This window comes from Rhodococcus sp. PvR099 (assembly GCF_017833315.1).
GTDB classification, from domain to species: domain Bacteria; phylum Actinomycetota; class Actinomycetes; order Mycobacteriales; family Mycobacteriaceae; genus Rhodococcus_G; species Rhodococcus_G oryzae.
This window is the reverse complement of sequence record NZ_JAFIBV010000001.1, coordinates 4,196,033-4,309,988: the sequence shown is the minus strand read 5'-3', so window position 1 is coordinate 4,309,988 and position 113,956 is coordinate 4,196,033. Positions and strand designations below refer to the sequence as shown.

Here is a 113,956-nt window from a genome sequence, read left to right as displayed (position 1 = left end):
CCCGCTTGCCGATGCGGAGCCGGGTACCCGCCGCACCCACGAACTGGTCGCACGCGTCGAGCCCGGCGCCTCCTCGATGCCGATCTTCCCGAGTTACGAGATGGGCACCCAGTTCTCGGTCATGAAGACCGTCCGCGAGCTGTCCGACGTCCCCGTCCCCGCGGCCTACTGGTCCGAGCCGGATGCCGGGCCGCTCGGCGCCCCGTTCTTCGTCATGCAGCGGATCGACGGCGACGTCCCGCCCGACGTGATGCCCTACAACTTCGGCTCCTGGGTCACCGAGGCCACCGAGGAGCAGCGGCGCGCCCTGCAGGACTCGTCGGTCGAGATCCTGGCCGGGCTGCACGCGATCCGGGATCCGCTGGAGCACTTCCCGTTCCTGCGACTGCACGATGCGGGACCCACCGCCGAGCAGTCCTTCCGGGCGCACCTGGCCCGTCAGCGCGGCTACTACGAGTGGGCGACGGCGGACGGGCCGCGCTCGCCGCTGATCGAGCGCTGCCTCGACCGGCTCGAGGCGAACGTGCCCGCCGACGACTCCCCCGCCGTGCTCTGCTGGGGCGACTCCCGGATCGGCAATGTCATGTACCGCGACTTCACACCGGTGGCGGTGCTCGACTGGGAGATGGCCGCGATCGGCCCGCGCGAGATGGACCTCGCGTGGATGATCTTCCTGCACCGCTTCTTCGAGGACCTCACCACGATGGCGGGGCTGCCGGGCCTGCCCGACTTCATGCGCCGCGACGACATGGCCGCGCGGTACCGGGAACTCACCGGGCACCAGCCGGAGAACCTGGACTACTACAGCCTCTACGCCGCCCTGCGGCACGCAATCGTCATGTTCCGGGTGCAGAGCCGCGCGATCGCGTTCGGCCAGTCCGAGCGCCCGGCCGATCCGGACGACATGATCCTGCACCGCAAGGCACTCGAGGCCATGCTCGACGACACGTACTGGGCGCAGGTGCGCTGATGGACGACCTTCACCGAGGAGGACCCCCGACGTAACCCCGCGTTGCCCCTTCACGACGGACCCCCGAACAGACCAGCAAGGAAGCACTCATGACTGATTACGACAAGCTCTACATCGGCGGGGAGTGGGTGGCGCCCGCCACCGACGAGCGCCTCGAGGTGTTCTCGCCCGCGACCGAGGAGCGGGTGGGCAGCGTCCCGGTCGCCGCCCCGGCCGACATCGACGCCGCGATTTCCGCCGCGCGCACCGCACTCGAGACCGGCCCCTGGCCGCAGACCACCCCGGCGCAGCGTGCCGAGATCCTCGTCAAGGCGGCGAAGCTGATCGAGGAGCGTTCCGACGAGCTGTGCACCATGATCTCGGCCGAGATGGGCGCGCCGCGCGCGAGCGTCGAACTCATGCAGAAGACACCGACGCTTGCCACGATGAACAGCTTCGCAACGCTGGCCGAGACGTTCTCCTGGGAGGAGGAGCGCACCGGACCGTTCGGTGTCTGCAAGGTCATGCGCGAGCCGGTCGGTGTCGTCGCCGCCGTCATCGCCTGGAACGTCCCGCTGTTCCTGCTGGTCAACAAGCTGGCGCCCGCCATCATCTCCGGTTGCACCATGGTGCTCAAGCCCGCACCGGAAACCCCGATGAACGCCAACCTCGTCGCGGAGATCTTCGCCGAGGCCGGTCTGCCCGCGGGCGTGCTGTCCATCGTCCCCGGCGGCGCGGAGACCGGCGAGTACCTGGTCTCGCACCCCGGCGTCGACAAGATCACCTTCACCGGCAGCAGCGCCGTCGGCCGCAAGATCGGCGCGATCGCCGCGCAGAACCTCAAGCGTTGTTCGCTCGAGCTCGGTGGCAAGTCCGCCGCCATCCTGCTCGAGGACATGGACGTGCCTGCGACCATGCCGATGCTGGTGCTGTCGGGCCTGATGAACTCCGGCCAGGCGTGCGTCGGCCAGACCCGCATCCTGGCGCCGCGGTCGCGCTACGACGAGATCGTCGAGGCCATGGCCGCTTTCGTCGGGTTCTTGCCGATGGGTATGCCGGACGATCCGGCCGCGCAGCTCGGCCCGATCATCACCGCCAAGCAGCGTGACAAGGTCCTCGGCTACATCGAGAAGGGCAAGGAGGAGGGCGCCCGCCTCGTCGTGGGCGGCGGCGTGCCTGCCGGTCTGGAGACGGGCTACTTCGTCGAGCCGACCATCTTCGCGGACGTCGACAACTCGATGACGATCGCGCGCGAGGAGATCTTCGGACCGGTCCTGTCGGTGATCCCCTACGACAGCGTCGAGGAGGCCATCAAGATCGCCAACGACTCCGACTACGGTCTGGCCGGCTCGGTCTACACCACCGACATCGAGAAGGGCCTCGAGGTCGCCAAGCAGATCCGCACCGGCACCTTCGGGATCAACTGGTACGCCTTCGATCCGGGTTCCCCGTTCGGCGGCTACAAGAACTCCGGCATCGGCCGCGAGAACGGACCCGAGGGCCTGGACGAGTACTGCGAGCTCAAGTCGGTGCTGATGCCCCCCGGCTACGGCGCCTGATCGACAGACAACGCAGAACGGCCCCGCGAACCACTCGGTTCGCGGGGCCGTTCGGCTGTGTGGACTAGCTGCCGAACGGAAGGGCGGAGCTGCCGTCCGAGCTGCCGCCGGGCAGGAGCCCGACCTGCATGATCTTGGGGCTGTCGATGACGGGGTTCATCAGGTCGAGCAGGCTCACGCACCCGCCGATGACGCCGTACACCCCGGTCGGGATCTCGTTGGTGGTGCTGTTGACGGTCATGCCGGGGAGGGCGCCGAACAGCGTCAGCGGGTTCGCCACGTTCGGGTACACGACCACGCCCGGATCGAGGAGCTTGACCGGGTTCTCGACCACCGCGGGCACGTCCGCCGCGTTGACCACGAAGGCCTGGCATCCGGTCAGGCTCAGGATGGGGTTCGGGTTCTTGATGGACATGGTGATGCTGTTGCCCGACGACGAGGCGTTGACCTCGGGCGGCAGGATCGACGCCGCGGATGCCGTGGCCGGCATGGTCATCGTGACGGTGGCGACGGTGGCGACGGCGATCGCCGCACCGCCGGCGAGACGCTTGAGACCGCCCCGGGTTGCTGCCTGCATATTCGACCCTCTCAACTGAACGAATGTCCACATGAACACTGACAAACCGAAAGGGTAAGGCGTCCGGGGGGTCTCGCGTGGACGATCCGCGCAACGGTTGGACAATTCACACGGCTGGGGCGCGGCAACTATTGTTCGGGAGTGAGCCAGTCCGATACACAGCCCGACGCCGGTCCGGAGCAGAACGCGAATGCCGGCGACGAGAGCACGCTCACCGTGCTCCTCGCGTTCGGCGCGAATCTCGCTATCGCAGTGGCGAAGTCGGTCGCCGCCGCGATGACGGGTTCCGCCTCCATGGTCGCCGAGGCGACCCATTCCTGGGCGGATACCGGCAACGAGGTGCTGCTGCTGATCGCCAACCGGCGGTCCAGGCACGCGGCCGACAAGGCACACCCGCTCGGTTTCGGCCGCGAGGCCTACATCTGGTCGATGTTCGCGGCCCTCGGCCTGTTCGCCCTCGGCGCGGGCGTCTCGATCACCCACGGCGTCCAGGAACTGTTCAATCCGGAGCCGGCCAGCGATTTCGGGGTGGCCTATGCGGTCCTCGGGATCTCGTTCGTGCTGGAGGCGATCTCCTTCCGACAGGCGTACCGGCAGCTACGCACGGAGGCGTCCGACGCCGACCGGGATCTGCTCGAGCACGCGCTCAAGACGTCCGACCCGACGGTCCGCGCCGTGTTCGCGGAGGATGCCGCCGCGCTGATCGGTCTGGTGATCGCGTTCGCGGGCGTGCTGGCGCACCAGCTGACCGGGTCCCCGATCCCGGACGCCCTCGGCTCCATCGCGGTCGGCGTGCTGCTCGGCGTGATCGCGCTGATCCTCATCGACCGCAACCGGCGGTTCCTGGTCGGCGAGGAGGCGTCGCCGCAGCTGCGCGGCGCCGGTCTCGAGACGCTGCTGTCGCTTCCCGAGGTGAGCCGGGTGACGTTCCTGCGGATGGAGTACCTGGGCCCCCGGCAGGTGTACCTGGTCGCGGGCGTCGACCTGGTTGGTGACCTGGCCGAGCACACGGTGGCAGGCATCCTGCGCGACCTGGAGGGTCAGCTCGAGGCGCACCCGCACATCGTCAAGGCCGTGCTCACGCTGTCGAACGAGGACGAGCCGAGCCTGCTCGCCTGACGCAGGCCCGCGCCCATCCCCCCTGAACGACCCGATGCCACACCGGTTCACGCGAGGTGAACCGATGTGGCATCGGTGGAGAACTGGGTCGGACTAGCCCAGACGCTGCTTGAGCGCCTCGAACTCGTCGCGGATGCCGGAGGGCACCTTCTCGCCGAGGAACTCGAACCACTCGGTGATGAGCGGGATCTCCTGCTTCCACTCGTCGACGTTGACGGCCAGCGCCTCGTCGACGTCAGCGGCCTCGACGTCGAGCCCGGTCAGCTCCAGGTCGGCCGCGGTCGGCACGTATCCGATCGGGGTGGCCTGTGCGCCTGCCTTGTGCTCGATGCGGTCGATGATCCACTTGAGCACGCGGGAGTTCTCGCCGAACCCGGGCCACAGGAACCGGCCGTCGTCGCCGCGACGGAACCAGTTGACGTAGAAGATCTTCGGCAGCTTCTCCGAGTCGGCGTTCTTGCCGAGGGTGATCCAGTGGTTCAGGTAGTCACCGGCGTTGTAGCCGATGAACGGGATCATCGCCATCGGGTCGCGGCGAACGGTGCCGACCGCACCCTCGGCCGCGGCGGTCTGCTCGGAGGAGAGCGTCGCGCCGAGGAACGTGCCGTGCTGCCAGTCGAAGGACTCGCTGACCAGCGGGACGGTGGTCTTGCGGCGGCCGCCGAACAGGATCGCCGAGATCGGCACGCCCTGCGGGTCGTCCCACTCGGGGGCCAGGATCGGGCACTGCGACATCGGGGTGCAGTAGCGCGAGTTCGGGTGGGCGGCCTTCTCGCCGGACTCGGGGGTCCAGTCGTTGCCCTTCCAGTCCACCAGGTGCTGCGGGTCGCCCTCGAGGCCCTCCCACCACACATCGCCGTCGTCCGTGAGTCCGACGTTCGTGTACAGCGAGTTGCCCGCCTCGAGCGTCTTCATCGCGTTGGGGTTCGAGCCGTAGTTGGTGCCCGGCGCGACGCCGAAGAAGCCGAACTCCGGGTTGACGGCGTACAGGCGGCCGTCCTCACCGAAGCGCATCCACGCGATGTCGTCGCCGAGGGTCTCGGCGCGCCACCCGGGGATGGTCGGCTGGATCATCGCGAGGTTGGTCTTGCCGCACGCGGACGGGAAGGCCGCCGCGACGTAGTACGCCTTGTCCTCCGGCGAGATCAGCTTGAGGATCAGCATGTGCTCGGCCAGCCAGCCCTCGTCGTGGGCCATGGCCGACGCGATGCGCAGCGAGTAGCACTTCTTACCCAGGAGGGCGTTGCCGCCGTAGCCGGAGCCGTAGCTCCAGATCTCGCGGTCCTCGGGGAAGTGGGTGATGTACTTGGTGTCGTTGCAGGGCCACGGCACGTCGGCCTGGCCGTCGGCCAGCGGCGCGCCGACGGAGTGCAGCGCCTTCACGAACGGCTTGTCGGAGCCCAGCTTGTCGAGCGCGGCCTGGCCCATCCGGGTCATGATGCGCATCGAGACGACGACGTACTCGGAGTCGGTGATCTCCACGCCCAGCTTCGGGTCGTCGGCACCGAGCGGGCCCATGCAGAACGGCACCACGTACATGGTGCGTCCGCGCATGCTGCCGCGGTAGAGGTCGGTCATGAGGCCGCGCATCTCGGCCGGGTCCATCCAGTTGTTGGTGGGGCCGGCGTCGATCTCCTCGCGGGAGCAGATGTAGGTCCGCGACTCGACGCGCGCCACATCGGAGGGATCCGAATTGCCGAGGAACGAGTTCGGCTTCTTCTCCGCGTTGAGCCGCGTGAAGGTGCCCGCCTCGACCAGCTTGTCGGTGAGCCGCTCCCACTCCTCGTCGGAGCCGTCGGCGAACACGACGCGGTCGGGCTGGGTGAGCTCGGCAACCTCTTGCACCCAGGCGAGCAGCTCGCTGTGCGAGGTGGGTGCGGTGCCGTCAGTTCCGTTCAGACCGGGAATGGTCGCTGAGGTCATCAAACTCTCCTGGGTGTGCCGGAACCGTCCAACCACCGTCAGCTGCACGAATGCACTTGACGATGTAGTCGGTTTTCCCCTCTCGGCGGGGCGCATCCCGCTGCTCCGTCGACGCATGCGTGCGAACGCAGACGGCAAACGGAGGACACGGGCGCCGGGTGTCCTGGTACGAGGTTAACGCTGAGTGTCCCCCCGTAGGGAATCGGGTCTTGTCCGATGAGTCACAAGACCGATTCAGTGATCTCACGCGGGGCGTTCTCGGCCGCGCGCAGGCTTGAGACGGCCGGAGACAGCCGAACACCCCCGGAGGCGACTGAGGACCGAACGCTCGTCCTCGGAGGGGTCCCCGACGGTCCCCTCCCGACATCTCCGGGGGTGTTCGTGGTCTAGCTGTTCAGAAAGGACTAGCTGCCGTTCTTGAGGACGTTGCTGATGGTGTCGCCGAGAACGTCGCTGATCGAGCCGGTGGAGCTGAGCTGACCCTCGGCGGAACCGGTGCCGGTGCCGTCCGCGACGCTGAGCACGGCCTCACCCGGGTTGGGGATACGCACGGTGAAGCAAGCCGTCAGGTTCGGCAGTTCCGTGCCGACACCGACGGTGCCTGCGACGCCGGTGCCCCGGCTGGTGATCTGCGAGCCGGGGGCGGCATTGGCAGGAACCTTGTAGGTCGTCTTCAGGGTGACCGGGTTGCCGGAGTTGACGAACCAGCCGGTGCTGGTCACCTTCCAGCCGTCGCCGTTCGCCGTGGGGGTGACGTCAGCCTCGTGCTGGCCGGTCGGGATGCCAACCGAGAACGCCGTCACGGTCGCCTTGACGGGAGCGCCGAAGCCCACCGGCGGGATGTCGTTGATGGTGTTGACATACGGGTTTCCGATGCCGGTGGTGCCGACGACCGTCGTGTACGTGACGAGGGTGCCCGGGGCGGCCTGGGTGGCCGAGACCGTCTTGGAGTAGGTGTGGGTGACGCCCCACGTCGAGATGTCGTTCTTGGTGGCCGTGCTGGACTGGCTGCACTCGGCGGCGCTGGCAGTGCCGGCGCCGAGGCCGACGGTCAGACCGGCGGCGACGAGGGCGGCAGACGCGGCCACTGCCGCAGTGCGGCGCATCGGGGTGTGAGACATGTGGAGATCTCCATTCGATCAGTTACAGCGCCAACCACGTAGTGCCGGACTGTCACGGCCGACGGGCGCCGGATTTGCAGGGGGTGGGCGAGGTCATCGCACCGTGACCTTTATACGGACAAGCGTCCAACCCCACAGCCAATTGCGAAAAATCGCCCACGGCACAGCCGGCGACCCCTCGTGATCCACTCCGCTCCGGCCGCGGATCCAACGCTCGGCGCCTACAGGCTGCCGTGGTCGGTCCTGGCCCACCGGACCTCGCCGTCGGCCCCACGGTTGGCCTGCCATGACTCGTACCCACCGTCGCCCTCGATGGCGGTCACATGGTCGGCGAACCCGTCTTCGTCCAGGTCAGAGGCCACATACAGGGTCCCGCCCGTCGAGTAGGTCCTGGTGTCGAGGATCCCGTCGCCGTCGAGGTCCGCGGTGGGAGCGTGCAGCTCCATCTCGCCGGCGTCGGGGCCCATCGGGTGCTGGGCGGGGCCGAGCGTGCCGAGCAGCAGCATGTCGTCGTGCATCATCACCACGACTCCTTCCGTTGGCTGGACTGGTCGCTACTGATTGGACGCAGCGCCGCCGCGGGCGGTTCCACCGTTACCGAACGGTGACGCTCGCGTACACCTCCAGCACGGCGAGGTCACGGTCGCAGGCGGCCAGTTTCCCGGCCCTGCTGCCCGCGCGCTCCCGCAGCTGCCGATCGAGCGCCGCCAGCCGGTCCTCGGACTCGCGCGTCCGCTCCCGATGCCTCGCCAGGATCGCCTCCGCACACCGGGCCTCGGTGTCGACCAGCCGGCCGAGCACCCGCTGCTCCAACACCGACCGCACCGTCGCAAGGGTCTCCACCGCCCACTGGCGAAGGTGTGCGCGATCGGCGAGGTGCCCGCGGGCCCTTGTCAGCCACCACGCGGCGCCGCCACCGAGAAGCAGGGTCACCGGGATGCTGGCGAGGTCGAGCGCGGGCACGGTCGACAGCGGAGCCATCACCATCCGGCCGAGGCCCAGCCCGGCGGACGCCCCGAACACGATCATCATCCGGTCCTCGAGCCCGCGGTGCCGCGGCGCGGGCGGCTCGATCGCCGGCACGGTAGGCGTTCGGTTCTCGTCGTGCAGCGCCCCACCCAGCACCCGCGCGCTGACCTCGGCCAGGCGCGCATCCGCCGCCGCATCCACCCTCGCGGTGAGCGCCGCGACCGCGTCCCGCAGGTGTTGTGGGGATGCCGCCAGCGCGGTGCGGTCGGCCCGGTCGATGGCCTCCCGTGCCGCGGTGGACTCCGCCCGTACCTGGTCGCTCACCTCGTGCACCAGCTCCACCCGGGCCAGCGCGGTGAGCCTGCGCAGGACCGCGGCCCGATCGCCGCGCCACCCGTCCCGGTCTGCCACCAGCGCGGACCGCTCTGCCCGCAGGGCCGCGGTGTCGTCGGTCGCGCGCAGCGATTCGGCGGAGGCCCGGATCAGGGCGGCGGCCTGTTCGGCCGCGCCCGCGGCCCGCACGCGCAGCCGTGCCTGTCGCTCGGGGACGGCGGTGGTCGCCTCGAGGATCGCCGCACGCAGCTCCTCGATGCCGCGACCGTCCGGCACCGAGACCGGATGGATCACGACACCCGCGAATCGGGGCAGGTGCTCGGTGAGCAGCTCGGTGTTCCGCCGGGCGACCGCCGCCCAGTCGTGGTGCGCGTCGACCCCGGTGAGCGCGAAGAGCACGGTGTGCGCGGACTCGGCGCCGGCCCGCAACAGTTCGAGTTCCTCCCGACCGAGCGGTGCCGCGGCGTCGAGCACCATCAGGGCCACGCCTGCCGCGGGATCGGGTGCCTCGGCGAACCGCAGCTCGCGGCTCCCGGCCCCGCCCTCCGTGAGCGCAGCGATCAGATCGCCGCGACCACTGCCGGGCACGCCGAGGACCACCACCGTCACCGCGCCGCCCGGATCCGGCGCGGGCGGCGCGGGCCGCTCCAGACCGGGCAGCGCGCCGGGATTCCACCGGCGCAGGACGGCGGCCAACTCCGGCGGCACCGTCTCGTTCACCGGACCTCCCCGCGGACCCACTGCCGAACCGCGTTCCGGTGCAGCGTCATGGCCGCCCTTGTGCCGCGGGCGTCGAAGCCACCGTTCATCCGGCCCCGCCACGTCCGGGCCCGACGCAGCGCGAGAGCGGGATCGTCCGGCGGCGACTCCGCCGGCATCTCCCCTTCGTGCGGGAGGATCGCCGCGACCGCGACAGTCAGCGCCTCGTCGCCCGCCAGGTACTCCTCCACCGCGTCGCGGACGCTGGCGGTCCCGATCAGCGCCCGCAGGTCCGCCGACAGCGCCGCTGCCCTGGCGGCCAGGCAGGCCTCGAGCCGATCGGTGACCGCGATCCGCAGATCGGCCACCCCGAACTGCGACCGACTGTCCACGGGCAGACAGGGCACACCGAGGACCGCCGCGGCGCGCTCGGCCGCGACAGCGGAGTCGGCCAACGTGTCCGCCTTGTTCAGGACGGCCAGCCCCCGATCCCCCGCGATGCCCGCCGCGGCCACGTCGGCGCGGCGCGGCGGGTCGCACACCACGAGCACGATCAGTTCCGCGGTCAGTGCCGGGTCCTCGGCGCCAGGCACGTCCCAGGCGGGGGTCTCGACGACCTCGGCCCCCTGCATCGGCCCGAGCGCCGTGATGACCGCGGACCGACCGACCCCCGCGCGCCCGGTCACCTGTATCCGCACCGGAGCGCGATACCGCCGCACAGCCCGGCTCACCAGAGCCCCGGCCGCCGGATCCGCCTCCGTAACCGATCGTCGTAACCCGTCGACCGTCGCATCGAATTTCATCGACGCCATCGCGCCACCCCCCCCCAAAGAAAAGAACGCGCCCCCCGGCGCGCCCCGAATGATCGCAGCCTCCGTGGCCCGACGCACCACGAGGCCAGGAATTCGTCGATCACATCACCGAAACGCCAGGTCGCGACCTGTTCACCGGCGGCGGCCGCGGCGGCGCGACCCGCGTCCGGACCCCCACCCGGCGGCACCCGCCCGGGAAAGTCTCAACTTTCACTTCAGACCCACCTGCCACAACCCTCCGTCATGCGTGACAATGGTCGGGTGAATGACGCGAAATCCCGGGTGGCAGGGGCCACCGAACAGGGTTCCCGCCTGTACCCCCGGGTGACCAGTTTCCGCTCGCGCCGCGGCGCCCTGACCGACCCTCAGCAGCAGACCTGGGACCGGCTGTGGCCCGAGATCGGCGCCGATGTCTCCGACGCTCCACTGGACGTCGCCGGGTGGTTCGGCCGCGAGGCCCCGACCATCGTGGAGATCGGCAGCGGCACCGGCACCGCGACCGCCGCCATGGCCAAGGCCGAGCCGCACGCGAACCTGATCGCGATCGAGGTGTACCGGCCCGGTCTCGCCCAGCTGCTGCAGGCGATCGAGCGGGACTCGATCCCCAACATCCGGGTGCTGCGCGGCGACGCCGTCGACGTGCTCGAGAACATGCTGGGACCGGAGTCGCTGACCGGCGTCCGGGTGTTCTTCCCTGACCCCTGGCCCAAGGCCCGCCACCACAAGCGCAGGCTGCTGCAGGGGCCGACGTTCAAGCTGATCGCGGAACGGCTGATGCCGGGCGGCGTGCTGCACGTCGCCACCGATCACGCCGAGTACGCCGAGTGGATCGCCGAGGCAGGCAATGCCGAACCGCTGCTGACACCTCTCGACTGGGAGGATCTCGCGCAGGGTCCGGCCGATTCGCCGATGACCCACGAACGACCGGTCACCAAATTCGAGAACAAGGCGCAGCAGGTTGGCCGACCCATCACAGAGCTGATCTGGGGAAAGGTTCGAGCATGAGTGTGAGCGAGCGGTTACCTGACACGACACCGACCGACACCGTGGGGGCAAACTCACTCGCGGACGAGACTCGTGAGGTGCGGCACCAGAAGCGGGTGCTGCTGGTGTGGGACGCGCCGAACCTGGACATGGGCCTCGGCGCGATCCTCGGTGGCCGCCCCACCGCCGCCTACCGGCCACGATTCGACGCCCTCGGGCGCTGGCTCCTCGGCCGGACCGCCGAGCTGTCCGGCACCAGCGGGGTGCGCCTCGAACCAGAGGCGACGGTGTTCACGAACATCGCCTCGGGCAGCGCCGATGTCGTCCGCCCGTGGGTCGAGGCCTTGCGTAATGTGGGTTTCGCGGTGTTCGCCAAGCCGAAGATCGATGAGGACAGCGATGTCGATGCCGACATGCTCGACCACATCGCCCTTCGCGCTCGGGACGGCGGGCTGGCCGGGATCATGGTCGCCTCCGCCGACGGTCAGGCCTTTCGCGAACCGTTGGAGGACATCGCTGCAACCGGTGTTCCGGTGCAGGTTCTTGGCTTCCGCGAACACGCGAGCTGGGCGGTCGCCTCGGAGATCCTCGAGTTCGTAGACCTCGAGGACATCCCAGGGGTGTTCCGCGAGCCGCTGCCGCGGGTGAGCCTGGAGTCCCTGCCCGACGAGGGTGCCTGGTTGCAGCCGTTCAGACCGCTGTCGGCCCTGCTCATCGGGCGTCAAGGAGTTCAATAGTGTTCGCCACCTGGGGCCGACTCGTCTACCGCCTCCGATTCGCCGTGATCGGAGCGATGGTCGGGCTGATGCTCGCCCTCGGCGCGTACGGCCTCGGGTTGGAGAACAATCTCAGCCAGAGCGGCTGGGACGACCCCGGTTCCGAATCGGTGGCGGCGGCCAAGCTGGCCGACGGCACCTTCGGACGCGACACCGTCGCCGACGTGATCCCCGTCTACACCGCGCCCGAGGGCAAGACCGTCGACGACCCGGCGTTCGGCGCGAAGATCACCAAGAGCCTGGACGAGCTGGCGGCGAACAACCCGGACGAGATCCTCAAGATCAACGCCAGCTACTGGTCGACCAAGATCGCCCTGATGGCCGATGCCTCGAAGGAACACGCGTTCGCCAGCGTCGCCATCAAGGGCGACAACGACACCGAGGTCGCCGGGAACTTCAAGAAGGTCCGCGACCAGTTCTACATCGATGGGGTCGACGTCCAGCTCACCGGACTGCAGCCGGTCACCGGCACGCTCAACGACACCATGGCCAACGACGTGCACCGCATGGAGATCCTGGCCATCCCCGCCGTCGGCGTCCTGCTCTTCTTCATCTTCGGCGGCGTCGTCGCCGCGGCGCTGCCACTGATCGTCGGCGGCCTGACCATCATCGCCGCCAACGGCGTGGTCAAACTGATCACCCACCTCACCGAGGTCAACGCCTTCGTTGTGCCGGTGGTCTCGCTGATCGGCCTCGGCCTGGCGATCGACTACGGGCTGTTCATGGTCAGCCGCTTCCGCGAGGAGATCGCCGAGGGCTACAGCACCGGCGACGCCGTGCGGCGAACCGTCATGACCGCCGGGCGCACCGTGATCTTCTCGGCGACGATGATCGTCGCCAGCCTCGGCGGCCTGCTGATCTTCCCGCAGGGCTTCCTCAAGTCGGTCGCGTACGGCGCCATCGCGGCCGTCATCCTGGCCGCGGTGATCTCGGTGACGGTGCTGCCCGCGATCCTCGCCATTCTCGGTCGCCGGGTGGACGCGCTCGGACTGAAGTTCATGCGCAAGACCAAGACCACCGACGAGATCGAGAACAGTGTCTGGGGCCGGCTGACCCAGTGGGTGATGAAGCACCCGCTCAAGGTGACCATCCCGATCGTGATCGGCCTGCTGCTGCTCACCATCCCGATCTCGAACATCAAGTTCGGCGGCATCAACGAGACCTACCTTCCCCCGGACAACCCGACCCGCGTCGCGCAGGGCGAGTTCAACGAGCTGTTCCCCAACTCCCGTTCCGAGCCGGTCAAACTGGTGCTCGACGGCGCCCAGGGCGCAGAGATCACCCAGATCGTCAAGGAAGCCAACGGAGCGCCCGGTCTGGTCGAGAAGTTCACGATCAACAACCCGACCAAGGACGGGGTGACCGTCTTCAAGGCCGGCCTTGTCGACCGCAACGACTCCGAGGCGACGATCGACTACCTCCGGGCCATGGACGTGCCCGACGGGGTGACCATGCTGGTCGGCGGCACCCCCGCGATCGAGCAGGACTCGATCGCCGCGCTGCTGGACAACCTGCCGCTGATGATCACCATGGTGGTCCTACTGACCACCCTGCTGATGTTCCTGGCCTTCGGATCGCTGGTACTGCCGATCAAGGCCGTGCTGATGACCGCGCTTGGCCTCGGCGCCACCCTCGGCATCCTGACGTGGATCTTCATCGACGGAAACGGCGCAGGGCTGCTCAACTTCACGCCGGGACCGATCATGTCGCCGGTCCTGGTGCTGATCATGGCCATCATCTACGGCCTGTCCACCGACTACGAGGTGTTCCTGCTGTCCCGGATGGTGGAGGCGAGGGCACAGGGCGCCAGCACCACCGAGTCCGTCCGGGTCGGCACCGCGCACACCGGCCGCATCATCTCCGCGGCCGCGCTGATCCTCATCGTCGTCACCGGCGCGTTCGCCTTCTCCGAACTGGTGATGATGAAGTACATCGCCTACGGCATGATCGCCGCGCTCGTCATCGACGCCACCCTGATCCGGATGTTCCTGGTGCCCGCGACCATGAAGCTGCTCGGCGACGACTGCTGGTGGGCGCCCGCCTGGATGAAGCGCATCCAGGAGAAGCTGGGCCTGGGCGAGCCGGTTCTCGAGGACGAGCGGATGCCGTCCGACGTCCCGGTGATCGTGACTCCCCCGATGCCCGTCCCGGTCGAGCCGCGGCCCGCGAATCCCGTCCCGCTCACCAGGGCCGCGGTCGAGCAGGTCCTGCCCGCGCGCACCGCGGCTCCCACCGCGATCGCCGAGCACGAGGCGCCACTGTCGGAACCTCTGACCGAGCCGATCCCCCGGGCACACCCGCCCGTCGTCGCGCCGGAGCAGGCCCCGCGTCGGGCACCCGCCCCGCCACAGTCGAGCAGAGTTGCACCCGCCCCGGCGCAGGCGGAGCGAGACTCCCGTCCGATCGAGAGCTGGTTGGCCGAGCTGAAGGTGCCGCGGCCGCCGCAGGCGGCTCCTCCGATGACGGCTCCGATGCAGACAAACGGCTCGGACGAGTCCGCGGACGCGGACGAGGATCAGGGCAGGCACCGGCACTCGGCCGGCTCGCCGACGGTGAGCGTCAGCGAGCTGCTCGCCCGCCACCAGGAGGACTGAGGGCGGGGCGAGCAGCCAACGGTCGGGTGGCTATGTCTGCACCCGACCGCGCTGTGCGCCCTCGGCGAAGGCCCGGGCGTACCGGGTCCCCGCCGCCAGCAGCAACAGCCCGACCCCGATGAACGCCAGCACGCGGAACATCCCGTCCAGCGTCGCCAGGTCGAACAGGAAGAGCTTGGCCAGGGCCGCGAAGGTCAGGGTCAGGCCCGCACCGAGCGCGAGATGCGCCCGCTCCTGGTGCGCGAGCCCCCACCGCAGCGACACCGTCGCGAGCACCATCGCGACCAGGGTGGCCGCGCAGTGTCCGGCGATGAAGCCCCGGTCGGCACCCAGCACCGCGACACCGGTGGCCACCACCGCCGCGGTGCCCGCGTAGAGGGCGCCGATTCCGGCCGCGACCCAGGCCACATCGGCCCGCCGATCCTCGAGCAGACCCATCGAGTGCGCCTGCCCGACAACGAGAACCATCAGGACCGCCAGCATCGACCCGGACGCGATGACGGCGAGCGAGCCGACCGCGTCGGCCTGGTTCACCAGTGCCTCCGGCGGGGCGGCGTCGAGGAACAGCAGCGCGCCGATCGACCCGAACCCGATCCCGGCGCAGTAGGCGATCCGGGAACGAGCCTGACCGGCGACCGCGACCAGTCCGAGCGCCAACGCGAGCAGCACCACCGGGAGCGCGTCCCGGGGGCTGGCACCGGCGCTCGCCTGCAGCACCGCCAGGGATGCGACCGCCGCAACGGCGACCCGGGTGTGCCCGGGCAGCGGGCGCACCAACGCCGATACGGTGAGCAGCCCGGCCGCGAGCCCGCACTGCAGCGCCACCTCCGTCCAGCGGCCCGCGACGCCGCCCGAGAACAGCAGCGGCAACGTCGACAGCGCGAGCATCACCGTCGCAGTGACGTCAGAGGTGTTGCGACGCAACAGCACCAGCGCCGATCCGACACCGACCACGGCGACCACCACCGCAAGGGCCAGCAGCGCCACCGCGACCGGGCGGTGCCAGCCGGACCACGGCGAGGCCCCGCTCCAGCTGGCATCGGCGAGTGCGATCAGCATTGCGAGTACCGCCGGAATCGTCCGTGCCGCATGCAGATACGGCCAGTCCCTGCCGAGCTGGGGCGGGAACGCGGCGACCTGGAGCAGAACAAGGAAGACGAGCAGGGTGACGGTGAGTCCGTCCGCCAGGGCCGGGGCGAGCACCGCCACCGCGACCACGATGAGCGCGGCCAGCAGTTGCGACTGCCAGCGCGTCGCCAGCGTCATTCCGCCCGCGGCGATCCCGAAGGCGACCGCGAGGCCGACGACGGGCGGCAGCCAGCCGTAGTACGAGGTCACGGCGACCACGTCCAGGTAGCCACCCGCGACGCCGGTACCGACCAGGGCGAGGCCACCGACGCGTCCGCCTTGGCGCCCGAACACGCGGATGCCCGCCGCGACCAGGGCCACCGAGAACACGGCACCGGCGCTCACCCGGGCCACCGGGCCGAAGAACCCGGCCTGCGCGGCCAGCACCAGCAGCATCAGCACGCCGATCAGGGTCACCGCCGCGCCCGCGACGGCGAGCACCCGGCTGACCATGCCGTCACGCTGCCACCACGGCTCGCGGGGCGCTCGCCCGACGGCCTGCGGGCGAACCGGCGGCCACTGGGCGGGTTGCGCGAAAACCGGCGGAACGGACTGCGGCGCAGGCGGTGCCGGTGTCATCGGCCACTGTACCTGCGGCTGCGGAACCGGGGGCTGCGGTGCGTAGACCGGCGGCGGCGCGGGCGCCTGCGGCGCCGGCTGGGGCGCGGGGATCTCGAGCTGCGACCGGAGCCGCGTCAGATCCGCGGCGACACCGCGCATGTGCAGCCCGAGCGCGTCGAACTCACCGGACAGCCGCGCGACCAACTGCGGATCGATCTGGGGGCTTACGACAGAATTGCCTTCGAGATTGACCATGCGTCAACGATCGGCGCACGGGCCGTCGATCACATGAGTAGTCCTACCCAATCGGAATGGGGGTTTTGCGCGGGGTCCACACGGGCCCCCTCGGGGGTCAGCCGAGCATCCGCTTCCAGGTGGTGCCGAACGGGTGCTTGGCGGTCAGCGAGCCGAACCGCACCTTCCCCCGCACCACGACGTGCAGCGGGCCGATCGGGGGACCGGTGCGGACCTTGTTGGTGGCGCTGCCCGCGACCGTCTCGACGGCATTGAGGTCGACGGTGGCCTCCGGCGGGACGACGATCGAGATGGAGCTGAAGTAGTCCGACACGACGATCTCCACGACCTGGCTGGTCATGATCGCCTCGGTGAAATCCAGGGTGACGTCGGACATCATGCTGTCCACGTGCAGCGTCGGGGACACCTGCCACGGTCCCTGGCGTTTCACCGTCGACATCCGTCCGCGCACCACGCCGCCCTGGTGCCCGACCGTTCCCCGGTACGGCTCGGCGGGGGCGAAGTGCGGCTGAGGCTGGGGATGCGGCTGCGCGTACGGGGCGGGCTGGGGGTAGGGCGCGGCCTGCGGCGCGTGCTCCCCCACGAGCTGTATCCCGGGCAGGTCGACGAGCACCGCGTTCAGCTCGCCCCGTGTCTTCGCGGCGAGCGTGGTGTCCATGCGTTCGGTGAACTCACCGAGCGAGAGCATCCCCTGCCCGACCGCACGCTGGAGCAGCTGCCCGACGTGTTCGCGTTCCGCATCGGATACCCGCAGATTCCTCGCATCCATGTCGCCAGGATATGCGGCTCCGCCGCCCGGCGTGAAGCGGCTCTACAGCCCGCGTTCGATCGCGTACCGGGTCAGCTCGACGCGGTTCGCGAGCTGGAGCTTGCGGAGCGTGGCCTGGACGTGGTTCTCGACCGTCCGGTGACTGAGCGTGAGCCGAGTAGCGATCTGCTTGGCGCTCAGTCCCTTTGCCACCAACCGCAACACCTCCGTCTCTCGCTCGGTGAGCCGGGGCACCTCGGGGGCGCGGTCATCGGAGGGGCCGGATGCGATGCGCCGGTACTCGCCGAGCACCAGCCCCGCCAGGCCGGGGGTGAACACCGCCTGGCCCGCGGCGGTGGCCCGCACGGCGTCCACCAACTCGGCGGCCGAGGCGCTCTTGACCAGGTATCCGGTGGCCCCGGCCTTGATCGCTTCGAGCACGTCCTCACGCTCCGCCGACGCTGACAACACCAGCACGGTCGAGTCCGGCGAGGCCGCCAGTACCGCGGCCGTGGCCTGCGCCCCGTTTCCGTCGGGCAGCTGCATGTCCATCAGGACCACGGCGGGCCGGACCGCCGCGGCGCGCGTGCGCGCCGCCGTCACACCGTCCGCGGTGGCCACCACCGCAAAGCCGGCCGCCTCGAGATCGCGTGCCACCCCGTCCCGCCACATGGGGTGGTCATCGACCACCATGACCGTCAGCGGCTCCATCACGCTCTCCCCTTCCCCGACGCCTGCTTGCGCACCCTGATCTCCCATTCGACACCCTCGCCAGGGGTGTTTTCCAGCGTCGCGGCGCCGCCGAGGTCCGCGACCCGGCCGAGGATGGAGCGCGACACCCCCATTCGCCCCTCCGCTTCGGCCTCGGCGAGCCGACCGGGGGCGAACCCGACGCCGTCGTCGCGCACGGAGACGATCACCTCCTCGCCGAGGTCCTCCAGCAGCACATAGGCTTTCGCGCCCCCGCCTGCGTGGAGCTCGACGTTCGACAGGGCCGTCCGCACCACGGCCGCGACCTCCGCGGCCCGCTCCCGCGCCATCAGGACGGGGACGGCAGGCGCCGACACCCACACCGTGGTGCTGGCCTCGCCGCGCAGCAGCGGTCGCAGGTCCACGTCACCGTCGCTGTGCTGGGGGTACCTCCCGCTTGCGGGGGACGGTACCGCCTGCTCCGAGATCAGCTCCCGCAGCGCCACCTCCTGCTCACCCGCCAGCGTCGCCAATTCCAGTGTCGGGCCACCGATCTCGGTGCCGCGACGGCGGACGTACGCGAGCACCTGCAACACCCCGTCGTGAACCTCGCGTCCGAGCCGCTCCCTCGCCTCCGCGGCGGCGGTCAGCCGCGCGGCACGCTCGAGCTGCGCGTGCGAACGGCGCGCGGTGTTGGCGGCCAGCCCGAGCGCGAGCCCCACCGAGATCAGGATCGGTGCGGTGGCGTCGCGCCACAGGTCGAGATCGATCTGGCCCCGGACCAGCGCGCTGGCCACCGAGATCGCCGCCCCGGACGCGACCCCGAGCCATGGCCCACCGAGGATCGCCGCGGAGATCACCGCGTTCGTGGCCCACAACGTGGTGGGCAGCGTCTGATGCGTGGAGTACCAGTCCTGATCGGACACCAGCCGGGTCGAGGCCATCAGCGCCACGACCACCACCTGGTCGGCGGCGACCAACCACCGACGCGCCGCCGTGTTCCTGGACAGCCCGACCGCCGCGAGGCCCGACCACACCGCCATGAGCGCGACCATGACCCAGCTCAGCGTCGGCCGCGTGTAGTCCGATACCGACGCGACCTGATAGCTGACCGCGTACACCAGCGTGGCCAACCGGAACACCTGCGCGGCCCGCCACAGCGGCTCGGTGGCCCGTGAGTCTTTCCGGTCCTCCTGCGGGCCGAGAAGACTCACGGCGGCGGTGCCGCCCCGACTCACGGCGGCGGTGCCGCCCCGACTCACGGCCACTCGTCCGGGGTCGCCGGGAAGAGCGGAATCCGCGGGTCGGCGACCTCCACCTCGTCCGGCACCTCCTCCTGATCGGAGGCGAGCAGCGAGCGGATCGCGGTGTTGAGCACCGCGACGATCGGCACCGCGAGCAGACCGCCGACGATCCCGGCGAGCACGATGCCGGTGGTGATCGCCAGCACCACCGCGAGCGGGTGCAGCCGGACCGCGCGCCCGAGCAGCAACGGCTGCAGCACGTGCCCCTCGAGCTGCATGATCCCGATGATGATGCCGAGGGTGATCAGGGCGGTGATCAGTCCCTTCGTGACCAGCGCGACGAGCACCGCGACAAAGCCCGTGACGAAGGCGCCGACGATCGGGATGAACGCGCCGACGAAGACCAGCGAGGCCAGCGGCAGCGCCAGCGGCACCCCGAGGATCGCCAGCCCGACCCCGATCCCCACCGCGTCGGCCGCCGCGACCACGACGGTGGCCCGGACGTACCCGACGAGGGAGCCGAAGCCCTGGCTGCCCGCCAGCCGGACCCGCTCGCGCGAGGCGGTCGGGACCACCCGGGTGACGAACTCCCAGATCTGCTCGCCGCCGTACAGGAAGAAGATGACCGTGAACAGCGTCAGCGCGGCGCCGGTGAACAGCTCCCCGATCACCTTGCCGGTGGTCAGCGCGCCGCTGGTCACCGCCTCCTTGTTGTCCTGGATCGACTTGACCACCGAATCGCCGGCCTGCCGGATCTGGTCCTCGGAGAAGTGGAACGGGCCCGCGGTCAGCCAATCCTGGATCTGATCGATGGACTGGGTGAACTGGTCGGTCAGCTCCGGCAGGCCTGCGATGAACTGCTCGACGACGAAGGTCATGATCCCGGCGACGACACCGATCGCGACGACGAGCACCACCACCACGCCCGCCGATCGCGGCACTCCCCTGTGCTGCATCCAGTCCACCAGCGGGTAGAGCAGGGCGGCGGCCAGCAGCGCCAGACCGACGGGGATGAGCACCGTGTCCAGTTTGCTGATCAGGTAGCCGAGGGTGACCAGCCCGGCGAAGAGGACGAGCAACCGCCACGTCCATTCGGCGCCCACCCGCACGATGGGGTGCACCGCCCTGGCGTCACCGTAGGGCGGTGGATCCGATCGCGGCTCGTTCGCGCTCACCCCGGCGAGCCTATCGGCCGATGGGGCGTTGTGCGGGAGGCGGAGATCGGCGCGGCAGGGCGGGCGGTGAGGTCCAGGTCACGCCACGTCGACGCGGTGCGCTCGGCACCGGCACCGCACGACTAAGTTGGTCCTGTGCTGGCATCCTCCTATCGAGCGGTCGCGCTGACCATGCGTAGTCGATGGCCGCTCTACATGGGCTCGATGATCCTGGCCAACTTCTTCGGCGCGGTCCTCGTGCTGGCCTTCATCCGGTACGGCCTGCCCATCTCGGAGTCGCAGGCGATCATCGCGGATCGGGTCCGCAACGTCGTCATCTTCGGCATCTACCTGTTCTTCGCCGGGATCGTCAGCCTCGGCGCGGCCGCGATGATGCTGCGGTCGGTGATCCGCTGGCAGCTGCGCGGGGGTCCGCCGACCCGCGGCGAGCAGATGTCCGCACTGCACGCCCCGCTACGCCAGGCGATCGTGCACCTGATCCTCTGGGTCGTCGGCGGCGTGCTGTTCGTCTTCCTCACCGTCTGGGAGATGCCCGAGCTCGCCGTCGCCGTGATCGTGACGGTGTGCATGGCGGCGACCACCACCTTCGGGTTCACCTACATGCTCGGCGAGCGGATCCTCCGGCCGGTCGCGGCGAAGGCACTGAGCGAGGGGCAGTTCGACCGCCTCCTTGCACCTGGCGTCGGGCCCCGGATGGCGATGACCTGGGGTCTGGGCACCCTGATGCCGGTGATCGGGATCATCCTGCTGTGCGCCACCCAGCTGAGCACCGACCTCCAGTTCTCGACCAATGCGCTGGCCATCGCGATCATCTTGCTGTCCGGACTGGCCATCACCACCGCGTTCTCCCTCTCGATGCTCACCGCCAGCCAGATCTCGGATCCGATCCGGCAGCTCCGCAGGGCCATCGAGCGGGTGCAGCGCGGGGCCACCGATGTCCAGGTGGAGGTGTTCGACGGCAGCGAGATCGGCCGGCTGCAGGTCGGGTTCAACCGGATGATGAAGGACGCGGGCGAGCGCAAGCTGCTCCGCGAGCTGTTCGGCCAGCACGTCGGGGAGGACGTGGCGCGCCGGGCGCTGCAGTTCGGTACGGAGCTGGGCGGCGAGACCCGGTTCGTGGCCGTGCTGTTCGTGGACATGGTCGGCTCGACGGGCGCGGCGGCCGAACAGCCCCCCGGCGAGGTGGTCCGGCTGCTCAACGAGTTCTTCCGGGTGGTCGTCGACGTCGTCGACCAGCACCACGGATTCGTCAACAAGTTCATGGGCGACGCCGCGCTTGCCATCTTCGGTGCGCCTCTCGACCGGCCGGACGCACCGTCCGCGGCGCTGGCCGCGGCGAGGGAGTTGCGGTTCGCGCTCAACGACATCACCGGACTCGACATCGGCATCGGCGTGTCGGCGGGCCTGGCGGTGGCCGGGAACATCGGCGCCGCCGAGCGTTTCGAGTACACCGTGATCGGCGACCCGGTCAACGAGGCGTCGCGGCTGACCGAGCTGGCCAAGCTGCGGCCGAGCCGGGTACTGGCCTCGACCAGCGCACTGTATTTCGCCGACGACGAGGAACAGGCCGAGTGGGAGCTGGGCGATCAGGTACAGCTGCGCGGCCGCAACCGGGTCACCCACCTCGCCTGGCCGGTCCAGTATCCCTAGATGAGTGAAGTGCTTGGTTACGCTGGGCAGGTGGTAGCGCCGCAGCCCGACCGGAGCGAGGTCGTCCCCCACACATCGGAGGGGTCGACACCCGATCGCCCGCGCGGGCGGTTCTGGTGGGTCAAGTGGGTGGCGGGCGTGCTGCTCGTCGCCCTGCTCGTCGCCGAGGGCGTGTACCTGTGGCCGCGCCTGCACGAATCCTGGATCGCACTCTCCGAGATCCACTGGGGCTGGCTGGCCGCGTGCATCCTCGCGCAGGCCGTCTCGCTCAGTGGCTACGGACGCGTTCAGAAGCAACTGCTCCGGGCAGGCGGGGTGGCCGTCAGCCAGCGCAAGTCGGTCTCGGTGGTCTACGCCTCCACTGCTATGGCGGTGACGCTGCCCGCCGGTCAGGTCTTCTCGACGGCGTTCACCTACCGGGAAACCCGGCGGTGGGGCGCCAGCCCCGTCGTGGCGTCCTGGCAACTGGCGATCTCCGGGGTGATCGCGGGGATCGGGCTGGCGCTGATCGGGGTCGGGGGCGCGCTGCTGGTCGGCGGGTCGGTCAGTCCCTTCACACTGACCTTCTCCATCGCAGGCCTGATCGCGCTGATCTTCGCCGTCCGCTACGTCTCCGCGCATCCGAACTCCATCGAGGCCGCAGTCCGCTGGGCGCTCGTGCGCGTGAACGCGATGCGCAACAAGCCGGCCGACACCGGGATGTCCACGGTGCGGGAGATGCTCCAACAGCTCGAGTCGGTGCAGCTGGGCAAACGGGACGGCGCGATCACCCTCGGCTGGTCCGCGGTGCACCGCGTCGCGGACATCGCCTGTCTCGCCGCGGCCTGCTACGCGATCGGTGCCGACCCCGCCCTGTCCGGGCTGCTGATCGCCTTCGCGGCGGGCAAAGCGGTCGCGACCATCCCGCTCGCGCCGGGCGGCCTGGTGTTCGTCGACGCCACCCTGATCGCCACCCTCACCACCGCGGCCGGCATCAGCGCCTCGCAGGCCGTGGCGGCCGCCTTCGTGTACCGCGGGGTTAGCTTCATCCTTGTCGCGATGGTCGGCTGGATCGTCTTCCTCTTCCTCTTCCGCCGCCATCAGCACGAGGATCTGGAGTTCGATGTCGAGCTCGAACGCAGCGAACAGCGGGCGCTGCACGAGCCGCCTGCCGTCGAGATCGAGGGACTCGAGAGCCCGAAGGGCGAGCGGCAACGCCGGGAAAACAACTGATCAGCGGGTAGATCGAGCGCACTCATGCCGCGGGGGTGCCCATTACCCGAATCGGGCAATTGCCTTCTCCGCCGTGGCCGATCTCACATAGCCTAACTCTCATGCCATGTACGGGCGACACGCCGTGAGCCGCGGAGAGAATTGATCAGGCCCCTCTCCACCGCGGGATTCGAGTATGTCGACCGCCTCCTCTCACCCAAGGAGCCGACATGAAGTGGAATCGCCAAGTCCCGTCCGGTATGCCCTCGCACCGCTATCGGTCGCATTACGACCGGGTGCCGACGCCACCGGACGACGGCATCGGGCGTCAGTGGCCGTCCAACCGCCTCACCGAGGCACCGCTGTGGGCGCCAGTCGACCTACGGGACGGGAACCAGGCCCTTCCCGAACCGATGGACACCGCCCGCAAGCGGTTGATGTTCGAGCAGCTGGTCCGGATGGGCTACAAGGAGATCGAGTGCGGCTACCCGGCGTCCAGCCAGGCCGAGTTCGACTTCACCCGCGACCTGGTCACCTTCGACCTGGTGCCGGACGACGTCACCGTCGTGGCGTTCACCGCCGCGCGGCCCGACCTCATCGATCGAACCTTCGAGTCGGTGCGCGGCCTCGCCAATGTGGTGCTCCACGTCTACGTGCCCACCGCCCCGATGTGGCGATCCATGGTGCTGGGCCAGGACCGGAAGGAGTTGCTCGCCCACATCCTGAAGTCGGTGGAGTACGTGGCCCGCATCGGCGACACCATTCCTGGCATGCGGTACCAGTTCGCCCCCGAGGTGTTCAACCTGACCGAACCGGACTTCGTCCTCGAGATCTGCAACAGCATCACCGAGGTCTGGGATGCCAGCCCGGACCGGCCGGTCTCCCACAACTTCCCGACCACCGTCGAGACGGCAACGCCGAACGTCTTCGCCGACCAGATCGAGTACATGCACCGGCACCTCGACCGCCGTGAGTCGGTGATCCTGTCGGTCCACACGCACAACGACCGGGGCACCGGCGTCGCGTCATCGGAGTTGGCGATGCTCGCGGGCGCACAGCGCGTGGAGGGCTGTCTGTTCGGCAACGGTGAACGGACCGGGAACGTGGACCTCGTGACGCTCGGGCTGAACCTGCACTCGCAGGGCATCGACCCGATGATCGACTTCTCCGATCTCGACGCGGTGCGGCGAACGGCGGAGCACTGCAACAGGATCGATGTCCACCCGCGCCACCCGTACGTGGGCGACCTGGTGTTCACGGCGTTCTCGGGTACCCATCAGGACGCGATCAAGAAGGGGTTCACCAAACACAACGCGACGGCGAAGGCGGCCGGAGTGGAGCCCGTGCAGCAGCCGTGGGAGATGCCTTACCTGCCAATCGATCCCGCCGACATCGGCCGCGACTACGAGGCGATCATCCGGGTGAACAGTCAGTCCGGCAAGGGCGGCGTCGCGTACCTGCTGCAGACCGGCTACGGGCTCGACCTGCCGCGCGCCCTGCAGATCGACTTCGCGCGACGGGTGCAGCACACCACCGACGACGGCGGCGGTGAGGTGACCGCCGAGGAGCTGTGGAAGCTGCTGACGGCCGAGTACGCCCACCACGGCGCCCTCGACAAGTGGTCGCTCGAACACCTCGGGAACGGCGACCACCTGACGATCCGCGCGACGCTCGGCGATGTGCAGGTCAGCGGAGAGGCCTCGGCAAGTGGGCCGGTCGAGGCACTCACCCTGATCCTGGCCGACCACGGCTGCCCGGTGGAGGTGCTCGCGATGTCGCTGCAGTCGGTCGCCGAGGGCGCAGGCGGGCAGGCCATAACCTTCGCCCAGTGCCGGATGAACGGCAAGACGCAGTGGGGCATGGGCATCGAGTCGTCTGTCACGGCGTCGGCACTGCGGGCGGTGCTGGCCGCGGCGACGCTCGACTGATCCCTGGTGCTCATCGGGTGATCCCAGGAGGACCGCCGGCCGATTCCCTCGGCCGGCGGTTCTGTGTGGTGCAGGTCACATTGACTCGGAAATATTCGCGGCCGTGGCATCGTTGGACGGGGCACATGCTTGAAATTTGAACTACTTACGAGGAGTCCACATGACCACCGCCATCGCCCTCCCCACCCTGACCACCGGCACCTGGGCCATCGACCCGAGCCACTCCACCGTCGGCTTCTCCGTCCGGCACCTGATGGTCAGCAAGGTCCGCGGACGCTTCCAGGAGTTCTCGGGCGCCATCACCGTCGCCGAGGACGGCACCCCGTCGGTCACCGCCGAGATCCAGGTCGCCTCCATCACCACCGACAACGAGCAGCGCGACAACCACCTGCGCGCGGCCGACTTCTTCGACGCCGAGCAGTTCCCGACCGCCACCTTCACCTCCACCGGCGTGCGCGCCAAGGGCGAGGACTTCGTGGTCGACGGCGATTTCACCCTGCACGGCGTGACCCGCCCGGTCGAGCTCAAGCTCGAGTTCAACGGCGTCAACCCGGGCATGGGCCACGGACCGGTCGCCGGCTTCGAGGCCAGCACCGTCATCAACCGCAGGGACTTCGGCATCAGCATCGACATGCCGCTCGAGGGCGGCGGCGCCGTGGTGGGCGACAAGATCACCATCACCCTGGAGATCGAGGCCGGCCTGCAGGCCTGATCCCCCACGCGCAACAACGCCCCCGTCGCGACCCACCTCCTGGGGTCGCGACGGGGGCGTTCTCGAGTGGTTAGCTGCCCGCTGCCATGTCGAGCACGGCGAGGTGGCTGAACAGCATGCTGGTACCGATCGGGTTGCCGCCACCGGGGTAGACGGTGCCGCTCGGCGCGGCCATCGTGTTGCCCGCGGCGTACAGGCCGGCGATCGGGTTGCCCGACTGGTCGAGCACCCGCGCCGCGGTGTCGGTGCGCAGCCCGCCCTTGGTGCCGAGGTCGGAGATTCCGAACGCGGCCGCATGGAACGGCCCCTGATCGATCGTGACCAGCGGCGGCTCGCCGCCCGAGAACGCCCGGTCGTAGGCCTCGTCGCCGCGGCCGAAGTCCTCGTCGACGCCCTTGGGTACGAACTCGTTGAACCGCGCGACGGTGGCGGCCAGGTTCTCGGCGGGGACGCCGATCTTCTCGGCGAGCTCCTCGAGGGTGTCAGCGGTGTGCCACAGGCCCGCCGCCTGGTACTTCTCCGCCTCGACCATGGAGACGTTGGTGGCCTTGACCGGAGGAACCTCACCCTCCTTGTTGTCGTAGACCATCCAATACGGCAGCGTGACCGTGCCGTGCTCGAGCTGCCGGATCACGTCGCGACCGAGGCGGTCGTACGGCGCGGACTCGTTGACGAACCGCTTACCGTCCTGGTTGACGAAGATGCCGCCGGTGAACCACAGCGCGAACGCGGAGCGGCCATCCGGGTGGGTCATGCCCGGCGACCACCAGGCCTCGCCCATCAGGTCGGTGTCGGCGCCTGCCGCGATGCCGGCCTCGTGTGCCTTGCCCAGGTTGGCCCACGGGCCCATCGTGTCGCGGGCCTCACCGGGCACCCCGAACTTCTGCCGCAGCTCGTCGTTGCCCTCGAAGCCGCCGGCCGCGAGCACGACACCCTTGCGGGTGCGGATCGCGACGCGCTCGCCGTCGCGCTCGACGATTCCGCCGACCACGGCGCCGTCCTCGACCACCAGCTCGACCAGCGTGGTGTTCAGGTTCAGGGTGGCGTTCGGGTACTTCTCGATGGCCTTGAGGAACCGGGCGATCAGCGCGCGGCCGCCGATGAAGTAGTCGTCGGGCGCGGGGGTGCCGAGCCGGTCGACGTCCAGCGGTCCGCGGACCAGCTCGCGCAGCTCGGGGGCCTCCGACACCGGCAGCACCGACGGCATGGTGTGCCGCTGGCCGTCGAGGCGGGCCTTGGGGGCCTTGCCGAAGTAGTCGGGCCACGGCAGCATCTCGAACTTGAGGTTCTCGTCCTGCTCCAGGTACTCGATGAGCGGGCCGCCGCCGCGGACGTACGCGTCCTGCAGGTCACGAGGGGTGCGATCGCCGACGACTGCGTGGTAGTACTCGAGCGCGTCGTCGATGGTGTCGTCGGTGCCCGCGCGCCTGAGCACCGGGTTGCACGGGAACCACACCCCGCCGCCGCCGGAGTACGCCGTGGTACCGCCGAACTTGTCGGTTGCCTCCACCAGGATCACGTCCAGGCCCTCGCGGGCCGCGGTGTAGGCGCCGGTGACGCCGCCGCCACCCGACCCGACCACCAGCACGTCACACGTCTCGTTCCACTGCACCATTCTCTGCACCTCTCACACCGCCGCCCGCCAGGGCGGCATTCGTCGGCTCGACCGGACCGTCTTGGTATGCCCAAGGTAGGCGGCGGCGAGACCTGCATCACATCAACGTCCCAGTCAGAGGGAACATCCCGGTTCGGCGCCTGGGGATCCGCGGCTTACCCTGGATCCGTGAACAAGCGCCCGCCCGTCCTGGCCGTCCTGGCCGTCGACATAGTCCTGGTGGTCGTGTTCTGCGCGATCGGCCGACGGAGCCACGACGAGGCGAACGCGCTCGCCGGGCTGGCGACCACGGCGTGGCCGTTCCTCGGCGGGCTGGCGGCCGGCTGGCTGGCCAACGAGGCGCTGTACCGCAACAAGTCGTTCCCGGCCTCGGTGGTTCCGGCCGGGGTGATCATCTGGCTGAGCACGGTGGTGGTCGGGATGATCCTTCGGGTCATCGGCGGTCAGGGCACCGCGTTCAGCTTCATCATCGTCGCGACCAGCGTGTTGGCGGCCTTCCTGCTCGGCTGGCGCGCGATCTACGCCGCGGTCCGGAAGCGCTCGGCCGCCGCCTAACGAGTTGGCGTCGAGTCCCACCCCGCACCACCCACTCATGAGAAAGTTTGGCGATGAGCGAAATCACTTCGCCACCCCGTGATCCCAAGGCCGACCGCGGCTTCTTCGGCCAGCCAGTGGCGCTCGCGAACCTGTTCGGCGTCGAGATGTGGGAGCGGTTCTCGTTCTACGGGATGCAGGGCATCCTCATCTACTACCTGTACTACTCGGTGGCCGACGGCGGGCTCGGCATCTCCCAGGCCGCCGCGACCAGCATCGTCGGCGCGTACGGCGGCACCGTCTACCTCTCCACCATCCTCGGTGGCTGGATCGCGGACCGCATCCTTGGGTCCGAGCGCACCCTCTTCTACAGCGCGATCCTGGTCATGTGCGGCCACATCGCCCTGGCCGTGATCCCGGGCCTGGCGGGAGTCGGGGTCGGCCTGATCGCGATCGCCGTCGGCAGCGGCGGACTCAAGGCGAACGCCACCTCCCTGGTCGGCGACCTGTACGCCGAGAACGACGACCGCCGCGACGCCGGGTTCTCGATCTTCTACATGGGCATCAATCTGGGCGCTCTGGTCGGTCCGCTGCTGACCGGGTGGGCACAGAAGGAGTGGGGCTTCCATGTCGGCTTCGCGCTCGCCGCGATCGGCATGGCGCTGGGCCTGATCCAGTACACGCTCGGCCGCAAGCGGCTCGCCGGGATCGGCGAGCGGCCGCTGAACCCGATGCCGCACGCGCAGCGGCTGCGGTACGCGGCCCTCGGCGCCGTCGCGATCCTCGGGATCCTCGTGCTCTGCCTGATCGGGCTCATCACCACCGACAACCTCTCCGACGTGGTCGTCGGCCTGACGATCGTCGCGTCGATCACCTATTTCCTGGTGATCCTGACCAGCAAGAAGATCACGAGCACCGAGCGCAGCCGCGTCATCGCCTTCATCCCGATGTTCCTGGCCAGCGCCGCGTTCTGGTCCCTGTTCCAGCAGCAGTTCACCGTCGTCGCGATCTACTCCGACAAGCGCCTGGACCGCAACCTGTTCGGCTGGGACTTCCCGGCCTCCTGGGTGCAGTCGATCAACCCGGTCTTCATCATCATCTTCGCGGGCGTGTTCGCGGCGATCTGGACCAAGCTCGGCCCCCGCCAGCCGTCCTCACCGCTCAAGTTCGCGGCGGGCACCATCATCATGGGCCTGGCCTTCCTCGCGTTCCTGCCGTTCGCGGGCGGCGGGCCGAACAGCACCCCCCTGTTGGGACTGATGTTCATCCTGCTGCTGTTCACCTTCGCCGAGTTGTTCCTCTCCCCCGTCGGGCTCTCACTGTCGACCAAGTTGGCGCCCAAGGCATTCCACACCCAGATGGTCGCGCTGTTCTTCCTCTCCGTGGCGCTGGGCTCGTCGATGGCGGGCACCATGGCGAAGTACTACAACGAGAACGACGAGGTGCCGTACTTCACCTGGGTCGGCGCGGCCTCGATCGCGGTCGGCGTCGTGATGATCCTGCTCGCGCCCTGGATCAGCCGGATGATGCGCGGGGTGCACTAGCAACCTCCTGCGGCCGCGCCCTTGTGCGTGGTGTCGCATCGGGCGGACGATGGTTGGGAGCCATGAGGGGTGGCTCGACCGCAGGTTCGTCCCAATCAAAAGGTGTGAGCACAATGTCCACCAAGATCACGAAAACCCTCGCTGCGACCGCAATCGCCCTGACAGTCGGAGTCTTCGCGGCCCCTGCCGCCTCCGCGAGCGACACCGTGGCCGCTACCCCCGCCCTTGGCTCGGTTGCCCTCTGCTTCAGCGTCCCGCTCGGGTCCGCCGCACTCGTCTGGTGCATCTGAGCCGCGCCGCGAGACGCCCCTGTCGAGCGATCCAGGGGCTAGATCAGCCGCAGAACCGCCGACCCGAACACACCCGTCGGCCGCATCGCCGTCACCGCGGGATCTGGGCCTGAATCGGTCGTAGGAACCGTCCGGCCGCATCGACCGCGGGGGCCGAGCTGTCCGCCCCCGCGACGAACACCGCGAAGGCCACATCGCCGTCGATGCCGACGAACCAGCCGTGCGCGGGGGCGTCACCGACCTCGGCGGTGCCGGTCTTGCCGCGCAGGTCGGCGATGTCCGCGAGCTGGGTGGCGGTGCCCCCTGTAACCGTTTCTCGCATCATGGTCCGCAACTGCTCGGTGACCTGCGGGGGCGCAGGGGCGGGAGTCGTGTTCGCGACGCCCGGCATCCCCGCGACCAGCATCGGCGCGGGCGTGGAGCCCTTGGCGATGGAGGCCGCCACGAGCGCCATCCCGAACGGCGTCGCCGTCACCTGCCCCTGTCCGATCGCGGATTCGACACGCTGCGCCGGGGTGTCCGCGGGCGGCACGCTGCCGGTGACCGTGGTCAGCCCCGGCGTCACGTAGTCCACACCGAGACCGAACTGCAGGGCGGCATGGGGCAGCGCGGTCGGCGGCAGCGCGACCGCGAGCGCGCCCATGGTGGTGTTGCAGGAACGGGCGAACGCGGTGTGCAGCGGCACCGAACCGAGGTCGAAGTTGTCGTCGTTGGGGATGGTGCGGCCCTCGATGTTTGCGCTGCCCGGGCACGGCAGCACAGTGTCGAGGGTGACCGAACCCGATTGCAGCGCTGCGGAAGTGGTGACCGTCTTGAAGGTCGACCCCGGCGGGTACAGGCCGGTCAGCGCGATCGGGCCCTGCGCGGTGGCGGCCGGGTTCTGCGCCACCGCGAGTACCGCCCCCGTGGACGGCCGCAGTGCCACGATCGCGGACTGCTGCGGGAGATCGGCGATGGCCGCCTGGGCTGCGCCCTGGATCGTGGGGTCGAGGGTGGTGGCGATGTCGGGCTGAACCGTGCCGTCTTCACCGGCCAGCCGCTGCGCGGATCCGTTGGCGGACACCAGCTGTACCGCCCAGCCGGCGGAGGCATCCTGGCCCTGCTGCCACAGCTCCCGGAGCCCGTCGAGGGTCGGTGAGGTCATGGCCTTGTCCGCGGTCAGCAGCCGGGCCTGCTTCACCAACTGCACACCGGGGATCGCGGCGAGCCGATCGGCGATCGGCTGGAAGTCCGCGTCCCGCAGCGTGATCGCGGTGACGGTCTTGCCCTGGGATCCGGCCAGGTCCGCCTGCAGCGAGGCCGGGGTGACCGTGGGGGCCACCGGCCCGACCAACTGAGCGACCGCGGCGGCGGTACCGGCCGGGTCTGGGATCGTCGCCGGGTCGAGATTGACCAGGGTGACGGTCTGCTCGGTCATCAGCGGGCGACCTGCGGCGTCGAGCACCTGCGGGGAGCCACCGGCGAGTGTGGTGTAGCGCAGCGTGCTGTCCGCCGTCAGCCCCGGCGCCAGCAGTTGCGGGTCCCATGGGATCTTGCCGCCGTCGGCGACGGCCTGGCCGCCGCCGGTCGTGGTGTAGCTCCATGACTGTGCCGAGTCGGACTCGGTGGCCGCCGCGGTGGTCATCGCCCCGGCGCTGGGGGTCGTGGTGGATTCCGCCTCGGGTTCGGGTTCGGCGCCGAGGGTCCAGTCCGCGTCGAGGGTGAAGGTGCCCGCGTCGCTGTCGGTGCCCGCGACCACGAAGGTCGCATCCCGGGCGGCGAGGCCGTCGAACATCTGGGTGATCGCGGCCGCCGCGGCCGCCGGGTCGCTGGTGAGGTCCGCGGCCGCCTGCGCGTTCCGCTGGGTGAGCGCGTCGGCGAACTGCTGCGCCGCGATCTCCGTTTCCGACTCGGTCTGCCCGATGGTGCATCCGCCCAGCACCAGCGCCGACACCGCGATCCCCGCCACACTCAGCTTCATCCGCATGGCCTCGAGGTTAGGCGGCCCCGCCGCCGGCGCGCAGTTTTCGCACCTCGCGCGGCCGGGGCGGCGCCGATCCTGGGGTGGCGAGGATCCATTCCCTGGGTGGCCTGCGCCGCACCCTTGGGTCGCTTCTGGGTGATGCCCGGACTGGGCAGAGTTGTCCCTGTCACCGACGCACCTCACCCCCATCACCCCAGGAGATACTGAATGTTCAACGCCCGTCGCACCTTTGCCGTCGTCGCTATCGCAGCCCTTCCGATCCTGAGCGCCTTCGGGGCGGCGTCCGTCGCCAATGCCGAGCCCAGCACCCCCATCGGTCCCAACGGTCCGACGGGGCCGTGCCCGATCGTCAACACCGACGATCAGGGCAACGAAACGGTGATCAACAAGAAGCCCGGCGATGTCAGCCACGGCCTGGTCTGCGGCGCGGACGGCGAATGGCACATGCCGGCGAAGGCAGGCGGCGCCGCCGGTGGTCCCGGGAAGATCCAGACGCAGCCGGGGCTGTCGCAGGGCTAGGAGATCGTTCGCCCCCGCCCCGATCTGCCAAGGACCCCGCATCGATACCGATGCGGGGTCCTTGGCGTCGGGCGACCGCTAGCGCATCCTCAGAAACAGGCGTATGACTGTAATCAAGTAATCATCGCAACCTTAGAGGTGAGCTCGATGGGATACACGGGACACGGCGGCCGCAGGTTCGGGCGGCCCGGCGGCTGGCAGCAGGCGGACACCCCCGACGCGAGCGACGCGAGCGAGTGGTTCGCCGGACGACTACCCGAGGACTGGTTCACCGGACCGGCCGCGGTGGTGGTGGACCGCGAGGAGATCGTCGTCACCGGCGAGCTGCCCGCACCGGAGGAGAACTCCCAGGCAGCCGTCGACGGCCGGATCTCCCGGTTCCGGGAGACCACAAGGGCGGACCGGATGCGGATCGCCGACGAGGCCGAGGCCCGCTACGGGCGCAAGGTGGCCTGGGGCGTCACCGTGGGCGAGCGGCACGTGCTGTTCACTCATCTGGCGGTACCGGTGATGACCCGGCTGCGTCAGCCCGAGCGCCGGGTGCTCGACACCCTGGTCGATGCCGGGGTGGCCCGGTCAAGGGCGGACGCGCTGACCTGGGCGGTCAAGCTCGCGGGCGAGCACAGCGAACAATGGCTCGCCGAGCTGCGCGAGGCGATGGGCCGGGTCGACGAACTGAGGTCCGAGGGGCCGAACATCTGAGGCGCCGCTCATAATTCCCTTGCCGAACGACCGGGGTCGTCCTATCGTGGTGGCCGTCTTGTTGTCGACGATCGGAGAAGGGCCCTTGCTCATTCAGAGGTAGTGAACGCATCGCGTCGCGTGCTCGTGCACGCCGTCGCCCCGCACCCACCTCTAGGAGCAACCATGGCCCAGCCCTATCTCGCCCTGTCCGATCTCACCTTCAGTTGGCCCGACGGCGACCCCGTCTTCGATGGCCTCGACGCCGCGTTCGGCAGCGGCACAACCGGGCTCGTCGGCCTGAACGGCGCAGGCAAATCCACGCTGCTCCGGCTGATCGCCGGCGAGCTGGCCCCCGACCGCGGTTCGGTGACCGTGCACGGGTCGTTGGCGTACCTGCGCCAGGACCTGGCCCTCGACCCGAACCGACGGGTGGACGCCATTCTCGGCATCGAGTCTGCGCGAAAGGCACTGCACCGCATCGAATCCGGTGCGGGAACGGACGAGGACTTCGCCGTCGCCGCCGGACACTGGGACATCGAGGAACGCGCCGTCGCCACCCTGGACCGACTGGGGCTCGCACACATCGCCCCCTCGACGGAGGCGCTCGGCCGGACCGTCGGCACGCTGTCGGGCGGGGAGACGATGTTGCTCGGCCTCACAGCCGCGCTGCTCGTCGACCCGCAGGTGCTGCTGCTCGACGAGCCGACCAACAACCTCGACCTGGCCGCGAAGGCCCGGTTGTATACGGCGGTCGGACAGTTCCCCGGCACTGCGATCGTCGTCAGCCACGACCGCGAGATGCTCGAGCGGATGGACTCCATCGCCGAGCTGCGCCGCGGGGAGGTGCGGATGTTCGGCGGCAACTTCAGTGCCTACCGGGCCACCGTCGACGCCGAGCAGGAGGCGGCCCGCGCGGCCGTCCGCGACGCCCGCAGCGACGTGCGCAAGCAGGGCCGCGAGCTCGTCGAGGCGCAGACCAAGATCGCGCGCAGGGTGCGGTACGGGAAGAAGATGGAGGGCAGTGTCCCGCGGATCCTGGCCGGCGAGCGCAAGCGCCAGGCCCAGGTGTCGGCGGGCAAGCTCCGCGGCAGCCACATCGACAAGCTGGAGGAGGCCAGGCAGACGCTCACCGAGGCCGAGGAGCTGATCCGCGACGACCGCGAGATCCGAATCGACCTGCCGGACACCGCCGTCCACCCGGGCCAGCAGGTGATCGAGCTCGAGGACGTCACGCTGGCCTGCGGTCCCACGGTGTCGCTCACCGTGTCCGGGCCGGAGCGAATCGCGTTGGTCGGACGGAACGGGATCGGCAAGACCACCCTGCTGCGCGCGATCGCCGATGCGGGCCCGCGGGTGCCATGGCGGTCCCTTCCGCAGCGGCTCGACATCTTCGACGGCGACCGCACGGTGGCGCAGAACGTTGCCGATGCCGCACCGCACGCGACGCCGGAGCAGATCCGGGCGCGGCTGGCCCGGTTCCTGTTTCGCGGCGACGCGGCCGACACACGGGCCTCGGCGCTGTCCGGCGGGGAACAGCTGCGCGCGGCGCTGGCGATGATCCTGCTCGCCGAGCCTGCGCCGCGACTGCTGATGCTCGACGAACCGACCAACAACCTCGACCTGCCCAGCCTCGCGCACCTCACGTCGGCGCTGGCCGAGTACCGCGGCGCGCTCGTGGTCGCCAGCCACGACCTGCCGTTCCTCCGGGAGTTCGGGGCGACCCGGTGGCTCGAACTCACCGAGGACGGGCTGCACGAGGTGGATCCGCGTTAATCTCGGAGTCGGCCGGCCACACCGCCTGCCTGCCGTGCCTGCAACCCCGATCCGAGGACACCCGATGACCGACGACGCACGCATCCACGCTTTCCGCGACGACGCCATCGGCGACCTCGACGCCACCGGCATCGCGGAGCTGATCGCCTCCGGGCAGTTGTCCTCCCACGAGGCGGTGCTGGCGTCAGTCGAACGCGCCGAGTCGGTCCGGGACTCGCTCAACGCGATCGCCTTCCCCGACTTCGATCGGGCCCTGACCCGGTCCGCTGGGCCGCACACGGGCGTCTTCGCGGGTGTCCCGACGATCGTCAAGGACAACATCGATGTCGCGGGCCTGCCGACGAATCACGGCAGCGCGGCGTTCGTGGCACGGCCCGCCCGCGCGGACAGCGACTTCGCCAGGCAGTTCCTGTCCACCGGCGCGGTAGCGATCGGCAAGAGCAGGCTGCCGGAGTTCGGGTTCAGCGCCTCGAACGAGTACGCGACGGCCGAACCCGTGCACAACCCGTGGAATCCGGCGTTCTCCTCGGGAGCCTCCTCCGGCGGATCCGCGGCGCTGGTCGCGTCCGGAGTACTACCGTTCGCGCATGCCAACGACGGCGGCGGATCGATCCGGATCCCCGCGGCCGCCTGCGGCCTCGTCGGCCTCAAGCCGACCAGGGGGCGCACTGTCGCGGATCCGGCGGACCGGTCGATGCCGATCCGCATCGTCGCCCAGGGCATGCTGTCGCGGTCGGTCCGGGACACCGCGCGGTTCTATGCCGCGGCCGAAAGCTATTACCGCAACCCGAAACTCCCGCCCATCCGGCTCGTCGAGGGCCCCGGCCGCACCCGCCTGCGCATCGGCGTGATCATCGATTCGATCACCGGCATCCCGACCGACGACGAGACCCGCGCCTCCGTCACCGCGACCGCGAATCTGCTCGACGAGCTCGGCCACCATGTCGAGGAGGCGCCACTGCCGGTCGATCGGTCGTTCGTCGAGGACTTCTCGAACTACTGGGGGTTCCTGTCGTTCGCGATCTGTGCGGGCGGAAAGCGGATGCTCGGCCCGGACTTCGACAAGTCCAAGACCGACAACCTCACCCGCGGGCTGGATGCGATGTACCGCAAGAACATCGCGAAGACGCCGCAGGTGCTGTACCGGCTGCGGCGCACCCATCGGCAGTACGCGGAGATGTTCCAGAAGTACGACGTGCTGCTCTCGCCCGTCCTCGCGCACACCACCCCGAGGCTCGGATACCTGTCTCCGGCACAGAGTTTCGAGGAACTGTTCACCAAACTGGTGAACTACACCGCGTTCACCCCGCTGAACAACGCGTCCGGCGGACCCGCCATCTCGCTGCCGCTGCACGAGACCGCTGCGGGGCTGCCGTTGGCCTCGCACTTCTCGGCCGACCACGGCGACGAGCGGACCCTGCTCGAGCTCGCGTTCGAACTGGAGCAGGCCCGTCCGTGGCGGCGGATCCAGGACTGACACCGACCGACGGGGCGCGGCTCACTCCCGCCGCAGCGGCTGGGTGGTGCACCGGAACGACCCGCCGAAGCCGCGGGTGATCGCGAAATCCACGTATTCGACGGTGACGCCGTGCGCGGCGATCCGGTCACCGATGCGTCGGAAGGCCGGATCGGTGACGTAGACCTCCGGGCTGATGGGCAGACCGTTGGTACCGAGGTCGATACCGTCTCTCTCGCTGATCTCGATCCGCTCCCAGCCGCGCAGCGCGGCGGGCAGGCCGTCGAGGAGTGCGTCCGGGCACGCGACCAGCAAGCCCTCCCTGATCAGGCCGAGCGCACAGTCGAGGTGCAGGAAGTTCGGCGCGAGACGAACGGTTTCCACGGTGTAGCCCAGCGGGGTGAGCAGCTTCTCCAGCCAGCGGATCCCGAGGGCGTTGGACGCCAGCCCGGAGTTGCCGACGAAGACGCGCTTGTCGTACACCAGCACGTCACCACCCTCCAGGAAGGGCCCGGCGCCCAGGTCGCCCGGCGCCCCGTCGGGAACCACAGGCTGCGGCAGCGCCAGGTAGGAACAGCGCCCCTCGAGCGCCCTGGCGGTGAGGAGGTCGCGGCTGGGCAGCACCTCGCGTCGGCGGTGGGGCAGCCTCAGGTTCCCCTCGATGACGATGTCTCCGATGGTGAACCAGGGGTCGCGGACGAAGAAGTTCGCGTAGCCCTTGGAGCCCCCGGCCGCCTTCTCGGTGTCGGTCAGCATCCGCGGCCGCAGGACCTCCACACCGTGGCGTTCGAACACCGAGCACAGGTTCTCGCGTTCGGCTTCCCAGAGCCGCTGGCGGTCGGGATAGACCTCACCGTGATCGCGTCCGAGCATGCGCTCGAGGATCGGCAGCGCCTCGGGAGCGAGGAACGACGCCTCGCTGTCCGACATCTCGTCCGGAGCGCGGAACTGCGACCGGGCGACGGCGACCGTCCGGAGCGGCGCGAACTCACTGCGCACCATGACTCGGCCATGGTCGGCCACTGCTGCGGTCGACTCCGTGACGGCTTCCATCGAGTCCCTCCACCCTCAGACATCGTGACCGGTACCGATGCTAGTTGGCCGCGGCGGCCTGGCACCCTGGTCGGGTGAACTCGTACTGGGCGCAGTGGTCGGCCTACCTCCCCATCGCCATCGCCGCCGCCATGGTCCTCTTCGGTCCGTTGTGGTCGTTGACCCGGCACGCGGTGACGCTCGTACACGAGGCCGGGCACGCGATCGCCGCTGTCGTGACGGGCCGACGGCTCACCGGGATCCGGCTGCACTCGGACACCTCGGGCCTCACGCTCTCGCGCGGCAAGCCACGCGGCCCCGGCATGGTGCTCACCGCTGCGGCCGGCTTCCTGGCGCCCTCGCTGCTCGGACTGGCAGGCGCGCTCCTGATCGCGGCAGGCCAGCTCCCGGTACTGCTGTGGGGCGCGGTCGCGCTGATCGTCGCGATGGTGCCGTTCATCCGCAACGTCTTCGGGCTGCTGGTGCTGGTGGTCTGCGGATCGGCGATCGGCGTCGTCGCGTACTACGGATCCCCCACGCTGCAGCTGCATTTCGCGTACACCGCGATCTGGCTGCTGCTGTTCGGCAACCTGCACACCATCGTCGAGGCCGCCCGCACCCGTTCCGGCCGTTCGGATCTCGACCAGCTGCGGTCACTGAGCCACCTGCCGCGGTTCGTGTGGGTGCTGCTGCTGGTGGCCGTCGCTGTCGGGACCGGGGTGCTGGCGTGGCGGGCGCAGTATCTCGGCTAGCAGCCGTCCCCGCACACCTTCTGGCGAGAACGCACACCCTTTGTACGTCCACAAGGGGTGCGACCTTGCCAAAGAGTGTGCGACGCCGACCCCGCGCTCACTCCGCCGCCTCGTACGGCCGCATCGTGTAGTCGTCGAGCGGGAAGCTCCTCGCCTCCCGGAACGCGTTGACCGTCGAGGTCGGGCGCAGGATCGCCGCCTCCCCGTGCTGGTTGAAGTAGTAGCTGCGCGCGGTCTGGCAGCTGCCGCCGTAGAACACCGAGTCGTCCAGCTTCTCGGTCATCCGGTCCAGGAAGCCGGCATTCGCCTGCTCGGTCACCTCGAAGACGTCGGCGCCGCGCCGCCGCAGCTCACCGAACAGCCGGTTCATGTGCGCCATCTGCGACTCGATGGTGGTGAAGTACGAAAGCCCGCTGTAGGAGTACGGGCTGGCCAGGCTCAGGAAGTTTGGGAAGTGCGGCACCGCCACCCCCTCGTACGCCTGGAACCGATTGTCCCGCCACCACTTACCGAGGTTGCGCTCCTCCCGACCGATCACCTCGATGGCCGGGAAGTTCACGTCCCACAGGTTGAAGCCGGTCGCAAGGACCAGCGTGTCGATCTCGGTCTTGCGTCCGTCCGCGGTGACGATGCCGTCGGGCTCGATGCGCTCGATCGAGTCCGTCTCGAGGTGCACGTGCGGCTTGGTGAAGGTGCTGTAGTAGCTGTTGGAGAAGGTCGGCCGCTTGCAGCCGAAGTCGTAGTCCGGGGTCAGCTGACGGCGCAGCTTCGGGTCACGGACCTTCGCGCGCAGGAAGATTCGCGAGACAGCTGCGGCGCCCTTGTTCAGCAGCTTGGTCTGCCGGTAGTGCAGCACAGCGCTCACCATCACCGCCTCGAGGATCCCCGAGCTCACCCCGCGGGCCGCGCGCTGGACCGCGGGCACCCGGGCGAACAGCCGCTGCACCGGACCCGGGATGGGGGTGTCCACCTTCGGCAGCACCCAGATCGGGGTCCGCTGGTACACAGTCAGGGCGGCGGCCTTGCGGGCCACCTCGGGGATGAGCTGGACCGCGGTCGCCCCGGTGCCGATGATCGCGGTGCGCGTACCGCTCAGGTCGTAGGTGTCGTCCCACGCCGTCGTGTGGATGACCTTGCCCTCGAACGAATCGATGCCGGGGATGTCGGGCTTGTGCGGCTGCGACAGGAACCCGGTCGCGGTGAGCAGGTATTTCGCGGTGACCAGTTCGCCGCCCTCGATCGCGACCTCCCACCGCTGCGCGTCCTCGTCCCAGCGGGCACCCTCGACGACCGCACCGAAGCGCATGTGGCGGCGCAGGTCGTACTTGTCCGCGACGTGCTCGGCGTACCGCTTGAGCTCGGCGCCCGGCGCGAACAGCCGCGACCAGTGCGGGTTCGGCTCGAAGGAGTAGGAGTACGTCACGGAGGCGATGTCGACGGCGAGACCCGGGTAGCGGTTCACGTGCCAGGTGCCGCCGAGGTCGTCCTCGCGTTCGAGGATCGCGAGGTCGGTCAGGCCGAGCCGCTTGAGCTGGATCGCGGCACCCATCCCGCCGAAGCCGGCACCGATGATCACCGCGTCGTACTGCACGTTCTGGTCCACAGGTCCACCCCTTCACCGATGTGCGTTACAGCCAGTATCACGCACTTTCCGCGGCGGCAACACCCCCTTCGACCCAACACGGGTTCCGAAACCGTCCTCGCGGTGGTAGGCAGAACCATGACCGCGACGATCGACGACCTCAGCCGGGCACTCGACGCGACGGGCACGCTGGTAGCCGGCGTCGCCGACGACCAGTGGTCCGCACCCACCCCCTGCGCCGAGTGGTCCGTCCGCGACGTCGTAAACCACGTGACGGCAGGCAACCACCTGTTCGCCTCGTCCTTGCGCGGGCGCCCGCTGCCCGTCACCGTCGTTGGCGCGCCGCCCGACCTGCTCGGCCCCGACCCTGCGGGCTCCTTTCACGCCTCGGCCGACGCACTGGTGCAGGCTTTCGCCCTGCCGGGGGTGCTGGACCGGGAGATCACCCTGCCGATGGGTCAGGTTCCGGCCGTGCAGGCCCTGAACATGCGCATCACCGAGATGCTCGCGCACGGCTGGGATCTCGCTCGCGCGTCGGGGCAGACGCCGCGCTACCCCGACTCGGTGATCGAGGACCAGATCGCCTTCAGCCGGGTACTGCTGCCGAATCTCCCGGCAGGACGTACCCCGTTCGCACCGTCACGGCCGGTGCCCGAGGACGCTCCGCCCCTCGACCGACTGGCCGCGCTCCTCGGCCGGACTCCATGACCCGTCGGTCGTTCAGCAGCCCCCTTGTTACGTTCATTTGAACAACTGAGCAATTGTTGAGATGGCTGGTTATGCTCCGCTCGTGAACAGCCCGAACGACGCCATCCTCGCGATGCACATGAGCGACGGCCTGGTGGACGCGCCGACCTCGCTGCTGTTCGGGTTCGTCGCGGTCGCGGGCATCACCGTGGCCGCATGGAAGGCCCGAACCGAACTCGACGAGCGGACCGCGCCGATGGCCGGCCTGGTGGCCGCGTTCATCTTCGCGGTGCAGATGGTGAACTTCCCGATCCTGCCCGGTGCCAGCGGCCACCTGCTCGGCGGCGCCCTCGCGGCCATCCTGGTCGGCCCCTACACCGGCGCGTTGTGCGTGGCCATCGTCCTCGTGGTGCAAGCGCTGCTCTTCGCGGACGGCGGCATCACCGCGCTCGGCACCAACATCACGAACATGGCACTGATCGGCGTCGGGGTCGGCTACGCGGCGGCCGTCGCCCTGCGGCCCCTGCGCCGCCGGTTCGGCGATGCCGGCCTCGCCGCACTGGCTTTCGTTGCCGCGCTGGCGAACACGCTGGCGGCCGCGTCCGGGTTCCTGCTCGAGTACGCGCTCGGCGGCGCCGGAGACACGACGCTCGACACCGTCGCCTGGTACATGCTCGGCACCCACACCCTGATCGGGGTCGGCGAAGGCCTGATCACTGCGCTCACCGTGGTCGCCGTCGCCAGGGCCCGGCCCGACCTGGTGTACCTGCTGCGCACCGCGCCCCGACCGACCACGGAGGTACCGGCATGACATCCCGAAGGTCTTGGTTCCTGGCCGGTTTCGCCGTCGTCGCCCTGTTGATCGCCGGCGTCGTCAGCTACCTCGCCAGCTCGAGTCCCGACGGCCTGGACTCCACCACCCTGCGCGGCTGCACCGTCATCGAGACGGCGGCGGGCGAGGAGTTGACCGGCACCTGCATCGCGCAGCACGCCGGGGAGCACCACCTCGCCGACGGACCACTCGCGGACTACACCGTCGCGGGCAACGACAACCTGTCCGGAATCGCCGGGATCCTGGGCGTCACCGCGACGTTCGCGGTCGCGGGCGGCCTGTTCTGGCTGATCGCCCGCTCTGGCCGCACGCGCAGGACCTGACGATGGGCGCCGGTCACGCCCACCCGCTGTACCGCGCGGACGACTCCCCCGTGCACCGGTTGCCGGTCGAGGTGAAGATCGTCGCGGCGACGGTGGGGGTCTTCGCGGTGGTCGCGACGCCGCGCGAACAGATGTGGGCCTTCGGCCTGTATGCCCTTGTCCTGCTGGCAGTGTGGCAGATCGCCCGGATCCCGCTGCGCTGGATCGCGCCACGGATGCTGATCGAGGCACCGTTCGTCGTGCTCGCGGCGCTGCTCCCGTTCGGAGAGGGCGCCGAGCGCGTGCGATGGGCGGGACTGTCGCTGTCGGTCGCCGGCCTGTACGCGGCGTGGGGCATCCTGATCAAGGGCACCCTCGGGGTCCTCACCTCGCTGACCCTCGCGGCCACCACCCGGACCGCGGACCTGCCGCTGGGGCTGACCCGACTGCGGGTGCCCGCCCTCGTCACCACCATCGCCGTCCTGATGCTGCGCTACGTGGATCTGCTTGCCGCGGAGGCGAACCGGATGAGGATCGCGCGGATCTCCCGCGGTGACGATCCCCGCACCCTGCGACAGATCGGCGCCACCGCACGCGGGGTGGGTGGGCTGTTCCTCCGGACCTACGAGCGCGGCGAGCGGGTCCACCTGGCCATGGCATCGCGCGGGTTCACCGGCGCCATGCCCGATCTCGGTGCACCCGCGGCCACCGCGCGCGGCTGGCTGCTCGGCCTCACCCCCGCCGTCGGCGCGGTCGCCGTCTGCCTGACGGCGCTGGCGGTGGCCGGATGAGCCCGACGGCGGCGGTGCGGGTGCGCGACCTGGGCTTCGCCTACCCCGACGGCCGGATCGCGCTACGCGGCATCGACCTGGAAGTCGCTGTCGGCGAGCGGATTGCGCTGCTCGGCCCCAACGGCGCAGGCAAGACCACCCTCATGCTGCAGCTGAACGGGGTGCTCTCCCCCACCGCGGGCCACGTCGAGATCGGCGGCACCCGGGTCGAGCGGAGCACCCTGCGCGAGGCCAGGCGTCGGGTCGGGATCGTCTTCCAGGACCCGGACGATCAGCTGTTCATGCCGACGGTCGCGCAGGACGTCGCGTTCGGTCCGGCGAACTTCGGCGTCACCGGCGACGAGCTGCGCGCACGGGTGTCCGATGCGCTGGCGGCGGTCGGCATGAGCGAGCACGCCGATCGGTCACCGTCGCACCTGTCCGGCGGGCAGCGTCGGCGGGCCGCCCTGGCCACGGTGCTGGCGTGCAGGCCGGACGTGCTGGTACTCGACGAGCCGTCCGCGAATCTCGACCCGGTGGCCCGCCGTGAGCTGGCCGAGGTGCTGCTCGGACTGGACACCACCCTGATGCTGGTCACTCACGACCTGCCCTACGCCGCGCAGCTGTGCGACCGCGCGGTGATCATCGACGACGGCCTGCTGGTCGCTGACGGCCCGATGCTCGAACTGCTCGCGGACTCGGAGCTGCTGGGCCGACACCGACTGGAGTTGCCGTGGGGGTTCGAGGTCCCGCACGGCTGACGGCGCCCGGATTGCCGAGTGTGCACCTGCCGGCTCGCCCTCTCGGGCGATCCCCCGGCAGGTGCACACTCGGCGAAGTTAGTTAGTGCGCGATCTATTCGTGTACGCTCTACTGCATGTCCACCGTCGAACAGTCAGCGGCGACCGGGGTCGACCCGCTCGCCCTCGACCGCCAGGTCTGCTTCGCGCTGGCCGTCGCCAATCGCGCGGTGCTCTCGGTGTACCGCCCGCTTCTCGAGCCGATGGGCCTGACGCACCCGCAGTACCTGGTCATGCTCGCCCTCTGGGGCGAGGCGCCGATGTCGGTGAAGGCGATCGGCAGCGCCCTACAGCTCGATTCCCCGACACTCTCCCCGCTGCTCAAACGGCTCGAGGGATCGGGCCTGATCACCAGGTCCCGCAGCAGCGAGGACGAGCGGCAGCTGGTCGTCGACCTGACCGAGGCCGGGCGGGCCATGCGCGCCCAGGCGGAGCTGATTCCGCCCGCGGTGGTCGAGCGCCTCGGCGTCGGCCTACCCGAGCTCGAGGAGCTGCACGACGTTCTCACCCGGATCAACCGGGCCGCACTCAAGGCAGGAGCACTGAATCAATGAGCGCCACCCGACCGAACCCGATTCAGTGGATCGCTTACGCCTGCGGCGCCAAGCTGCCCGCATCCATGAACGACTGGGTGCTCAACGACATCACGGGCGACCACTACGTCGCCCGGCACCTCACCCGCGCGATGGTGCCGTTCATCCCGCTGTTCGTGATCTTCATGCTCTTCCCGGGGCCGCTGTGGCTGCGGGGGTCGATGGTCCTGCTCGGAATCCTGCTGGCGTTGTTCTACTCGGTGGTCTACATCCACCAGAACCGCGCGCGGCGCCTGCAGAAGAACGGCCTGCCCATGGACCTGGACAACCCGCGCCGCAAGGCTGCCCGCGAGGCCGAGGAGGACGCCTACCGCCGCCTGTGGGCTCGGTAGGCGCCCGGCGGGTTATGCGCCCGACTCGACCGATCGGCCGGAGCTGATCCACGCGTCCGTGCCACCCGCGACGTTCACCGCGTTGATGCCCGCGGCCCCCAGCAGGGAGGCGCCGTGCGCACTCCGGCCGCCCATCGCGCAGATCACGTAGACGGTCGGCGCGGCGGGCACCTCGTCGATGCGGGACACCAGCTCGCCGAGCGGGATCAGCCGGACCCCCGGCACGTGCCCGCGGGCGTACTCATCGGCTTCGCGCACGTCGATCACCGGCGCGCCGGCGGCCAAGGCGGCGTCGAGCGCCACCAGATCCACTTCCTGCATGAGGTTCCTCTCCTCGTCGAATGCCCAGATCATACCCAAGGGGGTATTGAGGGAGAGGTCAGTAGCGCGCGACCGCGCCGTCCACCGCGCGCTGCAGGCCTGCCGCCACCAGCCGCGCGATATCGGCGGGCTTCTCCGGGATCTCGGTGACCGGATTGTCGAGGTACACGCTCGCCCGTGTCTCCTTGCCGGGCACCGGACCGTAGCTGATCCCCATGTAGACCAGCACCGGGCGGACCCCGAGCTTCACCGCCCGGCTCATGATGTGGCCGATCCCGCTGCCGACCTTCTGCAGCCGGGTCGGATCCTCCAAGTTGCAGGTCCCCTCCGGGAAGATTGCCAGGTCATCCCCCCGCCGCATCCGCTCGGCGCAGACGTCCATCATCCGCTGCCCGGCCGCGTTGACCGCGCGCATCCCGTGGTTCTTGCCCCGGAAGACGGGGATCCCGCCCATCAGGTCCACCCGCTCGCGCCGCTTCGGCTCGAGGAACAGCTCGTCCTTCGCCAGCACCCGGGTCCGGCCGATCGCCGGGCGCAGCGCGCTGGCCGACGCCGCGGCGGCCACGGTGTACGGATCGCTCTGACTGAGGTGATTGACGGCGAGAACCAGCCGGGAATCCGACCGCACCAGGGCCCGGACCTGCTCCTTCGCCCCATCCGCGTATGTCACCCTCGGCCGGAACTTGAGCGCGAGCAGCCCGTAGGCGGCCTTCGCGCCCAGGCGGTTCTGCTGGTGACGCAGGTAGAAGTCGTAGACCTCGTCGCAGTTGTCAAGGGCAACCTCTGGCTTGTCCATGTCCACACTGTACGGAGATAACGGGTACCGCGCCCGATAGAGCGATCCCCTTGTATGACAACAGAATTCAGCCCTGAGATAAGGAGAACCGAACTGAACGCATGTCCGGATGGCCACGCCGGGGTGCGCCGAACTAGCATCATGGAATGAGCATCGCCTTCGTTCAGTCCACGTGGCACCGACCCATCGTCGACCGAGCACGAGACGCCTTCGTCGCGCAGTGGCGGACACTGGGCCACACCTCCGGCGAGATCGAGTTCTTCGAGACCCCCGGCGCCTTCGAGATCCCCCTGCACGCGCTGCGACTCGCCCGTACCGGCCGGTTCCAGGCCATCGTCGCCGCCGGACTGGTGGTCGACGGCGGCATCTACCGGCACGAGTTCGTGGCCTCCGCGGTCATCGACGGACTGATGCGGGTCCAGCTCGACACCGACGTCCCGGTCTTCTCCGCCGTGCTCACCCCGCACCACTTCCACGAGCACGAGGATCACGCCGTCTTCTTCGCCAACCACTTCGACAAGAAGGGCGCAGAGGTCGCTCAGGCCTGCTCCCTCACCCTCGCCTCGCTGGACACGATCAAGTAGTCAGTCCGCCGAGGAACTCGAGCATCGCCGAGTTCACCTCGGCGGGCTTTTCCATCTGCACGAAGTGCCCTGCGTCCGGGATCACGTGGGTGGAGACCAGCCCCGGGACCAGCCGACCCATGGTCGCGAACGGGTCGCTGCCCATCATCTCGAGCACCGGGTCCTTGGCGCCTGCGATGAAGGTGACCGGAACGTCCACCGGCTTCGCGTGCAGCGACTCGTTCTGTGCCCAGACGGCATCCTCGGCGCGGTACCAGTTGAGGCCACCGGTGAACCCGGTCCGCTCGAATTCCGTGACGTAATAGTCGAATTCGACCTCGTCGAGCCAGCTCCACGGCAGGGCGGGCGGCTCAGGGAGCACATCGAGGTAGCCGTTGCCCTCGGAGGGGAACTCCCAGCAGTCGAGGTAGCGGTTCGCACCGCTGAGCGCGTGGAAGATCTTGGCAAGGAACGCCCTGGTGTTGTCGCCGAGCTCCCGGTCCGCGACGCCCGGCTCCTGGAAGTAGTGCACGTGCGCAAAGTGCTTGGACGCCAGGTACTCGAACCCGACACTCGGCTGTACCGGCAGTCGAGGCGCGCGGGGGACGCTCAGCTGCATCAGCGCGGACACCCGACCGGGCGCCCAGGCCGGCAGATCCCAGGTCAGGTGGGCGCCGAAGTCGTGGCCCGCGAACACCGCCCGCTCGATGCCGAGCACGTCGAGGAGGCCGACCAGGTCCCCGACCGTGTGAGGCCGGTCGTACTCGGAAACCTGCGCGGGCGCGCTGGTCCGCCCGTACCCGCGCATATCCGGGGCGATGACGCGGTAGCCGGCGGCGGACAGGGCCGCGAGCTGGTGACGCCAGCTGAACCAGAGTCCCGGGAACCCGTGGCAGAGCACCACCGGCTCGCCCTCGCCCTGCTCGGCGAAATGCAGGTCGATCCCGTTGACCGCGACGGTCCGGTGTGTCGGCTGCCCCATGCTCGCTCCTCCTCGCCGTCGTCGGCAATTCGCCACCCTAGCGGGCGACTGCCCTCGACAGTGGCGATCGAAGGGGAACGCCGGTCACCCGGTTACGGCGCGGGCGGCGTCAGCTTGACGACAATGCCGAGAAAACTGGTGGCGTACAGCGCGTTCGGGTCCCAGCCTGGCCCCGAACCGAACCGGACCGACGAGACCAGCGGCAGGCCGGCGGCGATGGTGCACTGCGCGCCGGTGGCCGGGTCGAGTCGCACGACCGTCCCCGCCACGTTCAACGCGACGTAGACCGATCCGTCCGGTCCGACCGCGAGATCGTCGGCAGAGTTGATCGGGCCGACCCCCGGCAGGTCGAACCGCCGCGGCGACGCGTCCGGGTGGTCGATGTCGACGGCGGCGATGGTGGTGACCGGGTTGAAGGTCGTTGCGACATACAGTCGCCGGGTGGTCTCGTCGTAGGCCACTCCGTTGGTCGAACTCAGGCTGGGCGCGAACCCGGACGGGAGCTCGGCACTCCCGGGCACACGGGTGAGTCCCGTCGACTGCCCGATGTCCCGGCTGACGACGAAGTCCCCGTCGGGGAGTTGTGCGAGCCCGTTGGGCATGGTCAACCCGGTCTCGACCGTGGTGACGGTGCCCGTGTCCAGGTCGAGCGCGTCGATCGTGCCGTCGCCACGACCGAGAAGTCCCGAGACGAACCCGTTGCCGGTGGTGAAGTAGGCGGTGTCGCCCACGACCACGATCGCGCCCGGCGCCTTCACCTCGGGCACCGCGGTGGTGCGGGATCCGTTCGTCTCGAGTCGCCGGATCGCGCCGACCGCCCCGGTCAGCGACGACTCGGACAGCAGCATTCCGCCGCGGCCGTCGAACGCGAGGTTCTCGAGCGTCCCGTATCCCTCGGCCACCCGCTCGGTCGTCCACGGGACGCAGCCGGGTGCCGCCGCGGCGACGGCAGGACCGGAGACCGCGACCAGACCCGCGGCGACTCCGGTCCCCGCTGCCGCGGCCAACCGCGCGGCGATTCCTGCAACCTTCATCCGATCTCCCCCGTCTCGAAGCCAGCTGCGGTGGACCGACGGCCCGTGACGAACCCTAGGCGCCGAGTGGCTTTCCGAACAGGAGGGACGGGCACGAGCCAGTCGGGCTTGGATTGCCAGGTGTACAGGACGTGCGCAGCTCCGCCGCGCGCCCGGTGGGCATCGATCCACCGGAGTAGCCGATCATCCCGACCCTCGTCAACCGGCCGTCCAGCCCCATCGGCGCGAAGTCCTCGGCCATCTGGAAGGACAGCAGGGGTCTCGGCGTTCCATCCTCTACGTCGCCGCGGGGTTCGAAAGAAATCCCGGTGAACTCGGCCAACACCGCGTCCACCGGCCTACGGTAGAAGGGCGTGCTTGTCCCGGCAGAGCGTCACGTCGATGAGTTCCAAGACCGGTTGCTCCGCAACCGGGAGAGGAAGCGAGGCCCGGAGTTGAGCGTGAAGTTGCAGGACGAGTCGATCGGCGACCTGCTCGATACGGGCTTGTTCATCGACGGGACCTGGGTCCGCTCCAGTTCGGGCGACACCCGCGATTGCCGCAATCCGGCCGACGGTTCGGTGGTCGCCACGGTCGACGAGGCCGCGCCAGAGGACGCCACCCGCGCCATCGCGGCGGCCCGCGCGGCCTTCGACGAGGGCACCTGGCCCCGTACGCCCGTCGCGGAGCGCACCGCATTGCTCGCCACCATCGCCGACCTGCTCGAGCGCGACAAGGAGAAGTTGGCCAGGATCGAAACCCTCGACACCGGGAAGACCCTGGCGGAGAGCAGGATCGACATCGACGATGTGGTGTCGGTCTGCCGGTACTACGCGCGACTCGCCGCGATCGAGTCGGATCGGTTGGTCGATGTCGGTCGGCCCGACGTGATCAGCCGGGTGGTGCACGAGCCGATCGGCGTCTGCGTCCTGATCGCACCCTGGAACTACCCACTGCTACAGATCTCGTGGAAGATCGCGCCCGCACTGGCCGCCGGCTGCACGATGGTCGTCAAGCCGAGCGAGGTCACCCCGCTCAGCACCATCGCCTTCGTCAAACTCATCGAGGAGGCCGGGGTGCCCCGGGGCGTGGTGAACCTCGTGCAGGGCAGCGGCGCCGTCCTCGGCGGCGCGCTGACCGACACCCCGGACGTCGATTTCATCTCGTTCACGGGCGGACTGGTCACGGGACGGGTCATTCTCGAGACAGCCGCCAAGCATGTCACCAAGGTCGCGGTGGAGCTCGGCGGAAAGAACCCGCACATCGTCTTCGCCGACGCCGACGGTGACGACTCGGTCGACCAGGTGCTCACCGGGGTCTTCCTGCACTCCGGGCAGGTCTGCTCCGCGGGCACCCGCCTCATCGTCGAGGACTCGATTGCCGACCGCTTCGTAGCGGCTCTCGCCGCGCGAGCCGAGAAGATCCGGATGGGCGACGGCCTCGATCCCGCCAGCCGAACCGGGCCGCTGGTGTCCATGGCGCATCGGGAGAAGATCGAACGCTATGTGGCTCTTGGCATCTCCGAGGGCGCCGAACTGGTGACCGGCGGATCCCGCCCTTCGGACCCGGACCTGGAGCGGGGCAGCTTCTACCTGCCCACGATCTTCGACCGCTGCGACCGGGGCATGCGCATCGTGCAGGAGGAGACCTTCGGCCCCATCCTCACCGTCGAGCGGTTCACCACGGAGGAGGAAGCCCTCCGGCTCGGCAACGACACCGAGTACGGACTGGCCGCGGGGGTCCGGACCGCCGACAGCGCCAGGGGCGAACGCATGGTTCGCGGCCTGCGCCACGGCACGGTGTGGCTCAACGACTTCGGCTACTACACCGCCGCAGCCGAATGGGGCGGCTTCAAGAGATCGGGAAACGGGCGCGAACTGGGCCCCGCCGGACTGTCCGAGTATCAGGAGATCAAGCACATCTGGCACAACACCGCGCCGACTGCGGCGGGTTGGTTCGACAACGACTGACCGAACCTGGGGAGGGCGCACGGACATGACCACTCAGCGCGACATCGCGGTTGGGGACAGCGGACTCGGCGATTTCGGATACAAGGAGTCCCTCGACCGGAGCCTCGGCAAATTCGCCAGCTTCGCCGCCGGGGTCAGCTACATCTCCATCCTCACCGGCACCTTCCAACTGTTCTATTTCGGGTTCGGAAACGCGGGACCCGCGTATCTGTGGTCGTGGCCGATGGTCTTCATCGGCCAGCTGGCCGTCGCGCTGTGCTTCATGGAACTGGCGGCCAAGTACCCGGTGGCGGGTTCCGTGTACAACTGGGCGAAGCTCCTTGGCAGCCGGATCGTGGGATGGACGTCCGGCTGGCTGATGCTCACCGCCTCGATCGTGACCCTCTCGGCCGTGGTCCTGGCGTTGCAGCTCAACCTGCCGCGGATATGGAGCGGCTTCCAGATCGTCGGCGACGGCACCGGCGAGTACGACTTCGCCACGAACGCGGTCATTCTCGGCACCGTCATGATCGCGTTCACCACCTTCATCAACGCCTACGGTGTCAGGTTGATGGCGAGGATCAACAGTGCGGGCGTCTTCATCGAGCTGATCGCCGCGGTCCTCATCGCCGTGATCCTGGCGGCGAACATCACCAGGGGCCCGGAGGTGTTCTTCTCCACCCATGGATACGGCGCGGGCGAGAGCGGCGGATATCTCGGGGCCTTCCTCGTCGCCTCCCTGGCGTCCGGCTACGTGATGTACGGCTTCGACACCGCGAGTTCCCTTGGCGAGGAAACCGTCGAACCGCGCCGGACCGCTCCCAAGGCGATCTTCCGCGCGATCCTGGCTTCGTTCGTGATCGGTGGAGCGATCCTGGTGTTCGCCGTCATGGCGGCGCCCGATCTCGACGATCCGCTGCTCGGCAGCCCCGAGGGCAGCCTCCAGTACATCGTCGAGCAGGTGATGTGGGGTCCGCTTGGCACGATATTCCTCATCTGCATCGTGATCGCGATAACCGTGTGCTCCCTCGCCGTGCACGCCGCCGCGATCCGGCTGACATTCGCCATGGCCCGCGACAACGCGCTGCCGTTCGGGGAGAAGCTGGCCCGGGTGCATCCCAAGCACCAGACGCCCGTGGTCCCCGCGATCGCGATCGGCGTGCTCGCGGCCCTGATCCTCGTGGTGAACATCGGCCAGCCGCAGATCTTCACCGTGCTGACGTCGATCGCCATCATCATGATCTACCTCGCGTATCTCATGGTCACCGGACCGCTACTGAAGAAGCGACTGAAGGGCGAATGGCCGCCGCCCGATCTGAAGGAGGGCGGCTACTTCACCATGGGCAGGTGGGGCCTGCCCGTGAACATCCTCGCCGTGGTCTGGGGCGTGGGGATGGCACTGAACCTGGCCTGGCCGCGCCCCGAGGTGTACGGGACGCCCTGGTACAACACCTGGGGCGCCTTCGTCTACATCGGCGCGATCCTGTGCCTCGGCCTGCTCTGGTACGGCCTGAAGGGACGGCACCACCTCGGCACCCTGGCCTCACACGCGGCCGCCTCGCGCACCGCGGCACCGGAGGGCGAACCATCGTGACAGACACCGTCTTCGACTATGTGATCGCGGGTGGAGGCACCGCGGGATGTGTGCTCGCCGCCAGGCTCAGCGAGGATCCGTCCGTGACGGTCTGCCTTCTCGAGGCCGGCCCGTCGGACGTGAACGACCGCAACATCCTCGAGCTCTCGCAGTGGATGCACCTCCTCGACTCCGGGTACGACTGGGACTACCCGATCGAGCCGCAGGAGAAGGGCAACAGCTTCATGCGGCACGCCAGGGCCCGTGTCCTCGGCGGGTGCTCGTCACACAATTCGTGCATCGCGTTCTGGCCGCCTGCGGAGGGTCTCGACGAGTGGGAGGCGATGGGCGCCACCGGATGGGGCGCCGAGAGCACGCTGCCGTTCGTGGCCCGGGTGGAGAACAGCGATGTCCCCGGCCGGCAGCACGGTCACAGCGGCCCGGTAAGGCTACGCGATGTCCCGCCGAACGATCCGTGCGGCGCCGCCGTGTTGGAGTCGGCAGCCAAGGCCGGACTGCCCACCGTCCAATTCAACAGGGGCACAACAGTACTCAATGGGGCTGGCTGGTTCCAGATCAACGCCGGCGAGAACGGAAATCGCATGTCGAGCTCGCATGCCTATCTCCATCCCATCCTGGGGACACGGAACAATCTCGAGGTCAGAACCAACTGCTGGGTCAGTGAACTGCTGATCGACGACAGTCTGGCGGCCACCGGGGTGCGGTACCAGCGTCCGGATCTCACGGGCTATGACACCGCCACCGCCCGCCGCGAGGTGATCGTCACTGCCGGTGCGATCGATACGCCGAAGCTGTTGATGCTCTCGGGAATCGGACCCTCCGTGCATCTACGCGAGATCGGGATCGACGTGCGGGTCGACGCGCCCGGCGTGGGCGGCAACCTCGATGACCATGTCGAAGGCCTGGTGTTCTGGGAGGCGTCGAGGCCCATGGTGACGACGTCGTCGCAGTGGTGGGAGATCGGCCTCTTCGCCACCACCACCCCCGGGCTCACGCAACCGGACCTGATGATGCACTACGGCAGCGTGCCCTTCGACATGAACACGCTGCGGTGGGGATATCCCACCACCGACAACGGATTCTGTCTCACGCCGAACGTGACGCAAGGACGATCCCGCGGCACTGTCCGGCTCCGTTCCCGCGACTTCCGGGACCGGCCGAGGGTGGATCCGCGATACTTCACCGATCCCGAGGGCCACGACGAGACCGTGATGCTGGCGGGTATTCGGTTGGCGCGCAAGATCACCGAGCAAGACCCCCTACGGGGCTGGGTGGCACGGGAACTGGCGCCCGGGCCCGCGGCGGTGAGTGACGAAGAACTGCTCGACTATGTCCACAAGACGCACAACACCGTCTACCACCCCGCAGGAACCGCACGGATGGGATCGATCGAGGACCCGCTCGCCGTGCTCGATCCGCAGCTGCGGGTGAAGGGCATACAGCGCCTGCGGGTGGTCGACGCGTCGGCGATGCCGAAGCTGCCTGCCGTCAACCCGAACATCACGGTCATGACCATGGCGGAGAAGTGCGCGGATCTCATTCGCAACCCCCCGGGGTGACGGGCGTGGACCTCCAGCTCGACACCACGACCTTCCTCTCGAAACACCCACCGTTCCAGTACCTGACGCCGGGTGAGCTCAGCGGATTGGCGGGAGCGGCCGTTCTGGATGAATATCCAACGGGTGCAGTGATTCTCGGCTCGATACAGCGGCCATCTGATGTGATCTGGGTGGTGCGGAGCGGACAGGTCACGCTTCTGCACCCGCACGACGACGGGATCACCGGTGTCCCCATGGACACCGTCTATCCGGGTGGCGTGTTCGGCTACTCGGCGCTACTCACCGGCTCCGACGTCGCCTTCACCGCCAGGGCGAGCCAACCCACCACGGTGTACCGCCTGCCAGGGGAGCTCGTGCGGCCGCTGTTCGCCAGGCCCGCCGGCCTGGCCTTCCTCGCGGAGGCTGTGGCGAAGGCCACCGGCGCGACTCCCGTACCGGTCGAACAGATCCCGTCCCGACGCGCCGTTGGCGATCTGGTGCGGGGCGAACCGGTCCTCACCGCGCCGGGGACCTCCGTGCGCGACGCCGTCCGGCAGATGAGCGAACGCCGCAGCTCCTACATCCTGATCCCGTTGCCGGGTGGCGACCTCGGGATCTTCACGGACCGGGACCTGAGGACCAAGGTGGTGGCCGCCGGGGTGGACCTGAGCACCCCGGTGGCGGAGGTGATGAGTACGCCTGCCCAGACCGTCACGGAGGACAGGTTGGCCGCCACCGTGTTGATGGACATGCTCGAGAGCGGCCTACGGCACATGCCGGTACTCACGATCCGTGGCGCGGTGTTGGGTGTCCTCGAGGAGGCGGACCTGCTCGCCGCGGCCACCCGCAAGAGTTTTGTGCTGCGCCGATCGATCGCGCTGTCACCGAGCCCCGCTGCGCTGCAAGAAGTCTGCTCTGGGATCCCCGATCTGGTGGTGGACCTGTTCCGCGGCGGCACCGAGGCATCGGCGACCAGCGGGATCCTCTCGGTGGTCATCGACAGCGTCGTTCGACGCGCTGTGGAGTTCGCGTTGGCGGACGACGAGGGCCTGCCGCGGATGGGGTTCGCCTGGCTCTCGCTCGGCAGCATCGCGCGTCGCGAGGCGATGCCGTCATCCGACATCGAGAGCGCACAGTCCTGGGTGCCCGAGTTGTCTCCCCAGTCGGGACGTCTCATGGGGATGGCGGCGACCGTGCATGCCATCCTCGACGACTGCGGGCTTCCCGCCGACGCGAACGGTGCGGTCGCGAGCACACCGAGGTTCGCGCGGTCGGTCGCCGACTGGCGCCGCACCGCGGCACGGTGGTTGGACGATCCGCTGCAGGACCGCGGGCTCGTCATGTCGTCGCTGCTGCTGGACGGGCGCGTGGTGTGGGGTGAGCGCTCGCTGCACACCATCCCGACGGCCTACCGGAACATGCGGACCGACCATCCCGACGCCCTGCGACTGCAGCTGCGTGATGCGTTGGCCGGGCGCGCACGCACCCGCTCGCTACGGGACGTGCTCTCGCGACGCGGAGGCACCTTCGACCTCAAGACACACGCGCTGACACCGATCGTCAACCTCGCCCGGTGGGGTGGCATGACGGTGGGGGTCACCGCCGCCTCGACGCCGGGTCGGTTGCGGGCCGCGGCGGGGAACGGCTTACTCACAGAACGGGATACGACGATCCTCACCGAGGTGTTCACGCTGCTCCAGCGGCTGCGGTTGACCCACCAGGTGGATCAGATCACCGCGGGTCTCGCCCCTGGCGACATTGTCACCATGCCGGAGCTGTCGCCCCTGAACCGGAGCCTGCTCGGCGACGGCGTACGCGAGATCGCGGCCGTGCAGCGCAGGGTGGGGTACCTGGCATCCGACTCCGGAGTGCCGCTGCGCCCGTGACCACGGCTCTCATCCCTTGAGGCGCGACCCCAGCCACTCGACCACGTCGTCGAGCACCTGCTCACGCTCCGGCTCGTTGAACACCTCGTGGAACAGGCCGTCGTACTCGGTGTACGTCAGATCCTGGGAGCCAACGATGTCCGCGATCATCCGGCTGCCGTTCACGTTCGCCAGCCCGTCCTCGCTGCCGTGTAGCAGCAGCAACGGAACCTGCAGTGTCGGCAGCCTGTTGGGCAGCGACTCGGCGTTGACGATCATCCCGCGGGCGATACCGGCGGGAACCCTGCCGTGGTGCACCAGCGGGTCGGAGTTGTAGGCGGCCACCACAGCCGGATCACGGGAGACCAGATTGGCGTCCAGCGACTCGACGGGTACCCGCGGCGCGTACCGGCCGAGGAACTTGCCGACCTCGACCACCACCTTGGGCACCCCGGTCGTCACGTCCACCGCCGGGGCGGACAGGATCAGCCCGGCCAGGTCGCCGGGGTGATCGAGCGCGTAGGTCAGCGCGATCGCGCCACCCATGCTGTGGCCGAGCAGGTACCGGTCGAGCCCGGGATGCTCGGCGGTTGCGATCCCGAACAGCCGCCCCAGGTCATCGGTGAAATCCGACCAGTCCTTGAGCTCGACGCGCTTGCCGCCCGAGCGACCGTGACCGCGATGGTCGGGCGCGTACACGACGAGGCCCAGTCCCAGCAGGCGTTCGACGACATGGTCGTAGCGGCGGGCGTGCTCGCCGAAGCCGTGCGCGAGAACCAGGACCGCGCGCGGCTCGCCGTCCGGCGTCCAGACGTCGTAGTCGATCCGGGTGCCGTATTTGCCGGTGAACGAGGACTCGGTGTGGGCCACGGATCCGAGTCTAGTGTCTCGTGCCCGAAGTCCATCGATGGTTGCCGGGGATCCACGTGGATGCATCGCAAGGCGGAGGAGTCCCAGGTAGCGGGGTTCTACCTGGGACTCCGATAACGCAGCGAGGCGCCGCGTGGGCCACGGCAACCGCGAGAAGACTTCGGGCGCGGGGCACTCGGTGGCAGACTCGGATGGGCATCGACGATTCCGGGGAGCATTCACCGAGGGAGCCACGATGACCGAGACGACGGCGACCGACGCGTGGCCCGCGCTGCGCCTCGACGACTGGACCGACACCCGCGACACCCTGCACATGTGGACGCAGATCGTCGGGAAGATCCGGCTCCAGCACGCGCCGCTGCTCAACCACTGGTGGCAGGTGACGCTGTACGTCACCGCCAGGGGGCTGACCACCTCGGCCATCCCGTGCGGCTCCCGGCTCCTCGAGATCGAGTTCGACTTCTGCGACCACGAGCTGCGCATGCGCACCAGTGACGGCGGCGCGCGCCGGATCCCGCTCGAGCCGAAGTCGGTGGCCGAGTTCTACGCCCAGACCGTGGCGGCACTCAGGGAACTGGGGGTCGAGGTGCGGATCCAGGCCGCCCCCAACGAGGTCGTGACGGCGATCCCCTTCGCGGAGGACGAGGTCCACGCCTCGTACGACGCCGCGGCCGCGAACCTGTTCTGGCGACAGCTGGTCCAGGCCGACCGGGTGCTGACCCGGTTCCGCTCGCACTTCGTCGGCAAGTGCTCGCCCGTGCACTTCTTCTGGGGCGCGATGGATCTGGCCTGCACCCGGTTCTCCGGGCGCGGCGCGCCGGTCCACCCCGGCGGGGCCCCGAACTGTGCGGACTGGGTGATGGTCGAGGGCTATTCCCGCGAGCTGAGCAGCTGCGGGTTCTGGCCCGGCGGCGGCGATGAGGGCGGCTTCTACTCCTACGCGTACCCGGCGCCGGACGGTTTCGCCGACCATCCGGTCGGCCCCGCTCAGGCGCGCTACAGCGCCGAGCTGGGCGAGTTCGTGCTGCCGTACGAGGCCGTGCGCACCGCCGCCGACCCGGACGCCGCGCTGATGGAGTTCCTGCAGAGCACCTACGAGGCCGCCGCGTCCCTGGGCAACTGGGACCGGTCCGCGCTCGAATCCGACCCGGCCCGCTGGGATCGGAACGCCTGAACAGCGCTCCCCTACTGTGTTGACGGTGCGATCGGAACTCAGCGCCCGCCTCGTCGCGACGCATCCCCTGCCCGGTGTGCGCGCGGGCTCGGCTCTGGTGCGTGTCGGCGACCGCCTGCTGGCTGTCCAGGACGACGCCTTCGGTGCCGCCTGGATCGACCTGCCCGGACTCGGTGTCACCCAGCTGCCGCTCAGGGGCGACGGCGCGGCGCTCGCCAAGAGGGACAAGCCCGATTTCGAGTCGGCGCTCCGCGCCCCGGACGGCAGCATCCACCTGCTGGGCTCCGGATCACTGGAGAACCGCTGCACGCTCGCGCGCATCGACCCCGAGGACGGCTCCGTCGCCCTGCACGAGTTCCCGGCCATCTATGACAGCGTCAGACTCGCGCTCGGTCTCGCCGATAGGCCCAACATCGAGGGGGCCGCGGTAGACGGATCACGGCTGCGGCTGTTCCATCGTGGCGCCGGCTCCGCGGCGAGTGCGAGCGTCGATCTGCCGCGGGGTGTCCTCGACGGCGACCGTCCGGAGGTGCTCGGGTTCACCTGGTTCGAGCTCGGCACGCTGAACGGGGTCGGCCTCGGCGTCACCGACGCAGCCGTCCTCTCCCCCGACCGCACGATGTTCCTCGCCGCCGCCGAGCAAACGGACGATGCCATCGCCGACGGTCCGGTCGCGGGTGCGGCGGTCGGCCTGATCGAGGGTACGGGTGGCCCGCTCTCGGTGCGCTGGACCCGGCTGCTCGAATCCGACGGCCGGCCCAGCGTGCGCAAGGTGGAGGGCCTGGCCGTGGACGACGATCTGCGCGGCGGCTGGCTGATCACCGACCCGGATGATCCGACCCGGTCCGCCGAGTTGTGCCGAGTGGAGCTCGACGGGATCGCCTGACGGTCGACGCGATCCCGCCCCCGGTGTCAGGGGGTCGCGGGCGGACCCGACGGGCGCCGCCGCAGCGACCACACCAGCGCACCCGCGAGCGCCGCGGTGGTCGCCGCGAACAAGATCGCGAGGTTCCTGGCGGTGAACAGTTCGACCCCGCCGTCGGATCCGCTTGTCTGGACCACCGCGACCGGCGCGCTGAGCACGGTCGAGATCCGATCCTGCTGCGCGGCATTGCGGGCGGGAATCGAGTTGACCCCCTTCGTCAGCTGCTCCCCGATCTGCGTCGAAACGGATTTGAGCTGGCTGACGCCGGTGAGGATCTGGTCCTTGGTGGTACCCAGCAGCGCGGGCGCCTGCTCCGCGATGGGGCCGATCCCGGCCTGGAGCTGGTTGCCGGCATCGGTGAGCTGCGCGGACACGTCCTGCAGCTGGCCGAGCCCGCTGCGCAGCGCGCCGCCCAGGTCGGTGTCGGGCCCGGCGTCGGCGCTCAGCAGCCCGGTGATCGCCGTCAGCTGACCGGACACAAGCGCGAGATCGGTCTTGGTCTGCTCCAGCGTCCGCACCATCTCGGGCTGGAGCCCGGTGGCACGCAGGGCCGCGGCCGCGGCGTCGAGACCGCCTTGCAGCTGCTGGGTGGAGCGGGTGACGTCACCGAGGGTGACGCCGAGTTCGGTCAATCGCCCGGACACCTCGGTCGCGGGGCCGACAGCGCCGTCCACCATCGCCGAGACCTGCCCGGCGACGTCGACGAGCTGGTTGGCGCCGTCGTTCGCCGTGGCCAGGAGCGGCAACACCTGGTCGGCCTGACCGAGCAGCTGCTGGACCTGCTTGTCCGCGGCGGTGGTCGCGGCCGTCAGCAGCTGGGACGGCAAGAGCGTCTGCTGCAACTGCGCCCGCGCCGAGGCGATCCCGGCCAGGACGTCCTTGATGCCCTGCGCCCCTGTCTGATCCGAGACGGTAGCCATCAACGCCGACATCGACTCCGTGTCCGCCGGCGAGCCGTCACCGTTGTAGTGCACCGCGAGTTCCGCCTGCCGGGGCGCATTGGTGGAGAGCGAGTTCACCGAGTCGGAGAAATCCGCCGGGATCGTGACGGAAGCCAGGTACGTATCGGCCGACCCCTCATCGGCCGATACCGTCGCCCATTCGAAGTCACCCGATTCCTGCAGCGCAGCGACGACCTGGTCGCCCGCATTCATCGGCTTGCCGTCGACCACCGCGCCCGCGTCCTCGTTGACGATCGCGACGGTTCGCGTCGACTCCCCCTCCGGTGCAACCAGGAAATAGACCCCGACGGCGGCGGCGAGGAGCGCCGTCACCGCGGCGATCACCCACGGCCCACGTCTCGAACTCGCATGTGCGGCAACCATAGGCCCGGACCGTACAGGCAGTCTCTGGCACCAGGGTGGCGCGAGTGTGAGAAGACTGTGAGGAAAGGGCGCTCAGTCGATGTCGTAGACGACAGCGACCGACACCGTCAGCTCCTGGCTGCCCGGCTCGATCGGCGTCGAGGGGGCTCGGTCGAGAGCGGCGCCGGGGTACGGGGCCGGCCCGGTGGCGGGCACCTCGGTGATCGAGCGGACCTCGCCGAGGCCGACCCCGGCGGCCTCCGCGATCTGCCTCGCCTGGGCCTGCGCCTGCCGCACCGCGTCGGCCCTGGCCTGCGCGCGCAGGTCGCTGTCGTCGGCGATGGAGAAGGTGGTCTGCTGGACCCGGACGGCATCGCCCGCCGCGGCCGCGGCGGCGTCGATCAGCCCGCCCGCCGCGCTGACATCGTGCACGGTCGCGGTCACCTGGTTCGTCACCTGATAGCCGGTGATCGCCGAGGAGTTCGGGTCATAGGTCGGTTGCACGGACAGCCCGCTGGTCTGGATGTCCTCCGCCCGCACCCCCTTCTCCTTCAGGGTGTCGATGAGGGCGTTCGCCCTGTTCGCGTTGTCCTGGAGGGCGCCGGCCGCGTCCGGTGCCTGCGTCTGCACGCCGAGCACCACGCTCATGGTGTCCGGCGTCCCGCTGACCTTCCCGGTGGCCTGGGTGCTGATCCCAGGGGGAGCACCGGTCCCCGCCTGCGCGTCAGACCCATCTGTGCAGCCGGCGGCGAGCAGTCCGACGGCGGATACCCCCAGTGCCGCGGCGGCGGTGCGTGTTCGTTTGGCGGCCACGCACCCACTATGGCCGATCCCCGCGGGGAACCGTCGGGTTTCGCGTCGCCGCGCCGTGCCCCACGAGAAACAGGTACGTGCCCCCGTGTTTCCACCGTGGTCCCGCGGGCCGCCCGAGGGAACAGTGTGATCCACACCACTGCCGAGCACGTCGAGGTTCCGATGACGCACCACCAGCCCCCGCCCCCGCGCATCCTCCATCCCGATCCGCGCCCCACACTGACCTCGCTGGACTCCGAGCTCGACGGGCGTTCCCTCGCCTACGGCGTCGCGGGCGAGGGCCCGCCGCTGGTCTTCCTGCACGGATGGGGCTCGAGCCATCGCACGTACCGGCAGTCACTGGAACGGCTCGCCCGCAACGGCGCGCGCGTGTTCGCGCCCTCGCTCCCGGGGTTCGGCGGTACGGCCGAGCTCCCACGCGGTGAGCGGCACCCCGCCGGTCACGCCCGGTGGCTTGGCCGATTCATCGACTCCGTCGGCGTTGACGAACCGGTCACCCTCGTCGGGCACTCCTTCGGCGGCGGCGTCGCCATCCAGACCGCCCACGACCTCCCCGACCACGTGGCCCGCCTCGTTCTGGTCAACTCGATCGGCGGCGGCGTCGGCCCCCGCGCCGCGGAGAACGGCCACCCGATCCGGGCGGGACTGCCGCACGAATGGCGCGCCACGACCGGCGGCGGCGACCAGACACTCCAACTCGACCGCCTGGCGGAACGCGGTCTCCCGGTGACGCTGCTCTGGGCTCGCGGCGATCAGGTGATCCCGAGGGCAGGCCTCGAGTCGCTGCGCACGGCGCTTCGTCGTCCGCCGGTGTTCACGGTCGCCGGCTCCCACGAATGGCCGGTCGGCGACCCGCACGGCTTCGGACACGCCATGAGGACCGTGCTGGCGTGGCCGCCGAGGGTCGCGGCATGAGCGCGCAGGGCACCGCGCCGGCCCACCCGTCCTCGCTGATGATCAATCGCTGCGTGCGCTGCGCAGCACTGCTCGCGCCGCTGACCGCATCCTGCCCGTCCTGCCAGGGCTCCGAACTCCGCTCGGTACCGTCCTCCGGCGCCGGGTCGATCGTGTCGTGGAAGGTGGCCGATCATCGGCCGGACGAGGCGCGCGGGGACTCCGCGCCCTCGGCCGTCGGGATCGTCGAGCTCGACGACGGCCCGCGGATCTACACGTGGATCGACGGCGAGGTCCCGGCGGGAGCCGACCGGGACGTCCGCGTCGAGTTCCAGCCCACAGCGGAGGACGGCCGGTTCCCGGTGTTTGCCGTCCGGCAGGCCTCCTGAACGGCTCGCGCGGCGGACGGCCGCGCCGGGAATACCTCCACCCCGCTGGTGTTGAGTCAGATGCACTAGTTGAACAATCAACTAACTGAGTCGGAGGAGCACCCCATGCCTGCCGTGACCGTCGACAACATCCTCGCCCTGCCCCGCATCACCGAGACCGCGCCCGAATCCGCGGCAAGGCCGGTGCTGGCGGTGACCACCGCCCCCGTCGGCTACGAGGGCGAGGGCTTCCCGGTGCGCCGCGCGTTCGCCGGCGTCGACCTCAAGCACCTCGACCCGTTCATCCACATGGACCAGATGGGCGAGGTGAACTACGCGCCCGGTGAGCCCAAGGGCACCCCGTGGCACCCGCACCGCGGCTTCGAGACCGTCACCTACATGATCGACGGGATCATGGAACACCAGGACTCCAACGGCGGCGGCGGCACGATCGGCGGCGGCGACACCCAGTGGATGACCGCGGGTGGCGGCATCCTGCACATCGAGACCCCACCCGAACACCTCGTGATCAGCGGGGGCCTGTTCCACGGCGTGCAGCTGTGGGTGAACCTGCCCCGCGACAACAAGATGGCCGCGCCCCGCTACCAGGACATCACCGGCAACAAGGTCGCGCTGCTGTCCTCGCCGGACGGCGGCGCCCTGGTCCGCGTCATCGCGGGCGAGGTCGACGGCCACCAGGGCCCCGGCTCCACCTACACCCCGATCAGCCTGGTGCACGCGACCATCGCCCCGGGGGCGCGACTGACGCTGCCCTGGAACCCCGAGTTCAACGCGCTCGCGTACGTCCTCGCGGGCGAGGGCACGGTCGGTGCCGAGCGCAGGCCGGTCCGGATGGGCCAGACCACGGTGTTCGGGCGCGGCGACACGCTGACCGTCGCTGCCGCGGACACCCAGGACTCCCGGACCGAGTCCCTCGAGGTCTTCATCCTCGGCGGCAAGCCGATCCGCGAACCCGTCGCGATGGCCGGGCCGTTCGTGATGAACACCAAGGCGGAGGTCATCCAGGCGTTCGAGGACTTCCAGGCCGGACGGCTGGGCTCGATCCCCGCCGCCCACGAGACGCTGGCGTAGCGATGTCGTCGATGGCGGTCCAACGCGCGGGCGACCGCGCGCACCAGCGCTACGGCTGGCTCGAGTCCTGGCAGAGCTTCCCCTTCGCGGGCAACTTCGACCTGGCCGCGAACGCACACGGGCTGCTGGTTGTCAACAACGAGGACATCGTCGACGCCGGGTCCGGATTCGACATGCACCAGCACCGGGACGCTGAGATCGTCACCTGGGTGCTCAGCGGATCCCTGGTCCACCAGGACTCCGAGGGGCACTCGGGGGTGGTCCACCCCGGACTCGCGCAGCGGATGAGCGCGGGCCGCGGCATCCTGCACTCCGAGCGCAACGACCGCTGGCGGGCGGACGGCACCCGGGGTACCGAGCCGGTGCACGTGGTGCAGATGTGGATCCCGCCGGACGAGTTCGGCATCGAGCCGAGCTACCAGGAACTACCCATCGACGCGGAGCTCGACAGCGGCCGGCTGGTCGCGGTGGCGTCGGGGCTGCCCCGGCACCGCGATCACGCCGCGATCGGGCTGAACAACCGGCACGCGGGGCTACACGCCGCCAGATTGCAAACTGGACAGTCGGTAACAGTGCCGGACGCGCCGTACGTCCACGTGTTCATCGCGCGCGGATCCGGCGATATCGAAGGGTTCGGCCGCCTCGACCAAGGGGATTCATTGCGGCTCACCGGGATCGGCGGCCAGCAGTACACCGCGGCCGAATCCACCGAGCTGCTGATCTGGGAGATGCATGCCGCGCTCAGGTGAGTCCGCGACAAGGGCCGCGGAACAGGTTTGACAGCAACACTTTTCAAGGAGATCGAGCATGATCGACGTCCCGGTTCGCGCCCACCGAAACGGGTCCGTCGTGCAACGGTCCCGCATCGGAGCCGACAACTGTGCACCGAGTCCTTGACGCCCTCGTACTCTGGAAACCCGAAGCACCACAAAGGAGGACGCCCATGACGGCACCCACCACACCGCACGTCGACATCCACCGCGCGGGCGATCGGATGAAGACCCGGATCTCCTGGCTCGACTCGAAGCACTCCTTCTCGTTCGGGCAGCACTACGACCCGGACAACACCCATCACGGCGTACTGATGGTCAACAACGACGACATCGTGATGCCGGGCCAGGGCTTCGACACCCATCCGCACCGGGACATGGAGATCGTCACCTGGGTGCTGCGGGGATCGCTGGTGCATCAGGACTCGATCGGGCATTCCGGCGTCATCTACCCGGGCCTGGCTCAGCGGATGAGCGCCGGCACCGGCATCCTGCACTCGGAGAAGAACGACTCCTGGCGCCTGGCCGGATCCCAGCACGACGAGCACGCCGAGCCGGTTCGATTCATCCAGATGTGGGTGCTGCCCGACGAGCCGGGCATCAGCCCCGGCTACGAGCAACTCGAGATCGACGACGAGCTGATGCGCGGCGGGCTGGTACCGGTGGCCTCCGGCATGCCCGCACACCGCAACCAGTCGGCCATCACGATCGCGAACCGGGGCGCCGCGCTGCATGTGGCGCGCCTGCAGCCGGGCGGCTCCGTACAGCTCCCCGAGGCCCCCTACCTGCATCTTTTCGTCGCCCAGGGCGAGGTGTCGCTGGAGGGCGCGGGCATCCTGTCCGAGGGTGACGCGGTCCGGCTCACCGCGTCGGGCGGTCAGCGATTGTCCGCCGACGCCCCGGCCGAGGTGCTGGTCTGGGAGATGCACGGCCGCCTCGGCGGCTGATCGGCGCGCCGGTCGGCGCGGGCCGCTCACCGGGACCGCGCGGCCGACCGTCGCGGCCCCGGTGATAGAGAAGACGCATGACCACCACGGAGAACCAGCGGCTCGACCGGCTCAACGAGCTGATGGGCGTGCAGGCCGTCGAACTCGCCCCCGGCCTGATCCGGTTCCGGCAGGAAGTCGGCCCGCGGTTCCACGACCATCGCGGCCGGACGGTCCTCGGGTCGATCGGGGTGCTGGCCGACAACGTGCCAGGCCGTGCGATCGGGAACGCGGTCCCCGAGGGAACCCAGGTCGTGTTGTCGCAGGTGGTCGCCGCGCTCGCCGGCCCACTGCCCCCGACCGGCACCATCGAGGCGAGGGGCAAGGCGGTCCGGATCGACAGCGCGGCGGGCACCGGACTGGCCACCGGCGACATGCGCGGACCCGACGGCGAGGTGCTCGTGGCGTTGCAGACCCGCGGGATGGTGGTCACCCGAGAAGCCGCCAACGCCGAGGCCGTGCTCCGGGGCGACGCCCTGCCCGTCGAGGCCGCCGAACCGGTCGCGGACGCCGCCGAGCTCGCCGACCGCCCCGGGCTGGAGATCGTGGAGAGCATCGGACGCGGCGCGCTGGCACGGGGCCCGCTCGCCGGACTGCTGGGCATGGGGTTGACCGAGGTCGCCCGGGGGCGCGTGATCGGCGAGTTCGCGCCTCGGAGCTGGATGAGCAACCCACTCGGATCCATTCAGGGCGGGGTGCTCATCTCCGCGGCCGACCTGATCACGGGTCTGGCCGCACAGACCCTCACCGCCCCCGGTCAGGGCTACGAGGCGCTCGACCTGAGGATCGACTTCGTCCGTTCCCCCGCGTCCGACGGCCCTCCGATCCGCGCCGAGGCCGAGGTACTCCGGGCCGGGCGGCGGCTGGCGCTGATCGAGTCGCGACTCGTCGATCCCTCCGGACGCTTGCTCGCGCGGGCGGCAGCCAGCGTCCAGCTGCGCTGACCGGGGTCGCGGCAATACGGTCTATCGAACCTCCAACGCGACTAGTCTGCGGGTGACTTGGCTTTTCCGGTGCCCATGGGTGAATCCGAGGAGAGACGATGACGAACCAGCCGCCGAACGGAACCCCGCCGCCGGAAGACCAACAGCCGCCGAACCCGCAAGAGGGAACCCCGCCGCCGGAAGGCCAGCCGCCGTACCCCGGTCCGCCGCAGGGCGGCGGACCCCAGTACCCGGGCCAGCCGTCGTACCCCGGTCAGCCCTATCCAGGTCAGCCCTACCCCGGCCAGCCGTACCCAGGTCAGCCGTACCCAGGTCAGCCGTACCCAGGTCAGCCGTATGCGGCGCAGCCATACCCACCGCCGCCCGCGCAGCCCCGCAACGGCGCGGGCATCACCGCACTCGTCCTCGGCATCTTCTCGGTGCTGTCCGTGTGGACCATCGTCGGCGGGATCCTGCTCGGGGCCGTCGCGATCATCGTCGGCCTCGTGGGCCGATCGCTGTACAAGAAGAGGCAGGCCACCAACGGCGGGGTGTCCCTCGCGGGCATCCTGCTCGGCCTCGCCGGGCTGGTCATCTCGATCGTGCTGGTCGTGATCGGGGTCGGTCTGTTCAACCATGTCGGCGGCAGGGACTTCGTCGACTGTATGCGGGACGCGGGCAACAACCGGGCCGCCCAGCAGCGGTGCGAGGACGAGTTCCGCAGCAACCTCGAGGATCGTTTCTCGGTCACGTTCGAGGCGCCGATGACCATGGTCCCGCCGCGCTGATCGCAACCGGCACCCAGGCACCTCGCAGCCCGCTGCCAGGGTGCTCACAGCCACCCGGTCGACGATGGGGAAAACCATCTACACCGAGCGGAGATCAACGTGAACGAGGACATCGAGCGCAGCCGCGCCCGCGTCAGCCGACGGCGAGCACTGGCCCTTGGCGGGACAGTCGGGCTCAGCGGGCTGATCGCGGCCTGCACGGGGAACGGCTCCGGCGGGACCACGACGAGCGCCTCCGCGTCCGCCACCGGCACGGCGGTCACCGCGAGCGGCGATGTGACCGCCCTGCTCGCCCGGGCCCCTCAGTGCGTCATGACCACCGAGGAGACGCAGGGCCCGTACTGGTTCGACGTCGACTCGATCCGCAACGACCTGCGTGAGGACCGACCCGGCGCCACCCTCGACCTGGCCATCCGGGTGCAGGACCTGCAGAAGTGCACCCCCGACGGCTCGGGTGGCGAGGTGGCCAATGCCGTCGTGGAGATCTGGCACTGCGACGCGGGCGGCGTGTACTCCGGCTTCGAGTCCGGTTCGCAGGGCGCCAACGGCGCTCCCCCCGAGGGCGGCCCTGGCGGGCCTCCCGAAGGTGGCAAGGGCCGGCCTCCCGAGGGTGGGCCAGGCGGGGCGGGTGGGAGTGTTCCCGGCGGCAACGCGACGGACTACTCCGACGGCTCGTACAGCAAGGGTGACAGCGAGTCGGCCACCACCGACGACGGCACCTACCTGCGCGGAGCGCAGACCACCGACGCCGACGGCATCGCGAGGTTCACCACGATCTTCCCCGGCTGGTATCAGGGCCGCACCACGCACATCCACCTCAAGGTGCACGTGGACAAGGCCACCGTGCTCACCTCGCAGCTCTACTTCGAGGAGGCGCTCATCGACGAGGTGTACGCGTCGGCGCCCTACGACGAGCACACCGGGCGGGAGAACAACGTCGACAACGCAGGCGACGGCATCTTCGATGAGTCCGGAATGGTGACGGCCGTCCGGGACGGAGACGGATACCTCGGCGCCATCAACATCGGGGTGTAGCACCGCGCACCTGTGCACGTGTTTCACCCCCACCTGGGTACAACTCACGCACGGTCGGCGGGGTCGCGGTAGAAATAGAGGCATGACGACGCCCGCTTCCGGAATCGACCTCACCCACCTCGACCAGGGCATCCGCGCGCAGGACGACCTGTTCGTCCACGTCAACGGCAAATGGCTGGACGACTACGTGATCCCTGCCGACCGAGCGGTGGACGGTGCCTTCCGCACGCTCTACGACCAGGCCGAGGTCGACGTGCGGGCGATCATCACCGAGTCCGCGGAGGCCCGCGGCGCGGAGGGCACCGATTCGCAGCGCATCGGCGACCTCTACAGCTCGTTCATGGACGCCGACGCCGTCGAGCGGGCCGGGCTGGAACCGATCGCGGGCGAGCTCGCCGCGATCGACGCGGTGAGCGACCTGTCCGCGCTCGCGGGACTGCTCGGTGAGCTGCAGCGCACCGGCGTCTCCGGGGCGATCGGAAACTACGTCGACACCGATGCCAAGGACTCCACGCGCTACCTCGTGCACCTGACCCAGTCCGGGATCGGGCTGCCCGACGAGTCCTACTACCGCGAGGATTCCTACGCCGAGACCCGCGCTGCCTACCTCGACCACGTGCAGAAGATGCTCACCCTCGCAGGCAGGCCCGACCCGGCCACCGACGCGCAGACGATCCTCGACCTGGAGACCCAGATCGCCGCAGGCCACTGGGACGTGGTGCGCAGGCGCGACGCCGAACTCAGCTACAACCTGGTCACCCTGGCCGGCCTGTCCGCCGAGAATGATGGATTCGACTGGGCTGCTTGGGTGTCCGGCCTCGGCGGCACACCTGATACCTTCGCGGAGCTGGTGGTCCGCCAGCCCAGCTTCCTGACCGCGCTGACCGCACTCTGGACGCAGCGCCCCCTCTCCGAGTGGAAGGCGTGGGCTGCCTGGAAGGTGATCCACTCGCGGGCCGAATACCTGACCGCGGACCTGGTCGCGGAGGACTTCGCGTTCTACGGCACCACCCTGTCCGGTACCGAGGAGAACCGCGAACGCTGGAAGCGCGGCGTCTCATTGGTGCAGGACCTGCTCGGCGAGTCCGTCGGCAAGCTCTACGTCGAGCGACATTTCCCGGCCGAGGCAAAGGCCCGGATGCAGGAGCTGGTCGCGAACCTGCAGGAGGCGTACCGCCGCAACATCTCCGAGCTGGAGTGGATGAGCCCGGATACCCGGAGCGCGGCGCTGGCCAAGCTGGAGAAGTTCACCCCGAAGATCGGCTACCCCGACAAGTGGAGGGACTACTCCGGGTTGGTCATCACCGCGGACGACCTGGTCGGCAACTACCGTCGCGGGTACGCCGCCGATCACGACCGCGACCTGGCCAAGCTCGGCGGACCGGTGGATCGCGACGAGTGGTTCATGACCCCGCAGACGGTCAACGCCTATTACAACCCGGGAATGAACGAGATCGTCTTCCCCGCAGCGATTCTGCAGCCGCCGTTCTTCGACGCCGCCGCGGACGACGCGGCGAACTACGGCGGAATCGGTGCGGTCATCGGACACGAGATCGGGCACGGCTTCGACGACCAGGGCGCCAAGTACGACGGCGACGGCAACATGATCGACTGGTGGACGGACAGCGACCGCACCGAGTTCGGCAAGCGCACCAAGGCGCTGATCGAGCAGTACAACGAGTTCGAGCCGAAGGCGTTGCCGGGCCACAAGGTCAACGGCGAGTTCACCATCGGTGAGAACATCGGCGATCTCGGCGGCCTGTCCATCGCGGTCGAGGCGTACCGGATCGCGACGGACGGCAAGGACTCTCCCACCCTCGACGGGCTGACCGGCCTCCAGCGCGTCTTCTTCGGCTGGGCGCAGGTGTGGCGGACCAAGGCCAGGAACGAGGAGGCCATCCGCCGCCTCGCCGTCGACCCGCACTCGCCGCCGGAGTTCCGCTGCAACGGCGTGGTGCGCAACCTCGACAGCTTCCACGAGGCATTCGACGTCACGCCCGATGACGCGCTCTACCTCGAACCCGAGCGCCGCGTCCGCATCTGGTGATGCACCTGCGGCGCGGTGGTGCGGTCACGGAGCCTCAGGTCTCCGTGACCGCGCTACTGCGGCAACGCCGCACTTCCTCGTAGTCCAGCCGGTTCTGCTCGCCGTAGACCACCGCGAAGTCCGCGATGGCCTCATCGAAAACGGCTCCGTTGCCCAGGTATCCGGCAATCGCGGCCGGATCACCGGTGCGGGCGTGGGCTCTGGCCAGTGCAATCGCACACAGCCGCGCGTACGCCCGAAGCCCGGACGGGTCCATCGCCGCGATGCTGAAGGAGCCCTTCTTGTCCCGCAACTGCCGGACATAGAAGTCGCGGCCCAATGTGCCCGACCCGGGAAACCATCCGAGGAACGGGTCGCTCGCGCTCTGGATCAGCCGCTGTCCCTCGACCACCCGTCTGCCCTGGTCACGGTGCGGCGAACCGGGAACGTACGGCGCAAGCACGGACGGCTGCGCCTCCTTGATCTGCAGGAACAGCGGGTCCTGGGCGCTCTCGCCCACGAACAGCGCCATGAAGCCGAGCATGCCTACCGATCCGACCCCGACGACCTTGCTGGCGACGTCCTGGAATCGGTAGCGCTCCACCAGTTCCCGCCGATCCCCCGCCAGGGTCCCGAGATAGCGCTCGAAGGAGGCCCGGAGCAGATCCGTCACCTCCGCATGCCGCTCGTGCGGGAGCCGGGTGATCAGGGGTGGCTCGTCCTTGATGAGGAACCGGCCGTTCTCGTACCTGGCGAACCGCTTGAGCGAACCGAGCTGAGTTCGCCGCTCCGCCTTGGCCATCACGGCCTCGGCCGCCCCGACCTGACGAGCGGTGATCCGATCCCGCAGCCCGGCCAGCATCGCGTCCGCCTCGATCCGGAGATACCAGACGTCCAGCGCGGGCATCTGCGCCGCGTGACGGATCGTCTCCCGGTATGCGGCACCCACGATCAGTGCCGCGGCACGCGCGTCCGACGCACTGTGACCATTCGTCGCCGCGGCCACCAGCACCGAGGTCGCCAGCCGCTTGAGGTCCCATTCGAAGGGCCCGCGATGCACCTCGTCGAAATCGTTGAGGTCGAACACGAGCCGCCGGTCCGGGCCTGCGAACAGCCCGAAGTTCGCGAGGTGGGCATCCCCGTTCGCCATCACCGTCAGGTCAGTTCGCGCGCAGTGCGCCAGATCCCACGCCATGACGGCAGCCGAGCCACGCAGGAAGGTGAACGGCGAGGCCAACATTCGCTCGAATCTGAGCGGAACCAGTTCTGGAATCCGATTCGCGTTCTGCCGGTCGAGGATCGACACCGGATCGGGCCGACACGAGGACGGCTCCCACGAACCGTGCGCCCCGCGCGGGATCCGGGCACGCAGATGCTTGCCTCGCCGCCGGCGTTCGGCGGCGGGCTCGGACGTATCGAAGGCTGCGACGGCCACCGTCCGAGCCTACCGCCGCCCTAGACGGCGACCTTGAGGTCGACCCCGATTCGCAACGCAGTGACCAGTTCCCGGTAGAGCTGGTCCGACTCCATCAGTTCCAGGTGGGTACCGCGTGCCCGCACCTGGCCGTGCTCCATCACCAGGATGGTGTCGGCGTCGATCACGGTCGAGAGCCGGTGCGCGATGGTCACCACGGAACCCGTCTGCGACAGCTCCCGGATCATGTCGTGGATGGCGGCCTCGGTCCGGCCGTCCACCTGCGCGGTTGCCTCGTCGAGGAGCAGCACGTCCGGGCGGCGAACGATGGCCCGCGCCAGAGCGATTCGCTGCCGCTGCCCACCGGAGACGTTGGTTGAGGACAGGTCGCTGTCGAGTCCGTCGTCGAGCGCACGCACGGTCTCGTCGAGGTGCACCGCACGCAGCGCGTCCCACACCTCCTCCTCGGTCGCCTCGGGGTGGGTGAACAACAGGTTCGACCGGATCGTGCCCGGCACGATGGGCGTCTCCTGCTCCACATACGCCAGCCGGGAGCGAACCTGGTCGAACGGCAGCTCCGAGTAGGGCACGCCGTCGAGCAGGATCTCACCGCTCTCCGGGTGCAGGAACCGCAGCAACAACGAGAACAGGGTGGTCTTGCCCGCCCCTGACGGCCCGACGATCGCGGTGTGTCCGAGTGCCGGGATCTGCGCGCTGACCCCGCGCACGGACGGCTCGGTGCCGGGGGCATACCTCGCGACGACGTCGACCAGCTCGAGCACCGGCACGTCGGGGGACGGTCGCAGCGGCTGGACCTCGACGGCTGCGTGCTCCTCGACCTCCATGTCCTGCACCTCGCGGATCCGGCTCGCCGCGGCGATCCCGGACTGGACGAGCGAGATGTTCTGCGCCATCGCGGTCACGGGGGCGGTCAGGAGGAAGGCGTACAGCAGGAACGCCACCAGCCCGGAGACCGCGAGCGCGTCCGTGCTCACCCGGTACGCACCGAAGGCGAGGATCCCGATGATCGCGAGCTGCATCCCGCCGCCCGCGATGATCCAGACGAGAGCGGTGACCCGAACCGCCTTGACGCTGTGCAGCTGTGAGTCCTTCGCGTCGATGATGATCCGCTCCGCCTCGCGAGCCTCCGCGCGGCTGGACTTGACCGTCCGGATGGCGCGCAGCGCGCCCTCGAGCACACCGCCCAGCCGCCCAACCGATTCCTGCGCCTGCCGTTGCGACTTCGCGACCTGTGGCATGAGAACGAGGGCCAGGGCACCGACGACCAAGAGGGAGGCCACGGTCGCCCCGAACAGGACGAGGTCGAGCATCGCCATCAGGACGAGGGTGCCGATGATGCTGACGGCGCCGTTGAACAGCTCGACCAGGCTGGACGAGGTCGCCTCACGCAGCAGAACGGTGTCCGAGGTGACCCGGGTGACCAGTTCGCCAGACGGCCGCGCCGTCAGGCTGCCGACCGTGGAACGGAAGTACCTGCGCACGATGGATTCTCGCGCGTCGTAGACCACGCGCGCTGCCAGTGTGCCGAGCAGGATCCACTGGAAGTACCCGACGACACCGGTGAGCACGAGCACACCGAGGAGCGTGAGAACGGGCGTGAGCATCGAGCCGTCGCTGCTGAGCGTGTCCAGGATCTGCTTGATGATCATCGGCGTCGCCAGTCCCAAGGCGGTGACGATGATCCCCAGCACCAAGCCCAGGCCGAGGACCTTCCGGTGCGGGCGTATGAAGGACCACAACAGCCGCACGTTCGGCCAGCTCACAGACGCCGGGGAATCACTCATGTTCACCAGTGGAACATCCACGTCCCATTTCTGTCAATGAAAGTTCCATTTGGGAACAATCCACTGCTACCGTGAGGACATGTCGACCGTGACTGTCCCCGAATCGGGCACCAAAGCACGCACCCGTCGCGCCATCCTCGACGCGGCGGTCGACGTGCTCGGCCAGAACGCGGCCGCCTCCCTCAGCGAGATCGCGGCGGAGGCGGAGGTGGGTCGCAGCACCCTGCACCGTTACTACCCGGAGCGCATCGATCTGGTCCGCGCGCTCGGCGAGGACGCCCTCGACAAGCTCGGCGCGGCACTCGAACGGTCCCGGCCAACCGAGGGCCCCGCGGACGCGGCGCTGCGCCGGATGAGCCACGAGTGCTTCGACCTCGGGCCCCTGCTCTCGCTCATCTTCGGCGACCCGCAGGCATTGTCGAACTCGGCGTTCTGGGAGGGACTCGGCGCGGTCGACGCGCCGCTGCTCGCCCTGATCGAACGCGGCCAGGCCGACGGCACCTTCTCGTCGGAGCTCAAGGTCCGGTGGATCCGCCGGATGCTGTGGTGGTGCCTGCTGACCGGGTGGGAGAGCTTCAACAAGGAGGGCTACTCGCGTACCGACGCGATCGAGTCCATCGACCTGACGGTCGCCCGTATCACCAATCCCGATCTGTAGCCCGCCTCATACGAACGATGCGCGCACGATCACCGGGTGATCGTGCGCGCATCTCAGGCGCTGAAGACTCCGCTACCGGTTCCAGTCCCCCAGTCCGTCGGAGCCGTTGAGCGTCCCGCCACTGGTGTTCGTCACGATCACCGGGTCGCCCTTCTTCGCGTTCTCGAAGAACCACTTGCCGTCCTCGGTGCTCACGTTCAGGCAGCCATGGCTCGTGTTGCTGCTGCCCTGCTGGTTCACCGACCACGGCGCCGCATGCACGAAGATGCCGCTGTTGGAGATACGGGTCGCGTACTCGACGTAGGTGCGGTAGCCCTCCGGCGCGTCGATCGGGACACCGTAGGTCGACGAGTCCATGTACATGTCACGAAGCTGCTCGCCGACGATGTAGGTGCCGTTCGGCGTCTCGTGGCCGGTCTTGCCCATCGAGGTCGGCATGGTCTTGACCACCTCGCCGTTGCGGGTGATGGTGATCTGCTTGGTGTTGTCGTCGGCGGTTGCCACCAGCGCGTCGCCGATGTGGAAGGCCGAGCGCACTCCGCCCGCCTCGACCACGACGTCGGTACCTGCCGGCCAGAACTCGGCCGGCCGCCAGCGCACCTGGCTGTCGTTGATCCAGTAGAAGGAGCCGTCGACCTTCGGGCTGCTGCTGATCTTGATGGCCCGCTCCGCGGTGGCGCGGTCGTCGATGGCCTCGTCGAACCGGATGATGATGGGCTGCGCGACGCCGACCACCTCACCCTCGGACGGGTTCAGGCTGGGCGCGGAGAAGTTGGCGGGCCCGACCTGCGGCTCCACCGGAGGCAGCGGCGCGAGGGGCGCCGCGGGCGCAGGCAGTCCGGGCAGGGTCGGCAGGGTGGGCAGAGCGATGTCGGGACCACCGGGAAACAGCGGTACCGCCTGCGCGGGGACGACCAGCGCCGTGCCTGCTACCGCGGCACCGATCAGGGCCGTCGCGACCCGATTCGTCCAGCGCCGACGACTTGTGGTCCCGGTCTCGATCTTGCGCATTCACGTCCCATCATCCGACTGCAGAAGAGCTCGGCTGATCCCGCGTTCGCAGGCGTCGCCGATTCCAGTAGACACAACAGCTTCGCCATTGGCCAGGAGCCACTCCACCCAGACGGCCTGGTCGAACGGCTCCGGCCCAGGTCGCGCGGGTGGCGACCCCGGTAGGTGATCCGCCTCTCAGCCGCCGGATCACCGCGCCAGGCGGCCAGTCAGGGCACTAGCGCCCACGCACCGTTTTCTGCGCCACCGCGCCGAGCCGGGCCAAGCGCAGGTCGCCAAGAGCGGTCAGCGCGTTGCCCATCCGATTGGTGACGAAACCGAGGGCGAGGCCGGTCTCCGGGTCCGCGTACGCCCCCGACCCGCCGACCCCGTAGTGGCCGAACGCAGCCCTGGGCTGGGACCGGTTCGCGATGAACACCGGGTGATAGCCGAGCCGCCAGTTCACCCGGGCGCCGAGGACATAGTCGCGTCCGAAGGTCTGCACCTCGCCCATCCGCTCGATGGTGTCGGAGGAAAGGAAGCGCCTGCCGTCGATGACGCCGTCGTTCGCGATCGCCGCATACATCTTCGCGAGTGCACGCGAGGTGAACACGCCGTTCCAGCCCGGCATCACCGCGTCGTGCACTATCGGGTCGCGGACCAGCTCATCGAACCCCTCCGGCATGCCTGCCTCCGCGAGCCCGTTGAACGGGCGCAGCCGCGTCATCACCGAGGAGGCCATGCCCCAGGACACTGCGCCGGGGCTGAGGTGCGGGAACAGCTTCGCGATCCGGTGCCGATGCTCGGGCGGTACCCGGTACCAGAACTCCTCGACGCCGAGCGGCTCCGCGATCTCGGTACGCACCACATCGGTGAAGCCACGTCCGGTCGCCCGCGCCACCGTCTCCGCGACGATCCACCCGTACGTGACCGCGTGGTACCCGGGGCCGCTGAGCCGGCGCGGGTCCGGCCGCGCCGCGGCGAGCGCGGCGACCACACGGTCGTAGTCGAGGAGCCCGGTCTTGCCCGGCACCAGCCCCCGGATCCGGTGCAGGCCCGCCCGGTGGGTGAGCATGTCCCGGATCGTGATCCGCTCCTTGCCCGCCGAGGCGAACTCCGGCCAGTAGGTCGCCACCGGTTCGTCGTAGTCGACGACACCGCGGTCGGCCAGCCGGTGCAGCACCGTGCTGGCCACGCCCTTGCCAGTGGAGAAGGACAACGCGACGGTGTCGCGCCGCCAGCGTCGGTCGCGGTCCGCCCAACCCGCCCAGATGTCGAGCACCAGTTCGCCGTTCACGTAGGCGGTCAGGGCTCCGCCGCCGTTGTTCGGCTGCCGGTACATCGCGAAGAACCGATCGGCCAACGGCAGGAATTGTGCGTCGACGTGCATCTCGGTCGGTGCGCTCCCGCCGCCCGCGGGCAGGCGGGAGCGACCGCCACGCCTACTCATGCCGGTCAGACCACTCCCGCACGCTTGGCGGCGGAGCGGAGCTGGAATGCCCCGGCCACGAACACGATTCCGAAGATGATGGCGAAGAAGCCGACCAGCCAGACGAGGCTACTGACGCCCTCGACCGGGAAGATGACCAGCAGCAACCCGAACAGGACCGCGAGGATGCCGGCAATCAGGAGCCACACCCACTGTCCGCCGACGGATTTCACCTTGAACGAGCCCATGATCTCGAGGATGCCGACCAGGATCGCCCAGAATCCGATCACGTAAACGGCCACGAGCACGGTGACCTCAGGCCACGCGAAGGCCACGATGCCGGCGAGCACGGACACGATGCCGCCGATCAGCCACCACACCCAGCCGGTGACGATCTTGCGCGCCTGGATCGACCGGACCACCTCGACGAGGCCGTCGACGATCGCGTACACGCCGAAGACGACCACCATCGCCCACACGGTGACGCCAGGCCAGACCAGCGCAACGATGCCGAAAATGACGGCGAAGATGCCGCGGATCAGCAGCAGCCACCAGATGTCCTTGCCGATCTGCAGCATTGCCTCGTTGCTGTCAACGATAGGGTTCTCCGTCATCGCATCCTCCGATGCTCGTGCGTGCCTGAACAGCTGATTCGGAGCCTAGTACCTCGACCTCGAAGTCTCTCGACGATTCACGCCGGATCCGTCGGGGGCGCGGGCGTGACGCTATTTCCGGTCCCTGTCCTTGCTCGGCTGCACCCGCTTCGGTTCGCCCGGCATCTTCGGGTACTGCGGCGGATACGGCATGTCGCCCAACCCGTTCGCCGCATCCCGCTCCGCCATTTCCAGCAGCGCGTCCAGCGAGTAGGCGATGTCATCGATCCGGGCGGCCGGGTCGCCGCGTCTGGCCACCAACTCGGGCACGGTGGCGATGGTGAAGTCATCCGGCTCGACGTCCGGCAGTTCCGCCCAGGTGACCGGGGTCGACACCGTCGCCCGCGGGGTCTTGCGGACCGAGTAGGCCGACGCCACGGTCTTGTCCCTGGCCGTCTGGTTGAAGTCGATGAAGATCCGTTCGCCGCGTTCCTCTTTCCACCACGCGGTGGTCACGCGCGTCGGGTCGCGGCGCTCGATCTCCCTGGCCACCGCGATGGCCGCGCGGCGCACCTCGATGAAGTCCCAACGCGGTTCGATCCGGACGTACACGTGGACCCCGCGGCCGCCGGAGGTCTTCGGGAACCCGACCAGCCCCAGTTCCTCGAGCAGCGGTGCGAGGACATCCACCGCCACGGCCCTGGCCTCCTCGAACCCAGTGCCCGGCTGCGGATCCAGATCGATGCGCAGCTCGTCGGGCCGGTCGGGGTCGGCACTCCGCACCGGCCACGGATGGAAGGTGACATTGCCCATCTGCGCAGCCCAGACGATGTCGGCGGCGTGCCGCACCCGCAGCGCGTCGGCCGTGCGGCCGTTGGGGTTGGTGACCGTGCAGGTGTCCAGATACTCGGGCCGCTTGGCGGGCAGTCGCTTCTGGTAGATCTCCTCGCCCTCGATACCGTCCGGGAAGCGCTGCAGGTGCGTTGGCCTGTCCCGGAGGGCGGTCATGATCCCGGACCGTCCGCCGTCGAAGAGCGCGATGGTCCGGTAGTACTCGACCAGATCACGCTTGCTGCCGCCCTCCGCGCCGAGCTGTGGGAAGTAGATCTTGTCGGGACTCGAGAGCCGGACCGCGATGCCGTCCACGTCGAGTTCCATGGCCGGTGCCTTTGCCGCCATCAGTCCTCCCCCGCCAACACATCACTCAGGTCGTAACGCACCGGGACCTCCAGTTGCTCGTAGGTGCATTCACGCGCCTCGCGGTCGGGCCGCCATCGCAGGAACCGCGCGGCGTGCCGCAATCGATCCCCCTCCATCTGGTCGTACGCCACCTCCACCACCAGCTCCGGACGCAGTGGTACCCATTGGCGATCCTTGCCCGCCGACCACCGGCTGGCCTCGCCGTCGTACACCACGTCCTCACCCTCGCGGTAGGGCTGCAGCAACTCGAGCATCTCGATCCGCTTGGCCGCGGTGAACGCGGAGGCCCCTCCGATCATGTGCAGCTCGTCGCCGTTGTAGAGGCCGAGCAGCATGGATCCGATACCTGGCTGGCTCTTGTGTGGCCGATAGCCGATCACCACACAGTCCGCGGTCCGGGCGTGCTTCACCTTGATCATCTCGCGCTTGTTCGGAAGATATTGCCCCGCAAGCTTCTTCGCGACCACTCCGTCGAGCCCGGCGCCCTCGAAGGCGTGGAACCACTCCTGGGCGAGCGCGGCGTCGGTGGTGGCGGTCGTGACGTGGCAGGACGGGCCGCCGCCGACATGGTCGAGCAGGATGTCGCGACGCTCGCCGAACGGCCGCTTCGTCAGGTCCTCGTCCCCCAGCGCGAGCATGTCGAATCCGATCAGCTGCGACGGAGTCCGCTCGGCCAGCAGGGTGACCCGACTCTCGGCCGGATGGATCCGCTCCGACAACGCCTCCCAGTCCAGCCGGGTGCGGCCATCGATCTCGCGCGGCACCACCAGCTCACCATCGAGCACACAACGGACGGGTAGCTCGGCCCGCACCGCCGCGATCATCTCGGGAAAGTAGCGGCCCAGGTCCTTTCCGCTCCGGGAGCTCAGGACCACCTCGTCACCGTCACGAAAGACGATGGCGCGGAATCCGTCCCATTTCGGCTCGTACGACCACACCGGCTCCTCGCCGTCGGGCTGAGTCGGGACCGCGGGCGCGGCCTTCGCCAGCATCGGTTGCAGGGGCGGTGTCAGCGGCAGCTCCACGCACCCATACTTGCGCACCGGGCCGGTATTGGCGAGGGAACGCGCCCTGGCCGCCGCCGATCCTCCAGTAGGCGCGGTCACGCGCCGCGCTCCCGTCGGATCGGCGCCATCGTCGGCACCGGTTCGGTGGTCAGGAATTCCAGGATGATCCGGTTGCAGAGTTCGGGCTTCTCCACCAGCAGGCCGTGCGAGGTACCCGGTACCACCGCGAGCTCGGCATTCGGCAGGCCGCGGTACAGCTCGAGCGTGTGCTCGAGGGTCACCTCGTCGTCGTCACCGACCATCACCAGCGTCCGGCCGGTGGCCCGTCGCAGGTCGTCCACGGTCAGCGTCGGCTCCTCGAGGTGCAGCCGGCTCAGCTTCGCGACCACGACCGGGTGGTGCCCGGCACCGTCCGGTGACACCTCGGCGTACATGTCCGCGAGGAAGGCAGGCGACGGCTGGTCGGTATCCACGACCCCCGGTTCCCAGCCGTCCCGGTGAAAGACGCCCGCGACGCAGACCAGCCGCCGGACCAGGTCGGGCCTGCGCAGGGCCACCAGCAGTGCCACGGTGGCACCGTCACTGCACCCGAGCAGATGGACAGGCGCGCGTGGGACCGATTCGAGGAACGCGATGGTGTCCAGGGCCATCAGGTCGAAGGTGATGGGACCAGGCGTGTCCGGCGTGTGTCCGTGACCGCGACGCTCGGGGGTGAACAGCCGAAACCGGCGGGCCAACCCGTCGATGTTCGGCCCGAAGGCGCGCGCGTCGACGCCGCCCGGGTGCAGCAACACGAGCGGATCGCCCTCGCCGTGCTCGTCGTACCAGGTGTTCAGGTCCCCCAGTCGCACATAGCCCGCCACCGCCGGCCTCCCTCTGCATCAAGTCACGGCACCGCCGTGGTCGGCGTTGCCGTAACTATGACCACGCGGGGAGCCGGAACTCATCGGTCGGCGCGCGGGAACCCGCTCATTCGGCGTCGAGCCTGAACCCCAGTTTGAGGGTCACCTGGACGTGCCCGATGGCGCCGTCCTGGATGTGTCCCCTGGTGCCCACCACCTCGAACCACTCGAGATTGCGGACGGTCGTACTCGCCCGGGCCACCGCCTGCGCGATGGCGTCGTCGATCCCCTTGCTCGAGGAACCAACGACCTCGGTGACGCTGTAGACGTGATCGCTCATCGGTCTTCCTCACTCGTCGGTGACGGAAACTCCCCGACCAGCGTATGGCGGCCCCGCCGTCGACGGGAGGGGTTTCCCGGTGCGGACAGGACGAGCGGCGGCCGGGTCGGGGCCGGGTGATTCAATTGCACAATGACGCTCAACCGCCTCCAGCGTGGACTCGCCGCCGCGAGCCTGATGCTCGCCGCCCTCACGCTCGGCGCCTGCGGCAGCGACATCACCGGCCGGGCGGTGCCCGAGGCCGGCGGCGTCGTGGCCGACACCCTGTTGCCTGATGTACCGGAGGCGGACGCAGGGGGCACCGTCGAGATCGACGTCGAGATCGGCGAGTGCGTCGAGCTGACCGGCACGGTCGACGATGCGAACGTGGCGAAGGCCCCCTGCGGCAGCGCCCCGGCGAACTACAAGGTGATCGGTAAGGCGCCGACCAACGCGCAGTGCGTGAGCGATGCCGATTCCTACTACTACGAGACCCTGATGGGCGACGAGCAGGGCGCACTCTGCCTCGACATCGACTGGGTGGTCGGCGGGTGCATGGATCTGGCCGACGATCAGCCCATCCACATCGACTGTGCGACCCCCACCCGCGAGGGCGTCCGGGTGGCGGAGATCATCACCGACGTCACGGACGTCGAGAAGTGCTCCACCCCCAGCGGATTCGTCTACGACGAGCGCAGGTTCGCCGTCTGCACCGACGACCTGTAGCCGCTCCCTAGAGCCAGCCGCGGCGTTTGAAGATCGTGTACAGGGTGATACATGTGAGCGCCATCATCAGCAGCGCCATCGGGTAGCCGCCCACCCAGTGCAGTTCCGGCATGCTGTCGAAGTTCATACCGTAGACGGTGCCGATCAGCGTGGGGGCGAACAGGATTGCCGCCCATGCGGAGACCTTCTTGATCTCCTCGTTCTGTGCGTAGCTGGCCTGGGTGAGCGCCGACATCTCCTCGTTCTGGGTCTGCGACACCAGGGTCGCGTTCACCGTGAGGATGTTGCCGAGCAGCTGCCGGAACCCGTCCGCCCGCTCGACCACCGTGGTGGCGTGGTCGGTGACATCGCGCAGGTACTTCTGCAGTTCCTCGTCGGTGTTGTACTTCTCGAAACCCGCGGACAGCCCGCGCAGCATGTCGAGCAGCGGCTTGGTGGCGCGCTGGAACTCGATGACCTCGCGAGAGAGTTCGTAGATGCGCCGCGACACCTTCGGGTCGCCGCTGAAGACCTCGGTCTCGATCTCGTCGATGTCGTTCTGCAGTCCGGCGACGACCGGGGCGTACCCGTCGACCACCGCGTCCAGGATCGCGTAGAGCACCGCCTCCGGACCGAGCTTGAGCAGCTCCGGGTCGTTCTCCATTCGTCTGCGCACCGCGGAGAGGTCCGGCGATTCGCTGTGCCGCACCGTGATCACGAACGTCGGACCACAGAAGACGTGCAGTTCGCCGAAGTCGACCCGCTCGGTCTCGTCCAGGTAGCGGGCGGCCCGCAGCACCACGAACAGCGTGTCGCCGTAGCGCTCGAGCTTGGGTCGCTGATGCGCGACGATGGCATCCTCGACCGCCAGCTCGTGCAGCCCGAACTGCTTGGCTGCGGCCTGCAGCTGCTCCTCGTCCGGCCGGTACATCCCGATCCACGCCATGGACGACTCGTCCGGCAGGCTGCGCAGTGCCTCGGCCAGGCTGGCAGGCGTCTCGATCCGGGCGCCGTCGCGGTAGACCGCACTGTTGACCACGCTTGCCTCCACCGGCACCACGGCAGGGGCGGGCGGCGTCGGATGCGGTGCCATCGAGTGCTCGGGGACGATCAGATCGCTCGAGGGGTTGGCGGATCGGCTGGGAAGCAGCGGACGGAAGGGTCGCTTTTCACGCATGAGGGCGGCTTTCGCATGAGTCGGATGCACGGGCGCGTGCCGCGGACTGGAGCGGCGCGGGTGTGATCGGAGAAGTCGCCTGGCGTGGGCAGAGGGTGCCCGACGGGGCTAGCGGCGACTTCGGTAGGTACTCGGAGGTTGGCTCTTCACGGCAAGCCACACCTCCTCTTCCCTCGACTCTTTCGGACCCCGATACCTTACTCCCCCGAACACACCCTCGGCACACGTGCGCAATTCACCCCGCCGGGGGCGCCACAGCGTGCACACTTGTCCTGCGTTCAACGGACAAGATTGTTTAACCGAAACTGAACGCTTGGGTCACTCGCCACATTAGGCTCCGCGCCATGACCACAACCATCAGCGCACCCGGCGGCCTCAAGCGGCTGACCACTGCCTTTGGCGGCGCGATACTTGCACTGTTCCTGGCAGCGTTCGGTGCACTGGTGATGCCCGCAGCCGCGCACGCCGACCCCACTTCCCTTCAGTACTCCGCGGACAACTCGGTCTGGGGCGACATGTCCCTGATCCCCGACTTCCACGGCGAGCTGATCCCCGGCGGAGAACTCACCACCACCTTCTACGCCAAGAACCCGACCAGCCAGGGCGGCACCCTTCAGGTGTACCTCGGGAACTGGACTAAGACCGCCCCGGACATGCAGGCGTACGTGCGCGTGGAGGTCAACGACGCCTCGGGCGCCATCGTGGACCTCACCAACAACCTGGCCGCGCCGGGCACCGAGCTCCAGTCGACCCACCTCGGCGCCGGGCAGACCGCCAAGGTGATGCTGGTGGTCGGCATGCCCGCCGGGGCAGGCAACGAGTCCCAGAACCAGTCGGTCAACCCGGACTTCGCGCTCGACTTCGAGCAGGACGCCGCGGCGGTCGCAACCACCACCACGCTGACCGGACCGGCCACCGCCAACTCCACCACCGCGTTCGAGCTGACCGCGACCGTGGCCCCGGCCGGCGCAACGGGCACCGTCCAGTTCAAGGACAACGGCGCCATCATCGGTAACCCGGTGCCGCTGACCAACGGTGTCGCGAAGCGGACGCAGACCCTCACCACCGCGGGCGCGCACAGCATCACCGCCGTCTACAACGGCGCCGACGGCTTCATCGCCTCCACCTCCGAGGTCCTCACCGTCACCGTCACCACCACCCCGGTCGAGCCGGGCACCGGCTCCGCCGGATCCTCCTCCGGCTCGCTCGGCGATCTGGGCAGCATCTTCGGCTCGTAATCGGCCGAGCCCCAGGGCTTCACCGCAAAACGCCCCTCCCCGTCAAGGTGGGGGGCGTTTCGTGTGCGCTCCGATGGTTGCGCTTACCGGTCATCGCTCTATCGCCATGACTGTTCAAGGGAAATCCGGTCGGGCAACACCCTTGCCATAGAACATATGTTCGATTAGGCTTCGAACATGGATCTCGACGAGATGCTCACCGCGCCACCGGATGTGGCCGCGTGGCAGCTCGCAGACACCGAGCTCCTGAGGCTGATTCCCGAGCTCTCGCTGCGGATGCGGCAGCTCGAGGCGCTACGGGTGCGGTTGATGCATCAGGTCGATCAGCGGTGCGTGGCCGAACAGGTCGGGGCCTCCTCCCCCGGCAACTGGCTCGCCGGCGCGGCCACCATGACCCCCGGCCAGGCCAACAGGATCGTCAAGCTCGGACGGGAGCTGTCGAAGCATCCGGAGGTGGCCGCCGCGTTCGACGCCGGTGACACCGACTGCGACCAGGTCCGGGTGATTGTCGAACTCTTGCACAAGGTGCCCGACCCCGATGCCCCGGCACGCAGCGACGACAACGTCGCAACCGAGACCGATGCGGACGGCGGCGGTGTCGATGACGGTGAGAATGTGTTCGACATCGTCGGAACCGACGCCACCCGAACCGAGGCCTGCGGCCGCTACCTCCTCTACGCCGCCCGCACCGAAGACTCCACCACCCTCGCCCGCCGAGCCAAGGCACTCGATCAGATCCTCAACGGCGACAAGAAGAACCCCGATTCGGAGAACGCCGAACTCAACGAGTTTCACGCTTCACCCGGACTCGGCGGCCGCGTCCACCTCAAGGGACACCTCGACGCCGCCTCCGGCGAAGCCCTCCTCACCGCACTCTCCGCCCTGTCCAAGCCCCGCCCCGGGGCCGACAACCGCGACGGACAAACCAGCAAAGACCAACGCACCCCCGCCCAACGCCGCGCAGACGCCCTCACCCACATCGTCCGCAGCTTTCTCGACTCCGGGCAGGCACCCAGCGAAGGCGGCGAACGACCCCACATCAACGTCTTCGTCGACGCCGACGACCTCGCCGCCACCACCGACGACCAACACCATCACCATGAACGCGGCCACCGGGGGCGTAGACGTGGACCGGCTTGGATGCCCTGGTTGGGGCCGATCTCACTCGACCTGGCCGCCCAGATCTCGTGCGACGCCGACATCACCCCCATCACCATGAACGCCGACGGCAATCCCATCGACGTCGGACGCACCACCCGCCTCATCCCCCGCAAGCTCCGCCGCGCCCTGAACGCACGCGACTGCGGATGCGCCTTCCCCGGCTGCGGACGACCCGCCGCCTGGACCGAAGGCCACCATATTCAGCACTGGTCCAACGGCGGACCCACCAACCTGTCAAACCTGGTGCTGCTCTGCCGCTTCCACCACACCACCATCCACCGCGGCGACTGGACCGTGGCGATAGGCGATGACGGACATCCTTGGTTCACCCCACCCACCTGGATCGACCCGCGGCGACAACCCGTGCCGGCACACAACCGGCGCAACCAACTCACCTTCGCCGCCTGAAAGGCGAAACCACCAGGCACCGCCCGACCACCCGGAAACGGGATGCGTCGGCGCGGTGCCCTGTGCCATGCAGCCACACCCCTGCTTCACGTGAACCGTGCCCGCCACGGCGGTCAGGAACTCGCGCCCAACAAAAAAGATCTCCCGGCCCTGTCACACTCCCGCCGCCCCGTTCGTCAGTGAGGTGTAGACGCCAACCGAAAGAGAGCAGCAACCATGACGAACACCACCTCCATCTCGCGGATGCCCAACCCCGGCGATTTCGTGCCGGAGCTGAAGGACATCAGCGCCGCCCTGTTCCGTGCCACGGGAAACCAGTCGGTCCCCCGCGCCACGATGAGCCTGGTCCACCTGCGCGCCGGGCAGATCGTCGGCAACACCTACCTGACCATCCTGAACACCGGATTCCTCCGTAAGGCCGGCGAGTCCGAGGAGCGCATCACGGCCGTGTCGTCCTGGCAGGACGCCCCGTACTTCACCGACGCCGAGCGAGCAGCACTGGCCCTCGTGGAGGCGGTCCTCCAGCCCGCCCCGCAGGGCAAGGAGCGCGTCAGTGACGAGCTGTATGCGGAGGCGGCCAGGCACTACGACGAGAAGGCACTGGCCACCCTCACCATCGCGATCGGCCAGATCAACTTCTTCATCGCCTTGGCCCTGATCGGCAAGCCTCAGCCGGTCGCCTCGCTGGCGGACGAGCAGTGGGACTGACCTGACCCCCGCTCACCCCGCTGACGAAACTACATCCGATCAGGAGACGCGCTCTGGTCGCGTGACCGTTCCCGGAACGCGCCGACGAACATCCATCCGGCGTAGAGGAACAGCCCGCCGACCACAACCGTGATCATCAGCGCGCGCTGCTTGCCGGTGATGAGGCTGTTGACGTAGCCCATGTAGGGCACGCTGTACCAGACCTTGCCTCGAACCTGCTCGGGAACAACCGGATTGGTGTCCGGTGATGGGTTCGCGTCACCCTGGGTGACGAAGGTGGTTTCGCCCTGCGAGTTCTTGCGCACCATGGTGATGCGATGGGTGACCACCTCGGGCTTCCCCGATTCCTTCTGGAAGGTGATCGCGTCGCCTGCCGTCAGTGCGGTCGGGTCATGAGGCTTCACCACGATCAGGGTTCCGGGCGGATAGGTGGGCACCATCGAGCCCGTGAGCACGGTGTAGGGCGTCGACCCGGTGAGCCGCGGGATGACGATCGTCAGCGCGAGGATCGCCACCAGCACAAGGAGCAGCAGCCACGAGACGATGCTCTTGACCCAACCCCACGCGCTGGTGTCCGGACCGGCGTCCTGCACCGCATGGCTCATCGGGATTCGGCCGCGAACGTGAACGTCGCGGTGGTGCTCGCGCTCGGAGCCGCGGCGGCCCCCACCGTGCCCCGCAGGCACAGCACCTCACTCGCACCCGGCTGCACCGTGCGCCACTCCGGCGCGGCCGGAGCCTGCGCACCGATCATCGCGCCGGCGTAGAGCTGCGTCGCGCCCGCAGGGGCACCCTGCGCGGGACACGCGGACTCGGAGCCCACCGTCGAGACCGCAAGCTCCAGCGGCACAGCGGCATTGGACTGTGCGGCATTCTGCAGCCGGTACTTCATCAGCACGTTGCCCGAGTTGTAAATGGTCACCGGCGCCTGGGCGTACGCGCCCGGCATCAAGTTCGCCCCCGCCAGGGCGGAGAACGGGTAGTTCGTGGTACCACCCTGTCCCACAGACAGATCCAGGATGCCCGAATGGATCGAGCCGGCGTCCACGGCCACGGACTTACTCCACAGCGCGCCGGTCTGCTGGGCCGACATCAGCGCCACTCCGACGACCGCGGCGCCACCGATCGCCAACCAACGAGTCTTGTTCGACATGGTGCCTACACCTGCTTCAGAGTGACGTTGAAGTTGGACAGATCGATCTGGGCGGTCTGTGCCGTGACTCCCGGGGTTCCCTGCGCGAAGTCGAAGGTCACCTTGACGTCGACGACCTTTCCGTTTTGCGCGGGCGTGATCACGGCACCCCCGGCGCCCGACGGGAGCGGTGCCCCGTTGACGGTCGCGGTGACGGCGGTCGTCATCGCGGCCTTGAGCGCCGGGTCGCCGGTGATGGTGGCGCCGTCGACGGCGAGGTTCGCCCGAAGGTTGGTGCCCTGTGCGGTGACCGTGAAACTAGCTGTATAGGTGACGACGTCACCCGGCACCGCTCGGAAACCGGTGATGGAGACGGCGCCGTTCTGGTCTTTCCAGTTCGGCGTGCCGCTCTGAGTGAGGGCGAGCGCACCGGCACCCACCCCACCGCCGCCGATGCTGGCCCCCGAGTTCCACGCCGCCAGAGTGCCTGCACCGCCGGCCAGCAGGACGGTCGCGGCCCCAGCCGCGATCGCGCCCTTCATCTTGTTGTTCATCTGATGATCAGCTTTCGTCGGAACCCCGTCGGGGGTTGGATAATTCGGCGCCGAAGCGGGCTGCTACTTGACGAGTTCCGCGATTGCGGCCGGCACGTCGCCGGTCTTCGGGTCGACCTTCGTCTTCGTCCAGCCCGACGAACCGTCGACCACGTACAGCGCATCGGCGTCGATGATCCACAGCCGATCGGTCCCGTCCTGCCACTTCACCATCGCGTTCGCACCCGCCGGGGTGCTGAACACCTCGGCGCCCGAGGCATCGGTCACCACCGCGTTCGAACCGGACACTCCGGCCTTGTACGTTCCCGACGGCGACGGATTGCTCAGATTCAGACCGCCGAGCTTCGGCGAGGACTCCTGTACCACAGCGGCTTCCGCCGCGGCGGGGGGTTCGGTCGTCGTGGTCGGCGCGGTCGTCGTAGTCGTCGGCACGGTCGTCGTAGTCGTCGGCACGGTCGTCGTAGTCGTCGGCACGGTCGTCGTAGTCGTGGTCGGCGGCACAGTCGTCGTAGTCGTCGGTGCAGTCGTCGTGGTCGGTGCAGTCGTCGACGGTGCGGTCGTCGTGGTCGGTGCAGTCGTCGACGGTGCGGTCGTCGCGGTCGTCGGCGCGGCGGTCGTCGTCGACGGCGCCGTCGTCGTTGTCTCGGGCGCAGCCGCTCGGGCCATCATCGCCTCGGCCCCACCGGGAGCCATCAGCGCCTGAGGTCCGCTGGAGAGATTGCCGTCACACTTGATGTTCCAGAGCGTGTAGGCCCAGATCTTCTCGCCGACCCAGCCGGTACCGACCTGCCCGTTCCGCACGGCCTTCACCTCGATATGGGACGAGGAGGCCGTCTCGTACACGTTGTTGTACGCGTTCACATCGATGTAGACCTGGTCACCCTTGTTCGGCGGAATCGTGGGATTCCAGCTGCCGCCCCACGCGTCATACAACTTGATGTCGTAGGTGTATCCCGGGCCGAGATGCTCCCACTTCATTCGGACGTAGCTGCTGTTGCTCTCGCAGCCCAACCACTTCGGAGCGGGCAGGAAGTCGACCGCCGACCCGAACGAGCTCGTGGCGGCCGACGTCTTGGCCCATGCGGCACTGGTGCCTGCGACCTGAGTCATGCCGAGCACCGCCAGCGACGCGGCACCAAGGGCCATCAGCGACCGAGCCGGCACCGCGAAACGCTGTGTCGGAGAGACGGTTCCGGCCTGCGTCTCCGGACTCGGCTGTGACACCTGATCCTGCTCCGGCACCATCTGGTCCTGCTCGGCCGAAGCGCCACCGGTGCCGGCATCCCCGTCGTCATCGCCCTTGCGACCCGAGGTGGGGCGGAAGGCGATGACCATCAGGCCGCCAACAAAAGCGCCACCGAGGAAGATCGCGATCGGCGAAGACAGCCACGCCACCACGTATCCCAGTCCGGGAAGGCTGAAGAACACCCGGTCGGCCTCGGTGACCGTGTACGGGGAGATGTCCGCGTCCTGGTTCGCATCGCCCTTGAGAATCAGCACAGAGCTGTCGCCGTCGGAGGACACGATCTCGTGCACGCGGTGGGTGATCCGCGTGCCCTGCTCGTTCTCGACACTGACGATGTCGCCGACGCTCAGCTCGGAGGCAGCCACGGGCTTCGAGAGCGCGAGGGCCCCGGTGGAGATCTCGGGAGACATCGAACCGGAGCGGAAGATCAGCGGCTTGATGCCGAAGAAGAACGACGCCGCGGCGGCCAGCACGCAGATCAGGCCCGCGATGGCGCCCACGTTAAGGGCGATGTCACGCCCGGAGCGAGAACTCGTGGAATCCACTGGATTCTGGTGGTCGGTCATGGCGCGCTCAGGCCGTCGTCGCGTTGAAGTTGAAGGAGGTGTTGACCGTCTGGTTCTGCGCGGCCGTCGGCGCCGCCGAGTCCAACACCACCTGGAAGCAGAGGGTCTCGCTCACGCCGTTGGCCAGTGAACGACCCGTACCGATCAGGTTGGCCGAGCCGCCCGACACCAGGGCGACGTTGTTCGCGATCACCGTGCCACCGCTGCACGCCGTACCGTTCGACGTACCGGTGGACACCGTCACCTTCAGGTACTGCGCCAATGCTGAGGACGTCGACGACGCCGCCATCGTGTACGAGAACGGACCCGAACCGTTGTTCTTCACCGGCAGCGTCGCCGCGACACTGTTGCCCGGCATCATCCCGGTCTTGGTCAGGGTCGTGAACCCGACGGTCGACCCGGAATCCCCGTTGAGCTGCAGATCGATCGATCCAGTGCTGAACACACCCGAGGTCGCCGTCGCCGTGTCACTCCAGGCCGCCAGCGTCCCGATCGCACCGAGACCCAACACGATCCCCAGCGACGCAAGCGCCCGCGGCTTTCTCCCCGACATCACAGAACGCGCCCGGGCGCCCAGCCCCGACACCGAACTCGAATCCTCATGACGAGACATTGATATGCCTTTCCTGCTCAGTCCAACGGGCGCCGCGGCGCCGAAAGTCGATGTGTGCGTAGCGATGCCGACGCGGGAAGCGGTTGATCACCCGACCCGCGATCCCCGCATCGGCATCGGCCGCCGGCCCGGGAGCGGGCCGGGCCGACGACCGACGCCTGCGGGTGCTCGCCGGATGGCGGCCAGGCGAGGTGGAGCTAGTTCTGCTGCAGCTTGACGGCGAAGTTGGACAGGTTGACGCTCTGTCCCTGCGCGGTGGTGCCGCTGGTCGCGTTGTCGAAGGTGAACTTCACCTTCACGTTGACCGTGCTGCCGTCGTTGGCCTCGGTGATTGCCCCACCGGCCAGCGGTGTGGCACCAATGGTCGCGGTGGTCTCCTGACCCAGAGCCGCGAGGAGCTCGGCGCCGCCGGTGATCGTGGCGGGGTCGGCCGTCAGGGTCGCGTGCAGGTTCTTACCCTTCGCACCGACGTTGAAGCTGGCGTTGTAGACAACGACATCACCGGGCACGGCCTTGAACTGGGAGATGTCGGCGATGGCGGTGCCGTTGCCCTCGGTCCATCCCGTGGAGCCCGTCTGCGTCAGCGACAAGGTGCCGGAGTTGACGGCGCCGCCACCAACGGTCTGCGAGGAGTTCCAGGCGGCCATGGTGCCCGCGCCACCGGCGAGGAGGAGTGCGGCCGCGCCGGCGGCGATGGCGCCCTTGGTCTGCTTGTTCATGTAAGAGCTCAGCTTTCGTCGGACCCCCGTCGGGGGTCAGGGAGAGTCGGTGATCGGATCTGGTTACGTGCGCCCGGTCGGGTGGGCTCGGTTTCGGACATCCGTGCTCGTTCAGAGGGTCTCGACATCGCGGCCGGTTCGCAGGTGAGGCGGTGCCTGACTCCGGTAACCGGTTTGCGATTGCATGTGTTTATCACAACGCTGTATCGAATTTCCGGCGTTTCGGGTCGATCGCCCAAATGATCTTGAACGGTTGTCCAGATGCCATTCCATTTTCCGATAGAGCGGGACAGATCCATCGCCTACCAGTCACTATCCGTTACACATGCCCCTGAATCGACTGTCCCTCATTCGGCGGATACCGCGCCTCAAATCGAATACGTAACGTAATTACACTTCGCATGGAATGGTGAATGCCGGTCGAGCCCTCGAGCGTCGAGGCCGGCTGTTAACGTCATCCGCAGCCCGCCCGATAACGCGATGGGCACGGTGCCGAGAACCCCCGGTGCGAGGAGCAGATTGACCGAGAATTCGTCGAACGCAGACCATCTCCCCGTGGCCGAAGTGGGCCCGCGACGCGTCGGCATAGTCGAGGACCACGAATCCGTCGTGATGGGCCTCGAGGCGATGCTGGCCGACCAACCGGATCTCGTGATCGTGGCGTCGGCCCCCACCGTGCCCGAACTGCTCACGCTCGGAGTCGATCTGGATCTGGTGATCCTCGATCTTCGACTCTCCGACGGCTCCTCCCCCAAGTCGAATGTCGAGCAGCTACGGGCCGCCGGACTCGAGACTCTCGTGTTCACGGGGGCGGAGAATCCCTACCTGGTGCGGCTCGCCGCCAAGGCCGGGGTACTCGGCGTGCTGCGCAAGTCCGAGCCAACCGCCACCGTCGTCGCCGCGATCACCGCGGCCGCGAACGGCGAGCAGGTGGTGACCACCGAATGGGCCGCCGCTATCGACGGCGACCCCGGCCTGCACGACGTCGGCCTGAGCCCTCGCCAACGAGATGTGCTCGCGCTCTACGCCTCCGGCGAGAAGGCCGCCCGCGTCGCCAGCCTGACCGGCCTCGCCCCGCACACCGTCAACGACTACCTGGCCAGGATCCGGGCCAAGTACGCCGAGGCAGGCAGGCCCGCCCGCACCAAAACCGATCTCTACAAGCGGGCCGTGGAGGACGGGTGGCTGCCACCACCGCTGCTGCACCCCGGCCGCCCGTGACCACACCGGCGAACAGTCGGCGCCACGAGTCCTCCGATCACATCTCGCGGATGGTCGCGCGGTTGATCAGCGCCGGCTACGCGGCCTACCTGATCCTGCTGTTGCCTGCCGCGATATCCATGGCGCCGCGGATGGACGCCTGGTGGACCCCCGTGGTCGTGGCCGGCGTGTACGGGTCGGGGCTGCTACCCGGCGCGCTGTCGTTCCGGCGCGACACCCGGCCCATGCGGATCGCCTCCGGGGTCGCGGCGACGGCGTTCCTGCTGGCGGTGTTCAGCTGGCCCCTTGCCTGGAACGGCCCGCCCCTACCCAGTGGCGAGCTCCTGTGGTTGGCCACCTTCCCCGGCCTGGCGAGCCTCGCGGTCGTGTCGACATGGCCGACATGGGTGATGTTCGCGCACTTGGTGATCGGGTGCGTCGCCGTCCAGATCGTCAACTTCGCCGCACACGAGGACGCCCCACGGGAACTACTGCTTCCGGAGATCACGTTCGCCATCATGTTCTGCACGCTCTTCATCGGCGCTGCGGTGATGGCGCTACGCACCGGCCGGGTCCTCGATGCCACCACCGATGCCACCCACGCTGCGGCGTCCGCCGCCGCCGCACGTCGCGCCCGCACCGTCGAACGGGAACGCTTCGACGCACTGATCCACGACGGCGTGATGTCCACCCTGCTGGCCGCGTCCCGGCTGGGTGCGACGCCCGCGGTCAGCCGCCTCGCGACCACGACGCTCCGCCAGCTCGACGCCCTGCGCGACGGTCGGGGTGCGCAGGAGCATTTCGGCTGCGAGGAGGCACTCTCCCTCCTCCGCGCGGCGGCGACCGATGTGGACGAGGGAGTCGCGTTGCGCGTCGAAAGGCTCGACGGCGCAGAGACTCTCACCGTCCTGGCCGAGACGACCCGAGCCCTGGCCGCGGCCCTGGCGGAGGCGCTGCGCAACAGCGACCGCCACGCGGGCGAGGCCGCGACCCGCTCGGTGGAGGTCACGGTGGCACGAGAGGGGATCACTGTCCTGGTCGCGGACGACGGGCGGGGCTTCGACCCCGCCGCGGTCCCCGCACACCGACTCGGGGTGTCCGTGAGCATCCACGGGCGAATGCGACAGCTCCACGGCGGGTCCGCCCGGATCGAGACCGCGCCGGGGGCAGGCACCCGGGTCCACCTGGCCTGGAGCTCGTCATGAGCATCGCGGGCGGAACCCGGGACGTCCGCGAGCTGCTCGGGTTGCACACGCGCGGCGCGAAGGCCCTCGTCGCCGCATATGTGCTGACCTTCCTGCTGCTCTCCCTCAGCTCGAGCCCGGGACCCGGCGCGGTGGGGGCGGAGCTGGCGGCCTGGCTCGTCGTCAGCGCGGGCGCGATCACCCTCGTCCGGATCGAGGGAGACCCCTTGCCGTTCCGCCCTGCGGTGGCAATGGCACTCGCAGGCCCGATCGCGCTCAACCTGGTGTTGTCCGTGGTCCCCGTCCCGGTCGACGGGCTGCTGCAGACCTGGCCGCTGGGCGCGGGAACCGCGATCCTGGCGTACATGTGCGTGCGCGGCCGGATCGCGCTCGGCTGGCTCGGCATGACGGCGATGCTCGGCAGCTGCGTGCTGTGGGCGATGCGTACCGGGCAGGGCGCCGGCTACGGCCTCGGCATGTCGGCGATCAACATGGCGCCACTGCTGATGGCCACCTTCGTCGCCTACACCGTCCGACCGGCCGCGAAGGAGATCTTCGAGCTTCGCGAGCAGACCGTCCGGCGCGTCGCCGCCGAGGCCGCCGACTCCGCGGTGCTCGAGGAACGCGACCGGCAGCTGCGGCGCCTCGACGAGCTGGCCAGGCCGCTGCTCGACCGGATCGCCACCGGCGTCGAACTCGATGAGGACGAGCGGATCGCCTGCCGACTACTCGAGGCGCACCTGCGCGACATCCTGCGTGCCCCTGGTCTTTCCGGACCCGTGGTCTCCGCCGCCGCTCGCGCCGCTCGGGGCCGGGGAGTCGAGGTCATCCTGCTCGACGACCGGGCCGTTGACGACGGGGGCGCGGCGCCCGACCGATTCCTCGGCATGGTGGCGGCCGAGCTCGCCGCGGCCACCGACGGGGCGATCACGGTGCGCGTCCTACCCCCCGGCCGCACCACGATGGCGACGGTGCTCGCCAGCAGCACCGACCGGGTTCGGCGCACCGAATTCGACCACGACGGCCACCCCGCGGACGCCGAAGCTTCGCTCGGCTAACCGTGCCCCTGGTTTCATGGGCAGGAAACTGCCGTCTCGGCAGATCGCGTCCCACCCCATAGCCTCGGTCCGCAAGGAGGGCCCGCGACGAGGGGTCGTGCCCTCGGCCAGCCGCGTACGCCCGGGGGTCGTGACATGAGAGCCGCAGTCGACGAACAGCACCACCATGCGCACGCACCCGCGGCGCGACCGGAACCGCGCAGCCTGCGCAGGCCGTCGCTGTCGCCGCGTGAGGTCGAGGTGCTGCTCCAGTGGCTGCGCTGCGATTCCAAGAACACCGTCGCCGCCGACCTGTATCTGTCCGTCGGCACCGTGAACACCCATCTCGCACGCATCCGCGCCAAGTACAACCAGGTCGGCCGCTCGGCCCCGACGAAGGCCGCGCTCGTCGCCCGCGCCGTGCAGGACGAGTTGATCTCGCTCGACGAGCTGTGAATCGGCCCACGGCAGTACCCGCGTTGATGACGGACCGCCGACGCGGATGACGAGACGCGTCAATCGGATCGGCACCGCCGAAGAAAAGATCATCCGCACCTTTGCCCGCGTGATCGGTGCCGGAGCGCTGGTCTTTTGCGTGGTGCTGATTCCCATCCTCATCATCCAGTCCCGTGAACTCGCACCGTGGTACACCCCGGTGGCCGCGGTTGTCGTCTTCGTTCCCCTACTCGCCCTGTGGCCCGCAAGCTTCGCCAAGGACCTCCGTTGGGTTCGCGGTCTCGGCTCGCTCTGCGCCGCGACCTACCTCCTCGCGGCAGCCGGCTGGCTGGTCGCGCTGCAGGGACAGATCTCGCCGACCCGCGAGGTGTGGATGTCCGCGATCCCCGGTCTGGTGGCGATGGCGGCGGCGCTGGGCTGGCGTCCGGCGCCGAGCGTGCTGTTCCTCGTGGTCAGCGCGAGCACTGCAGAGGTGATCCGTCACGTCACCCGCGGCGACTCACAGAGTCCACTGCTGGCGGAGACCTTCTACGTTGTGATGACCAACAGCCTGTTCGTCGTCGCGACCATCGCCGCCGTCCAGTCCGGACGCACCCTCGACCGCACCCTCGCCGCAGCCAAGCGCCAGTCCGCGGCGACCGCCGCCGCCTCCGCGCGGTACGTGGAACGCAAGCGGTTCGACGGGCTCATCCACGACCGCATCATGTCGACGCTGCTCGGCATCTCCCGGCACGGCAACACCGATCATCTCAGCGGGCAGTCGGCCGTCGCACTGGCCGAACTCGATCGGCTACGCGTCAGCGACGTCGCCACCGAGGACCTCGACGTGGACGCCGCGGTTGCGCTGATCCGCACCGCGCTGGTCGAGGTCGACGAGGACGCGTCCGTCGACCTCGAGGTCCGGGACGCGACGCTGACCGTTCCCAGGGAGGTCGCGCGCGCGATGGCCTCCGCCGCTGCCGAGGCGCTGCGGAACAGCCTGCGGCACGCCGACCACCCGGAGGTGGAGGCCGACCGACTGGTGATCATCGACGTGGACACCGAGGGCCTGCGGATGCTTGTCGCCGACAACGGCCGCGGCTTCGATCCGGCCCGGGTCCCGCAGTACCGCTTGGGGATCAGCGTGAGCATCAGTGCGCGCATGACAGCGGCCGGCTGCACCTCGGAGATCCACTCGGTCCCGGACCGCGGTACCCAGGTCACGCTCCGATGGGCGGCGCCGTGAGCGGGGCCCCGCCGCGCGACGTGCGCGACGTGCGCGTGCTGCTCGGCATGGACCGTCCGGCGGCGAAGGTGCTCGCCGCTCTGTTCTGCCTGAGCTTCACCCTGGCGGCCCTCGCCAATCTCGACGGGGTGCAGCATGTCTGGCCGATCGTCCTGGCAGCCGTGCTGGTCACTGCCGCGGCGGTGGTGATCATCGCCGTCCCCGGGGACCCGCTGCCGATGGCCTACACGCTCGCACTCACCGCTCTCGGACCGGTCGCGTGCGCACTGGTCCTGTGGCAGCTGCCCGTGCCGGGCTGGACTCTGGACTCCGCCTGGCAGATTCGCGCGGTGACCGCTGTGCTGGTCTACATGTCGGTGCGCGGCCGTGCGCCGTACGCCTTTGCCGGCGCCGCGCTGATGGTCCTCACCAGCGGGGCCTGGTCCGACGCGACCGGCCAGGGATGGGGCACCGGAATCCGTTTGGCTTCAATCAATCTCGCACCCGTCCTGATGTCGGTGTTCTTCGCGTTCAGCATCCGACCCGTTGGCCCCGCGGTGTTCAGGCTGCGCGAGCAGGAGTCCGAGCGGGCCGCGGACGAGGCGATGACCCAGGCCGTGCTGCGCGAACGCGACTCCCAGCTCACCCGGTTGGACCTGCTGGCCCGGCCGCTCCTCGAGAGGTCCGCGACCGGGGACGAGTTCGGCGACGGATGCCGCGAGGAATGCGGACTGTTGGAGGAGCGCTTGCGCGACACCCTCCGTGCTCCCGTGCTCGCGTCCGACGAGGGGGTCAGCCGCGCCGTGGAATCGGCCAGGAGGCGCGGGGCCAGGGTGATCCTCCTCGACGACGGCGGACTCCGCGACGGACCGGACGCCCTGGTGTCGCAACTGCACTCCGCGCTGATCGATGCCCTGCACGAGATCACCGCCGGGACGTTGACCGCCCGTGTCCTGCCCGCGGGGCGGGCGACCGCGGCCACCATCCTGTCCGAGAACGGCGCGCGGGTCGGCCGCGTCGAGCTCGGTCACGACGGCCGGGTGCGGACCGAGGTACGCCACGGCGGGATGCGCGAGATCGTTCCTCAGCGGTGATGCGGCGCGTCCGCTGCACCGCACCGCGGCACGATCAGGTGATCGTCAGTCCGCCGTCGACCGGGATGGTCTGCCCGGTGACATAGGCGGCCGCGTCCGAGGCGAGCCAGACGAGGGTGGCGGCGAGTTCCTCCGGGTCGCCGATCCGGCCGAGGACCAACCGCGGCGCCATGCTGTCGAGGTAGCCGTCCTGGTAGGAGTCGGTCATCTCGGACTTGAAGAAACCGGGCGCGATCGCGTTCACCCGGATACCCCTTCTGGTGCCCCACTGCTGGGCCAGGTCGCGGGTCAGTCCGATCAGCCCGGCCTTGCTGGCGGCGTAGGCGGCCTGCGGCAACCCCGCGGTGGTCAGGCCGAGGACGCTGGAGATGTTGACGATCGCCGAACCCGGCGCCATCACCCGGCCACAGGCCTGCGCGGCCCAGTAGGCACCGTTGAGGTTGATGTCGATCACCTGCCGGAACTGTTCCGGCGTCTCCCGCGTCGCGGGATGCGCCGTGCCGATCCCGGCGTTGTTGACCAGCACGTCCACCCGGCCGAAGCGCTCCATGGCGGCATCGATCATGTGCTGGGCCTGGTCCGGATCGGCGATGTCGGTCGACACGCACAGCGCCTCTCGGCCGGTGTTGCGCACGAGTTCGGCTGTCCGCTCGAGCTTGTCGACGCGACGGGCCGCGAGCACGATGTCGGCGCCCGCCTCCGCACAGGCGACCGCGAAGGCGACCCCCAGACCCGACGAGGCGCCGGTCACGACGACGACCTTGTTGTCCAGTCGGAACCTGTCCAGGATCCCCATCGTGTTCTCCTTCCGAAGGCTTCTAAGCGTCCGCTTAGTTTAGGGCATAGGGGCAGGGCCCCCGTGCGCGGTTGACGAGTCCAGACACTCGTCAACCGCGCACGGCAGCGCAGCTGCAACTGGTCTTACCACTTGACCACTGACCACATCAGGCCTAGCGTCGGTCACATGACCTTCGAGCCGATCGTGCGGCAGTCCGCCTCAGGCGCCGTGTTCGAACAGATCACCGCCCGCGTCCTCGGCGGCGAGCTCGCCGCCGGCGATTCGCTCCCGAGCGAGCGCCACCTGGCGGAAGCGCTCGGGGTCTCCCGTCCCGCCGTCCGGGAGGCGCTGCAGAAGCTGGCGCACTCCGGCCTCGTCGAAGTGCGGCAGGGGGATTCGACATCGGTCAAGGACTTCCGGCGCCACGGCGGCCCCGAGCTGCTGCCGAGGCTCCTCATCCGTGGCGGGCAGCCCGACTGGGCCGTGGTGCGCAGCGTCCTCGAGGCCCGCTCCATGATCGGCTCCCAGGTCGCCCGGTTGGCGGCCGCCCGGTCAGGGACCGAACTCGCCACACAGCTGCGGGACGCGGTTCACGCGCTCGGCACGGACGACGACCCCGTCGCCCTGCAACGGCATGCCCTGGCCTTCTGGGAATGCGTCGTCGACGGCGCCGACTCCATCGCCTTCCGCCTGATCTTCAACAGCCTGCGTCAGGCCTACGAACCCACGATGGCCGCCCTCGGCGAGGTGATGAAGGCCGAAGTGGGCCGAACGGACGCGTACATCCGCCTCGCCGACGCCATCGCCGAGCGGGACGAGGACGCCGCGGAACGCCTGGCCGTCGAGCTCCTGGAGCTGGGCACCACCGCGATCAGCACCATCATCGACAGCCTGGAGGGAACGAGATGAGCACGGATACACGGCCCGTGCGCGGCAGGAAGCCCGTCGATCTGCGGACCGCCGCAACGGAATTCTGGCGACATCCCTCCCCCTGGATGATCTCGGCGGTCCTGGTGACCGCGCTGATCGGCCGCCTCGTCGTCGGCGACTGGCAGCTGAGCGACGCCGTGCTGCCGGTCGTCATGCTGGCCGCGTTCCCGTTCGTCGAGTGGACCATCCACGTCTGCATCCTGCACTGGCGACCGAAGACCGTCGCGGGCATGACGCTCGATTCCCTGCTCGCCCGGAGTCACCGCGAACACCACGCGGACCCGCGCGACGTGCCGCTGATCTTCATTCCCTGGCAGACCCTGGTCTGGCTGATCCCGACCCTGGCCGTGCTCGCGGCGCTCGCCTTCCCCCGGCCGGGCCTCGCCCTGACCTTCCTCACCGTCATCGGCGCGATCGGACTCGTGTACGAGTGGACGCACTACCTGATCCACAGCGACTACCGTCCGAAATCCCGTATCTACCACGCGATCTGGCTCAACCATCGCCAGCACCACTACAAGAACGAGCACTACTGGTTCACCGTCACCACCGCCGGCACCGCCGACCGGGTCCTGCACACGTACCCGGATGCCAAGCAGGTGCCGACCTCGCCGACGGCGAAGAACTTGCACGCGGGCGCCGCGCGCGGCGCCTGAGCCTGAGCCTAGGACTCATCTCCTGACGAGCGGCCGGCCGCGTCGAGTGCCGCGAGGTAGCCGAACACGATCGCGGGACCGATGGTCGCGCCGGGACCGGCATAGGTGTGGCCCATGACGGGCGAGCTGGTGTTGCCCGCGGCGTAGAGCCCCTCGATGATCGACCCATCCTCGCGCAGCGCCCGGCCTGCGCTGTCGGTGTTGACGCCACCCTTGGTTCCCAGGTCTCCCGGCACCATCTTCGCGGCATAGAAGGGCGCCTTGGTCAGCTCGCCGAGGCTGGGGTTGGGCTTGTTGGTGATGTCGCCGTAGTAGTGGTCGTATTTGCTTTCCCCGCGGTGGAAGTCGGGGTCGGTGCCCGTGCGTGCGTGGGCGTTGAACCGCTCGATCGTCCCCGTGAGGGAGTCCTCGGGCACACCGATCTCGAGCGCCAGCTCTGCGATCGTCCCCGCGGTGACGATCGCTCCCGATCGCAGCCAGGATCGCGGCAGCGGCCTACGGGCGGGGACACCCGCGAACAGATACCGATTCCGGTAGGTCTGGTCGAAGATCAGCCACGCCGGGAGGTTTTCGGCCGGGCCGTCGCCCTGCCCATACGGGCCGCCGAACATCGCATGGGTCGCTTCGACATACGGGAGGGACTCGTTCATGAAGCGCTGTCCCCGGTCGTTGACCATCAGGCTGCGGGGCAGTGACCGCTCGGCGAGGGCGAACCACGGGCCCTTCGGCAACGGGATCGACGGGGCCCACCAGGCGTCGTCCATGTACGAGATCGCCGCACCCGACTGCAGCGCGGCATTGATCCCGTCGCCGGTGTTGGTGGGGGCGCCAAGAGTCCATTCGGCGCTGCTGGGCGCGCGGTGGTACCTCTCCCGCATCGCACCGTTGTTGTCGAACCCGCCGCACGCGAGCACCACCCCACGGCGAGCGAGCAGGCGCGATCGGGTTCCGTCGCTCTCGATGACCACACCGGCCACCCGAGCTCCGTCGGTGATCAGGTCCGTCATCGCCGTGTTGAGCCGCACGGGCACGCCCGCGGCGCGCACACCGATCATCAACTGCGACATCAGTGCCGGGCCAAGACCGAGCAGCTTCTGTCGACGCACCTTGGCCAGCATCGACCGAGCACCCACCTTCAGCATGCGCTGAGGGCCACGCCAGCTCCGCAGCCCGGTGCTGAGCCACCGGTAGTCGGACTGCTGGACCACGACATTGAGTGGCGCCTTCATATAGGGCGGATGCAGCGTGGCCAGATCCTCATCCGCCAGGGCGCGCGCATCGAACGGTGCCGGTTCACACGAACGCCCGGTGGCCCGGCCGCCGGGTGCTTCCGGGAAATAGTCGGAGTAGTCCTGCACCCATTCGAGCTTCAGCGCCGAGTTGTCGATCAGGAAGTCGAGGGCCTCGGGCCCGCGATCCACATACGCGGCAATACGATCCGCGTCGGCGTCCTCCCCGACAATGCTGGTGAGGTAGTCGCTCGCCGCCTCGCGATCGTCCGCGGGCGCTTGGCTGCGCAACACCGAGTTGCCCGGGATCCACACCCCGCCACCCGACCGCGCGGACGAGCCGCCCCAGAATTCCGACTTCTCGACGATCACCGTGGTGAGACCGTGCCTCGCGGCGGTGATGGCCGCAGCCATCCCCGCCGCGCCCGACCCCACCACGACCAGATCGACGATGCTGTCCGCGCTGTCTCGCGCCGCGACGGTCGACTCTGTCATTTCGAAACCTCCGTATGTCCGTTCACTGGAATCAGATTGCGAATCATCAGCTTTCGACCCCTTCACCCTCGGCGCCGTCCGCGGCTGCCCATCGGGGGTGGAGGACCGCGGTGAGCGCCCCCTCGACGCAGACGGGAAGCGACGCCCCACGGTTCTGCGGGCTGCGTATCCACTGGCGGTAGCCGAACTCCGCGGCGGCGAGCATCAGGTGCACGAGAAGGCCAGGGCGACTGTCGATCTTGGGATCACAACCCATACGCCGTGCGACGAGCTCGACGAGCCGAGCCCGGTGCTCGGGTGCGATCAGCGTGACGCGGTCCATCAGGTGGGGCGCGGTCCGAAAGGCTGCACGCCACGGATCGATCTCCGCCGCGGTGAGGGTGGTCGAGCGGGCCAGGATCGCCCGCGCGAGCGCCTCGTCGGCCGGCTCGGATTCCGGGCGCTGTTCCACGAGCGCCACGATGCCGGCTCCACCTTCGTGCACCGGCTCCAGCAGCAGGTCCTCCTTGCTGCGCACGTGGCGGAAGTATGTGCTCGGCGACACCCCCGCGGCCGTCGCGATCTGCTCGGTCGTCACGGCATCGAAGCCATCCCTGGCGAACAACTCGAACGCGGCACGCTGCAGGTCCGCACGAACCTGGAGGCGCTGCCTCTCACGTAGCGACATCGTCAATGCCTTCCACTCACGAAGAAACCCGGATACCGAACCCACCAGCGATGTCGTCTGCGATGTCATCGCTAATTGACAGCATCTCTAAACATGACAGTGTCTGTCAAGAGCGAAGATGGACTCATGCCCGGACTCGAACGGGTTGATCGGAATATGCCTCCCGGATCGGGAGGCACGCGTCAGGGCAGCAGCCCCCGGCGCCTTGCCTCGAACACTGCCTCGTGGCGGCTGCTCACCTCGAGCTTGGCCATCAGGTTGCGCATGTAGGTCTTCACCGTCTCCACGCTGAGCGAGAGCCGATCGGCGATCTCGGCGTTGCGGCAGCCGAGCGCGACGTGTGAGAGCACGTCGAACTCGCGCGCGGACAGCGTCACCGACGGATCCGGACCGCAGCCGGTCAGCGACCGCAGCGTCTCCTCGACCGCGCGCAGCTGCGCGGCGACCGCCTCGTCCTCGACCTCTCCGGCGAGGCCGCGCAGCGCGAGATAACTCTCGATGATCCGCTCGGACTCCGCCGCACCGCGCGGCGTCGCTGGCCCCGCACCGGCCGAGGCGAGCAGCGCGACACGGCGGTCCACCTCGTCGCGGATCTCGATCTCCCTCGCCAACCGGGACGCGGACCGCATCACCTCGCCCGCCATCACGTCGCCGATCGGCTGTCTCGACCGCAGCCCACCGTAGATCGCCGCCCGCGTCGAGCCGCGCACCACCACCGGGACCGCGAGCAGGGACTCGATGCCCTCCCTGGCGACCTGGACGTCGTAGTCGTGGGTGATGTGGCTGGAGTTGAAGTAGTCCGCGGCGGCCTCGGGACGCTGCTCGGCCATGGCGCGACCGCCGAGCCCGCAACGGGCGTCGATCACCAGGCCACGGAGCACCGCGCTGCGGGTCCCGGCGAACCCCGACAGCCGCATCCGGCCGTTCTCGACGGCACCGGCGAACAGGACGGGGAAGGCGGTGCGCCCGCGCAGGAGTCGCAGCTCGCCGCGCAGCGCGTCCTCGTCGCTCGGTCTCATCACGTCGTTCATCAGCACATACCCACTTCGTAGGGTAGCGGCCGCCGCAGAGTGGGCCATAGCGTCGTCGACAACCGTCTGTAAGCCCCGTCACTCGAGGTAGCCGCATGCCCACCACCCCGACCGCCCACCACTCCGAGCTCAGCCCGCTGCGCTTCCTGGAACGCTCGGCGGCCGTCTTTCCCGAGCGCACCGCGATCATCCACGGCCACCGGCACTACACCTACCGGGAGTTCGCGGCCGAGGTCGAGCAGCTCGCGCACGCGCTGCGCGGGCGGATCGAGCCCGGCGACCGGGTCGCCTACCTCTCGCCGAACACCCCGGAACTGTTGATGGCACATTTCGCGGTGCCGTTGGCCGGGGGCGTGCTGATCGCGCTGAACTCGAGGCTGGCGGGTCCCGAGCTCGAGTACATCCTCGAGCACTCGGGCACCCGCATCCTGTTCGTCGACTCGGAGTTCCTCGGATCGGTCACGACCGTCCGCGACCGGGTCCCGTCGGTGCACGAGATCGTCGAGATCCCCGACTCGACCATCACCCTCGCCGACCCGGTGACCGGCGTCGCGACCGCCGCCTACGACGAGTTCCTGCGCAGCGTCGACGCGGCGCAGGCGCAGCCGCTGGTGTGGGGCATCGACGACGAGCAGCGGACCATCGCGATCAACTACACCTCGGGAACCACCGGAAAGCCCAAGGGCGTCATGTACTCCCACCGCGGGGCGTACCTGAACTCCTTCGGCGAGACCTTCCACAACGGTTTCACGGGAAACACCAGGTACCTGTGGACGCTGCCGATGTTCCACTGCAACGGCTGGTGCACGCCCTGGGCCGTCACCGCCGCGGGCGGCACCCACGTGTGCCTGCGCGCGGTCCGGGCCGACGCCATCTGGGACGCCATCGACACGCTCGGCATCACCAACCTGTGCGGCGCGCCGACGGTGTGCTCGACCATCGCGGACGCGCCACAGGCGCATCCCCTCTCGACGCCGCTGCGGATCACCACCGCGGGGGCTCCCCCGTCCCCGACGGTCATCGGGCAGCTCGAGTCGCTCGGCGCGACGGTCGTGCACGTCTACGGCCTCACCGAGGTGTACGGGCCGTACACCATCTGCGAGTACCAGGAGTCCTGGGACGAGTGCTCGGCCGAGGAGCGCGCGGTGCTGATCTCGCGGCAGGGCGTCGGCATGCTGCAGGCCGAGACGGCGCGCATCATCGATCCGCAGATGCGCGACGTGCCCGCCGACGGCGAGACGATGGGCGAGATCGTGCTGCGAGGCAACAACGTGATGCTCGGCTACTACCGGGATCCCGAGGCCACCGCGGAGGCCTTCGCGGGCGGCTGGTTCCACACCGGGGACCTCGGCGTCATGCACCCGGACGGCTACATCCAGCTCAAGGACCGGGCGAAGGACATCATCATCTCCGGCGGCGAGAACATCTCGACCGTCGAGGTGGAGCAGGCCATCGTCTCGCACCCGGCCGTCGCCGATGTCGCGGTCGTGGGCGTGCCCGACGAGAAGTGGGGCGAGCGGCCGAAGGCATTCGTGCTGCTCAGACCAGGCGCCGAGGCGACGGTGGACCAGCTGGTCGCGCACACCCGTGGCCTGCTCGCCGGCTACAAGGTGCCAAGGGACATCGCCTTCGCCACGGACCTGCCGCGCACCCCCACCGGCAAGATCCTCAAGTACCAGCTGCGGTCCGGCGCCGAGGCCGCTCCCCGCGGGTAGCAGAATGACCCCCCGAGACAAGACGACCGACACGCGTTTGGAGATGACAGTGGAGCTAGTCGGAGTGATCGGTGGCGGCACGATGGGTGCCGGCATCGCAGAGGTGTGCGCCAAGGCCGGGAGCTCGGTTCTCGTCCTGGAGACCAAGCAGGAGTTCGCGGACGCCGCCAAGGCCAGGATCGCGACCTCGATCGGCCGCGGCGTCGCCAAGGGCAAGATCACCCAGGAAGAGGCGGACGCCGCCATCGCGCGGGTGCGCGTGACCCTCGACATCGAGGAGTTCGCGGACCGCGACCTGGTCATCGAGGCCGCCCCGGAGATCGAGTCGCTGAAGTACGAGATCTTCGGCAAGCTCGACAAGATCGTCAAGCCGTCCGGCATCCTGGCGACCAACACCTCCTCGATCCCCGTCATCAAGGTCGCGGGCGCCACCCAGCGCCCCGAGCAGGTCGTCGGCGTGCACTTCTTCAACCCGGTGCCGGTGATGCCGCTGGTGGAGATCATCTCCACCCTGGTGACCTCCCCCGACGCCGCCAAGGCCGTCACCGACTACGCCAAGAACACCCTGCGCAAGACCACCGTGCAGGCGGGCGACCGCTCGGGCTTCATCGTCAACGCGCTGCTCATCCCGTACCTCACGTCGGCGATCCGGATGCTCGAGTCCGGCTACGCCACCGCCGAGGACATCGACGCGGCCATGAAGGGCGGCTGCGGCTACCCGATGGGCCCGCTCACGCTGCTCGACACCGTCGGCCTCGACGTCACGCTGGCCGCGGCGGAATCGCTGTACGCCGAGTTCGCCGAGCCGCACTACGCCCCGCCTGCTCTGCTGCGCCGGATGGTCGAGGCCGGTCGCCTCGGCAAGAAGTCGGGCCGCGGCTTCTACGACTACAGCTAGGCGCTTCGCGCCCGTGCGCGGTTGACGAGTCCCTGGACTCATCAACCGCGCACAGGCGGCGGAGCCGCCTTGTAGCGTTCAGCGCATGGACGCGCTGGGTGCGACGGTCCGCCTGCGCTCGACCAAGGGCCGCTGGGTGGTACTCGCGACGGTCCTCGGCTCCTCGCTTGCCATGCTCGACGCGACCGTCGTCAATATCGCGCTGCCCCGGATCGGCGAGGACCTCGACACCGATGTCGCGGGCCTGCAGTGGGTGCTGAGCGGATACACCCTCACCCTGGCCTCGTTGATCCTGTTGGCGGGCGCGCTCGGCGACCGCCTCGGCAGGCGCAAGGTGTTCATCTGGGGCACCGTCTGGTTCGCCGCCTCCTCGCTGCTGTGCGGGCTGGCGCCGAGCATCGAGCTGTTGGTGCTGGCCCGGATCCTGCAGGGTGTCGGGGCCGCCCTGCTGACCCCCGGCAGCCTCGCACTGCTGTCCGCCGCCATCGACCCCGACGATCGCGGCGCCGCGATCGGGCTGTGGTCCGGCCTCGGCGGGGTCGCAGGCGCGATCGGTCCGCTGCTCGGTGGCTGGATCGTCGAGGTGTCGAGCTGGCGGATGGTGTTCCTGATCAACCTCCCGCTCGCGGTCGCGGTGGTGTGGGTGGCCGCGCGTCACGTCCCGGAGAGCCGCGACCCCCACGCCCACGGCCGGCTCGACCTGCTCGGCGCGGCGCTCGCCGCACTGGCCCTCGGCGCGCTGACCTACGGCCTGATCGGCGGGCGGTGGGCGCCCGTCGTCCTCGGGCTGCTGCTGTTCGCGGCGTTCGTCGTCGTCGAGCGGCGCTCCGACAATCCGCTGGTCCCGCCTTTCCTGTTCCGCTCGCGGGTGTTCGTCGCCGCGAACCTGGTGACCCTGGCGGTGTATGCCGCGCTCGGCGGGGTGTTCTTCCTCCTGGTGCTGCAACTACAGCTCGCAGCGGGCTACTCGCCGCTGGCCGCCGGTCTCGCCACGCTGCCCATCACCGCCCTGATGCTGGTGCTCTCGTCGCGGGCGGGCCGCTTCGCCCAGCACCACGGGCCGCGCGTGCTGATGACGGTCGGGCCACTGCTCGCCGCGACGGGCCTGCTGCTGATGCTGCGGATCGGCCCCGGCGCCTCGTACCTGACCGACGTGCTGCCCGGCGTCATCGTCTTCGGGCTCGGGCTGTCGGCGCTGGTGGCGCCGCTGACCGCCGCGGTGCTCACCTCGGTGTCGACCGACCGGGCCGGGATCGCGTCGGGGGTGAACAACGCAGTCGCGCGCAGCAGCCAGCTGCTCGCCGTCGCCGCGCTGCCGGGCCTGGCCGGGATCGCAGGCGCGGACTTCGCCGATCCGGACGTCTTCTCGCACGGATTCGGCGTGGCGATGCTGATCTGCGCGGGCCTGCTGGTGCTCGGCGCGGTCATCGCCGCGGCGATGATCCCGGCTGGGGTCGCCGAGGTGGTCGACGAGGAGTCCGTGGCCTGCCGACCGCACTGTGACATCTCGGCTCCCGCGGTACAGCCGGAGTCGGCGACCGGGCCATGAACGATTCGCGACGCCTGGTGCGACGAATCCATCTGACACCGGCCCGATTCGGGTCGGGTTGCCTCTTCCCAAACGTCGCGGGTGCTGGAACCGTTGTCCGTGGGGCGTCACGCCCGCACCGACCGAGAGGAGCAGCAATGCCCACCCGTTCGAGCTACAAGCAGGGAACCCCGAGCTGGGTAGACCTGTCCACCACCGACCCCGAGGCCGCGAAGGCGTTCTACGCCGGGCTCTTCGGCTGGGAGTTCGAGGACATGCCGACCGCCGACGGTGGCATCTACTCGATGGCGAAGCTCCGCGGCGAGTACGTCGCCGCGGCCTCCGCGATGCCGCCCGATGTCCCCGAGGACCTGCCGCCGGTCTGGAACACCTACCTCGCGGTCGACGACGTCGACGCGGCCACCGCGCGGGCGACCGCCGCAGGCGGCACGGTACTGGCAGGCCCCTTCGACATCGACCCGTCGGGCCGGATGGCCTATGTCGTCGACCCGGTCGGCGCCGCGGTCGGCCTGTGGCAGGCAGGCACCCACATCGGCGCTGGACTGGTCAACGAGGCGGGCACGTTGATCTGGAACGAGCTGATCACCGCCGCACCGGAAAAGGCCCTCCCGTTCTACGAGGCCGTGCTCGGCCTCACCGGGACGACCACCGACATGGAGGGCGGGCAGTACACGGTCCTCCAGGTCGGTGAGGATCAGGTCGGCGGCTGCGCCAAGCCCCGAATGCCGGGCGTCCCCGCCCACTGGCACGTGTACTTCGACACCGAGAACACCGACGACACCGTCGCGGCGATCAAGGCGGCCGGCGGCAAGGTGGTGGCCGAGCCGTTCGACGTGCCCGAGGTCGGCCGGATGGCCGTGGTCGCGGACCCGCAGGGCGCGGTGTTCAGCGTGATCCAGCCACCGGCCGGGCAGTGAGAACCGGAGGAGCGTGACATGGCGCTGGGATGGCTGGAGCTGCAACGCCGCTCCCACGTCGAGTTCGGGACCCGGATCGAGGCGGTCACCGACTGGTCCGCCCCCACCCCCGACACCGACTGGGACACCGAGCAATTGGTACGCCACGTGATCACCGAGCAGCAGTGGGTGCTGCCGCTGGTCGGCGGACTCACCGTCGAGAAGGCGCAGGCGCACGTGCACCCGCTCGGCGACGATCTCGTCGCGGAGTGGCGGCGCTACTCGGGACTCGCGACCGCGGCGTGGGCCGTGGCGCCGCCCGCCACCCTGGTGCACCTCTCGTACGGCACCGTGCCGCTCGAGCGTTACCTGCGGGAGCAGGTCTTCGACGTGACCGTGCACAGCTGGGACCTGGCCCGGGCGGCAGGCCTCGACGAGACCCTCGACCCCGAACTGGTCGCTGCGGTCTGGGAGGAGGCCGAGGCGCAGCGCGAGATGCTGAGCGCCAGTGGGCTGTTCGCACCTCCCGTCTCCGTGCCCGACGACGCCCCGCTGCAGGTGCGCCTGCTGGCACTGACGGGACGCGACGCCCGTTCCGCGCCCACAGCCGGACCGACCGGAGGATGATGATGACCGTGCCCACTGACCCGAACGCCCCCGACATCAAGCCCCGCAGCCGCGACGTCACCGACGGCCTCGAGAAGACCGCCGCGCGCGGCATGCTGCGGGCGGTCGGCATGGGCGACGCCGACTGGGGCAAGTCGCAGATCGGGGTGGCGTCCTCCTGGAACGAGATCACCCCGTGCAACCTCTCGCTCGACCGACTCGCCAAGGCCTGCAAGGACGGCGTGTTCGCGGGCGGCGGCTATCCCCTCGAGTTCGGCACCATCTCGGTCTCGGACGGCATCTCGATGGGGCACGAGGGGATGCACTTCTCGCTGGTCTCCCGCGAGGTCATCGCCGACAGCGTGGAGACGGTGATGCAGGCTGAGCGGCTCGACGGCTCGGTCCTGCTCGCCGGCTGCGACAAGTCGCTGCCCGGGATGCTGATGGCCGCGGCCCGCCTCGACCTGGCCAGCGTGTTCCTCTACGCAGGCTCGATCCTGCCCGGCATCGCGAAGCTGTCCGACGGCAGCGAGCGCGAGGTGACGATCATCGACGCGTTCGAGGCGGTCGGCGCATGCTCGCGAGGCCTGATGAGCCGCGAGGACGTGGACGCGATCGAGCGGGCCATCTGTCCCGGCGAGGGTGCCTGCGGCGGGATGTACACGGCCAACACGATGGCCAGCGCGGCCGAGGCGATGGGCATGTCGCTACCCGGCAGCGCGGCACCCCCCGCCACCGACCGGCGTCGCGACGGCTATGCCCGGCGCAGCGGCGAGGCCGTGGTCGAGCTGCTCCGACGCGGGATCACCACCTCGGACATCATCACGAAGGAATCGCTGGAGAACGCGATCGCGGTGGTGATGGCCTTCGGCGGGTCCACCAACGCGGTGCTGCACCTGCTCGCGATCGCACACGAGGCGAACGTCGACCTGAGCCTGGACGATTTCGCCCGCGTCGGCGCCCGCGTCCCGCACCTGGCCGACGTGAAACCCTTTGGCAAGCACGTGATGACGGACATCGATCGCATCGGCGGCGTGCCGGTGATGATGAAGGCCCTGCTCGACGCGGGTCTGCTGAACGGCGACTGCCTGACCGTCACCGGGCGCACCGTGGCGGAGAACCTCGCCGACATCACCCCGCCGGACCCCGACGGCAAGGTGATTCGGGCGATGAGCTCGCCGATCCACCCGACCGGCGGCATCACGATCCTGAGCGGGTCGCTGGCCCCTGGCGGCGCGGTGGTCAAGTCGGCCGGTTTCGAGTCCGACGTGTTCACCGGCACGGCAAGGGTTTTCGATCGCGAACGGGCCGCACTCGACGCCCTCGAGGACGGCACCATCACCGCGGGCGACGCCGTCGTGATCAGGTACGAGGGCCCCAAGGGTGGGCCCGGCATGCGCGAGATGCTCGCGATCACCGCGGCCATCAAGGGCGCGGGCCTTGGCAAGGACGTACTGCTGCTCACCGACGGCCGCTTCTCCGGCGGCACCACCGGCCTGTGCGTCGGGCACGTGGCACCCGAGGCCGTCGACGGCGGCCCGATCGCGTTCGTGCGCAACGGCGACAAGATCCGGCTCGACGTGGCGTCCGGCAGGCTGGACGTGATGGTCGAGGAGACCGAGCTGACGCGGCGGGCGGAGGGCTGGTCGCCGCTGCCGCCCCGCTACACAAGGGGCGTGCTGGCCAAGTACTCGAAGCTGGTCGGCTCGGCGTCACGCGGAGCCGTGTGTGGCTGAGGACACGGCCGGCGGCCGCCCCATCCCGCCCGAATACGCACTGATCCAGGCCGAGGTGGAGCGGAACCTGCTCGGCGGCGACGTCAAGTACACGCGCGGGCAGGCGACCGCGGCGGCCGGTGTGCCCCTCGAACGCGCGCAACGACTCTGGGTGGCGATGGGCTTCGCGGTGGACTCGAACCCGGACACGCCGATGTTCACCGATGTGGATGTGGACGCGCTGCGCACCATCACCTCGCTCGTCGACATGGGGATCATCGACCAGGAGCTGGAGGTGCCGGTGACCCGCGCGCTTGGCCAGTCCTTCGCGCGGCTGGCGGAGTGGCAGCTCGGGCTGCTCAACAGCCACATCCTCGACCGGGTCAAGCAGGCGGGCGGATCCGATCAGGCCGACGTGCTCGCCGTCGCGGCGCAGGCGACCCTGGTCGCCGAGCAGATGCTGCCTGCGCTGGAGAAGCTGCAGTCGTACGTGTGGCGCAGGCACCTCGCCTCCAACGCCGCGCGGTTCCTCGACAGCGCGGGCGACGGCACCGACAGCCGAACCCTGGTGATCGGATTCGCGGACATGGTCGGCTACACCAGCCTGACCCGGCGCATCGACATCGACGAACTGACCCGCCTGCTCGAGGACTTCGAGTCGACCGCGATGACCGTCATCAATCAGGGCCGCGGCTGGGTGATCAAGAACCTCGGCGACGAGGTGATGTTCGCGGTCGAGGACCCGGCCGACGCCGCGCGGATCGCGCTCGCGCTGCAGGATGCCGCCCTCGCCACCGTGGACCTGCCCGCCCTGCGGGTGGGCCTGGCCATGGGCCCGGTCCTGTTGAGGTTCGGCGATGTGTACGGGTCGGTGGTGAACATCGCTGCGCGCCTGACGAGTTCGGCCCGGCCCGGCGCCGTGCTCGTCGACGCCACGCTCGCCACCGCGTTGGAGGGCGACGACGACCTCCAGCTCAGGTCCCTGCGGTCGCTGCGCGTGCGGGGGTTCAGCCGCCTCAAGGCGTACGCGCTGCGGCGGGCTCGCGACACCTGAACCGGACCGACGCCGAGCGTCAAATCTGTATTCACCGGCCCGTCACCTCAGACCTGCACACTGCGGCCCATGCCAGCAGTACGACCCCCGGTTTCACCCCTCCGCGGCCGGTATATCTGTCTCGAACCCCTTTCTCCCGCAGACCTTCCCGAGCTCTGCACGGCGATCGCGGACCCCCGGGTGTTCGCGGGCGGCTTCGGCGGCGGCAGCGCGGGCTATCGGGCCGACCGGGACGACTTCCTGGCCTGGGCGAGGGAGTACCTGCAGTTCGACCGCTGCAACGTCTACGGCGTCCGGATCCGCGGTGGCGCGCACGACGGCGCCCTCGTCGGCACCACGTCCCTCGGCGACTTCGACGAGGCCACCGAATCCGCGCACATCGGCTGGACCGCCTACGACCCCCGGGTCTGGGGCAGCGCGGTCAATCCCGAGGCGAAGCTCCTGCTGTTCGGGCTCGCCTTCGAGAGCGGCTTCGGCCGAGTCAAGATCCAGGCAGATGCCGCGAACGTCCGCTCGCGCTCGGCCATCGAGCGGCTCGGCGCCGTGCTCGAGGGCGTGCACAGGCGGGACAAGCGGAGGGCGGATGGCGCCTGGCGCGACACCGCCATCTACTCGGTGCTCCACGCGGAATGGCCGGCCGTGCGGTCCGGACTGCACGCGCGGCTCGATGCGCTCGGCGGCGAACCCATCGGATACCGGACCGTCGACGAGGCGCTCACCGCCTGACCGACTCGGACCGTAGCCAACCGCCGCGGTCACTGCCCGCGCAGTCGCTCCCCCTCTGCCTCTAGGAGATCCTCGTAGGCCGCCGCCAGCTCGCGCAGCGCGCCTGCGCAGTCCCCGGTGAATGCGGGTCCGTGCATGAGCCCGAGTGTCCGGGGCGCGAGGTCGGCCAGCCCCCGGATGGTCGGGCCGAGGGCGGGGGTCAGCGCCGTCGCGTGGCCCATCTCCTCCCCCGCCAGCGCGGGGCCGACGATCTCGCTGTCGGTGACGGCGGGGTGCGGACCGAACGCCGTGAACAGGTCTCCGCACAGCAGGGTCGACGTCGTCTCCTCGTACACCAGGCAGGCGTCCCACCCGTGCGGCACGTGCGGGGTGTCGATGTGACGCACGCGCCGAGCGCCCACCTCGATCACCTCGCCGTCCTGCAACGGTCGGGGCCGCCGGTCCGCCAGGTCGTCGACCTGGACGAAACAGCTCAGTCCGCCATGGGCCACCTCCGCGTGGGGCGCCGCCGCGAGCCACGAGTTCATCGACCCGCACTCGTCGGCCTCGACGTGGCCGAACGCGATCCACCGCAACCGGTCGAGTGGGAGCACCCGGCCGACCGCCGCGGAGGTGAACGGGAACAGCGCGCGCTGGCCCATGTGGAACAGCAGGGGTTCGTCGCCGTCGATCAGGTACTGGTTCATGACCAGGTTGGCGTCGCTGACGTAGGTCGAGAATCGGTAGACATCCGGTGCGATCTCGGTCGTCTCAGTGTCCATGTCCGGCTCCGCTCGCCTCACGGCCCCCTGGATCAGCGTGCGCGTCCGCGAGGGCGAGCACAAGGCCCGCCGCGGCTACCGGAACGCCGACTCGCCCGTCAGGGCCTGACCGATCACCAGTTGGTGCATCTCGGAGGTGCCCTCGTAGGTGAGCACCGACTCCAGGTTGTTCGCGTGCCGCAGCACCGGGTACTCGAGGGTGATGCCGTTGGCGCCGAGGATGGTCCGGCATTCGCGGGCGATCGCGATGGCCTCGCGGACGCTGTTGAGCTTGCCGAGGCTCACCTGCTCCGCCCGCAACCCATCGCGGTCCTTGAGCCGCCCCAGGTGCAGCGCCAGCAGCTGTCCCTTCCCGAGCTCGAGCGCCATGTCGGCGAGCTTCGCCTGGGTCAGCTGGAAGGCGGCCAGGGGCTTGTCGAAGACCTCGCGGCCGGCTGCGTAGTCGATCGCGGTCTCCAGGCAGTCGCGAGCGGCGCCGAGCGCACCGAAGACGATGCCGAACCGTGCCTCGCCGAGGCAGCTCAACGGTCCCGACAACCCACGCGCCTCGGGCAGCATCGCCGATTCGGGCAGCCGCACGTCCTCGAGTACGAGCTCCGCGGTGACCGAGGCCCGCAGCGACAGCTTGTGTTTGATCTCGGGCGCGGAAAAGCCGGGACTGTCGGCGGGGACCAGGAACCCGCGGATGCCGTCGTCGGTGCGTGCCCACACCACGGCGACGTCGGCGACCGATCCGTTCGTGATCCACATCTTGGTGCCGCTGAGCACCCAGTCGCCGCGGTCCCGCCGGGCGGAAGTACGCATTCCGGCAGGGTTGGAGCCGAAGTCGGGTTCGGTCAGCCCGAAACAGCCGAGGGCCTCGCCCGCGGCCATCTGGGGCAACCACTGCTGCTTCTGCTCCTCCGAGCCGTAGCGGTGGATGGCGAACATCGCCAGCGACCCCTGCACGGACACCAGGCTCCGGATCCCCGAGTCGACCGCCTCGAGCTCCAGGCAGGCCAGCCCATAGGAAGTCGCACTCATCCCGGCACAGCCGTAGCCCTCGAGGTGCATGCCGAGCAGCCCCATCCCGCCGAGCTCGGCCGCGAGCTCACGCGCGGGCAACGTGCCCGCCTCGAACCATCCCGCGATGTGCGGCCGGATCCGTTCCGCGGCGAACCGGCGGGTGGTGTCCCGGATCGCCAGCTCCTCCTCGTCGAGCAGCGTATCGAGCGAGAACAGCTGGGAGACGCTCTTGGGCACGGGCATCGAGTTACCTCCGCTGCGATCAGGCGCCCGTCGGCGCTGGTTCGATCAGGCGCCGTCGGCGCCGAGCGCAGCCAGCGTGCTCTGCGCCTCGGCGAGCTGCCTGCTCAGTTCCTCGACCCGCTTGGCGGCGGCATCACGGGCCGCGCTGAGCACGGACGCGACCGCCTGTTCGGCGGCGGGATCACCGAGCTCACGCACCGCGCGCTCCACGGCATCGGCCGACACGGGGGCCGCGCGGCCAGGGCGACGCTCACCGTGGGTCACGGTCACCGTCCACTCGTTGCCTGCCTCGGCGTGCAGGGTGACGCTCACGCTCGCCGGATCCTTCGGCCTGCGTGCACGTTTCGCCTGCGCGGCGGCCGGTCCGTCCGCGGGAGCCGACTCCGGCTTCGGCACCAGCGTCATCGATGCGGGGGTCTTCGGTGCGGTCACGGGTGCCTTCGGTCGGGTCGGTGTGGTTGCGGGTGCCACGGGCTCGGCCGGGGTCGTCTCGACGACGGCCTTCGCCGGGACTGCGGCCTTCGCGGGTGCAGCCTTCGCCGGCGCGGCCTTGGCGGGAGCGGCGTTCGCCGGCGCGGCCTTGGCGGGAGCGGCGTTCGCCGGCGCGGCCTTGGCGGGAGCAGCCTTGGCCGGTACAGCCTTGGCGCCCTTCGCCTTTGCCTGCACGGGCGGGATCCGGGTGAACCGGAGCTCGTCGGCCTCGAACGGCAACTCGTCGTTGACGCCCTTCGGCCGCAGTATCAGCGTCGTGCCCTGCACGGAGAGCACCCGCGCGGAACAGCCCGCGGCCAGGTTCAGGCTCGGGGTGGGTTCGATCAGATAGACGGTGGCGCGCTTGCCCGCGGCGAGTGCCTCGGTCAGCTCGATCAGGTTCTGTGCGGTGAGGCCGTCGCCGCTTCGCTTACGTGGTGGCATTCCGGGTTAGATCGGGCGATAGCCTGCGCCAACGCCACCCTGGGCGTTGATGTCGGCCATGATCACATCGATATTTGTGCCGAGTTCCGGTCCGATGCATGCGAATCCCACGTAGGCGTTGACCATGCCGACCAGGGTAGTGCCCCGCACAACCGGGCTTCCGGAGTCACCCTCGATAACGCACATCTGGGTCCATGTCTCGTGGGTCTGGACCAGGTCGCCCCAGGTGACACCGCAGGTGTTGCCGGTGCGAAGGCCTTCCTTGCACACGATGTCCGGGAAGTTGGCCGGTGCGCCGATGCCGGTGATGGTGACGCCACCGACCCGGTTGACCGGGGTCACCGCGGCCGGGTTGAACTCGATCACCGCGTAGTCCCACTGGGTGCTCTTGCTGACCATGTGACCGACGATGCCGGCTTCCTCGTTGTGCGAGGACACGATTGCCATGCCCGGCTCACCGCAGTGGCCTGCCGTGATACCGACCAGTCGACCCGCCCCGTCGTGCCCGATGGTGGTCAACGTGCACAACGCCTCACCGCCGACGATGATCCCGGATCCACCTCCAAGCACCGCTGGACCGGCGGCCGCCGCGGGACCGACACCGACGAGGGCAACCATGGCCGCCGCCATGGCAAATAGCACTGCAAGTCTTTTCAACATCGTCTGTCCCCTCCGGACGTCTGTCGTCGTCATGTCTCGGCCCCATCTCACCATTGAAGATCGACTGGTTTGTCGGCTGGGCCTCACGATCGAACCGTGGGGTGCCTTCGATCATAGATCCGCGACAGCGTCGGCACCCAGCCTTTAGAGGGGGGAGGATTCAGCGGGGGAGGGTTGTCCCGCCGATACTCGGGCCGCCAGGAAGTCGTCGACGATCCGCGCGCAGGCCTCCGGACCGAGCGGCCGCAGCGTCGCGAGTTTGGTGAACACCAACGGCCCGAGGAGCTGCGCCAGGGCCAATTCGTAATCGGTGTCCCCGAGCAGTGCCCTCGCCTCCGCACTCGCGAAGATCCGGTCGAACGGGGTCCGGTACTGCTCGGCGATCTGGCTGCGCAACGACCGCAGCTCCGGGCGATCGATGC

At 69.3% G+C, this 113,956-nt stretch carries 110 protein-coding genes (2 of these 110 cut by a window edge); 62 read left to right on the top strand and 48 right to left on the bottom strand.

The window, feature by feature from the left end; genetic code table 11:
* Both JOE46_RS19855 and JOE46_RS19850 read left to right on the top strand, forming a co-directional pair.
* Positions 1-970 carry the 3' portion of a phosphotransferase family protein gene (locus tag JOE46_RS19855; RefSeq protein WP_097213881.1) on the top strand. It extends 233 nt beyond the left edge of the window, so 970 of the gene's 1,203 nt are visible here — the last part of the coding sequence; the start codon falls outside the window, past its left edge; its stop codon occupies positions 968-970.
* Between the two features lie 89 nt (positions 971-1,059).
* Positions 1,060-2,508, top strand: a complete 1,449-nt coding sequence (locus JOE46_RS19850; protein WP_209928216.1) for an aldehyde dehydrogenase — start codon at positions 1,060-1,062, stop codon at positions 2,506-2,508.
* Between the two features lie 64 nt (positions 2,509-2,572).
* Here the strand turns inward: JOE46_RS19850 and JOE46_RS19845 are convergent, their stop codons facing one another.
* Positions 2,573-3,085 (bottom strand): hypothetical protein, encoded by a 513-nt coding sequence (locus JOE46_RS19845; protein ID WP_077040197.1) that lies wholly within the window; start codon positions 3,083-3,085, stop codon positions 2,573-2,575.
* 141 nt (positions 3,086-3,226) lie between these two features.
* Between JOE46_RS19845 and JOE46_RS19840 the strand changes: the two genes are divergently transcribed.
* Entirely contained in the window at positions 3,227-4,204 is a 978-nt protein-coding gene (locus JOE46_RS19840) for a cation diffusion facilitator family transporter (protein WP_209928214.1), read from the top strand.
* Between the two features lie 93 nt (positions 4,205-4,297).
* Here the strand turns inward: JOE46_RS19840 and JOE46_RS19835 are convergent, their stop codons facing one another.
* The 5 genes from JOE46_RS19835 to JOE46_RS19815 form a co-directional block, all read right to left on the bottom strand.
* Complete coding sequence (locus JOE46_RS19835; protein ID WP_097213880.1) at positions 4,298-6,127, bottom strand: phosphoenolpyruvate carboxykinase (GTP); 1,830 nt, start codon at positions 6,125-6,127, stop codon at positions 4,298-4,300.
* Positions 6,128-6,531: 404 nt separating this feature from the next.
* Positions 6,532-7,248 carry a hypothetical protein gene (locus JOE46_RS19830; protein WP_245221115.1) on the bottom strand — a complete coding sequence of 239 codons (717 nt, stop codon included), beginning with the start codon at positions 7,246-7,248 and terminating at the stop codon, positions 6,532-6,534.
* Positions 7,249-7,469: 221 nt separating this feature from the next.
* Entirely contained in the window at positions 7,470-7,769 is a 300-nt protein-coding gene (locus JOE46_RS19825; RefSeq protein WP_245221114.1) for a DUF6802 family protein, read from the bottom strand.
* A 73-nt stretch (positions 7,770-7,842) separates the two neighbouring features.
* Positions 7,843-9,270, bottom strand: coding sequence for a hypothetical protein (locus JOE46_RS19820; protein WP_209928212.1), 1,428 nt, complete (start codon positions 9,268-9,270; stop codon positions 7,843-7,845).
* Positions 9,267-9,947 carry a GTPase domain-containing protein gene (locus tag JOE46_RS19815; RefSeq protein ID WP_209928210.1) on the bottom strand — a complete coding sequence of 227 codons (681 nt, stop codon included), beginning with the start codon at positions 9,945-9,947 and terminating at the stop codon, positions 9,267-9,269. The genes JOE46_RS19820 and JOE46_RS19815 overlap by 4 nt, the downstream gene beginning before the upstream one ends.
* 357 nt (positions 9,948-10,304) lie before the next feature.
* On the opposite strand from JOE46_RS19815, the gene trmB reads away from it, so the two are divergent.
* From trmB to JOE46_RS19800, 3 genes are read left to right on the top strand one after another with little or no spacing between them, the layout of a single operon-like run.
* Positions 10,305-11,066, top strand: coding sequence for a tRNA (guanosine(46)-N7)-methyltransferase TrmB (gene trmB, locus JOE46_RS19810; protein WP_374102905.1), 762 nt, complete (start codon positions 10,305-10,307; stop codon positions 11,064-11,066).
* On the top strand, positions 11,063-11,782 hold the full coding sequence (locus JOE46_RS19805) for an NYN domain-containing protein (RefSeq protein WP_209928208.1): 720 nt from the start codon (positions 11,063-11,065) through the stop codon (positions 11,780-11,782). Before trmB ends, JOE46_RS19805 begins: the two co-directional genes overlap by 4 nt.
* The gene (locus JOE46_RS19800; protein WP_209928206.1) at positions 11,782-14,415 is read left to right on the top strand and encodes an MMPL family transporter; all 2,634 of its coding nucleotides are present in this window, start codon (positions 11,782-11,784) and stop codon (positions 14,413-14,415) included. Before JOE46_RS19805 ends, JOE46_RS19800 begins: the two co-directional genes overlap by 1 nt.
* A 30-nt stretch (positions 14,416-14,445) precedes the next feature.
* On the opposite strand, the gene JOE46_RS19795 is transcribed toward JOE46_RS19800, so the two are convergent.
* From JOE46_RS19795 to JOE46_RS19775, 5 genes are all read right to left on the bottom strand, one after another.
* Positions 14,446-16,359: a DUF2339 domain-containing protein gene (locus tag JOE46_RS19795; RefSeq protein WP_209928204.1), complete on the bottom strand. Its 1,914-nt coding sequence runs from the start codon at positions 16,357-16,359 to the stop codon at positions 14,446-14,448.
* A 97-nt stretch (positions 16,360-16,456) separates the two neighbouring features.
* Complete coding sequence (locus tag JOE46_RS19790) at positions 16,457-17,128, bottom strand: DUF1707 domain-containing protein (RefSeq protein ID WP_097213829.1); 672 nt, start codon at positions 17,126-17,128, stop codon at positions 16,457-16,459.
* A 42-nt stretch (positions 17,129-17,170) separates the two neighbouring features.
* A complete protein-coding gene (locus JOE46_RS19785; protein WP_097213828.1) occupies positions 17,171-17,818 on the bottom strand; it encodes a response regulator transcription factor in 648 nt (215 codons plus the stop codon).
* Positions 17,818-19,011 carry a MacS family sensor histidine kinase gene (gene macS, locus JOE46_RS19780; RefSeq protein WP_209929208.1) on the bottom strand — a complete coding sequence of 398 codons (1,194 nt, stop codon included), beginning with the start codon at positions 19,009-19,011 and terminating at the stop codon, positions 17,818-17,820. Before macS ends, JOE46_RS19785 begins: the two co-directional genes overlap by 1 nt.
* 44 nt (positions 19,012-19,055) lie before the next feature.
* Complete coding sequence (locus tag JOE46_RS19775) at positions 19,056-20,216, bottom strand: AI-2E family transporter (protein WP_097213827.1); 1,161 nt, start codon at positions 20,214-20,216, stop codon at positions 19,056-19,058.
* Positions 20,217-20,411: 195 nt separating this feature from the next.
* Here JOE46_RS19775 and JOE46_RS19770 point away from each other — a divergent pair, with 195 nt between their 5' ends.
* The 4 genes from JOE46_RS19770 (at position 20,412) to JOE46_RS19755 (ending at position 25,697) form a co-directional block, all read left to right on the top strand.
* Positions 20,412-21,866, top strand: coding sequence for an adenylate/guanylate cyclase domain-containing protein (locus JOE46_RS19770; RefSeq protein WP_097213826.1), 1,455 nt, complete (start codon positions 20,412-20,414; stop codon positions 21,864-21,866).
* Between the two features lie 30 nt (positions 21,867-21,896).
* Positions 21,897-23,078, top strand: a complete 1,182-nt coding sequence (locus JOE46_RS19765; protein WP_307861315.1) for a YbhN family protein — start codon at positions 21,897-21,899, stop codon at positions 23,076-23,078.
* A gap of 209 nt (positions 23,079-23,287) precedes the next feature.
* Positions 23,288-24,985, top strand: coding sequence for a 2-isopropylmalate synthase (locus JOE46_RS19760; RefSeq protein WP_209928202.1), 1,698 nt, complete (start codon positions 23,288-23,290; stop codon positions 24,983-24,985).
* A 160-nt stretch (positions 24,986-25,145) separates the two neighbouring features.
* On the top strand, positions 25,146-25,697 hold the full coding sequence (locus tag JOE46_RS19755; protein WP_077040183.1) for a YceI family protein: 552 nt from the start codon (positions 25,146-25,148) through the stop codon (positions 25,695-25,697).
* A gap of 70 nt (positions 25,698-25,767) precedes the next feature.
* On the opposite strand, the gene JOE46_RS19750 is transcribed toward JOE46_RS19755, so the two are convergent.
* The gene (locus tag JOE46_RS19750; RefSeq protein WP_209928200.1) at positions 25,768-27,312 is read right to left on the bottom strand and encodes an FAD-binding protein; all 1,545 of its coding nucleotides are present in this window, start codon (positions 27,310-27,312) and stop codon (positions 25,768-25,770) included.
* 168 nt (positions 27,313-27,480) lie between these two features.
* On the opposite strand from JOE46_RS19750, the gene JOE46_RS19745 reads away from it, so the two are divergent.
* The 3 genes from JOE46_RS19745 (at position 27,481) to JOE46_RS19735 (ending at position 29,680) form a co-directional block, all read left to right on the top strand.
* Positions 27,481-27,867 carry a DUF3054 domain-containing protein gene (locus JOE46_RS19745; RefSeq protein ID WP_257017775.1) on the top strand — a complete coding sequence of 129 codons (387 nt, stop codon included), beginning with the start codon at positions 27,481-27,483 and terminating at the stop codon, positions 27,865-27,867.
* A 53-nt stretch (positions 27,868-27,920) separates the two neighbouring features.
* The gene (locus tag JOE46_RS19740) at positions 27,921-29,390 is read left to right on the top strand and encodes a peptide MFS transporter (RefSeq protein WP_209928198.1); all 1,470 of its coding nucleotides are present in this window, start codon (positions 27,921-27,923) and stop codon (positions 29,388-29,390) included.
* Positions 29,391-29,503: 113 nt separating this feature from the next.
* Positions 29,504-29,680: a hypothetical protein gene (locus tag JOE46_RS19735; protein WP_027502587.1), complete on the top strand. Its 177-nt coding sequence runs from the start codon at positions 29,504-29,506 to the stop codon at positions 29,678-29,680.
* A 91-nt stretch (positions 29,681-29,771) separates the two neighbouring features.
* Here JOE46_RS19735 and JOE46_RS19730 read toward each other — a convergent pair whose 3' ends face one another.
* Positions 29,772-31,640 (bottom strand): penicillin-binding transpeptidase domain-containing protein, encoded by a 1,869-nt coding sequence (locus JOE46_RS19730; RefSeq protein ID WP_209929207.1) that lies wholly within the window; start codon positions 31,638-31,640, stop codon positions 29,772-29,774.
* A 210-nt stretch (positions 31,641-31,850) separates the two neighbouring features.
* Between JOE46_RS19730 and JOE46_RS19725 the strand changes: the two genes are divergently transcribed.
* The 4 genes from JOE46_RS19725 to JOE46_RS19710 all read left to right on the top strand — a co-directional run bounded on the left by JOE46_RS19725 (position 31,851) and on the right by JOE46_RS19710 (position 36,096).
* Entirely contained in the window at positions 31,851-32,162 is a 312-nt protein-coding gene (locus tag JOE46_RS19725) for a hypothetical protein (protein ID WP_097213820.1), read from the top strand.
* 147 nt (positions 32,163-32,309) lie between these two features.
* Positions 32,310-32,864 (top strand): hypothetical protein, encoded by a 555-nt coding sequence (locus tag JOE46_RS19720; RefSeq protein ID WP_097213875.1) that lies wholly within the window; start codon positions 32,310-32,312, stop codon positions 32,862-32,864.
* Positions 32,865-33,029: 165 nt separating this feature from the next.
* On the top strand, positions 33,030-34,619 hold the full coding sequence (locus JOE46_RS19715; RefSeq protein ID WP_209928196.1) for an ABC-F family ATP-binding cassette domain-containing protein: 1,590 nt from the start codon (positions 33,030-33,032) through the stop codon (positions 34,617-34,619).
* Between the two features lie 64 nt (positions 34,620-34,683).
* Positions 34,684-36,096 (top strand): amidase, encoded by a 1,413-nt coding sequence (locus JOE46_RS19710; protein ID WP_209928194.1) that lies wholly within the window; start codon positions 34,684-34,686, stop codon positions 36,094-36,096.
* Between the two features lie 21 nt (positions 36,097-36,117).
* Here the strand turns inward: JOE46_RS19710 and JOE46_RS19705 are convergent, their stop codons facing one another.
* Complete coding sequence (locus tag JOE46_RS19705; protein ID WP_209928192.1) at positions 36,118-37,128, bottom strand: dimethylarginine dimethylaminohydrolase family protein; 1,011 nt, start codon at positions 37,126-37,128, stop codon at positions 36,118-36,120.
* Between the two features lie 74 nt (positions 37,129-37,202).
* On the opposite strand from JOE46_RS19705, the gene JOE46_RS19700 reads away from it, so the two are divergent.
* Positions 37,203-37,859 (top strand): M50 family metallopeptidase, encoded by a 657-nt coding sequence (locus tag JOE46_RS19700; RefSeq protein WP_097213874.1) that lies wholly within the window; start codon positions 37,203-37,205, stop codon positions 37,857-37,859.
* A 97-nt stretch (positions 37,860-37,956) separates the two neighbouring features.
* Here JOE46_RS19700 and JOE46_RS19695 read toward each other — a convergent pair whose 3' ends face one another.
* Positions 37,957-39,462: an NAD(P)/FAD-dependent oxidoreductase gene (locus tag JOE46_RS19695; RefSeq protein WP_209928190.1), complete on the bottom strand. Its 1,506-nt coding sequence runs from the start codon at positions 39,460-39,462 to the stop codon at positions 37,957-37,959.
* 117 nt (positions 39,463-39,579) lie between these two features.
* Between JOE46_RS19695 and JOE46_RS19690 the strand changes: the two genes are divergently transcribed.
* The 7 genes from JOE46_RS19690 (at position 39,580) to JOE46_RS19660 (ending at position 43,757) form a co-directional block, all read left to right on the top strand.
* Positions 39,580-40,149 carry a TIGR03086 family metal-binding protein gene (locus JOE46_RS19690; RefSeq protein WP_209928188.1) on the top strand — a complete coding sequence of 190 codons (570 nt, stop codon included), beginning with the start codon at positions 39,580-39,582 and terminating at the stop codon, positions 40,147-40,149.
* Between the two features lie 112 nt (positions 40,150-40,261).
* Positions 40,262-40,939, top strand: coding sequence for an energy-coupling factor ABC transporter permease (locus JOE46_RS19685; protein ID WP_209929206.1), 678 nt, complete (start codon positions 40,262-40,264; stop codon positions 40,937-40,939).
* Positions 40,936-41,283 (top strand): PDGLE domain-containing protein, encoded by a 348-nt coding sequence (locus JOE46_RS19680; RefSeq protein WP_209928186.1) that lies wholly within the window; start codon positions 40,936-40,938, stop codon positions 41,281-41,283. The genes JOE46_RS19685 and JOE46_RS19680 overlap by 4 nt, the downstream gene beginning before the upstream one ends.
* A 2-nt stretch (positions 41,284-41,285) precedes the next feature.
* Positions 41,286-42,053: a cobalt ECF transporter T component CbiQ gene (gene cbiQ, locus JOE46_RS19675; RefSeq protein WP_209928184.1), complete on the top strand. Its 768-nt coding sequence runs from the start codon at positions 41,286-41,288 to the stop codon at positions 42,051-42,053.
* On the top strand, positions 42,050-42,793 hold the full coding sequence (locus tag JOE46_RS19670; RefSeq protein WP_209928182.1) for an energy-coupling factor ABC transporter ATP-binding protein: 744 nt from the start codon (positions 42,050-42,052) through the stop codon (positions 42,791-42,793). Before cbiQ ends, JOE46_RS19670 begins: the two co-directional genes overlap by 4 nt.
* Before the next feature lie 116 nt (positions 42,794-42,909).
* Positions 42,910-43,386 (top strand): MarR family winged helix-turn-helix transcriptional regulator, encoded by a 477-nt coding sequence (locus tag JOE46_RS19665; protein ID WP_209928181.1) that lies wholly within the window; start codon positions 42,910-42,912, stop codon positions 43,384-43,386.
* Positions 43,383-43,757: a DUF5313 family protein gene (locus JOE46_RS19660; RefSeq protein ID WP_136907903.1), complete on the top strand. Its 375-nt coding sequence runs from the start codon at positions 43,383-43,385 to the stop codon at positions 43,755-43,757. The genes JOE46_RS19665 and JOE46_RS19660 overlap by 4 nt, the downstream gene beginning before the upstream one ends.
* Positions 43,758-43,769: 12 nt before the next feature.
* Here the strand turns inward: JOE46_RS19660 and JOE46_RS19655 are convergent, their stop codons facing one another.
* Together JOE46_RS19655 and JOE46_RS19650 are read right to left on the bottom strand one after the other, a co-directional pair.
* Entirely contained in the window at positions 43,770-44,078 is a 309-nt protein-coding gene (locus JOE46_RS19655; RefSeq protein ID WP_077043398.1) for a rhodanese-like domain-containing protein, read from the bottom strand.
* Between the two features lie 58 nt (positions 44,079-44,136).
* Positions 44,137-44,874: a 1-acyl-sn-glycerol-3-phosphate acyltransferase gene (locus JOE46_RS19650; RefSeq protein WP_097213810.1), complete on the bottom strand. Its 738-nt coding sequence runs from the start codon at positions 44,872-44,874 to the stop codon at positions 44,137-44,139.
* Positions 44,875-45,020: 146 nt separating this feature from the next.
* Here JOE46_RS19650 and JOE46_RS19645 point away from each other — a divergent pair, with 146 nt between their 5' ends.
* Positions 45,021-45,458, top strand: a complete 438-nt coding sequence (locus JOE46_RS19645) for a 6,7-dimethyl-8-ribityllumazine synthase (RefSeq protein WP_077040166.1) — start codon at positions 45,021-45,023, stop codon at positions 45,456-45,458.
* Here the strand turns inward: JOE46_RS19645 and JOE46_RS19640 are convergent.
* The 3 genes from JOE46_RS19640 to JOE46_RS26855 all read right to left on the bottom strand — a co-directional run bounded on the left by JOE46_RS19640 (position 45,451) and on the right by JOE46_RS26855 (position 47,787).
* Positions 45,451-46,419, bottom strand: coding sequence for an alpha/beta fold hydrolase (locus tag JOE46_RS19640; RefSeq protein WP_209928180.1), 969 nt, complete (start codon positions 46,417-46,419; stop codon positions 45,451-45,453). The two genes, JOE46_RS19645 and JOE46_RS19640, sit on opposite strands and share 8 nt — an antisense overlap.
* A gap of 92 nt (positions 46,420-46,511) precedes the next feature.
* Positions 46,512-47,453: an SMP-30/gluconolactonase/LRE family protein gene (locus tag JOE46_RS19635; RefSeq protein WP_209928178.1), complete on the bottom strand. Its 942-nt coding sequence runs from the start codon at positions 47,451-47,453 to the stop codon at positions 46,512-46,514.
* 55 nt (positions 47,454-47,508) lie between these two features.
* Positions 47,509-47,787: a hypothetical protein gene (locus tag JOE46_RS26855; protein WP_209929275.1), complete on the bottom strand. Its 279-nt coding sequence runs from the start codon at positions 47,785-47,787 to the stop codon at positions 47,509-47,511.
* 112 nt (positions 47,788-47,899) lie between these two features.
* Between JOE46_RS26855 and JOE46_RS19625 the strand changes: the two genes are divergently transcribed.
* Genes JOE46_RS19625 through JOE46_RS19610 form a run of 4 tightly spaced genes read left to right on the top strand, consistent with a single transcriptional unit; the run spans position 47,900 to position 54,399 of the window.
* Positions 47,900-49,402: an aldehyde dehydrogenase family protein gene (locus tag JOE46_RS19625; protein ID WP_209929205.1), complete on the top strand. Its 1,503-nt coding sequence runs from the start codon at positions 47,900-47,902 to the stop codon at positions 49,400-49,402.
* Between the two features lie 25 nt (positions 49,403-49,427).
* Entirely contained in the window at positions 49,428-50,975 is a 1,548-nt protein-coding gene (locus JOE46_RS19620; protein ID WP_209928176.1) for an APC family permease, read from the top strand.
* Positions 50,972-52,534: a GMC family oxidoreductase gene (locus JOE46_RS19615; RefSeq protein ID WP_209928174.1), complete on the top strand. Its 1,563-nt coding sequence runs from the start codon at positions 50,972-50,974 to the stop codon at positions 52,532-52,534. The genes JOE46_RS19620 and JOE46_RS19615 overlap by 4 nt, the downstream gene beginning before the upstream one ends.
* A gap of 5 nt (positions 52,535-52,539) precedes the next feature.
* A complete protein-coding gene (locus JOE46_RS19610) occupies positions 52,540-54,399 on the top strand; it encodes a putative nucleotidyltransferase substrate binding domain-containing protein (RefSeq protein WP_307861314.1) in 1,860 nt (619 codons plus the stop codon).
* A gap of 9 nt (positions 54,400-54,408) precedes the next feature.
* Here JOE46_RS19610 and JOE46_RS19605 read toward each other — a convergent pair whose 3' ends face one another.
* The gene (locus tag JOE46_RS19605; RefSeq protein WP_307861313.1) at positions 54,409-55,248 is read right to left on the bottom strand and encodes an alpha/beta hydrolase; all 840 of its coding nucleotides are present in this window, start codon (positions 55,246-55,248) and stop codon (positions 54,409-54,411) included.
* Positions 55,249-55,483: 235 nt separating this feature from the next.
* Here JOE46_RS19605 and JOE46_RS19600 point away from each other — a divergent pair, with 235 nt between their 5' ends.
* Positions 55,484-56,422 (top strand): DUF5996 family protein, encoded by a 939-nt coding sequence (locus JOE46_RS19600; RefSeq protein WP_209928171.1) that lies wholly within the window; start codon positions 55,484-55,486, stop codon positions 56,420-56,422.
* Positions 56,423-56,447: 25 nt separating this feature from the next.
* Positions 56,448-57,308, top strand: a complete 861-nt coding sequence (locus JOE46_RS19595) for a hypothetical protein (protein ID WP_209928169.1) — start codon at positions 56,448-56,450, stop codon at positions 57,306-57,308.
* A 26-nt stretch (positions 57,309-57,334) separates the two neighbouring features.
* On the opposite strand, the gene JOE46_RS19590 is transcribed toward JOE46_RS19595, so the two are convergent.
* Together JOE46_RS19590 and JOE46_RS19585 are read right to left on the bottom strand one after the other, a co-directional pair.
* Entirely contained in the window at positions 57,335-58,672 is a 1,338-nt protein-coding gene (locus JOE46_RS19590; RefSeq protein ID WP_209928167.1) for a YhgE/Pip domain-containing protein, read from the bottom strand.
* Between the two features lie 72 nt (positions 58,673-58,744).
* On the bottom strand, positions 58,745-59,464 hold the full coding sequence (locus JOE46_RS19585) for an SIMPL domain-containing protein (RefSeq protein WP_307861312.1): 720 nt from the start codon (positions 59,462-59,464) through the stop codon (positions 58,745-58,747).
* A 126-nt stretch (positions 59,465-59,590) separates the two neighbouring features.
* Here JOE46_RS19585 and JOE46_RS19580 point away from each other — a divergent pair, with 126 nt between their 5' ends.
* From JOE46_RS19580 to JOE46_RS19540, 9 genes are all read left to right on the top strand, one after another.
* Positions 59,591-60,379 carry an alpha/beta fold hydrolase gene (locus tag JOE46_RS19580; RefSeq protein WP_307861311.1) on the top strand — a complete coding sequence of 263 codons (789 nt, stop codon included), beginning with the start codon at positions 59,591-59,593 and terminating at the stop codon, positions 60,377-60,379.
* A complete protein-coding gene (locus JOE46_RS19575) occupies positions 60,355-60,747 on the top strand; it encodes an OB-fold domain-containing protein (RefSeq protein WP_307861310.1) in 393 nt (130 codons plus the stop codon). The genes JOE46_RS19580 and JOE46_RS19575 overlap by 25 nt, the downstream gene beginning before the upstream one ends.
* A 105-nt stretch (positions 60,748-60,852) precedes the next feature.
* Positions 60,853-61,818: a pirin family protein gene (locus JOE46_RS19570; RefSeq protein WP_209928161.1), complete on the top strand. Its 966-nt coding sequence runs from the start codon at positions 60,853-60,855 to the stop codon at positions 61,816-61,818.
* A 2-nt stretch (positions 61,819-61,820) separates the two neighbouring features.
* Complete coding sequence (locus JOE46_RS19565; RefSeq protein WP_209928159.1) at positions 61,821-62,567, top strand: pirin family protein; 747 nt, start codon at positions 61,821-61,823, stop codon at positions 62,565-62,567.
* 194 nt (positions 62,568-62,761) lie between these two features.
* Positions 62,762-63,535: a pirin-like bicupin family protein gene (locus JOE46_RS19560; protein ID WP_097213798.1), complete on the top strand. Its 774-nt coding sequence runs from the start codon at positions 62,762-62,764 to the stop codon at positions 63,533-63,535.
* A 77-nt stretch (positions 63,536-63,612) separates the two neighbouring features.
* Positions 63,613-64,518, top strand: a complete 906-nt coding sequence (locus tag JOE46_RS19555) for a PaaI family thioesterase (protein WP_209928157.1) — start codon at positions 63,613-63,615, stop codon at positions 64,516-64,518.
* 98 nt (positions 64,519-64,616) lie between these two features.
* Positions 64,617-65,285, top strand: a complete 669-nt coding sequence (locus JOE46_RS19550) for a DUF4190 domain-containing protein (protein ID WP_209928155.1) — start codon at positions 64,617-64,619, stop codon at positions 65,283-65,285.
* A gap of 99 nt (positions 65,286-65,384) precedes the next feature.
* Positions 65,385-66,320, top strand: a complete 936-nt coding sequence (locus tag JOE46_RS19545; RefSeq protein ID WP_209928154.1) for a protocatechuate dioxygenase — start codon at positions 65,385-65,387, stop codon at positions 66,318-66,320.
* Positions 66,321-66,402: 82 nt separating this feature from the next.
* Positions 66,403-68,367, top strand: a complete 1,965-nt coding sequence (locus JOE46_RS19540) for a M13 family metallopeptidase (protein WP_209928153.1) — start codon at positions 66,403-66,405, stop codon at positions 68,365-68,367.
* Between the two features lie 34 nt (positions 68,368-68,401).
* Here JOE46_RS19540 and JOE46_RS19535 read toward each other — a convergent pair whose 3' ends face one another.
* A complete protein-coding gene (locus JOE46_RS19535) occupies positions 68,402-69,781 on the bottom strand; it encodes a DUF2252 domain-containing protein (RefSeq protein WP_209928152.1) in 1,380 nt (459 codons plus the stop codon).
* 20 nt (positions 69,782-69,801) lie between these two features.
* Positions 69,802-71,565: an ABC transporter ATP-binding protein gene (locus JOE46_RS19530; RefSeq protein ID WP_209928150.1), complete on the bottom strand. Its 1,764-nt coding sequence runs from the start codon at positions 71,563-71,565 to the stop codon at positions 69,802-69,804.
* Between the two features lie 79 nt (positions 71,566-71,644).
* Between JOE46_RS19530 and JOE46_RS19525 the strand changes: the two genes are divergently transcribed.
* Positions 71,645-72,223 (top strand): TetR/AcrR family transcriptional regulator, encoded by a 579-nt coding sequence (locus JOE46_RS19525; RefSeq protein ID WP_209928148.1) that lies wholly within the window; start codon positions 71,645-71,647, stop codon positions 72,221-72,223.
* A gap of 72 nt (positions 72,224-72,295) precedes the next feature.
* On the opposite strand, the gene JOE46_RS19520 is transcribed toward JOE46_RS19525, so the two are convergent.
* From JOE46_RS19520 to JOE46_RS19490, 7 genes are all read right to left on the bottom strand, one after another.
* Positions 72,296-73,234: an Ig-like domain-containing protein gene (locus JOE46_RS19520; RefSeq protein WP_209928146.1), complete on the bottom strand. Its 939-nt coding sequence runs from the start codon at positions 73,232-73,234 to the stop codon at positions 72,296-72,298.
* Positions 73,235-73,451: 217 nt separating this feature from the next.
* Positions 73,452-74,663 (bottom strand): serine hydrolase, encoded by a 1,212-nt coding sequence (locus JOE46_RS19515; RefSeq protein WP_209928144.1) that lies wholly within the window; start codon positions 74,661-74,663, stop codon positions 73,452-73,454.
* A gap of 5 nt (positions 74,664-74,668) precedes the next feature.
* Positions 74,669-75,256: an HdeD family acid-resistance protein gene (locus tag JOE46_RS19510; protein ID WP_077040151.1), complete on the bottom strand. Its 588-nt coding sequence runs from the start codon at positions 75,254-75,256 to the stop codon at positions 74,669-74,671.
* A 111-nt stretch (positions 75,257-75,367) separates the two neighbouring features.
* Entirely contained in the window at positions 75,368-76,414 is a 1,047-nt protein-coding gene (ligD, locus tag JOE46_RS19505) for a non-homologous end-joining DNA ligase (RefSeq protein ID WP_097213788.1), read from the bottom strand.
* Positions 76,414-77,460, bottom strand: coding sequence for an ATP-dependent DNA ligase (locus JOE46_RS19500; RefSeq protein ID WP_209929199.1), 1,047 nt, complete (start codon positions 77,458-77,460; stop codon positions 76,414-76,416). Before JOE46_RS19500 ends, ligD begins: the two co-directional genes overlap by 1 nt.
* 77 nt (positions 77,461-77,537) lie before the next feature.
* Positions 77,538-78,305 (bottom strand): alpha/beta fold hydrolase, encoded by a 768-nt coding sequence (locus JOE46_RS19495; RefSeq protein ID WP_209928142.1) that lies wholly within the window; start codon positions 78,303-78,305, stop codon positions 77,538-77,540.
* A gap of 106 nt (positions 78,306-78,411) precedes the next feature.
* The gene (locus JOE46_RS19490) at positions 78,412-78,624 is read right to left on the bottom strand and encodes a dodecin (protein WP_097213785.1); all 213 of its coding nucleotides are present in this window, start codon (positions 78,622-78,624) and stop codon (positions 78,412-78,414) included.
* 132 nt (positions 78,625-78,756) lie between these two features.
* On the opposite strand from JOE46_RS19490, the gene JOE46_RS19485 reads away from it, so the two are divergent.
* Positions 78,757-79,329 (top strand): hypothetical protein, encoded by a 573-nt coding sequence (locus JOE46_RS19485; protein WP_097213784.1) that lies wholly within the window; start codon positions 78,757-78,759, stop codon positions 79,327-79,329.
* Positions 79,330-79,336: 7 nt separating this feature from the next.
* On the opposite strand, the gene JOE46_RS19480 is transcribed toward JOE46_RS19485, so the two are convergent.
* Positions 79,337-80,485 (bottom strand): magnesium and cobalt transport protein CorA, encoded by a 1,149-nt coding sequence (locus JOE46_RS19480; protein ID WP_097213783.1) that lies wholly within the window; start codon positions 80,483-80,485, stop codon positions 79,337-79,339.
* A gap of 344 nt (positions 80,486-80,829) precedes the next feature.
* On the opposite strand from JOE46_RS19480, the gene JOE46_RS19475 reads away from it, so the two are divergent.
* From JOE46_RS19475 to JOE46_RS19465, 3 genes are all read left to right on the top strand, one after another.
* Entirely contained in the window at positions 80,830-81,723 is an 894-nt protein-coding gene (locus tag JOE46_RS19475) for an Ig-like domain-containing protein (protein WP_097213782.1), read from the top strand.
* Between the two features lie 177 nt (positions 81,724-81,900).
* The gene (locus tag JOE46_RS19470) at positions 81,901-83,292 is read left to right on the top strand and encodes an HNH endonuclease signature motif containing protein (RefSeq protein ID WP_209928141.1); all 1,392 of its coding nucleotides are present in this window, start codon (positions 81,901-81,903) and stop codon (positions 83,290-83,292) included.
* A 216-nt stretch (positions 83,293-83,508) separates the two neighbouring features.
* Positions 83,509-84,000 carry a carboxymuconolactone decarboxylase family protein gene (locus tag JOE46_RS19465; RefSeq protein ID WP_099459060.1) on the top strand — a complete coding sequence of 164 codons (492 nt, stop codon included), beginning with the start codon at positions 83,509-83,511 and terminating at the stop codon, positions 83,998-84,000.
* A 29-nt stretch (positions 84,001-84,029) separates the two neighbouring features.
* Here JOE46_RS19465 and JOE46_RS19460 read toward each other — a convergent pair whose 3' ends face one another.
* The 6 genes from JOE46_RS19460 to JOE46_RS19435 form a co-directional block, all read right to left on the bottom strand.
* On the bottom strand, positions 84,030-84,605 hold the full coding sequence (locus JOE46_RS19460) for a signal peptidase I (RefSeq protein ID WP_097213419.1): 576 nt from the start codon (positions 84,603-84,605) through the stop codon (positions 84,030-84,032).
* Entirely contained in the window at positions 84,602-85,153 is a 552-nt protein-coding gene (locus JOE46_RS19455) for a hypothetical protein (RefSeq protein WP_097213420.1), read from the bottom strand. The genes JOE46_RS19460 and JOE46_RS19455 overlap by 4 nt, the downstream gene beginning before the upstream one ends.
* 5 nt (positions 85,154-85,158) lie before the next feature.
* Positions 85,159-85,686, bottom strand: a complete 528-nt coding sequence (locus JOE46_RS19450; protein ID WP_097213421.1) for an alternate-type signal peptide domain-containing protein — start codon at positions 85,684-85,686, stop codon at positions 85,159-85,161.
* Between the two features lie 63 nt (positions 85,687-85,749).
* Positions 85,750-87,432 carry a signal peptidase I gene (locus JOE46_RS19445; RefSeq protein WP_257017699.1) on the bottom strand — a complete coding sequence of 561 codons (1,683 nt, stop codon included), beginning with the start codon at positions 87,430-87,432 and terminating at the stop codon, positions 85,750-85,752.
* A 73-nt stretch (positions 87,433-87,505) separates the two neighbouring features.
* Complete coding sequence (locus JOE46_RS19440; protein WP_245221113.1) at positions 87,506-88,051, bottom strand: SipW-dependent-type signal peptide-containing protein; 546 nt, start codon at positions 88,049-88,051, stop codon at positions 87,506-87,508.
* Between the two features lie 257 nt (positions 88,052-88,308).
* Complete coding sequence (locus JOE46_RS19435; RefSeq protein WP_097213423.1) at positions 88,309-88,830, bottom strand: alternate-type signal peptide domain-containing protein; 522 nt, start codon at positions 88,828-88,830, stop codon at positions 88,309-88,311.
* 612 nt (positions 88,831-89,442) lie between these two features.
* Between JOE46_RS19435 and JOE46_RS19430 the strand changes: the two genes are divergently transcribed.
* The 6 genes from JOE46_RS19430 (at position 89,443) to JOE46_RS19405 (ending at position 95,005) form a co-directional block, all read left to right on the top strand.
* Positions 89,443-90,051, top strand: a complete 609-nt coding sequence (locus JOE46_RS19430) for a response regulator transcription factor (protein ID WP_245222121.1) — start codon at positions 89,443-89,445, stop codon at positions 90,049-90,051.
* Positions 90,012-91,235 carry a sensor histidine kinase gene (locus JOE46_RS19425; protein WP_257017700.1) on the top strand — a complete coding sequence of 408 codons (1,224 nt, stop codon included), beginning with the start codon at positions 90,012-90,014 and terminating at the stop codon, positions 91,233-91,235. The genes JOE46_RS19430 and JOE46_RS19425 overlap by 40 nt, the downstream gene beginning before the upstream one ends.
* A complete protein-coding gene (locus JOE46_RS19420; RefSeq protein WP_097213425.1) occupies positions 91,232-92,272 on the top strand; it encodes a hypothetical protein in 1,041 nt (346 codons plus the stop codon). The genes JOE46_RS19425 and JOE46_RS19420 overlap by 4 nt, the downstream gene beginning before the upstream one ends.
* Positions 92,273-92,407: 135 nt before the next feature.
* Entirely contained in the window at positions 92,408-92,707 is a 300-nt protein-coding gene (locus tag JOE46_RS19415; RefSeq protein ID WP_097213426.1) for a LuxR C-terminal-related transcriptional regulator, read from the top strand.
* Positions 92,708-92,753: 46 nt separating this feature from the next.
* Positions 92,754-93,932, top strand: coding sequence for a sensor histidine kinase (locus tag JOE46_RS19410; RefSeq protein WP_097213427.1), 1,179 nt, complete (start codon positions 92,754-92,756; stop codon positions 93,930-93,932).
* On the top strand, positions 93,929-95,005 hold the full coding sequence (locus JOE46_RS19405; protein ID WP_143548506.1) for a hypothetical protein: 1,077 nt from the start codon (positions 93,929-93,931) through the stop codon (positions 95,003-95,005). The genes JOE46_RS19410 and JOE46_RS19405 overlap by 4 nt, the downstream gene beginning before the upstream one ends.
* Before the next feature lie 34 nt (positions 95,006-95,039).
* On the opposite strand, the gene JOE46_RS19400 is transcribed toward JOE46_RS19405, so the two are convergent.
* Positions 95,040-95,801 carry an SDR family NAD(P)-dependent oxidoreductase gene (locus JOE46_RS19400; RefSeq protein WP_097213429.1) on the bottom strand — a complete coding sequence of 254 codons (762 nt, stop codon included), beginning with the start codon at positions 95,799-95,801 and terminating at the stop codon, positions 95,040-95,042.
* Between the two features lie 168 nt (positions 95,802-95,969).
* Between JOE46_RS19400 and JOE46_RS19395 the strand changes: the two genes are divergently transcribed.
* Together JOE46_RS19395 and JOE46_RS19390 are read left to right on the top strand one after the other, a co-directional pair.
* The gene (locus JOE46_RS19395; protein WP_097213430.1) at positions 95,970-96,692 is read left to right on the top strand and encodes a FadR/GntR family transcriptional regulator; all 723 of its coding nucleotides are present in this window, start codon (positions 95,970-95,972) and stop codon (positions 96,690-96,692) included.
* The gene (locus JOE46_RS19390; protein WP_097213431.1) at positions 96,689-97,369 is read left to right on the top strand and encodes a sterol desaturase family protein; all 681 of its coding nucleotides are present in this window, start codon (positions 96,689-96,691) and stop codon (positions 97,367-97,369) included. Before JOE46_RS19395 ends, JOE46_RS19390 begins: the two co-directional genes overlap by 4 nt.
* An 8-nt stretch (positions 97,370-97,377) precedes the next feature.
* Here JOE46_RS19390 and kstD read toward each other — a convergent pair whose 3' ends face one another.
* The 3 genes from kstD to JOE46_RS19375 all read right to left on the bottom strand — a co-directional run bounded on the left by kstD (position 97,378) and on the right by JOE46_RS19375 (position 100,791).
* Entirely contained in the window at positions 97,378-99,093 is a 1,716-nt protein-coding gene (gene kstD / locus JOE46_RS19385) for a 3-oxosteroid 1-dehydrogenase (RefSeq protein ID WP_097213432.1), read from the bottom strand.
* 46 nt (positions 99,094-99,139) lie between these two features.
* Positions 99,140-99,760 (bottom strand): TetR/AcrR family transcriptional regulator, encoded by a 621-nt coding sequence (locus tag JOE46_RS19380; RefSeq protein ID WP_097213433.1) that lies wholly within the window; start codon positions 99,758-99,760, stop codon positions 99,140-99,142.
* Positions 99,761-99,942: 182 nt separating this feature from the next.
* A complete protein-coding gene (locus JOE46_RS19375) occupies positions 99,943-100,791 on the bottom strand; it encodes a response regulator transcription factor (protein ID WP_097213529.1) in 849 nt (282 codons plus the stop codon).
* A 95-nt stretch (positions 100,792-100,886) separates the two neighbouring features.
* Between JOE46_RS19375 and JOE46_RS19370 the strand changes: the two genes are divergently transcribed.
* The 8 genes from JOE46_RS19370 to JOE46_RS19335 all read left to right on the top strand — a co-directional run bounded on the left by JOE46_RS19370 (position 100,887) and on the right by JOE46_RS19335 (position 109,950).
* Positions 100,887-102,506: a long-chain-fatty-acid--CoA ligase gene (locus JOE46_RS19370; protein ID WP_097213434.1), complete on the top strand. Its 1,620-nt coding sequence runs from the start codon at positions 100,887-100,889 to the stop codon at positions 102,504-102,506.
* 49 nt (positions 102,507-102,555) lie between these two features.
* Positions 102,556-103,404 (top strand): 3-hydroxybutyryl-CoA dehydrogenase, encoded by an 849-nt coding sequence (locus JOE46_RS19365; RefSeq protein WP_097213530.1) that lies wholly within the window; start codon positions 102,556-102,558, stop codon positions 103,402-103,404.
* An 85-nt stretch (positions 103,405-103,489) separates the two neighbouring features.
* A complete protein-coding gene (locus JOE46_RS19360) occupies positions 103,490-104,953 on the top strand; it encodes an MFS transporter (RefSeq protein WP_209928139.1) in 1,464 nt (487 codons plus the stop codon).
* A 137-nt stretch (positions 104,954-105,090) separates the two neighbouring features.
* Positions 105,091-105,870 (top strand): VOC family protein, encoded by a 780-nt coding sequence (locus JOE46_RS19355; protein WP_097213436.1) that lies wholly within the window; start codon positions 105,091-105,093, stop codon positions 105,868-105,870.
* 18 nt (positions 105,871-105,888) lie between these two features.
* Entirely contained in the window at positions 105,889-106,476 is a 588-nt protein-coding gene (locus tag JOE46_RS19350) for a TIGR03086 family metal-binding protein (RefSeq protein WP_097213437.1), read from the top strand.
* Positions 106,477-106,478: 2 nt separating this feature from the next.
* Positions 106,479-108,191 carry a dihydroxy-acid dehydratase gene (gene ilvD, locus JOE46_RS19345; protein ID WP_179800672.1) on the top strand — a complete coding sequence of 571 codons (1,713 nt, stop codon included), beginning with the start codon at positions 106,479-106,481 and terminating at the stop codon, positions 108,189-108,191.
* Positions 108,184-109,224 carry an adenylate/guanylate cyclase domain-containing protein gene (locus tag JOE46_RS19340; RefSeq protein WP_257017703.1) on the top strand — a complete coding sequence of 347 codons (1,041 nt, stop codon included), beginning with the start codon at positions 108,184-108,186 and terminating at the stop codon, positions 109,222-109,224. Before ilvD ends, JOE46_RS19340 begins: the two co-directional genes overlap by 8 nt.
* A gap of 69 nt (positions 109,225-109,293) precedes the next feature.
* Positions 109,294-109,950, top strand: a complete 657-nt coding sequence (locus tag JOE46_RS19335) for a GNAT family N-acetyltransferase (protein WP_097213439.1) — start codon at positions 109,294-109,296, stop codon at positions 109,948-109,950.
* 29 nt (positions 109,951-109,979) lie between these two features.
* On the opposite strand, the gene JOE46_RS19330 is transcribed toward JOE46_RS19335, so the two are convergent.
* From JOE46_RS19330 to JOE46_RS19310, 5 genes are all read right to left on the bottom strand, one after another.
* Positions 109,980-110,711 (bottom strand): MBL fold metallo-hydrolase, encoded by a 732-nt coding sequence (locus JOE46_RS19330; RefSeq protein ID WP_097213440.1) that lies wholly within the window; start codon positions 110,709-110,711, stop codon positions 109,980-109,982.
* A 75-nt stretch (positions 110,712-110,786) separates the two neighbouring features.
* Positions 110,787-111,959: an acyl-CoA dehydrogenase family protein gene (locus tag JOE46_RS19325; RefSeq protein WP_097213441.1), complete on the bottom strand. Its 1,173-nt coding sequence runs from the start codon at positions 111,957-111,959 to the stop codon at positions 110,787-110,789.
* A 45-nt stretch (positions 111,960-112,004) separates the two neighbouring features.
* A complete protein-coding gene (locus tag JOE46_RS19320) occupies positions 112,005-112,874 on the bottom strand; it encodes a translation initiation factor (RefSeq protein WP_097213442.1) in 870 nt (289 codons plus the stop codon).
* A gap of 6 nt (positions 112,875-112,880) precedes the next feature.
* Positions 112,881-113,534 carry a peptidase S1 family protein gene (locus tag JOE46_RS19315; RefSeq protein ID WP_097213443.1) on the bottom strand — a complete coding sequence of 218 codons (654 nt, stop codon included), beginning with the start codon at positions 113,532-113,534 and terminating at the stop codon, positions 112,881-112,883.
* Positions 113,535-113,678: 144 nt separating this feature from the next.
* Positions 113,679-113,956 carry the 3' portion of a TetR/AcrR family transcriptional regulator gene (locus JOE46_RS19310; RefSeq protein ID WP_209928138.1) on the bottom strand. It continues 400 nt past the right edge of the window, so only the last 278 of its 678 coding nucleotides appear in the window; its start codon lies beyond the right edge, outside the window — the gene reads right to left on this strand; it ends in the stop codon at positions 113,679-113,681.

Bases quoted from the DNA above. Each gene is read 5' to 3' on its own strand.
- JOE46_RS19510 (WP_077040151.1), bottom strand. From the start codon at position 75,256: ATGACGGAGAACCCTATCGTTGACAGCAACGAGGCAATGCTGCAGATC.
- JOE46_RS19320 (WP_097213442.1), bottom strand. From the start codon at position 112,874: ATGCCACCACGTAAGCGAAGCGGCGACGGCCTCACCGCACAGAACCTG.
- JOE46_RS19650 (WP_097213810.1), bottom strand. From the start codon at position 44,874: ATGGACAAGCCAGAGGTTGCCCTTGACAACTGCGACGAGGTCTACGAC.
- JOE46_RS19525 (WP_209928148.1), top strand. From the start codon at position 71,645: ATGTCGACCGTGACTGTCCCCGAATCGGGCACCAAAGCACGCACCCGT.
- JOE46_RS19645 (WP_077040166.1), top strand. From the start codon at position 45,021: ATGAGCATCGCCTTCGTTCAGTCCACGTGGCACCGACCCATCGTCGAC.
- JOE46_RS19380 (WP_097213433.1), bottom strand. From the start codon at position 99,760: ATGTCGCTACGTGAGAGGCAGCGCCTCCAGGTTCGTGCGGACCTGCAG.
- JOE46_RS19330 (WP_097213440.1), bottom strand. From the start codon at position 110,711: ATGGACACTGAGACGACCGAGATCGCACCGGATGTCTACCGATTCTCG.
- JOE46_RS19755 (WP_077040183.1), top strand. From the start codon at position 25,146: ATGACCACCGCCATCGCCCTCCCCACCCTGACCACCGGCACCTGGGCC.
- JOE46_RS19670 (WP_209928182.1), top strand. From the start codon at position 42,050: ATGAGCCCGACGGCGGCGGTGCGGGTGCGCGACCTGGGCTTCGCCTAC.
- JOE46_RS19660 (WP_136907903.1), top strand. From the start codon at position 43,383: ATGAGCGCCACCCGACCGAACCCGATTCAGTGGATCGCTTACGCCTGC.
- JOE46_RS19600 (WP_209928171.1), top strand. From the start codon at position 55,484: ATGACCGAGACGACGGCGACCGACGCGTGGCCCGCGCTGCGCCTCGAC.
- JOE46_RS19400 (WP_097213429.1), bottom strand. From the start codon at position 95,801: ATGGGGATCCTGGACAGGTTCCGACTGGACAACAAGGTCGTCGTCGTG.
- JOE46_RS19540 (WP_209928153.1), top strand. From the start codon at position 66,403: ATGACGACGCCCGCTTCCGGAATCGACCTCACCCACCTCGACCAGGGC.
- JOE46_RS19740 (WP_209928198.1), top strand. From the start codon at position 27,921: ATGAGCGAAATCACTTCGCCACCCCGTGATCCCAAGGCCGACCGCGGC.
- JOE46_RS19590 (WP_209928167.1), bottom strand. From the start codon at position 58,672: ATGGTTGCCGCACATGCGAGTTCGAGACGTGGGCCGTGGGTGATCGCC.
- JOE46_RS19685 (WP_209929206.1), top strand. From the start codon at position 40,262: ATGCACATGAGCGACGGCCTGGTGGACGCGCCGACCTCGCTGCTGTTC.
- JOE46_RS19490 (WP_097213785.1), bottom strand. From the start codon at position 78,624: ATGAGCGATCACGTCTACAGCGTCACCGAGGTCGTTGGTTCCTCGAGC.
- JOE46_RS19730 (WP_209929207.1), bottom strand. From the start codon at position 31,640: ATGAAGCTGAGTGTGGCGGGGATCGCGGTGTCGGCGCTGGTGCTGGGC.
- JOE46_RS19785 (WP_097213828.1), bottom strand. From the start codon at position 17,818: ATGGAGCCGCTGACGGTCATGGTGGTCGATGACCACCCCATGTGGCGG.
- JOE46_RS19805 (WP_209928208.1), top strand. From the start codon at position 11,063: ATGAGTGTGAGCGAGCGGTTACCTGACACGACACCGACCGACACCGTG.
- JOE46_RS19570 (WP_209928161.1), top strand. From the start codon at position 60,853: ATGCCTGCCGTGACCGTCGACAACATCCTCGCCCTGCCCCGCATCACC.
- JOE46_RS19480 (WP_097213783.1), bottom strand. From the start codon at position 80,485: ATGCGTGAAAAGCGACCCTTCCGTCCGCTGCTTCCCAGCCGATCCGCC.
- JOE46_RS19710 (WP_209928194.1), top strand. From the start codon at position 34,684: ATGACCGACGACGCACGCATCCACGCTTTCCGCGACGACGCCATCGGC.
- trmB (WP_374102905.1), top strand. From the start codon at position 10,305: ATGCGTGACAATGGTCGGGTGAATGACGCGAAATCCCGGGTGGCAGGG.
- JOE46_RS19485 (WP_097213784.1), top strand. From the start codon at position 78,757: ATGACGCTCAACCGCCTCCAGCGTGGACTCGCCGCCGCGAGCCTGATG.
- JOE46_RS19760 (WP_209928202.1), top strand. From the start codon at position 23,288: ATGAAGTGGAATCGCCAAGTCCCGTCCGGTATGCCCTCGCACCGCTAT.
- JOE46_RS19665 (WP_209928181.1), top strand. From the start codon at position 42,910: ATGTCCACCGTCGAACAGTCAGCGGCGACCGGGGTCGACCCGCTCGCC.
- JOE46_RS19680 (WP_209928186.1), top strand. From the start codon at position 40,936: ATGACATCCCGAAGGTCTTGGTTCCTGGCCGGTTTCGCCGTCGTCGCC.
- JOE46_RS19750 (WP_209928200.1), bottom strand. From the start codon at position 27,312: ATGGTGCAGTGGAACGAGACGTGTGACGTGCTGGTGGTCGGGTCGGGT.
- kstD (WP_097213432.1), bottom strand. From the start codon at position 99,093: ATGACAGAGTCGACCGTCGCGGCGCGAGACAGCGCGGACAGCATCGTC.
- JOE46_RS19795 (WP_209928204.1), bottom strand. From the start codon at position 16,359: ATGGTCAATCTCGAAGGCAATTCTGTCGTAAGCCCCCAGATCGATCCG.
- JOE46_RS19770 (WP_097213826.1), top strand. From the start codon at position 20,412: ATGGGCTCGATGATCCTGGCCAACTTCTTCGGCGCGGTCCTCGTGCTG.
- JOE46_RS19350 (WP_097213437.1), top strand. From the start codon at position 105,889: ATGGCGCTGGGATGGCTGGAGCTGCAACGCCGCTCCCACGTCGAGTTC.
- JOE46_RS19620 (WP_209928176.1), top strand. From the start codon at position 49,428: ATGACCACTCAGCGCGACATCGCGGTTGGGGACAGCGGACTCGGCGAT.
- JOE46_RS19410 (WP_097213427.1), top strand. From the start codon at position 92,754: ATGACGAGACGCGTCAATCGGATCGGCACCGCCGAAGAAAAGATCATC.
- JOE46_RS19470 (WP_209928141.1), top strand. From the start codon at position 81,901: ATGGATCTCGACGAGATGCTCACCGCGCCACCGGATGTGGCCGCGTGG.
- JOE46_RS19640 (WP_209928180.1), bottom strand. From the start codon at position 46,419: ATGGGGCAGCCGACACACCGGACCGTCGCGGTCAACGGGATCGACCTG.
- JOE46_RS19550 (WP_209928155.1), top strand. From the start codon at position 64,617: ATGACGAACCAGCCGCCGAACGGAACCCCGCCGCCGGAAGACCAACAG.
- JOE46_RS19735 (WP_027502587.1), top strand. From the start codon at position 29,504: ATGTCCACCAAGATCACGAAAACCCTCGCTGCGACCGCAATCGCCCTG.
- JOE46_RS19720 (WP_097213875.1), top strand. From the start codon at position 32,310: ATGGGATACACGGGACACGGCGGCCGCAGGTTCGGGCGGCCCGGCGGC.
- JOE46_RS19520 (WP_209928146.1), bottom strand. From the start codon at position 73,234: ATGCGCAAGATCGAGACCGGGACCACAAGTCGTCGGCGCTGGACGAAT.
- JOE46_RS19440 (WP_245221113.1), bottom strand. From the start codon at position 88,051: ATGTCGGGGAGAAAGCCGCGGGCGCTTGCGTCGCTGGGGATCGTGTTG.
- JOE46_RS19555 (WP_209928157.1), top strand. From the start codon at position 63,613: ATGACCACCACGGAGAACCAGCGGCTCGACCGGCTCAACGAGCTGATG.
- JOE46_RS19560 (WP_097213798.1), top strand. From the start codon at position 62,762: ATGACGGCACCCACCACACCGCACGTCGACATCCACCGCGCGGGCGAT.
- JOE46_RS19415 (WP_097213426.1), top strand. From the start codon at position 92,408: ATGAGAGCCGCAGTCGACGAACAGCACCACCATGCGCACGCACCCGCG.
- JOE46_RS19325 (WP_097213441.1), bottom strand. From the start codon at position 111,959: ATGCCCGTGCCCAAGAGCGTCTCCCAGCTGTTCTCGCTCGATACGCTG.
- JOE46_RS19690 (WP_209928188.1), top strand. From the start codon at position 39,580: ATGACCGCGACGATCGACGACCTCAGCCGGGCACTCGACGCGACGGGC.
- JOE46_RS19455 (WP_097213420.1), bottom strand. From the start codon at position 85,153: ATGTCGAACAAGACTCGTTGGTTGGCGATCGGTGGCGCCGCGGTCGTC.
- JOE46_RS19460 (WP_097213419.1), bottom strand. From the start codon at position 84,605: ATGAGCCATGCGGTGCAGGACGCCGGTCCGGACACCAGCGCGTGGGGT.
- cbiQ (WP_209928184.1), top strand. From the start codon at position 41,286: ATGGGCGCCGGTCACGCCCACCCGCTGTACCGCGCGGACGACTCCCCC.
- JOE46_RS19335 (WP_097213439.1), top strand. From the start codon at position 109,294: ATGCCAGCAGTACGACCCCCGGTTTCACCCCTCCGCGGCCGGTATATC.
- JOE46_RS19420 (WP_097213425.1), top strand. From the start codon at position 91,232: ATGAGCATCGCGGGCGGAACCCGGGACGTCCGCGAGCTGCTCGGGTTG.
- JOE46_RS19845 (WP_077040197.1), bottom strand. From the start codon at position 3,085: ATGCAGGCAGCAACCCGGGGCGGTCTCAAGCGTCTCGCCGGCGGTGCG.
- JOE46_RS19850 (WP_209928216.1), top strand. From the start codon at position 1,060: ATGACTGATTACGACAAGCTCTACATCGGCGGGGAGTGGGTGGCGCCC.
- JOE46_RS19465 (WP_099459060.1), top strand. From the start codon at position 83,509: ATGACGAACACCACCTCCATCTCGCGGATGCCCAACCCCGGCGATTTC.
- JOE46_RS19390 (WP_097213431.1), top strand. From the start codon at position 96,689: ATGAGCACGGATACACGGCCCGTGCGCGGCAGGAAGCCCGTCGATCTG.
- JOE46_RS19395 (WP_097213430.1), top strand. From the start codon at position 95,970: ATGACCTTCGAGCCGATCGTGCGGCAGTCCGCCTCAGGCGCCGTGTTC.
- JOE46_RS19830 (WP_245221115.1), bottom strand. From the start codon at position 7,248: ATGTCTCACACCCCGATGCGCCGCACTGCGGCAGTGGCCGCGTCTGCC.
- JOE46_RS19725 (WP_097213820.1), top strand. From the start codon at position 31,851: ATGTTCAACGCCCGTCGCACCTTTGCCGTCGTCGCTATCGCAGCCCTT.
- JOE46_RS19655 (WP_077043398.1), bottom strand. From the start codon at position 44,078: ATGCAGGAAGTGGATCTGGTGGCGCTCGACGCCGCCTTGGCCGCCGGC.
- JOE46_RS19435 (WP_097213423.1), bottom strand. From the start codon at position 88,830: ATGAACAAGCAGACCAAGGGCGCCATCGCCGCCGGCGCGGCCGCACTC.
- JOE46_RS19715 (WP_209928196.1), top strand. From the start codon at position 33,030: ATGGCCCAGCCCTATCTCGCCCTGTCCGATCTCACCTTCAGTTGGCCC.
- JOE46_RS19565 (WP_209928159.1), top strand. From the start codon at position 61,821: ATGTCGTCGATGGCGGTCCAACGCGCGGGCGACCGCGCGCACCAGCGC.
- JOE46_RS19360 (WP_209928139.1), top strand. From the start codon at position 103,490: ATGGACGCGCTGGGTGCGACGGTCCGCCTGCGCTCGACCAAGGGCCGC.
- JOE46_RS19375 (WP_097213529.1), bottom strand. From the start codon at position 100,791: ATGAACGACGTGATGAGACCGAGCGACGAGGACGCGCTGCGCGGCGAG.
- JOE46_RS19635 (WP_209928178.1), bottom strand. From the start codon at position 47,453: ATGAAGGTTGCAGGAATCGCCGCGCGGTTGGCCGCGGCAGCGGGGACC.
- JOE46_RS19790 (WP_097213829.1), bottom strand. From the start codon at position 17,128: ATGGATGCGAGGAATCTGCGGGTATCCGATGCGGAACGCGAACACGTC.
- ilvD (WP_179800672.1), top strand. From the start codon at position 106,479: ATGACCGTGCCCACTGACCCGAACGCCCCCGACATCAAGCCCCGCAGC.
- JOE46_RS19705 (WP_209928192.1), bottom strand. From the start codon at position 37,128: ATGGAAGCCGTCACGGAGTCGACCGCAGCAGTGGCCGACCATGGCCGA.
- JOE46_RS19370 (WP_097213434.1), top strand. From the start codon at position 100,887: ATGCCCACCACCCCGACCGCCCACCACTCCGAGCTCAGCCCGCTGCGC.
- JOE46_RS19450 (WP_097213421.1), bottom strand. From the start codon at position 85,686: ATGAACAACAAGATGAAGGGCGCGATCGCGGCTGGGGCCGCGACCGTC.
- JOE46_RS19430 (WP_245222121.1), top strand. From the start codon at position 89,443: ATGGGCCTCGAGGCGATGCTGGCCGACCAACCGGATCTCGTGATCGTG.
- JOE46_RS19475 (WP_097213782.1), top strand. From the start codon at position 80,830: ATGACCACAACCATCAGCGCACCCGGCGGCCTCAAGCGGCTGACCACT.
- JOE46_RS19825 (WP_245221114.1), bottom strand. From the start codon at position 7,769: ATGATGCACGACGACATGCTGCTGCTCGGCACGCTCGGCCCCGCCCAG.
- JOE46_RS19515 (WP_209928144.1), bottom strand. From the start codon at position 74,663: ATGAGTAGGCGTGGCGGTCGCTCCCGCCTGCCCGCGGGCGGCGGGAGC.
- JOE46_RS19835 (WP_097213880.1), bottom strand. From the start codon at position 6,127: ATGACCTCAGCGACCATTCCCGGTCTGAACGGAACTGACGGCACCGCA.
- ligD (WP_097213788.1), bottom strand. From the start codon at position 76,414: ATGGCGGCAAAGGCACCGGCCATGGAACTCGACGTGGACGGCATCGCG.
- JOE46_RS19315 (WP_097213443.1), bottom strand. From the start codon at position 113,534: ATGTTGAAAAGACTTGCAGTGCTATTTGCCATGGCGGCGGCCATGGTT.
- JOE46_RS19355 (WP_097213436.1), top strand. From the start codon at position 105,091: ATGCCCACCCGTTCGAGCTACAAGCAGGGAACCCCGAGCTGGGTAGAC.
- JOE46_RS19530 (WP_209928150.1), bottom strand. From the start codon at position 71,565: ATGAGTGATTCCCCGGCGTCTGTGAGCTGGCCGAACGTGCGGCTGTTG.